Genomic DNA, 115,343 nt, shown 5'->3' on the forward strand with positions numbered 1-115,343 from the left:
GCCAGGTCCGTTTCCCCGTACTGGACGCAGAATTCCCGCGCCGGGTGCGGCTCATACAGCACCGCTTTCCAGCCGGTGATGCCATTCTCTTCGAGCAGAAGCGCGGAAATACCCTGAATGTCCTGTTGCTGAAAGTGGCGGAAATTTTGCCGCAGGCCGCTGCGCCACAGGGGAGGACGGATGCTGAGGCTGTACTGCATCTGCCAGTGATTGGATTCCCGGGTACGAAACGCCGCCACCACGCCGCTGATGCAGCGCACGGGCGAGTTGCCCTGCCAGAGGGTCAGGGTGACTTCTTTTTCAAGCAGCGTGTCGGCGGTTTGTCCGAACGATGTGCTGGCGACGTCCACCTCCAGCGTAAACACCCGCGAATAACCTTGCCGGAGTTCGAAACGCACCACGGCGAAAGTGTTCGCGTCCTTACCCGCCACTTCCAGCGTAAAGCGCAGTCCTTTTAATGACACAGCTGACCCCTGTCGAAAGAGTAAAAATGCTGCAAAGGAAGGTAGGGATTTGGGGGATTTATTTTGTGATGCAGGTGGGAGTTTTCGAATGTATTGAGTTAAAAAGCATTAAATATCAATCAATTAATTTATTTCATGAATGGGTGGAGCCGACAGATTGATGAGACTTAAAAAATCCCCGGTGATAAGACCGGGGAGGAGAGTTAAAAGCATTCACTGCCTGCGTACGATGCTACTGAGGATAAGGCACCCAGTCGCCGCCGTTGAGACGGACATACGGTTTGCCCTGGTACTGAATCACGATGGCATTCGAGTTTTCTGAGACTGGTGCAGTCTGTGGCAGATTGCCCGTGTACTGATCCCAGTTCACGCTGTCTTCGGTAAACATTTTGCCGTCAACCGCACGGGCCACCAGTTCAGAAATCGCCAGGTAGCTGCTCGGCTGGTCGATTTCGATGGCTGAGCCCTGATGCGGCGCTTTCATGCCAAAGAACTTGATGGCGGCCGGCACGTTGGTGATGTTCGGGCTCGGGATATCACGCAGGCCAGAGACCTGCATTTTATCGCCTTTCAGCGCACCACCGTGCTCTGGCGCAATCACGACCATCACTTTACGCCCCGATTTTTCCAGCTCGGTAAAGAACGAATCAAGCTCATCAAACAGCTTCTGCGCACGCACTTTGTAATCTGCCGTTTTGCTTTGACCGGCAAAATGGTTGCCGTCATGCAGTGGTAGAATATTAAGGAAGGTGGCTGTTCGTTCACCGTTCTCTTTGCCTTCGCCCTCTAGCCAGCGATTTAGCACCGCCAGATCATCGTAGACAGGTGAACCGTCAAACCCAAGCAGGTTCACCGGCAGACCTTTCTGATCCATCAGTGGCGCTTGTATGTCGCCATAGTTGCGCAACTCTTTCAGGAAGTCGCCGAATACACCGTTGTGGCCCAGCATCAGCTGGTTTTTGAAGCCCAGCGTGGCAAGGTTATCAAACAGATAGCACTGCTTTCCGGCCGGTGAATAGAGGTTGGTGTGCGACGGCTGTCCGCAACTGGCGCGCAGTAAACGAATGGCTGCCGGGCCGCTGTAGGAGGTCGCAGAGTTAAAGTGTTTAAACACAATATCAAAATGCGACCACAGCGGATGCTGCATCAGGCCTGCGGCCTCAATGTCATCCCACGACAGTGAGCAGATGTTGATCACCAACAGCTCAAACGGCTGAGCATCCGCAGGCAGCGTGCCTGGAAACGTGGTCTGGCGCTTATCTTCTGCGGCATAGAAGCTCGACAGCCAGGCGTTGAGGTTCGCCGACGTCGGTGGGGCAGTCTGTGCAGGAATATCACCCACCACAGGTTTCGCGTTAGCCGTGGCGATAGTCGCCGCAGCGGTACCGCCAGTGGTCGTCACGGTGCCGGTTTGCTGGCCGCCCGGGAAAAGGGAGAAATTTGGCCCTACCACGGTTATCAGGTTCAGCCATAACATCGCAGCCACGATAAATACCGTGACGCGCACCCACTGGGATAAAAACAGCCAGGCCACCAGACCGACGAAGAACAGCCCGACCATCTGCCAGTTAATAAAACGGGTCACCAGGTCGAGGATGTAATTCATGCTGAAGCCCGCCAGCTGCGAGCCCTGGCTGAAAATACTTTCCGGACCTGGCAGCCAGGTGTCATGCCAGAACAGCGCAAAACCAATCGGGATGGCAATCCAGTGGCGCCATTTGTGCAGCTTACTGTTCGGGACAGGCAGCAGCAGAAACGCCACAAACACCAGGTTCTGCAGTGCGTGAAAATTCAGATAGCCCGCCCACAGCAGACCAAACTTCACCAGAAAGTAGAAGTTCCAGCCGGAAAGGCCGCGCCAGTACTGCCAGAAAGGTGACGGGGAGACGGCGGTTTTAGTTGGATTAGTCATCTTTTTGCTTTGCCTCGACGTGCCCGGTCCTGTGCAATGTGCCTGCCGGTTTGACATAACGAGGTTTGAAAAACATCAGTCTGAGCGTCGTTTCAATACGACGGAAAAAGTGGCGCGCGATATAGCCCAGCGGGAAAAAAATTAGCGCACACAGGACAACCAGTTGAATAATATCGGCAATAGACATCATTTTTGTGATTCTCCCTGTGTCTGCACCAGATGAAGTGGCTCAGGGAAGCGGCGCCAGCTGCGGCCGTCGTGCGTGGCATTCATCACTTCGTTCTTGTCCGTCGTGAGAGGCAGCGGGGCTGTCCAGCGCTCAGCGGTCACGGCTTTCATCTGCACGATTTCTGCAGTGATTTGCTTGTCTTCAAACCAAATCATTCGGTTGGAGAAGATATCGCCCGTCGGCAGCGGGAAAATGTGGTTAAGCGCGGTATCAAGATCGTTGATGCGGCAGAACGTTAAGAACAGCACCAGACGATTATCGCCAATGGTCATGATATCGCCAGGACGGTTCGGGCGGCACAGTGTGAGCGCTTGCTCCACTCTCAGGCCTGGCACCGGACGCAGAGCGACCATCACCCCTTTGTTGTCATCGGGCAGCAAAGGGTTGTTTATGATGTTGTGCACGGCTTCGCAGAAAATATCCCACTTCTGGTAGCCGCGCAGTTTCAGCGGCTGGGTCATCGCGAGCAGGGTGCCAATCTCGTCCGGGACATGGCGCTGGAACTGCTGTTTTTGCACACTTTCCACCAACGTCAGGCAGCGTGAGAGCGGGGCGTTCCACGGCACCACCAGATTCGCACCGCAGCCCAGCAGCAGGCGTTCATCCGTTGCGCGCAGACAGGCCGTGGTTTCGCGAACCACGATCTTCAGAGCGCTTCCGCGTTGGCGGCGCAAGGTGTGAATGTAATGCGCCAGTTGTTCAATCTGGCTGGTTTGCTCTACGGAGAAGATTATAGTGGCAGCCTGTGCTGGGCGTGAGGCGTTAAAGACGGCATCGTTAGTATCGAAAACTGACCAGTACTCCGACAGAGGTGGCGCACCTTCCAGCGCTATTTTGGTACTGAGCACGTCTTTTTCATCGCTGCGAGGCTGCACCACGGCTTCCTCATCTTCCGCCAGCTTCCATAAGCTGTCGTTATACTTCACGCGTAATTGCTGGCGGGCGCTGACCCCTTTCTCGTTACCCCAAAAAGCAATATCAAACAGATGGCTGTCGCCCTGGAAACGTAAACTTGCCAGACCGGAAAGGGCGCGATACTCGCTCAATAATAGCGACAGTTGCGCATCGGTATTATTACCAGGATTAAGCACCAGCAAAGAGCAATGGTAGTATTCAGCCCAACGCTGAGCGCTATTTAGCCAGGATCGCAAACGATCGGCAGGAATATTTTGCCAAATATTATCGGCACACAAGAGGATAAATAAATAACCTGCGGGTTCTAATGAGCAGAGCAGATCCCGGCGCATCGAGTATAGCCCATTTTCATTTTTTGGCATGGTGAAAAGACGTATTTTTTCAGGGCCGTGAGAGTCATTGAGTTTCACTATCGTGTGGGGTTTTTCCCCCATTGTAATGGCGGCGATTTTGGCGTCAGAAGCCTGTGCTGCAATCGTCTGATTCAGCAAATTCACGGCATCTTCCCGACGTTCAACGTTCATCCACCACACGCCGCCTAAGGGCATATGGCTAACTTCGTCCCATAAAGACTGGATTCCAAGTGAAAATACAGGGTTCACGGCATCCCTCGTGTGTAATTTAGCTGACTATGAGTTTACTAGCAAAAGAGTCAGATTAAACCTAACATTGAAATTAAAGAGTAACAGATTTAGCATGTAAACGAATTTTCCGATCGGACACAGTGTATCGAAAAAAAGAACCTGCGTTGAGTCCTGCGAGGCAAAGAAATGTCCGATACGTTTATCCATGAAATGTCCGATGAGGGGTTAAAGCTATGTCTGAGAATGCACTCCGGACACCATCTGATACAACGCCTGGCTACACCTTCCAGAATGACTTTTTGGCATTAAGCCGGGCATTCTCATTGCCGGAAATAGATTACACCGATATTTCCCAGCGCGAGCATCTTGCGGCCGCCTTAAAGCGTTGGCCGCTGCTGGCTGAGTTTGCGGAACATAAATAAGGAAGCCTGAATGGCCATTTTGGGATTGCAGGGCCTGCGAGGCGGCGTCGGAACGACATCGCTGACGGCAGCGCTGGGTTGGTCATTACAGATGCTGGGTGAATCCGTCATCGCGGTCGACGCGTGTCCGAATAATATGCTACGTTTTTGCTTTAATGACAGCATTTATCACTGTGATGGTTGGGCGCGGGCATTGCTTGATGGTGACGACTGGCGCGAGGCCGGTATGCGTTACACCTCCCACGTCGATTTTCTTCCCTTTGGCCAGCTTTCGGCCACCGAGCGTTTAAATCTCCAGGTGTTAACCCCGGTGTTGAACCAGGCGGTTGAGATTATCCAGGCTTTGCATCAGCGGGGTCAGCATCAATGGGTGCTGGTGGATCTCCCGCATGATATTGCGCCGTGGCTCCAGCCGCTGGTTGAAGCCTGTCATCATGTGGTGACGGTGGTCAATCCGGATGCCAACACGCATATTCGCCTGCATCAGCAAGTGCTGCCAAAGCATGGTCATATCCTGATCAACGACCTGCGCGTCGGCAGCCAGATTCAGGATGACCTGCACCGCATCTGGCTGCAAAGCCAGCACCGTCTGCTGCCGGTTGTTATCCACCGTGATGAAGCGATGGCGGAGTGCCTGGCAGCAAAACAACCTTTAGGCGAGTACCGCAGCGACTCTTTGGCTGCAGAAGAGATGATTACCTTCGCTAACTGGTGCCTGATGCATTACGCCGGTATTCCGGCGGCCGTGGAGTCCTCTTCATGATACGCCTGACCGCTCTGCTGCTGGCGCCGGAAGCGGGGGCACGCCTGCGCGCGCGGTATCAGGATTATCGAACTCATAAAGCGTCATGGTTGGGTGCCACGATGGGCTGTTTCTGGGTTGCTCTGGCCTGGATTTTCCTGCCGCTGGAGCATCCTCGCTGGCAGCGCATTCGGGCGAATCACGCCGAGTTTTATCCTCACATCAATCCTCATCGTCCGCGCCCGCTGGACCCGATTCGCTACCTGCTGCAAAGCGTGTGGCTGGTGGCAACTCGCCCAACGGAAGAGAAGAAAAACGTCGACTGGCAAGGTTTCAAGAAGATGGCGGGCGTTCGCGGACGTTACCACCAGTGGCTGGAAGATCTGCCGGAGCGAATGAGCAAAAAGACGGCACACCTCGACCATAAAAAAGAGCTGGCGCATGTGAACCCGAAAGTGCGTAAAGCCATTCTCGGCGTCGTTATTTTCTGTTCGCTGCTGCTTGCGCTGGTCTGCGTGACTCAACCGTTTAACCCGATGTCGCAGTTCATTTTCCTGCTGCTGCTTTGGGGCGTGGCGCTGCTGGTGCGCCGCATGCCGGGGCGTTTCTCGGCGTTGATGCTGATTGTGCTGTCGCTCACCGTGTCATGCCGTTATATGTGGTGGCGCTACACCGCCACGCTGAACTGGAACGACCCGGTCAGCCTGACCTGCGGCCTCATTTTGCTTTTCGCAGAAACCTACGCCTGGGTGGTGTTGGTTCTCGGTTATTTCCAGGTTATCTGGCCGCTGAATCGCCAGCCGGTGCCGATGCCTAAAGACATGTCGCAGTGGCCTGTTGTCGATATTTTTGTCCCGACCTACAACGAAGACCTGAACGTGGTGAAAAACACCCTTTACGCCTCGCTCGGGATCGACTGGCCGAAAGACAAGCTGAATATCTGGATCCTGGACGATGGCGGGCGTGAAGAGTTCCGCCAGTTTGCGAAAGACGTTGGGGTGGAATACATCGCTCGTACGACGCATGAGCACGCCAAAGCCGGCAACATCAACAATGCGCTGAAGCACGCCAAAGGCGAGTTCGTGGCGATTTTTGACTGTGACCACGTGCCGACCCGCTCGTTCCTGCAAATGACCATGGGCTGGTTCCGCAAGGACAATAAACTCGCCGTCATGCAGACGCCGCACCACTTCTTCTCGCCTGATCCGTTTGAACGTAACCTTGGGCGTTTTCGTAAAACCCCAAACGAAGGCACGCTGTTCTATGGCCTGGTGCAGGACGGTAACGACATGTGGGATGCCACGTTCTTCTGTGGTTCCTGTGCTGTCATCCGCCGTGAACCGCTGGATGCCATTGGCGGCATTGCGGTAGAAACGGTGACAGAAGATGCGCACACTTCTCTGCGTTTGCACCGTCTGGGTTACACCTCCGCTTACATGCGTATCCCGCAGGCGGCCGGTCTGGCGACGGAAAGCCTGTCTGCGCACATTGGTCAGCGTATTCGTTGGGCGCGCGGCATGGTGCAAATCTTCCGTATGGATAACCCACTGTTTGGTAAAGGGTTGAAGATGGCGCAGCGCGTCTGCTATGCGAATGCCATGCTCCACTTCCTCTCGGGCGTGCCACGGTTGATCTTCCTCACCGCGCCGTTGGCGTTCCTGCTGCTGCATGCCTACATCATCTATGCCCCGGCACTGATGATTGCGCTGTTCGTCTTGCCGCACATGATCCACGCCAGCCTGACCAACTCCAAAATTCAGGGTAAATACCGCCACTCGTTCTGGAGTGAAATCTACGAAACGGTGCTGGCCTGGTATATCGCGCCGCCGACTATCGTGGCGTTGATTAACCCGAAAATCGGTAAATTTAACGTCACCGCCAAAGGGGGCCTGGTCAAAGAAGAGTATGTCGACTGGGTGATTTCACGCCCGTATCTCTGGCTGGTGTTGCTGAATTTACTGGGGATTGCCTTCGGTATCTGGCGCCACTTTACCGGGCCTGCCAATGAAGTGCTGACTGTCTGGGTCAGTATCGTGTGGGTGTTCTATAACCTGATTATTCTCGGCGGCGCGGTGGCGGTGTCGGTGGAAAGCAAACAGGTTCGCCGCTCTCACCGTGTGGAAATGAGGATGCCAGCCGCGATTGCACGCGAAGACGGGCACCTGTTCTCTTGTACGCTGCACGACTTCTCTGACGGCGGCGTTGGCCTGAAAATCAACGGCCAGGCGCAGGTGCTGGAAGGCCAACGAGTGAATCTTCTGCTCAAACGCGGCCAGCAGGAATACGTGTTCCCGACGCAGGTGGTTCGCGTCTATGGCAGCGAAGTGGGCCTGCAACTGCTGCCGATGTCCACGCGTCAGCATATTGATTTTGTTCAGTGTACTTTTGCCCGCGCCGACACCTGGGCGCTGTGGCAGGACAGCTTCCCGGAAGACAAACCGTTGGAGAGTATGCTGGATATCCTGAAACTGGGGTTCCGGGGTTATCGCCACCTTGCGGAGTTCGTGCCGCCTTCGGTGAAATTTATTTTCCGATCGCTTCTTTCACTGGTTGCCTGGATGGTCTCTTTTGTCCCGCGTCGCCCCGAGCGCGCTGCGGCCACGACGCATCCACAGCCGGCAATGGCTCAACAATGATGATTCTATGATGAAAAGAAAACTTTCCTGGATTTGCGCAGCGGCTGTGGGAGTGGGCGCTCTGGCTCCCTTGACGACTTACTCCGAACCCACGACTACTGACGCCAACGCGCCTGTCGTTGCCGATTCGGCCGGAAATGCCACGACGCCAGCGGCACCGGTTCCGCCAGTTGCCGCGCCGGGCATGGTTGATCCCACTGTCACCGATCCGGGCGCCGTAGATTCTGCTGCGGCAGTGACCACGCCAGCGGTTGTCGAAAATACGCCGAGCCGCGACGTGAAGCTGAGTTTTGCGCAGATTGCGCCAGCGCCGGGCAGCATGGTGCTGAAAGGCTCGAACCCGACCGGTTCCGTGCAGTTTGGCACGCGCAGCGATGAAGTGGTGTCGAAAGCGATGCTGAATCTGGTCTATACGCCATCGCCTTCGTTGCTGCCCGTGCAGTCGCAGTTAAAAGTGTATCTGAACGATGAGCTGATGGGCGTTCTGCCGGTCACCAAAGAGCAACTGGGCAAGAAAGTGATGGCTCAACTGCCGGTTGACCCACTTTACATCACCGATTTGAACAACGTGCGTCTGGAGTTTGTTGGCCACTATCGCGATGTGTGTGAGAACCCGGCCAGCACCACGCTGTGGCTGGATGTGGCGCGTAACACGTCGCTGGATTTGACCTTCCAGCAGCTCAACGTCAAAAATGACCTCTCGCACTTCCCGGTGCCGTTCTTTGATTCCCGCGACAACCGCCAGCTGAATTTGCCGATGGTGTTTGCCGATACGCCGGATATCACGCAGCAAAAAGCCGCTTCAGTGGTGGCTTCGTGGTTTGGTGCGCGTGCAGGCTGGCGTGGACAGACGTTCCCGGTGCTGTATAACCAGTTGCCGGATCGCAACGCCATTGTGTTTGCCACCAATGACAAACGCCCTGATTTCCTGAAAGATTATCCGCTGGTGCAGGCGCCGACCATTCAGATGATCAGCCATCCGGATAAGCCGTATGTGAAGCTGCTGGTGGTGTTTGGCCGCGATAACAAAGATATATTGCAGGCCGCTGAGGGCATTGCCGCAGGGAACATCCTGTTCCGTGGGGATACCGTCACGGTGGATGAAGTCAAACCGCTGATGGAGCGTAAGCCTTATGATGCACCGAACTGGGTGCACACCGACCGCGCGGTGACGTTTGGCGAGCTGAAAACCTACGAGCAGCAATTGCAGTCTACCGGGCTTGAACCTGCGTCCATCAACCTGTCGCTGAACCTGCCGCCAGATCTCTATCTGCTGCGCAGCAACGGCATCGACATGGACCTGAAATATCGCTATACCCAGCCGGCGATGAAAGACAGCTCGCGCATGGATATCAACCTCAACAACCAGTTCCTGCAGTCATACAACCTGAGCAGCACTCAGGAAGTGAGCAGCCTGCTGCTGCGTCTGCCGATTGTTCAGGGCTTGCTGGATGGCAAAAACGAAGTGTCGATCCCGGCGCTGCGTCTGGGCGCAACCAACCAGATGCGCTTTGACTTCCAGTACACCAACCCGATGCCGGGTGGCACCATCGAAAACTGCATTACCTTCCAGCCGATTCAGAACCACGTGGTGATTGGGGACGATTCGACTATCGATTTTTCCAACTATTACCATTTCCTGGCGATGCCGGATTTACGCGCGTTCGCCAACGCAGGCTTCCCGTTCAGCCGTATGGCAGACCTGGCTGACACGTTAATCGTCATGCCGTCAAAACCGACGCAGAATCAGGTCAGCACGCTGCTTGATACCGTAGCGACTATCGGCGGACAGGTTGGGTTGACTGGCGCGCGTCTCAAACTGACCGACGATCCGGCCCAGATGCAAAAGCAGGATGCCGACATCATGCTGATTGGCTCGATTCCGGACAAACTGAAAGACGACAAGCATATTGATTTGCTGGTCGACGCGACCAGGAGCTGGGTGAAAACACCGGTTCGCCAGAATGAACTGCCGTCGGTGAATGTGGACGATCACGAGCGTCAGCCAGCGGCGCAGGCTACGGTTTCTTCGGATGGCCCGATGGCCGCCATCATTGGCTTCCAGTCGCCGTATCACGATCAGCGCAGCGTCATCGCCCTGATGGCCGACAGCCCACGTGGTTTCGAACTGCTGAATCAAGCGCTGAACGACAGCGGTAAGCGTGCGGCGATGTTTGGTTCCGTCTCGGTTATCCGCGAATCTGGCGTAAACAGTCTGCGTGTCGGTGACATCTATTATGTTGGGCATTTGCCATGGTATGAGCGCGTCTGGTTTGCGTTATCTAACCATCCGATTCTGCTGTCGATTCTGGCTGCGCTGAGCGTCGTGCTGTTGGCCTGGGTGCTGTGGCGTCTGCTGCGTATTATCAGCCGTCGTCGTCTGGATCCGGATAACGAGTAACCGATGATGAACCGCCTGGGCCAGTCTGCACTGGCGCTGCTGATGCTGTTCACGTTGCAGGCCTCTGCGGCCTGCAACTGGCCCGCGTGGGAGCAGTTTAAAAAGGACTATATCAGTGACGGCGGGCGAGTGATTGACCCGAGCGATGCCAGGAAAATCACCACCTCCGAAGGGCAGAGCTATGCGCTGTTCTTCGCCTTAGCAGCTAACGATCGCACTGCGTTTTCATCACTCTTCGACTGGACGCAAAACAACCTCGCTGAAGGCAACCTGAAAGCGCATCTCCCGGCCTGGCTGTGGGGCAAAAAAGAGGACGGTAGCTGGAGCGTTATCGACAGTAACTCCGCCTCGGATGCCGATATCTGGATTGCCTGGTCGTTGCTGGAAGCGGGGCGGTTGTGGAATCAGCCGCACTACAGCGAAGCGGGAAAAGTCTTGCTCTCGCGCATCGCCAGTGAAGAAGTCGTTAAGGTGCCGGGTCTTGGTTCGATGTTACTACCGGGGAAAGTGGGCTTTGTCGACGACGCAGGCTGGCGCTTCAATCCCAGCTATTTGCCGCCGCAGCTAGCCGCTTACTTCGTCCGTTTCGGCGAACCGTGGCAAGCTCTTCAGGCGACCAATTTACGTCTATTGCTGGAGACCGCGCCGAAAGGCTACTCGCCAAACTGGGTGCGCTTTGACAAGAAAAAAGGCTGGCAACTGAAGCAGGATAAATCTCTGCTTGGCAGCTACGACGCCATTCGCGTTTATCTGTGGATAGGGATGATGAACGATGCCGACCCGCAGAAAGCCCGTTTGCTGAACAAGTTTAAAGCCATGGCGGCGCAAACCGCGAAAGCCGGTGTCGTGCCTGAAAAAATCGATATCGCGACGGACAAAATTGACGGCGATGGGCCGGTCGGTTTTTCCGCTTCGCTGCTGCCTTTCCTGCAAAATCGTGATGCTCAGGCGGTACAACGCCAGCGCGTCGCCGACCATTTTCCGGGCAATGACGCCTATTACAGCTATGTTCTGACCCTGTTCGGGCAAGGATGGGATCAACACCGTTTTCGGTTCACTGCTCGCGGTGAACTTCTACCTGACTGGGGCCAGGAATGCGTACCTTCTCACTAAGTTTACTCAGCCTCTCACTCAGCATTGCGCTCATGCCTCTTGCGCATGCCGCGCCGTCGGCACAGCAACAACTCCTCGATCAGGTGCGTCTGGGCGAATCGTCCAAACGTGAAGATCTGGTGCGTCAGTCGCTCTATCGCCTGGAGCTTATCGCGCCTGACGACCCACAGGTGATTGCTGCTCGTATGCGCTACTTGTTGCGGCAGGGCGATAACGCCGGGGCGCAGAAACAGCTTGAACGCCTGAAGGCTTTAGCGCCGGATTCCGACACATTAAAAGCCTCACAGAGCGAGCTGCAACTGTCGAGCGGTGAGGGCCGTCAGGCCTTACAGGAAGCACGTTTACAGGTAACGACCGGGCATGTACCGGAAGGGGTTGCGCTGTATGACAAACTGTTCAACGGCGTGCCGCCTGATGGCGATCTCGCGGTGGAATACTGGAGCGTGGTGGCACGTTTGCCTGCTCGTCATAATGAAGCCGTCAACAAGCTGAAAGCCATTAACGCGAAGTCGCCGGGCAACACCCAATTGCAAACGACGCTGGCGAAAATGCTGTTCGCTGATAATCGAAATCAGGAAGGCTACGCTGTGCTGGAACAGATGGCGCGTTCCAGTGCCGGGCGCGGGACAGCGGCTGATATTTGGTATGACCAGGTTAAGAACGAGCCGACCAGTGATAACACTGTCAAAGCGTTGCAGCGCTTCCTGACGTTGTTCACCACCGGTGATTTGGCCGATGAGGCGCGTACTCAGCTTGCCGAGCAACAAAAGCAACTGGCCGATCCGGTGTTCCACGCCAAAGCCGAACAGCAGGCTAAAGCCGCGGAAGTGGCAAAGGTGGAAGCCAGCAAGCCGCAGACCTGGCAGATTGTCTGGCCGCTTATCCGTAAAGGCGATGCGGCGCTGAAAACGAACAATCTCGATCAGGCGCAGCGCTTCTATCAGCAGGCTCAACGAACAGACAACAGCAACAGTTATGCCGTGCTTGGCCTGGGTGATGTGGCGCTGGCTCGCAAAGACACCGCAGCCGCCGAACGTTATTACCAGCAGGCTTTGCGGCTGGATCGCACTAACAGCAGCGCCGTGCGTGGGCTGGCTAATATTTATCGTGCAGAGTCACCTGAGAAGGCGACGGCGTTTATCAATGGGCTCTCTGCCAGCCAAAGACGCAGCATTGATGATATCGAACGCAGCCTGACCGACGATCGTCTGTCGCAGCAAGCCGAAGCCCTGGAAAATCAGGGGCGCTGGGCGCAAGCGGCTGAACTGCAACGTCGCAGGCTGGCGATGGACCCTGAAAGCGTGTGGATCACTTATCGTCTGGCGAAAGATCTGAACAGCGCCGGGCAGCGCGGCGAAGCCGATAATCTGATGATGAACCTGGCGCGTAAAAAGTCCGGCGATGCGGATCAGGTTTACGCCTACAGCCTCTATCTCTCGGGGAACAATCAGGATTTGGCGGCGCTGTCGCACCTCAACACCCTGCCGAAAAGCCAGTGGAATGCCAATATTCAGGAGCTTTCAGACCGTCTTGAGTCTGACCAGCTCCTGCAAAAAGCCAATCTGCTGCGTGATAATGGCCATGAAGATCAGGCAATTGCGCTGCTCAAACAGCAGCCACCGTCGGCTCGTCTTGATTTAACGCTGGCGGACTGGGCGCAACAGCGCGGAGATACCTCTTCGGCTATCGCTGCCTACAATTCTGCTTTGGCGAAAGAAGCGGACAACGACGACGCGCGGTTGGGTCTGGCTGAAGTGTATGTGGCTGACGGCAATGATGCCGCTGCCCGCGAGCAACTGGCGAAAATCAAAGCGCCAGCGGCAGGGGATACGCCTTCACTTGGTACGCAACGCCGCATCGCGCTGGTGGATGCCGATTTGGGCGACACGGCAAAAGCCCAGCAGATTTTCAGCTCCATCGTGCCGCAGGCAAAAGCGCAGCCTGCCTCGATGGACAGCGCGTTGGTGTTGCGTGATAACTCGCGTTTTCAGGTCCAAAACGGCGACCCGCAAGCCGCTCTGGAAGGCTACAAAGATGCGATGGTGGCCGCAGGGATCACCCCGGTTCGCCCACAGGATAACGACACCTTTACCCGTTTGACCCGTAACGACCCGAAAGATGACTGGCTCAAGCGAGGCGTGCGCAGCGATGCAGCCGATCTCTACCGTCAGCAGGATGTGAACGTCACCCTCGAACATAACTATTGGGGCTCAAGCGGCACCGGTGGCTATTCCGATCTTAAAGCTCACACCACGATGTTCCAGGTGGATGCGCCGCTGGCGGATGGGCGCATGTTCTTCCGTAGCGATTACGTGAACATGAACGAGGGCAGTTTCTCCACTGACGACAATGGTGGTTATTCGCCGAAGTGGGGCACCTGTGCCGATATCACCTGCTTTGGCGGCGATAAAAGCCAGAGTTCCAAAGGCGCGAGCGTTGCGGTCGGCTGGCGTAACGCCACCTGGGATATGGACATTGGCACCACGCCGATGGGCTTTGACGTGGTTGATGTGGTCGGCGGCCTGAGTTACAGCAACAGCGTCGGTTCGCTGGGCTATACGCTGGAAGGGCATCGCCGTCCTGTTTCCAGCTCTTTGCTGGCATTCGGCGGACAAAAAGATACCAACACCGGCACCACCTGGGGCGGCGTACGAGCCAACGGTGGCGGCGTGAGCCTGAGCTATGACAAAGGTGAAGCGAACGGCGTCTGGGCTTCATTAAGCGCCGACACGCTGACCGGTCAGAATGTGGAAGATAACTGGCGCGCCCGCTGGATGGCCGGGTATTACTACAAGGTTATCAATGAGAACGACCGCCGGGTAACGGTCGGTCTCAACAACATGATCTGGCACTACGACAAAGACCTCAGCGGCTACACGCTTGGGCAGGGAGGTTATTACAGCCCGCAGCAATATTTGTCGTTTGCGGTGCCGGTGAACTGGCGTCAGCGTACCGAAAACTGGTCATGGGAACTTGGCGGGTCGGTGTCGTGGTCGCATTCGAAAACCAACAATCAGGCGCGCTATCCCTTGCCGAACCTGCTTCCGGCAGACTTCCGCAATGAAGGCAGTCAGATTATCGATGATGGCAGCAGCTCGGGCACCGGTTACACAGCACATGCGTTGATTGAACGCCGCCTGACCTCAAACTGGTTTATCGGCGCGGCTATCGATATTCAGCAGGCGAAGGATTACACCCCGAGCCATGCGTTGCTGTATGTGCGTTATTCTGCCGCAGGCTGGCAGGGCGATATGGACTTGCCGCCGCAGCCGCTGATCCCTTACGCTGACTGGTAACAGATTAGCCTTAAAACAGCTTTCTCCCGTCACGATAACGTCTGAGTTAGCGTATAATGTGCCGAAAATCGCTTAATGCCGGGCTGAACTGTGCTAACCCGGCATTAACGTGATCCGCCGAAGGGCGTGGTTTTACTCTGGGGAGAGTTCTTTTGCGCGTCAGCCGCTCACTCACAATCAAACAAATGGCCATGGTGGCGGCAGTGACCATGGTGTTTGTGTTCGTCTTTTGTTCCATTTTGTTCTTCCATTTTGTTCAGCAGAACCGGTATATGACGGCGATGCAGCTCGAAAGCATCGCCCGTTCCGTGCGTGAACCGCTTTCTTCCGCCATTTTAAAAGGCGATATTCCGGAAGCCGAAACCATTCTGGGGCGTATTCAGCCTGCGGGTATTGTCAGCCGCGCGGATGTCGTCTTGCCGAATCAGTTCCAGGCGTTGGGGACGCGTTTTATCGAAGAGCGTCCGGTGCCGGTCTGGGTAACCCGTACATTTGAACTTCCGGTGCAGATTTCGCTGCCGGTTTACTCCCTGGAACGCCCGGTCAATCCGCAGCCATTGGCTAATCTGGTGCTGCAATCAGATTCTTATCGAACTTATAAGTTTGTCATGAGCGCATTTTCAACGTTAGTGACTGCTTACTTGCTTTTGGTGTTGATGCTGACCGTCGGATTAACGTGGTGCATTAACCGCCTGATTTTGCGGCCGCTGCGCACCATTGCTCGCGAACTGAACGATGTTTCTCCGCAGGAACGCGTAGGGCATCAATTGGTGCTGCCTCGCCTGCATCACGACGATGAAATCGGCATGCTGGTGCGCAGCTACAACCGTAATCAGCAAATTATGCTGCGCCAGCATGAAGAGCTGAGCAGCCATTCCACGCGTTTTCCGGTCACTGACCTGCCAAACAAAGCCTTTCTGCTGGCATTACTGGAACAAACCGTCGCGCACCAGAAAACCACCGCGTTGATGGTGGTGGCCTGTGAAACGCTGCAGGACACCGCAGGCGTTCTGAAAGAGAGTCAGCGCGAAATGCTGTTGCTGACGCTGGTAGAGAAGCTCAAATCGGTGATTTCGCCACGCATGGTATTAGCGCAGGTCAGCGGCTACGACTTTGCAATCCTGGCTCATGGCGTAAAAGAGCCGTGGCACGCTATTACATTAGGTCAGCAAGTACTCACTGTCATTAATGAGCGTCTGCCGCTCCAGGGCATTCAGCTGCGTCCAGGTGCGAGCATCGGGATTGCGATGTTCCATGGCGATTTATCCGCGGAGCAGCTTTACCGTCGCGCTTGCTCGGCGGCTTTTACCGCTCGTCGTAAGGGCAAAAACCAGATTGAGTTTTTCGATCCGGAGCAGATGGAAAAAGCGCAAAAGCGCCTGACCGAAGAGAGCGACATCCTTTCCGCGCTGGATAACCAGCAGTTCGCTATCTGGCTGCAGCCGCAGGTGGACATCGCCAGCGGCAAAGTGTGCAGTGCCGAAGTGCTGTTACGTTTACGCCAGCCGGATGGCAGCTGGGAGCTGCCGCCCGATCTTATCGAGCGCATCGAAACCTGCGGTCTGATGGTCACGGTGGGCTACTGGGTGCTGGAGGAAGCCTGCCGTCAGCTCGCGGCGTGGCAGAGTCGCGGCATCATGCTGCCGCTGTCCGTTAACCTTTCGGCGTTGCAGCTCCTGCATTACGACATGGTGGCGGACATGCTCGAACTGCTCAACCGCTACCGGATTGCACGCGGCACGCTGGTGCTGGAAGTGACCGAAAGCCGACGCATCGACGACCCGAAAGCCGCCGTGGCAATCTTGCGCCCGCTGCGCAATGCCGGGGTGCAAATCGCACTGGACGACTTCGGGATGGGCTACGCCGGGTTGCATCAGCTTCAGCACATGAAATCGCTGCCGGTGGATATTCTTAAAATCGACAAAATCTTCGTCGAATCGCTGCCCAATGACACCAGCATGGTGTCTGCCATCATTCAACTGGCGCGCAGCCTGAACCTGAGCATTGTGGCGGAAGGCGTTGAAACACAAGCCCAATTCGATTGGCTGAAAACGGCAGGGGTGGATATCGCGCAGGGTTTCCTGTTCGATCGTGCCGTCGCGCCGGAAACGTTCGAGAGCCACTATCTGGTGTCACTTGATGAAAACGAGAGCGCGTAATTGTTGCGAGCTTTTACGAGTCAGCTCTAACTTTTTAATATTAATTGTACGTTTTGTTTCTGTGTTGTATGTCGAATGTTATTTTAAAGCCGCGGGCGAATAAAAACCCTTCTTAGCCTGTGGTTTTATATTTAAGGACATCCGATGAAAACCTCTCTGTTCAAAAGCCTTTACTTCCAGGTCCTGACGGCTATCGCTATCGGTATTTTGCTCGGCCACTACTACCCGGAACTCGGCACCCAAATGAAACCGCTTGGCGATGCCTTCGTTAAGCTCATCAAAATGGTTATCGCTCCCGTCATCTTCTGTACCGTGGTGACCGGTATTGCCGGGATGGAGAGCATGAAGGCCGTTGGCCGCACAGGCGCGGTGGCGCTGCTCTACTTTGAAGTGGTCAGTACGCTGGCGTTGATTATCGGCCTGGTGATTGTGAACCTGGTGCAGCCAGGGGCGGGCATGAACGTCGACCCGGCAACGCTTGATGCGCATGCGGTGGCGGTGTATGCCGCGCAGTCGAAAGATCAGGGGGTGGTGGCCTTCCTGCTGGATGTCATTCCTTCCAGCGTGATTGGCGCGTTTGCCAGCGGCAACATCCTGCAGGTGCTGATGTTCGCGGTGCTGTTTGGTTTTGCGCTGCACCGTCTGGGTAGCAAAGGCCAGCTGATTTTCAACGTGATTGAGAGCTTCTCTCAGGTCATCTTCGGCATCATCAACATGATCATGCGCCTGGCGCCGATTGGTGCTTTCGGGGCGATGGCGTTCACCATCGGGAAATACGGTGTCGGCACGCTGGTGCAGCTCGGGCAGCTCATCATCTGCTTCTACATCACCTGTATTCTGTTCGTGGTGGTGGTGCTCGGGTCGATTGCTCGTGCGACGGGCTTTAGCATCTTCAAGTTTATCCGCTATATCCGTGAAGAGTTGCTGATCGTTCTGGGGACGTCATCTTCTGAATCTGCGCTGCCGCGTATGCTCGATAAGATGGAAAAGCTGGGCTGCCGCAAATCGGTGGTGGGGTTAGTCATTCCGACAGGCTACTCGTTCAACCTCGACGGCACGTCTATTTACCTGACCATGGCGGCGGTGTTTATCGCGCAGGCGACCAACAGCCATATGGATATATTCCATCAGATAACGCTGCTGGTGGTGTTGCTGCTCTCCTCGAAAGGGGCGGCGGGCGTGACGGGCAGTGGCTTTATCGTGCTTGCAGCGACTATTTCTGCGGTCGGTCATTTACCGGTGGCGGGTCTGGCGCTGATTCTGGGTATCGACCGCTTCATGTCGGAAGCCCGTGCACTGACCAACCTCGTCGGCAACGGCGTGGCGACCATCGTGGTGGCAAAGTGGGTGAAAGAACTGGACGCCAAACAGCTCGACGATACGCTCAATAACCGTACTCCGGCTGAGAAAACGCAACAAATTTCCTCATAATCCCGCGACTTATCACCTCTATCTGCCCGTAGTCCCTTGATGGACTACGGGCTCCTGCGCATAATTGACCATATTTTTCGTGGAACGTGTGACATTTCATCTTTTACACGGTCTATACCCTAAATCATTCGAGTTGCAGGTTGCCTGCAGCTTGAAGTATGACGGGTAAAACCACGTATTTAACTCATCTACTGACCATGAGTTGTCATTTTAACCAGGATTGTTGATTCAGGGGTTCACATGCAGGGCACAAAAATTCGACTCGTAGCGGGCGGGATGCTGATGATGGCGGCCGCGGGCTATGTGCAAGCAGAAGCGCTCCAGCCAGACCCGGCATGGCAACAGGGAACACTGGCGAACGGATTTCAGTGGCAGGTGTTAGCCACGCCGCAGCGCCCAAGCGATCGTGTGGAAATCCGTCTTCAGGTTAACATCGGTTCACTGAGTGAGAGCACTCAGCAGACTGGCTATAGCCACTTTATTCCCCGGCTGGCGCTCTCGCAGAGCGGCAGCTTAGAGACCATGCAGGCGCGTTCATTATGGCAGCAGGGCATTGATCCCCAGCACCCGATGCCTCCGGCGATTGTTTCTTACGACTACACCTTGTTCAGCCTGAGCCTGCCGAATAACCGTAACGATTTGCTCAAAGAAGCGCTGACTTACCTCGCTGATGCGGGTGGTAAGCTGAACATCACTCCAGAAGCTGTGAATCACGCACTCAGCGGCGAAGACATGGTGGTCACCTGGCCGCAGGATCCGAAAGAAGGCTGGTGGCGCTATCGCCTGAAAGGCTCAACGATGCTGGGTCACGATCCGGCCGAACCGCTCAAGCAGCCCGTTGATGCCGCGCAGCTGAAAAGCTTCTACCACAAATGGTACACGCCGGATGCGATGACGCTGATTGTGGTCGGTAATGTTGACAGCCGCAGCGTAGGCGAGCAAATCAACAAAATCTTTGGCGAGTTAAAAGGCAAACGCGAAACGCCTGCCGCCGTGCCAACGCTGGCACCGCTGTCACCGAAAGCGGTCAGCATCATGACCGATGCGGTACCGCAAGACCGCCTGTCTATCATGTGGGACACGCCATGGACGCCCATCCGCGAATCCGCTGCGCTTCAGCGTTACTGGCGTGCGGATCTCGCACGTGAAGCGCTGTTCTGGCATGTGCAGCAGAATCTCAGCAAAAACAATGTGAAAGACATCGGTCTGGGCTTTGATTGCCGCGTGCTTTATCTGCGTGCGCAATGTGCTATCAACGTTGATTCACCGAACGAGAAGCTCAATAACAACCTCGTTCTGGTGGCGCGCGAGCTGGCAAAAGTGCGTGAAAACGGCCTGACGCAGGAAGAGTTCAACGCGTTGATTGCGCAGAAGAACCTTGAATTGCAGAAGCTGTTTGCGACCTACGCCCGCACCAACACCGATCTGCTGGTCAACCAGCGTATGCGCTCCCTGCAAAATCAGGTGGTGGATATCGCGCCGGAGCAGTATCAGAAAGTGCGCCAGGATTTCCTGAATTCGTTGACTGTCGAAAGTCTGAATCAGGACCTGCGTCAGCAGCTGTCACAAGAGATGGCGCTGATCCTCCAGCAGCCGAGAGGCGAGCCGGAATACAACATGAAGGACCTGCAAGAGACGTGGGATAAACTGATGGTGCAACCGACGGCCGCTGCCCCTGCAGCGAATGACGATGCGCATCAGGATGTGACGGATATTCCACCAGGGCAGTAAGTGATTTACCCCTCACCCTAACCCTCTCCCCATAGGGGAGAGGGGATCATCCTGCGCAGGTTTTGACTAAGACGGCACCGTTTTTGAGTTTCTCCCTCGCCCCTTTGGGGAGAGGGCCGGGGTGAGGGGAACAACGATGCTCAGGCAGGCATCGCCTCACGAGGAATAATCGCCCCGCGATACTGAATTACGGTGCTGGCCGTCAGGTGCCCACGCTCGGCAGCCGCTTTCGTGTCGCCACCCGTCAGACGAACCGCCAGATACCCTGCGCTGAAGGAATCGCCCGCCGCTGTCGTATCCACCACTTTCTCTTTTGGCAGTTTCACCGCAGGCACATCCACAATCGCTTCACCCGCCAGTGACACCAGGCAGGAATCTGCCCCGCGCTTCACCACCACTTCATTTACGCCAGCGGCGTGGGTGCGGGCAATCACTTCATCCACCGGTTTTTCGCCCCACAGCGCGTCTTCGTCATCCAGCGTCAGGAAGGCGATGTCTGTGCATGCCAGCATCTGCTGATAGACCTGCTGCGTCTCTTCGCGGCTGGCCCACAGGCGCGGGCGATAGTTGTTGTCGAAAATGACCTGGCCGCCGTTTGCACGGCATTCGTGCAGCAGCGAGAAGAGTTTTTCACGGCTGGCAGGGCTCAAAATCGCCAGGCTGATGCCGCTCAGGTAGAGGTAATCGTATGTTGTCAGCTCTTCGCAGATAGCCGCGGATCCCTCGCTTTCCAGCCAGAATTTTGCGGCCGCTTCATTGCGCCAGTAGTAGAACGTGCGCTCACCGGTATCGTCGGTTTCGATGTAATACAGGCCCGGCATGCGGTTAGCCATGCGTTGAATCAGACGGGTGTCGACGTTCTCATTCTGCCAGGCATCCAGCATTTGCTGGCTGAAACTGTCCGTGCCCAGCGCGGTGATGTAGCTGACCTGGAGGCTGCTTTGTTTCACCTGACGGGCGATGTACACGGAAGTGTTCAGCGTATCGCCGCCAAAACCGCGGTTCACCAGCGAACCCTTCTCTGAAAGCTCAATCATACATTCGCCAATGACGGCAATTTTCTTAGACATAGTCTCAGGCCTTATCGAAATCGGAAAAAATAAGCGCTAGTTTGCGCTGTGGCTGTTAGGGGGTCAACTATATTAAAACAACGTTCCATTATATTTTTGAGCTGGCGCGTATCTGGCTCAAAAACTTCCCGCGCAGATTCGCAAAATGCCACGAGTTGAACATAAAGTTCTCACCCTCAGCGCCGATAACCCAATGACGAGTTCCGAGAGATTCCCCTATTAACAGGACAGCTGAGATGAAGTTAAAGCAGGTTATCCAGCGGCTAAGCCTTCCCGATGCAGGCATTGAAAGCCTTCAGGAGCGACGCTATTGGCTGGAGTGTGAGCGTGCTTATACTTACCAGCCCATCTACAAAATCGATGGTCGCCTGATGGCGGTTGAAGTACTGACTGTCGTGACGCACCCGGAGCATCCGGGCCAGCGCATTGCCCCGGATCGCTACTTCGCTGAAGTGGCCGTGCGCCAGCGTATCGACATCGTCAAAGAGCAACTGGCGGTGCTGACCGCAAAGCAGGATTTTTTCAGCCACAACGGCATTCTGGCTTCGGTCAATGTGGATGGCCCAACGCTGCTGGCGATGCGTCAGGACCCGTCGTTGATAGCGCAAATCGAAAACACGCCGTGGCTGCGTTTCGAACTGGTGGAGCACATTCGCCTGCCGCAGGATTCATCGTTCGCCGCCATCTGTGAATTTGGCCCGCTGTGGCTGGATGACTTCGGCACTGGAATGGCTAACTTTTCGGCGCTCAGCGAAGTGCGTTATGACTACATCAAAGTCGCCCGCGACCTGTTTATCATGCTGCGTAAAACCCCGGAAGGGCGCAATTTATTCGAGCTGCTTATCCAGCTGATGAACCGTTATTGCCAGGGCGTGATTGTGGAAGGGATTGAAACGCTGGAAGAGTGGCGTGATGTTCAGCAATCCCCGGCTCATGCGGCGCAAGGTTACTTTTTATCCCGTCCGGTGCCGATTGCCACCCTTGAAGAAGTGATGCTTAATCTGGCCTGATCTGCCGTTTTTCTGTCAGCCTCAACTATATTCATGAAAGGTGAGGCAAAACAGGAGTGCTCTCGGCATGTCAAAAACCACCAAAACGCTAGCCATCATTTTTGCGACGTTCGTGCTGCTCATCGTCCTGCTTATCATCATTATCGCGACCTTTGACTGGAACCGTCTGAAGCCAACCATCAACCAGAAAGTGTCTGCGGAGCTCAACCGTCCGTTCGCGATCCGTGGCGATTTGGGGATTGTCTGGGAGCGTCAGCCAACGGAAACCGGCTGGCGAAGCTGGGTGCCATGGCCGCATGTCCATGCCGACGACATTATTCTTGGCAACCCGCCAGACATTCCCGAAATCACCATGGTGCATTTACCGCGTGTAGAAGCGACGCTCGCGCCGCTGTCTTTGCTGACCAAAACGGTGTACCTGCCGTGGATCAAACTGGTCCAGCCGGATGCACGGATCATTCGCCTGTCGGAAAAAACCAACAACTGGACGTTCAAATTAGCCTCTGACACGGGTAATCAGAAAGACGTGCAGCCCTCTTCATGGTCATTTCGCCTGGACAATATTCTCTTCGATCGTGGACGTATCAAAGTCGATGACAAAGTGACGAAGGCTGACATTGAGATCTTCGTCGATCCGCTGGGTAAACCGCTGCCATTCAGTGAAGTGACGGGCGATAAAGGCAAAAACAGTGGCCCGAAACCGGGTGACTACGTCTTTGGCCTGAAAGCTGACGGGCGCTACAACGGCCAGGCGTTAACCGGCACCGGTAAAATTGGCGGCATGCTGGCGTTGCGCAGCGAAGGCACGCCTTTCCCGGTACAGGCTGATTTCCATTCTGCAAATACCCGTGTGGCGTTTAGCGGCACGGTGAATGACCCGATGAAAATGGGCGGTGTCGATTTACGCCTCAAGTTCTCGGGCGACTCGCTAGGACAGCTTTACGATCTCACGGGCATTGTGCTGCCGGACACGCCGCCGTTTGAAACGGACGGCCATTTGGTAGCGAAAATCGATACCGATAAAGGCTCGGTTTTTGATTATCGCGACTTCAACGGGCGCATTGGCGATAGCGATATCCACGGTACGCTGAAATACAGCATGAGCAAACCCCGTCCGAAGCTGGAAGGCGATATGGAGTCGAAGCAACTGCGGCTGGCGGATTTAGGCCCGCTGATTGGCGTGGATTCCGGTAAAGGCACCAAATCTGCCGAAGTGAAAAAGGATGCCCAGCCTGCCGGCAAAGTGCTGCCCTACGATCGCTTTGAGACCGATAAATGGGACGTGATGGACGCCGATGTGCGCTTTAAAGGGCAGCATATCGAGCATGGCAGCACGCTGCCGCTGAGTAATCTCTCCACGCATGTGATCCTTGAGCGCGGCGACCTGCGCCTGCAGCCGCTGAAGTTTGGCATGGCGAACGGCACCATCAGCGCCACAATCCACCTGGCGGGTAACAAAAAACCAATGCAGGGCGAGGCCAATATTCAGGCCAGACGGCTGCGGCTGAAAGAGTTAATGCCCAATGTTGAGCTGATGCAGAAAACGTTGGGTGAAATGAATGGCGATGCTCAATTGCGCGGGACAGGTAACTCCGTGGCAGCGTTGCTGGGCTCAAGCGACGGCAATCTCAAGCTGCTGATGAATGACGGCGTGGTAAGCCGCAACCTGATGGAAATCCTCGGCCTGAATGTCGGCAACTTTATCGTCGGGCAAATCTTTGGCGATGACGAAGTGCGGGTGAACTGCGCGGCGGCCAACGTTGATATCCGCAACGGCGTGGCACGGCCACAAATCCTGGCGTTCGATACCGAGAATGCGCTGATTAACGTGACGGGGACGGCGAGCTTTGCCTCGGAGCAGCTGGATTTGACGATTGATCCGGAGAGCAAAGGCATTCGTATTATTACCCTGCGTTCCCCGCTGTATGTCCGCGGCACGTTCAAAAATCCGGATTACGGCGTGAAACCTGGCCCACTGATTGTACGTGGCGCGGTGGCGGCAGCGCTGGCGACACTGGTGACACCCGCCGCAGCGTTGCTGGCACTGATTTCACCGTCAGAGGGTGATGCCAATCAGTGCCATGTGATTTTGTCGCAGATGCGGAAATAGGGCTGCCCGGCGGCACTGCGTTTGCGCGGGCCTACGAGGGGTTGTAGGCCGGATAAGCGGCAGCGCCATCCGGCACGCAAGAGCTTAAAGCGACTGATGTTTCGTCTCATGCGTCAGCACCAACGCAATCAGCGTCAGTGCCGCCATTGACGCCAGGTAGTAACCGACATACGCCAAACCATAAGCGCCTGTCAGCCATGCCGCGATATACGGTGCAACAGATGCACCGAGAATCGACGACACGTTATAAGAGAACGAGGCACCGGTGTAGCGAACTTCTGTCGGGAACAGTTCTGGCAGCAGGGCGCCCATCGGGCCGAAGGTCAGGCCCATCAGGCTCAGGCCCAGCAGCAAATACGCCATAATCAGGGCCGGGTTGCCTGACCCCAGCAGCGGCTGGAACACGAACAGGCCAAACAGGATGATAAGCGTAGTAATGGTGATCATGCTCTTACGGCGCCCAAAACGGTCAGCCAGCAGGCCTGCAATCGGTACCATCACCCCAAAGCCAATCACCGCCATCATCAGCATCCACAGCACTTCATTGCGTGGCAGACCCAGACCGTGCGGCACGGCAGCAGTGCTGTAGGTCATCGAGTAAACGGTCATGATGTAGAACAGCGTATAGGTCGCCAGCATGATGAAGGTGCCCAGGATAGTCACACGCAGATGCTTGCTGAGCAGCGTGCCCATCGGCACTTTGACCTGTTTTTTCGCCGCGGCAACTTTGGCGAAGACCGGCGTTTCATGCAGAGAAACACGCACGTACAGGCCGATAATGACCAGCACGGCAGAGAAGATAAACGGCACGCGCCAGCCCCAGCTCATGAACTGCTCGTCGGTCAACAGCCGCGAGAGCAGCAGGAAGGTGCCGTTGGCAAAGAAGAAGCCAATCGGTGCGCCGAGCTGCGGGAATGAACCGTAAAGTGCACGCTTTTTTGCCGGCGCATTTTCTGTCGCCAGCAACGCCGCGCCACCCCATTCACCGCCCAGACCGAGACCCTGACCAAAGCGCGCCAGCGCCAGCAGCAGCGGAGCCAGAATGCCAATGGTTTCGTAGCCCGGCAGCAGGCCAATCACCACGGTGGAAATGCCCATGGTCAGCAGGGATGCCACCAACGTGACTTTGCGGCCAACACGATCGCCGAAGTGACCAAACAGCGCAGAACCAATGGGGCGCGCGACAAACGCGATGGCGAAAGTCGCCAGCGATTGCAGCGTTGCAGCAGCAGGATCACCCTGCGGGAAAAAGATGTGCGGGAAGACGATAACCGCGGCGGTGGCGTAAATATAGAAATCGAAAAACTCGATGGCGGTGCCAATCAGCGAGGCGACGATGACCTTATTACGTGAGTTTACCGGGGTGATGTCCTGATTGGTATCGAGTGTTGTGGCAGCAGTTTGCATATGATTTTCTTATTTTTTGGCGAACGAAGGGCCATATTACGCACAGCAAAAGCCCTATTTCAATGTGTAACAAAGGCAGGGAATGGGCGAAAAAAAGACAAAAAGTGAATAATTTTCAGGCCGGGAAATTTGCAACCATGAAATGCTTCACATAAATGAATAATTAGCGAATAAAACCAGTTTTTGGTTAAATAAAAGTTACCATCTGGATTTATCTGCTGAGGATATGCGCCGGGCTGAGATTTCACCCCGGCGAGAGGATTAGCGGTGCGTTTTGCCCGGCATTCTCGGGTCGTCTTTGTACTCTGCCGTGGCTATCCATGCGGCGCAGAACAGGGTCAGGCGCGCGAAGAAGTAGAAGAAAGCCATCAGGCCAAGTACCGAACCGAAAGCCGCGCCTGAAGGTGATTTCACCAGCGCAGGCAGTGTCCAGGTCATAATGATTTTGATGACTTCAAAGCCCATCGCCGCGATAAACGTGCCGCGGATTAACGCTTTTTTCCGTGGACGATGGCGAGGAAGACGCCAGAAAATCCAGAAGAAAAGCAGGTAGTTGGCGAAGATGGAAATCGCCAGGCCGATCACTCGCCACGCGGGTTTCAACCACTCGACAGAATCCAGATACAGCGCCGAGATGATCATCTGCTGCGCGGAACCGGCAACCGACGTAATAGACAGCGTGACAATCAAGGCCACCAACAGGCCAATCAGCGAAACGAAATCGCGGAAATACTTAACCCAAATTTTCTCCTGATCCTGCGGCGTGCGTTCCCAGACATCGCGAGATTGCGCACGAATGGCTTCGCGTAAATTCCCCATCCAGTTGATGCCGGAATATAGCGCGACCAGCAACCCAACAATCCCGACGGTGGTACGCTGCTGCACGGCGGTGTTGATGGTGCTTTTCAGCGTGGCCGCAAGCGTGGGGTCGCTGACGTTAATCAGGATCTTGTCGAAAATGTCCTGCAACAGCGTCGGGTGCGAGGCAAGAATAAAGCCCCCGGCGGCGAAAGCGACCATCAGAATGGGGATCATCGACAGAAACGAAAAATAGGTGATCGCTGCGCCAAACTGATTCCCCATTCTGTCGTTGAAGCGTTCAGCGGCACGGATCAAATGGGCAATAAATGGCTGGCGCTGAACCTTCTGCGCGGTTCCCGTGGCTTTGGTCAGCGCACCTGTCGCACGCTGTTTAATCCCCGAAGTGGCTTGCTCCCCGGTCTCCATTTTCCTGACGGGATCGTAGTCCAGATCCTGAGTAGGGCGTTTTGCGTCGTTATCCGGCGTCATCAGGGTGTTATTCCTTTTTATAAAACATAACGGAAATTATAGCCGATGAGACGTCCAAAATTGGCAAAACCTCAGGACAATCAATCTACATAGCTTTTTAAAATTTCCGTTAACCACTCCATAAACAGGTGAACGCGGCGGGAAAGGTTACGGCGATGCGGATAAATCAGCGAGACCGGCATCGGTTCTGCGCGGTATTGCGGCAGGATTTCGACCAGCTTTCCGCTGCGTAGCGCTTCCTTCACCCCCACGCGCGGTACCTGAATAATCCCTAGTCCGGCAAGGCAAGCGGCATGATAAGTTTCAGTGCTGTTGACCGTCAGCGTCCCCCCGGTTTTCAGCCAGTGGGTCTGGTTATCCATGCTCAACTCAAACCCTTGTGGGCGGACTCCGAGGTTTACCGCGTAATGAATTAGCGCATGGCTGGCGAGATCGTCGAGCGTTTCCGGGTAGCCAAAACGCTCCAGATAATCAGGGCTGGCGCAGTTCACCACTGTAAGTTTACCGACCGGACGAGCCACTAATCCGGAATCTTTCAGCGTGCCAACACGCACCACGCAGTCAAAACCTTCGCGAATCACATCGACCAGCCGATCGCTGCTGCTGAGTTCCAGTTCGATGCCCGGGTACTGCTGAAGAAACGCAGGCAGTTTGGGGATGACTAAATTTCGAGCAACGCCAACCGGCATATCCACCCTCAGGCGGCCGCTGATGCTGGTGGGATCGTGCTGAAACATGCCGTCCAGCTCATCCAGATTGCTGAGCAAATCCTTCGCTCGTTCGTAATAGACCATGCCGTCCTGAGTCAGCTGAACCCGGCGGGTAGTGCGGTGCAAAAGGCGGGCGCCCAGCAGATTTTCCAGCGCCTGGATTTGGCGAGATACGCTACCTTTAGGAAGGCCCAGCGTGTCGGCGGCGCGGGAAAAACTCTCCAGTTCGGCCACGCGAAGGAACAATTGCATTGCGTGAATTTTATCCATAGCTAACGCCTTTTGTTGTTCTCATTGAAACAATAAAACGTAGTTTGCACTCTTTATTGATTTTATAGCACCTAATAAGCTCTGTCTCACTGTTCACAAAGCGGAAACGAGGTGGGTTATGACTCAACGTATTGCTTTAATCACTGGCGGCAGCCGTGGCCTGGGTAAAAACGCGGCGCTGAAGCTGGCGGCGAAAGGAATTCATATACTGCTGACCTACAACAGCAACCAGCAGGAAGCGCAAAAAGTGGTGCACGACATTGAGCAACTTGGCGTGAAAGCCGTGGCATTGCAATTGAATGTCGGGGAAATATCAGGTTTCGAGCGATTCGCAACGGAAGTGCAGCAACAGTTGAAACATGTCTGGCAGCGTGACACGTTTGATTATTTAGTGAACAACGCGGGAATTGGTCTGTACGGCGCATTTGCTGACACCTCTGAGGCGATCTTTGACGAGCTGATGAACATCCATTTCAAAGGCCCGTTTTTCCTGACCCAGCGTCTGCTGCCGCTGATTCAGGACGGCGGACGCATCCTGAATGTGTCTACCGGTCTGGCGCGTTTTGCTCTGCCAGGGTTCGCGGCTTACGCCTCGATGAAAGGCGCAATGGAAGTGCTGACGCGTTATCAGGCCAAAGAGTTGGGCGAGCGGAAAATTTCGGTGAACATCATTGCGCCGGGTGCGATTGAAACCGACTTCGGCGGTGGACGTGTGCGCGATAACGCTGAGATGAATAAGCATATTGCTGCACAGACGGCGCTGGGTCGCGTTGGCCTGCCGGACGATATCGGCAGTGCGATTGCAGCGTTGCTCAGCGATGAGCTCGGCTGGATGAATGCGCAGCGTGTTGAGGTTTCAGGCGGGATGTTCCTGTAATTTGACCCTCACCCCGGCCCTCTCCCTAAAAGGGAGAGGGAGAAAACCAGCCCGCTCAGTATTGTCCCCTCGCCCCTTTGGGGCCAGGGTGAGGGGAACACAAAATCGCTCCGCAACAACCCCAACAACCAGTCGTTATGCCATTTCCCGCCAGGCTGATACTTTCCCCTCAGCTCGCCTTCGAGCACAAATCCGTTTTTCCAGCAGGCGGTGTGAGATTTATCATCGTAATTACTCCGGGTAATTTTGTCGGTTTATAGACGGATTAGCTCAGAAGCGGATGCGCTAAGCTACTTTGTAACTGTCTAAAAATAAAAATAAAACCCTGTATTTTATCAGGGGAAATACTCTGCCTTGCGATAAGGAAAACGGATGCACATAGCATCGCACTACTCCGGTGACCAGTTTGAACACTGCCTTGGCGTGGTTCGCCAGGCGGCCACAGAAATTCTGTCGTTGCTGAACGTTCACACCTCTGAAGCGAAAGATCCTCGCTGGTTTCTGGAGCAACTGGAGCAGGCACGTTTGAATCTGGGCGGCTGGGCGGCAGTGGCTCGCAAGCTCAATCTTAATGATGCTGAACTGAGTGATTTCACCGTGCAGTTACGCCACTTGCAGCAAGTCGTGCCGGTGTATGAGCGTGGCCAGGCGGTCAGCGAAAATCAGCTCATTGCGGCTTTGCGCTTTGTGGCGGTGCTGGAAGCCGTGCGGGAAAAGCAGCCGCTGCTGAAGTTTGCCTCCATTGCGGGTGATGACAGTAATGCGCGTCAGGAGCAGGCTCAGCGGCAAATGCGTGCGCTGACGTTAACGCTTAAGGCCTTGATTTCGCAAGCGTGGCCGGATTCCACCAAACTCAATAACCACCTTAAATTACAGTTTGGCGCGGATAGCGTAAGGCGCTGGCTGGCGAACAGCGATGCGGGTGATATTTTGTCCGGCATGCTGTTCAGCGATCTGGCTTCGCTGGTGGTCGATAAAAAAGCGTTTGCTCGTCACTACTCCCCTTTATTCAACTCAGCGTCAGCGCTGACTTTTCTTGCTGAACAGCGTGTCACGCTGCATGCGTTTCTTGAGGATTGCCGGGGGATGCGCAACGCCATGGTGGCGCGGCGTCCGCTCACGACCACTGAAATCGCGCTACTGGATAATTTTACCCATCAGATAGCAGGCCCGGTGCAGCGAGCATTTGAACAAGGGCGAACCCGGGTGAATCCGGCGGCATTTATGGCGGTGGACAGCAACGAGCTGCACCATTTCTGGGAAGATGCACGGACGAAAGACAGGGCGCTGGGCGGCGATCATCTCCCTGTGCGTGACAACATCGAGCCGCCGAAGAAGCAGGAGAAGCGCACGCCGGAAGATCGCGAACAGCTCATCTCCACCATCTTGTGGGGAACCGTGGGCGTTGTGGTGCTGGTGATGGCCTTTGCTTCGCTGTGGCTGTTCAGCAACACCACGCCCGCAGAATCGGCCAGTCAGCCCGAGACTCAGGCGCTAATTGATGCGCCGGAGCGCGAAATCCCTTCGCCGCGCGAAAAGCTGGCAAACATGGGCATTAGCTGGGATGTGAACAGTCTGCGCGCGGCTATCGATCGTAATGATACCCGCGTCACAACGCTCTTTTTACAGGGCGGGATGACCTGGCAACTGGCGTGGACAGAGCAGGCGCACTCCTTCCGCTACGACGAAGTGCTCGAACTGCTGCTGCGTTATCGCCTGCAAATGGATGAGCCCAAGCCGTGCCGTCGCTTTATGACCACGTTGGGGCACGCCATGGCGAACGGGGAGTCACTGACCTCGGTGCGAAAATCTTACCTGCAAGCGTTTTGCACCACCCCAGCAGTGGTGGAGCGCCAGCGCTATAACGTTTCGCAGGCCAAATTACGCGCGGACGCTTCGCCGGATGTGCAGAATAAAAAATGGCTGACAATTCAGTCAGCCATTTACGATGCGATTCGCTAAGTTAGTCTGGCTCGCCGTACAGCCCCATCAGGCGGCGTACCACGCCGTTAGTCCAGCCGAAACCGTCCTGTAACGGATATTCACCGCCGCCCCCTTGTCGGGGCGTGCTGGAACCGATGTGATACTTCTCAATCAGCTTGTGATGTTTCTGGTAAACGTGGTTGACGGTCTTCAGCCAGCTACGGGCAATCTCATTGCCCAGCGCGTCGTTGCCATACAGCTTGAAACCCTGGATCGCCATCCACTGTAGCGGCGCCCAGCCGTTAGGGAAATCCCATTGCTCACCACTGTCGTACTCTGTCGACAAAATACCGCCGGGCGTCAGCAAGCGCGTTCTGACCGCGGTGTCCAGCTTATCGGCCTGTTCATGCGTCGCCATGCCGACATAAAGCGGCGCCATGCTGGCAGCAGAAAAGAGCCCCAGCGCTTCGCGTCGCCAGTCGTAATCGCGGTAACAGCCCTGTTCGTCATCCCACAAATAACGGTTCACGGCGGCGCGGCGTTCACTGGCCTTATGACGAAAGTCGGCTTCGGTTTCTTTATCACCCTTCAGACCAGAAAGATTGGCGATGGTATTTTCCAGTTTGAACAAAAAGGCGTTCAAATCGATCGGCACAAACTGTGTCGTGCGAATACTGGCCAGGCGGGTAGTGTCCCGCAGCCAGCGTGAGGAATAATCCCAGCCGGATTCCGCCCCGGCTCGCAGGTCGCGATAAACTTCATTGGGCGGTCGTCCTGAATGGCGAGCCGTTTCCACGTCTTCCAGCCACGACTCATCCCGCGGCGTATCACGGTCATCCCAATAGCGGTTCAGCAGCGAGCCATCGGGCAGGCGAACCACGTGGCGATACGCCTGATTAGGCAGCAGCGTACCTGAGCCGTCCATCCAGAAGTCATATTCCAGCTTCAGATGGTCAAGATAGCGCTTCGCACCGCGCACCCCGTCTTCCTCAAACAGCTCAACCATCAGGGCGAAAACCGGCGGCTGGGAGCGGCTCAGATAATAGGTGCGGTTGCCGTTGGGAATATGGCCGTAGCGCTCAATCATCCACGCGAAATTATCCGCCATGCACTTGAGCAAATCTTCTCGCCCGCTTTCTTTCAGACCGAGCATAGTGAAGTAGGAATCCCAGTAATAAGTCTCGGTGAAACGCCCGCCCGGCACGATATATGCCTGCGGCAGCGCCAGCAGCGAAGACCAGGGAATATGATCCTGCGGTTCACGCGTCAGGATCGGCCACAGATTTTCGATGTGCTCTTTGAGCGTGTTCTCGGGGTCAGAGACATATTCGTTGGCGTGACTTTCCGGCAGCCAGAAATGTTCTTCAACAAACGCCCGCAGATTAAAACCGGGCTGGCGTTTCTGCTGGCGAAAACGAATCAGAATATCCAGCGGGTCCATTCTTGGCGCGCAGTCGGGGAAGGTCTTGCTGTCGGCAAAAATGCGTGCTGCCTGAACACGTTCAAAAAGTTCCAGATAGCGGTCAGCAGGGGTGAGGGCATCCGAGGCGGGCATCCCCTCGATCATTTCCGGTTCCGGCTCAACCTCAGTCATGGCATCCAGTTTTAGCTCGCACGGATCCGTCTGGTAGCAAAGCTCAGCGGCCAGCGCTTGCACTTCGTCGGTGTCCGGGTTACGTAATTTCTGGTTGAGCATAGCGGTAATCACCTCCGGATAGCGTCAGTACAACATGCCGGGTTCCTCCGGCGCTCTACTAAGCTTAGACATTCGCTTCGATCGGTGGGGCATAAAACGTGCACTTCGTCACAAAAATGTGCGAAGTCTTTCGGCGATATTGCGGCCTAATGCGATGTATTCACGGAAAATTCGCTGAAAAAGCCGCGAACCGGCACGCCTTCACTTTCGGAGCTTTCACTTTGCAACCGAATGTGAATCTCGCTATGGTTTGTGCCCGGTTTACCCCCGCTCACTTTATCTCTCTTTTTATCAGGAAGGTCAGTATTGAAAGGGCTTGTACTCTCTGTGCTGATGGCGTCTGCGCTTGTCTGTGGCTGCTCAGGCACGCTATCACAAATGAATATGCCTTCCAGTGAAGTGAAGCAGGTGGCGCAAAATGGTCGCGCGCTTTCTGTCAACGAACTGGTGACGGAGTACATGCAGAGCAAACAGGTCTCGGGCATGGTGGTGGCCGTGATCCACGAAGACGGCCCGGCGCAGTTTTATTGCTATGGCGTGACCGACGAACAGCATCGCTATCCCATTACGCCTGACACACTTTTCGCGCTGGGCTCGCTGAGCAAAGGGATGACGGCGGAAGTGACCACGCTGCTGGTCAATGAAGGGCGTTTGCACTGGGATGACACGCTGGAAACGCTGTTGCCACCGGGCACGCCGCTCAGTGACGACGCGCGTAACATCTCGCTTCTGCAACTGGTGACGCACACTTCCGGCTTGCCGCGCCAGCCGATGAGTTTATTGTCGCTTGAGCATTTGCTGCGCTATTTGAGCGACGGCGAAAACTTCTATCACGAACTCGACAGCGACAGTGTGTTGAGCTATCTGAGCAGCTTTAACGCGCCGCTCAGCCGTGAACCCCGCTACTCGAATATCGGTTATGCCATTCTGGGCTACGTGCTGAAAGTTCAGACCGGACAATCGATTGAAACGCTGGCCGGGCAGCGCATTTTCCAGCCGCTGAAGATGCGAAATTCCAGTTTCACACCTGAAACGCTGCGCAGCTATCCCTTACGTGCATTAGGGCATGCTGGCGATCAGCCAAAATTTATCGCTCGCGGTTCTTTAACGCCGGACTGGCAGTTCAGCAATAACATGATTGGCGCGGCGAGTCTCTACAGTGATGCGCGCGATTTGATTGAATACGCCAGGGCTCATTTCAGCGACACGGGAAATACCGTGCTGAATAAAGCCTTCCGTGACGTCAGTGCTGATTATTTCCCGCGTGAGAAAGAAGCCGCCAATATTGCATGGATTACCGACACCTACGGCGATCAGCAAATTACTTATCAGGTGGGATATATCGGCGGATATTCCAGCTATATCGGTTTTGATAAAGCCAATAAAAGCGCGGTGGTGGTTTTGCAGAATAGCTTTAACTGGAGCAATTATATCGGGCACGCGCTTTTAAAACGTAACGTGCCCGAATAATCACCTTACCACTTCTCGTCGCGTGCGTCCTGACGGCCATCGCGGCGGTTTTCACGCTTGTCCTGGCGGCAAGAGGCGTTACTCTTATCGTCCGCTTTGACGCAGTCACGCTTCTCTTCACGGCCCTCCTGGCGGGAGTCCTGACGGATGTCGCGGGCGCCCTGGCGAGCGTCGCTACGATTGGTCGCGTGAGCCGAAAGGGTCACCATCGGCAGCAACATTGCTGCCGTCATTATTGAAAGTATCCATTTTTTCATGAAATCAAAACCTTAAATAAGATAAACCCAAATGGGGGAATGAGAACCGGGAAATATTCTCAACCAGTCATTCTGGCAGCATAGTACAAATTGTGCGGAAATGAGGAATAAGGCGGAGGTTGTGGGTCCAGGAAAAGATCAATCCGGCAGGAAAAGCCCCGTCGTAACGGGGCCTTAGGGATTAACGCATGGTGACAATTTACTACCACACCATAAAAATGCAGAAAATCAGGGAAATGCCATCAGTGCTGGGTTATGCCGTTGCTGAAGAGGCAGGATCACGGCATTACCGGACATCAACGTTACCGCTGTCAGGAATGTCGCCGAACTTTCCCGCTTGAGTATGAATACCGGGCTTGCCAGCATGGCATGAAAGAGCAGGTTGTTGACCTTGCGATGAACAATGCCGGTATTCGTGACACAGTGCGAAGCTAGCTCTCTGGGAGCTGCTGAGGTTAATTCCTCAGTAAATTTTTATCATCAAACATTTCATCATTTGTAAGATATAAAAAACGGCTATTTAATGCCTCTCGTTTGAGTGATAAAGACATTAACACTTCTGACGGTAATGGTTGATGGCGATCCCGTAATGTCTGTACGTCATTAAGCTGAAACTCAAAAAATTTTTTCTGGCCATCCAACGTTTGCTGCATTTGATAAACGTTGGTTTTCAGTTCGGAAATAGTCAGGTAAGGCTTGCGCTTTTGTTCTGCGTCCAACAATCGCTGCTCAAGGGTATTGAGTTGTTGATTGAGTCGTTCGTAAGTTTTGTTTGCCGGGAACATATTGCTCTCTTCCAGCAGGTTTTGTTTCCAGTGTGCAAAAAGCGGGTTTCCCGGCCAGATCCGGTTTGAAAAATTCAACGCGACAGGATCATGAATTCCTTGAATTATTCCTACAATGCTTAGGGCCATCAAGGCGCCAGCCATTCCCCACAATCCTTTAACCCGCCAGCGGGTGCGAGCAGGAGGAAGGGGTAAAGAGAAAAGCAGCGCAGAGGCATCCGTTGAAGGCCTGGATGTGTGAGCAGGCGAAAGGGCTTGTTGCTCAATCGCTTTAATGTGGGTCGATAGCCAGGCAGACATCTGCTGGAATGCCGCAAGCTTTGTAGACTGTAATGCTGCGGCATGTCCCTGAAGCAGCGTCATGGCGTTGAATAGTTGTTGCAGGATAAGCGTGTTATCCACCGGCATGGGCAAGGCAAAGATCAGTGGCTGGAGGTGAATACAATAACCCTCCAGGATCTGGCGGCGCAGATCCATCGCCGCAATCGGTGGCCAGCAAGGAGGCTGCTGTTTAGCAAAGCCATTTGCCAATAGCAGTGATGCATTGGCAATGCCTTTCCAGCCATTGCGCTGGCAGGCAATCAGACAGTACCACACGCCACTTTGCAGATCGTAGCCATATTGCTGAAACAGCCCAAGGCACTGCTTTTCTCTTTCCAGCCACCAGCCCGAGTTATTGGCATAGGTCTGCCAGTGATGCATATCGTTGCTGAACTGCAAAAAAGCCTGATGTCCGCGCGGGTCGTGGCAGTTGATCTTCAGCGTTTGTGAATGAGAGGTCGTCAGTGTGGAACTCATACTTTCCCCTTTTCGGTACGCAAAATCAGTGCATTTTTGCTGACATCGATTTTTAATGCCCCGGCCACTTCGCTCTGTAATACCCGCGCCGCGAGTTGTGGCAACAGATGCTGGTTCAGAACCTGATCGATATCCCGTGCGCCACTCTGTTTGACCTGGCAATGCTCTCCCACCCAGTTCACCATTCGCTTACTGAATGTTGGCAGGATCTTGCTCTCGCTTGCTTGCTGATAACGCAGACAAAGCCGATGGAGCTTTAACTCAATGATCTGCGCCAGCGTCTCTGGCTGTAGCGGCAGATAAGGAATGAGCGTCATGCGGCCCATCAGTGCAGGGCTAAATACCCGTTCGAACTCTGGACGGATCAGGTTACATAGCGCTTCCGGGTTGCTTTCCCCTGCTTCAACGGCAGTGATCAGCGACGCGCTGGCCAGGTTAGATGTCATAATAATCAAACTGTTGCGGAAGTTTATGGACTGGCCTTCCGCATCCTCAATCGTGCCCTTATCGAAAATCTGATAAAACAATTCCATGACATCCGGATGGGCTTTCTCCACTTCATCCAGCAGCACGACGCTGTACGGATTACGCCGCACGGCTTCGGTCAGAATGCCGCCCTGGCCATATCCCACATATCCCGGAGGGGAACCTTTCAGCCCTGAAACCGAATGTGCTTCCTGGTATTCCGACATATTGATGGTCAGGAGGCTCTGTTCGCCGCCGAACAACAGTTCCGCCAGCGCCAGTGAGGTTTCTGTTTTTCCGGTGCCCGATGGCCCGGCCAGCAGATACACGCCGGTCGGTTTGAGCGGATCGCCCATGCCAGCCCGGCTTATACGAATTTGCTGTGTAATTTGTTCCAGCGCGTGAGGCTGTCCGATAATTCTTCCGGCCAGCCGCTCAAATAGCGTATCGAGCTGCTGATGTTCTTTCTCCAGCATTCGGCCTAGTGGGATACCCGTCCAGTCTGATACGACATCCGCTACGCAGGTTGCATCCACGCATTCAAACACCATCGCGTGTTGCTGATGGCAAGCCGCCAGCGCTTCACGACCGCGGGCAATCTCGTTGGCATCCTTACTTTGCAGAAGCTGTTGAACCAGCGAATGCTGCCGTTGCCACTCCTCCATTAGCGTATCAAGGGTGGCTTGCAGTGAGGTGGCCTGCTGGGCCAGATTTTGTTGCAATTCCGGGGCAGAACCCTCGAGTTTGAGCGCTTCACTTTCGCTGTAAATAGCCCGTAATTGCACGGCTATGGCTTCAACTTCTTTTGGCTCGTGGGTCTGAGATACGGCGACACGCGCACAGGCAGTATCCAACAAGCTCACGGATTTATCCGGCAACTGACGACCAGCGATGTAGCGACTGGACAGGTTCACGGCGGCATGGATAGCGCTTTCCAGCACAGGAATACCGTGGTGGCGCGACATTGCTGGCGCCATCGCGCGCAGCATGGTCGTCGCCCTTTCGATATCCGGTTCCGCCACTTTGATGACCTGAAAACGTCGGGTCAGTGCGGCATCTTTCTCGAAGTATTTCTTATACTCAGCCCAGGTGGTTGCAGCGATAACGCGCAGTTCGCCTCGCGCCAGCGCGGGTTTCAGTAGGTTGGCGGCATCGTTTTGCCCTGCTTGCCCGCCTGCGCCAATCATCGTATGCGCTTCATCAATAAACAGGATGATGGGTTGCGGCGCACTGGCCACCTCCTTGAGCAAGGATTGTAAGCGATTCTCGAATTCACCTTTGACGCTGGCCCCGGCTTGTAGCAGCCCCAAATCCAGCGTCAGCACCTCCATGGATTTCAACATGCGTGGCACCGTCCCTGCCGCAATGCGCAGTGCCAGTCCTTCGGCGAGCGCCGTCTTGCCCACTCCGGGTTCGCCCGTCAGGATGGGGTTATTCTGCCGACGACGTAGCAGGATATCGACCATCTGGCGGATCTCCGCCTCACGCCCTAGCACCGGGTCCAGCTCGCCGCAACGCGCCAGTTCGCTCAAATTGCGGGTATATTTTGCAAGCGTTGTACCGAGGGTTTGCGGTTCGTGAGTCGCCGTGGAAGACGTTGGCTCGCCGCTGTGTAGCATCTGTCGTGCCAGCAGGCGATTGCAGCGCAGCGCTTGTTGCACGCGTGGGGCAAAGAGGGGATCTGCGTTGTCGTCAAACAGGCCGATCATCAACGCAGCCGGACTCAGTTGCTGTTGCCCGGGCTGAACGCTTGCCAGCAGCCAACTGTTCACCAGCCATTGCACCAATTCAGTGGCAAACACCGGTGTTGATGCATTTCCAACATTGGCCTGATCCAGCGTTTTTTTCAGGGCATTAAACAGTTCGCTGACCGGCAATCCCGCCTGCAATCCCAGCGACTCCAGCATCGAACTTTCCTGACGTACAATCGCCAGCAACAGGTGTTCTGCCGTGACGTCAGTATGGTGCAGTGAGGCCGCATGGCTGACGGCAGTATCCAGAACGGCGCGACCTTCAGCGTTGAGTTTGCTGATGACGGATTTTAAATGGCGATTCATCGTAGTGTTTCCTTACTAAGTCACTGGCATTGCGCGATATCGTCAGGCAACGCTGAAATCGGGGTGAGAGGCGAGGATTCATCGCGATCGTCAAGACTGGCAATGCGATCATTTAGATCCTTAATATTGTCGTTGAGAGTGCTCCAGGTCTGCCACGCAGCTTCTGTTTCCTGGGTGTCGGATACGGTGAATCGCACCAGAATCTGCTTGATTCCCAACTGTTGCAGCAGACCGCTGCTGTCATCAAAATCGCTGCTGTCGAATAAGGCTTCGCCGTCGGTGAAGCGGTTGATAAACCGCGGCCAGGCGTCGTCACCATTAAGCTGATATTGGGCAGTAAAATCCGGGAAAATAACACTCAGCGTTAAGCCGGAGCACTGCCCTGGCTGCCAGTTGAAATCATGCTTTTCGGCGAAATTCATACTGCTCAGTTGCTGATCGCCCTTCTGGCAATTCAAGGTCAACTGCGTACCCGTGGGGATCACCTGTGCGCCACCGGGCACGGTTGCAGGCTGGCTCGCGATGCTGATTTTCCAGTTTTGCTTTGCCAGCTCGTTTTGCTGGCTCACCAGGGCATCCACTTTCGCTTTCAAAGCGGCCCGCTGGTCGTTTTGTCGAGTGGATGCGCGTTGCGGCACGTCCTGCATCATGTCGGGTGAAAACGCTTGCCGGGTGAGGCGAATAAATTCTGCCGTCAGCGGTACTTTTATTCCGGCATACTCCGCCACATCAGGGCCACTGCTATTGGTCGTTAACAATGCTTTCGCTGGCCCTTGCAAAAATGTGCTGACCAGCTGTTGGGCCAGCGCCTGCTGTTCGTCATAGGTGCGGTGGTCGCTGTCTTTATCGAGCGGCCAAATGACGGTGCTTTTCCATTGATTGTTGAGCCAGCAGGCGCTTTGAGCGACCGCGTTACCTAACAGGCGGCGGGCATCGTCCTGGTACAACCGCCAGACAGCGCTGATACTCGCGTCATTATTTTGCGCCGAAAGGCTTTCTTGTAACGTCGCGAGAGCAGGAAGGAGTTCCATCAGCGGATTATGCTTGCCGTTGTTCTGGAGGGGGCTGAATAGCCCACTCGTTAATTGGGCGCTGGGCTTGCCTTGAGCAACCGCTTCGCTGACCCCACTACTGCGCGCGTTTTGCCATAGACGCCATATCTGGTCTGCGCGCGGTGCAGTATCGGTGCGCGATTCAGACGATGCGCCCCGCAGCCAGCCAGAGAGTGACTGGCGTACGCGATCATCTATGCGGTTGGCACGGTTTAGCAGCGCGGAGGCATGACTATTCGCCGCCAGGTGCTGTAACTGCCGCAGCGTGGCGAGCCACGGCTGGGCGTCGCCGGCTGGAATATCATGGAGTTCGCGCAAGGTGAGAGCGGCAAACTGCATCGCCGGGCTTTGGTTCTGCCCGAGGGCGATAAGCTGCCCTGGTGGCATCATGGCCGGAGCGACGGAGGAGAGGCTGGCGGTTACGTCTATGAGATACTGCTGCCAGGCATTCTGGCGCAGGGCTGGCTCATGGGCGCGCATCTGTTGAAATAATGGCTGAGGATGCTGGGTCGCGCGTTCAATTTGCGCCATCCAGTCGTTGAGGGCTGTTTCTCCTGTGGAAGTCCAAATGCCCGGCAACTCAACGCTTTCCGGTAGTGATGGCCAGAACGTGGTCGCCTGAAGCGCAGGTAACGCAGCCGCAGGTGCGACCAGCCAGTTGAGGGCCGGATCGTGATTCACCAGCGTCGTCAGTAATCGCCGGGCAGTCTGCAGCCAGCGTTCCCCGTCGGCACGCTGCATGTAATAGCGTTCCTGTGCCATTACCGCGAGAGGTGACAGTGGGCCGGAATAGGTTCGTTGTTGAAGCGCGCTGGCAACGGGCGCCTGCTGGCTGAGTGTTTCCAGAGACGCACCATCACGCATCTGTTGCCAGGTCAGCACGGCCTGGGTCAATTGCAAAATGAGTTCACGTTGCTGTGCCGGCGCGGCCGCCAGAACCTTTTGCTGAAAATCTATCAGCGCAATCTGTGCCAGGCGTGGCGTGGAGGGAACGCGAGCCAGCTGTGATTCAGCGTACTGGTGCTGCTGCCCAAGCAACGGCTGAAAGGGGAGATAGCGTAATGACACTTTCGGAAATTGTTCATCTTTAGCAAGAAAGGCGGCCAGGGCATCAGGCGATAGCCGCGCAATTTCCGGCTGCAGGCGGTTGAAACTCAGGCTTGCGCTTATCAGTATCCACAGCGCACACACGACCAGGGCGACGGTACAGGTCGTTTTCCCTCGAGGCCGTTGATACCAACGCTGAGTGCTCCAGCGTAAACTCAGATCGCGCAAGCGTTCAGTCAGCAGATCGTGAACGAAAACGCTGACCCGCCGCCCGCGATTCTCCTCCTGTAGCTCAGCGGCACTGAACCATATGCTGTTGAGACAAGTGTGGCTGAAATAGGCATTAGGTTCACACAGTGAAGCCAGGGCATAGCGCAACCCTGGCTCCAGGCTCGCAAAAGCCTCAGGGAAATCCAGTAGCGTGGCTTTCTCTTTAATGTTGAGCGTTTCTGGGAATGTCATGCTCATACGCACGCGCGACATTCCCTCTTTCAGGGCGGTGAACAGCGGCCGCAATGCGAGTTCATCCTGGCCGTCAATATGCGGTGCCATGTGCCAGCTGTAGCCTAATGGCTGCTGGCGCTGGGCGGCAGACAGTTGCCGGGACCACAGGCTAAAACCGGGAAAGTCATCGCATTGTGTGACCATCACATACAGCGGTAAACGTTCACCAAAGCGGCGCATCAGGGGTTCAATCAGCGCCCGCTGCTGTCGGGCAAGAGCGTGCAATGCGTTGAGATCGCCGCTCATCAGCGCCCGCATTGGCAGGGTGACGATAACCCCAGCAGGAGCAGGCATACGTGCACACCACTGGGCTAACTTTCCCCATGCCTGGCGAAAAGAAGCCGAGCCGTTCAGGAAATTGCTGGAGAGATCGAGCACACAGAGCTGGCGGAAAAACCACCAGCGTAGTGTCCGCGTCGGCCCGGCTACTGCATCATCGTTATCACCATAAAAGCGGGGTTGCCCGGCGCTGGCCAGTAAAGTGCTTTTACCGCAGCGTTCGCCCACCAGCAAATACCAGGGAAGTTGCGCCCGCTGGCGACGAATACGTTTGATAATACTCGCGCCGGCCTTCCAGTGACTCAGCAAGACATATTCCCGGCGCGACAGGCGGTATTTTTCAAACCAGTGGCGGCCTTGCTTTCCTTTGATAGCCCGGGTGATAGCATAAAGCGCGCCCCACAGGAGCACCGCCATCACGAGCATCAGCAGCCAGAACAGCAGAATGCCAGGCGTGCTCCAGTTTTGCCACAGACCCAGCGTGAAGCAAAACATCAGCGACAACGATAGCACCAGCAGCCAGCCGGTAAAATAGGCTAATTTTTTAAACATCATGCTCAGGACACATAGTAATAAAGAAGGAAAAACAGGATTACGTACAGCGACGCGACACTGGCAGCCATCGTCAACAGCGGACGTAAACGTTGCGATATCGTGCCCGTAGGAACGACCGGGCCCGGCACCAGCTCGGCGTCGTTCGGCCATGTCTGCCACGCCTCTGGTAGGCACAAGCTGCGTTGCTCGGCAATGAGGGACTGAAGTGCTGGCCGGATGTCAGCGGTGCTGTACTGACCGTGAAAACCCTGTTGCAGGCAGAACAGGAACACTTCCCTTGCCTGTTCATGGGCCAGATCCAATTGAGCCAACAGAGTGAAAAATCGCTCCCCGGCAACGGTAAGATCCAGGTATTTGCGCTGTAGCAGTTCGCTTTGCCAGCGCTGGCTCCACGGTAACGTCGAGCGCAGCACGGTTTCGTCCAGCCAGGCGATGACCGCCACGCGCGCCGCCATTTTTTCGTCTTCACACCTATCCAGCCTGTCGGCGTCATGAATGGCCTGTTCAAGCAGGCCGATACAACGCTGACGGCACTCGGCATAATCAGTGAACGCTTCCGGTTCCCCGATCATTCGCAGCACCTGTTTAAATACCGGCAAATAACAATCAAGAAGCGATATCATTCAGCCCCCATGAAAATCACCTGCACCTGTAAATCGGTGGGTGCATCATCCCAGTAGAAAGCCATGTTTTGCTGTTGCTCGACGCTTTTCCACAAACTGTTTTGCTGGTTAAGCAGGAAGTAAAAGGCATCTTTGCGGTGCGGAACGCCACGCGGTGTTGGGGTGATCCAGGTTGCAGCGATCCCTGGCAACGCATGCTGGATAAGGGTGATAATGGACGATTCGGGAGCGATTTTGAAACCTGTGCTGTCGATATGTTCGAGAGCCGCCAGGGTTTCCGAACGCAGCATCAGAAAGACCGAGCCGGTCTTTTTCCAGGGGAGCGACTGCAAATCGCCGCGGAATACCCGGTGGTCATCAGCAATAAGCGTCACCCAGGTGTTATCCTCGAGTGTCAGATTATTCAATAAGGCGACAATCATCTTTCTGGCGCTGGCAAAGCAGGCGAAAAGGTTGAAATGATCGTAGGGCAACAGCGACTCCTCTCCTGTCCATTCACCGTTAAACGAACACTGTTCGCTGAAACTTGAAAGCTCGCCGATGAGCTGCGCCAACAGGCCATAGAGTGGCCAGGGGTGCATCGTCGGTGTGCGGCAATAGTGATAAATCAGCGGTAGTGCGCGGTTCAACGAACGCATCGCCAACAATTGGGTCATATCGCTGCGGCTGGCGTCTTTGAGTGGGTCGGGGCGTTTGTATTCCGCCAGTTGATGCGCCCGATTGGCCAACTCCGCGTACAACCCGTCAAGCAATGTTTTCAGCATGGGAGAACCGTTCAGCGTCACCAGGGGGGGGCAAAAACTCGCATCGCTCACGACCCGATCGTTTTCGTAGCGCAGCCGCAGCAGGGGTAGAAACTCGCAGTCCACTACCGCCTGTTTTTCCTCATCACTGAGAATTTGTATGTTGTAGAGAATGCGCGAAACGCTACATTCCGGGCCGCTGAAATAAACATCTTTCATCACCCCTTCCTCATGGGGCTTTAGCCAGCGGCTGTTGGGGGAATCGCCGACATTGGCATGCCCTGGGTCGAAACGACGCAGCGCCAGCCACAGCATGAAAGGTTTTTCGAGCTGCTTCCAGGAATCACGAAACTGGCGCGGTTGTACTGCACAGTTACCGGGGTATTCCAGGTAGTCACCCGATGGCAAAATTGCCTGCAAGCGCTCAATTTTGAGGGTGAAATCAACCAGTGTTTCCGGGTTGAAATCGCAGAGGATCATGCCGACATTCCACGGTTGTGCCAGCTGACGTTGCCGGGAAAGCATGTAGTTATGGTACAGGTCGACAGACTGCAGATGCTGCGGCTGGAGATAGACGCCCGAGTACCAGTAAATTTGTTGCAGTTCGGGATACATATCAGCCTCCTTTGCCGGGTGCCGTGATGGCCGACGGGGCCGCATCGGCGCTCGTGAGCGCCAGCGGTTCCGGCGTCACACCAGTGAATTGGCTAATGCTATTGCTGCCAAGACGCATCTTGAGCGACAAAGGGGTTAACTGTGCGCGCCAGGTGGTATGCCACCAGCCGGTACTTTCGGTCGTCACAGGAATCGCCACCAGCGCCATGTGTTGCTTTTGTGGGAAGGGGTAATAACCGGCCACAATAGCGATATAGCGGCTGTTTTCACTGCGGTCGATATGCAAGGTGGTACTCTGTCCCGGCATTGCAGGGTAGCGATCAACTTTCAGAATATCGTCCTGCGCGCCGGCTGCGCTGAACAGGTTTTTCAGTTTGAAGGGGCTGGACAATAGCTTATTCAGGGTGCTGGCTTTTTGCGCCTGAACCACCAACAGGGTGCAGCTGTTGGCGATCCCCTGAAGGGCGTTCAGGTCGGGATCGGTTTGGATCTCCAGGGCAATAGCGCCCTGGGAAAAGGGGGCGGCGACCTGGGCGATGGCCTGTTTTTCACTGGTTATCGCGCCAGGATCTGCGGCACAGCCGTTAAGCAATGTGCCTGCGAGTAAGAGTATAAGTGGCGTTGTTGTGCGCATTACCGGGAACGTCCTGTTAATACGTTATTGATTTCATTCATGCTATTGCTGTCGTTCAACATCTCTTCCAGCCATTCGCTCAGGGTCATATTGGCCCAGCGGGCGGCACGTTCCATCAGAAACGGCACCGGGCTGGAAGGTTCGGCCTGACGGAAATATCCGGCAATAGACAACATTTGGTTGATCGCGAGCTCGCGATTCATACCGGATGGCGTGGAACATGAGGGCGCATCACCAAACGCGGGAGCGCCTTCCTCCGGCATCGGGGCCAGGGCGATGAAATCATCGGCAGGCGGGATCGCACGCTGCGTCAGCCGTTGCAGGTAGTCGGTGAGGTCTGCCAGCATTTGCCGGGTCTGCGAAAATAGCTCGCCCTCAAGGTCCTGGCTGAGAGACGCGTAGCGTTCCTCTAATTGGTCAAACGCGACGCCAAGCTGCTCCACGACGCTGGCCTGTTGAGCAATCTCAATGGAAGAAAAATTCGCCGCCTGCCGATCAAACGTCGCCTGAGTCAGGTCCCCTTCCTGGTGAATTAACTCATCGCGCTTGTCGGGTTGAGTGTTGAGCTTGTGCTCGAAGGCAAGGATTTGCCGCCAGCGAACCAGGGTCGTATCTGCCTGGCGCAGAAGAGGTTTGCGAAAAAGCTGCTGGCTAAGTTCTCTGTCGAGCCGCAGCAGTTTGCTCCGGCGTATGGCGATGCCTTCTTCCTCAAGGGAAGGCCAACACTGAAACCAGAAACGGGTGATAAATTCGCTGAGGAACTCCATCGCCGCCACCAGCCCGGTCAGTCCGTGTTGATGGCACAATGCTTCAACAAACCAGCAGGCCAACTGCAGGTCTTTACTTCGCTCGCTCAGCGCTTTTTCGCTGAGGATGCGCACCCGGTTCCAGTCGGCTTTGCGTGGTTCGCTGACCGACCATGCATCTTGCGGTAAATAGTCGGGGTCGCTTTCGCGTGCGTCCCGGATTTCATCGAAAAGGGGGTCATATTCCAGGTTGTCGCCAGCCGGGTTTTTCGGGCTTATCGGTGCTAGCAGCGTGGACATATCGGGCAGCATGAAGGTCTTCCTTTATCCAATTAACACTGTGGGGCAACCGGCGACAATCGTGCCACCATGGGCACAACTGTCACCCATTCGTGCGGCGGGCTTATTGCCAATCAATACTTTCGTGCTGCCCATGACTATCGAATCAACCGGGCCGACGCAGGTCACCATTGACCCGACGGTGGCGGCGGGCAATCCGCCAATCAACACCGTCGGGACACCGGGTGGCATGATTGGGCCGCCGACATGAGGGATGGGCGGCAGGCCGGGCGTGACCATCGGGCAGACGTGCATATCGGATACGCGGGCAGCAGGTTGAGCCATTATGAGACCTCCAGCATTGCACTGCGGGCGATTAACTGGCTAACGCCATCGGCCGGGTTTTCTGCCAGCTGGGCGGCCAGCATTACCAGCGCACAATGCATCATCTGTGGACTGAGCTCTGGCTCGGGATACACGGGCGGCAAGCCATCCGGGCTCATGCTGCCGTGCGACCAGAATTGTGATAGCGCCAGCGCGCCTATCGGCGTGCTAAAACCCAGCGTTTTGGCTTGTTCAAAGAGCTGCCAGCGGCGGCCCTCTTCTGGCTGACGATACTGCCGGGCAATGGTATCCAGCAGCGAGTGAGTGGTGGTTGGCATCACCTCACGCAGCAGCGCAGTGAGCCGTAATCCAAGCATCAAAGGAGGAAGAGTGCGTGCCCAGTGCCGTAAATCGTCTTCCCACTGGCTGGTTTCAGGTGGCTGTAGAGCCAGATTGTGTTGTGTCATATTGCTTCCTTAGCCGATATTGATAATGCCGCCAGAGACCTGGGTCATCCCACTTCCCGATACCGTCGTCATCGCGCTCTTTAGCTCTGCGGTTCCACTGCCTTCAATCTTGACGGTCATGCCATTAATTGAAATGCCGCTGGCCGACAGGCTGATTTTATTGCTGCCGACTTTCAACTCGATGGACTGGGTGGATTCCAGGGTGAGTGCCTTATCGGTTTTGACGCTACCGCTACCGCCAGCCACTTTCAGGGCATAGTTGCCGTTATTGAGTTCAGTGGTGGCATTGCCGGTGACTTTGTGCTGCCAGTTGCCTTTTTCGAGCGTGACGCTCATGTCACCCTGCTTGAGCAATAACTGATCGTTGCCTTTGGTCAGTTCGGTGCTGCGGTTGGCAGCGATGGTGCTGGTTACGTCGTTTTTGACCGTCAGCGACAGGTCTTTCTGCGCGACAATAGTCAGCAACTCTTCGCCTTTTTTATCGTTAAAACTCAGCCGATGACCGTCATCAACGCTGCCGTCAGGGGTGCTGCGGGTGACAAAACCACTCTCGCTTTTTTCATCGGGCAGAATGAAGGGCGGTTTATTCAGACCGTTGTAGACGGTGCCTGTGACCAATGGGTAATCCTGGTGGCCCTGCACGAAACTCACCAAGACTTCACTCCCGACGCGGGGAATGAACTGGGCGCCAAATTTACCTCCCGTCCACGGCTGAACGACTCGCACCCAGCAAGAGCTGGTGTCGTCGTGTGGATACGCTTTATCCCATGGAAACTGGATTTTGATACGTCCATATTCGTCGGTGTGGATCTCTTCTGATGATGGGCCGACCACGGTGGCTGTCAGGATGCCGGAGATCTCCGGCGGTTGTGGATAAGGTGGGTGCCACGGCTGGTCGTTGCTCATCGCCTGTATCTGACAACGGTAGTCGCTGCTGTTATCGTCAAAATTGTTGACGGCATTAAAGGTCAGCGACTGAATACGGTATGACTTATCACCCGACGGATGACCGGTGAGGGTGAACGTTTCTCCGCTGCATAGCCAGTGGGCATTGACTGTTGCGTCAAAGAGGCGAGTGTTGGCCTCGCGTGCGGCCAGAGCCTGTTGCGCCTCCCTTGAAATCAGCGAGCGTTCGCCCTGTGGCGTGATATCAGTAAAGGTGACAGCATCGACGTGGGCATTCGATCCACTGGTGTTCTGCTGGTCGTCAATGGAGACCGCCTGCGGCATGTTCACGCCTTGCAATGCGATACCGGCAGGCAACAACATCACTGTTGAAGCCCAACTGTCGATATTGCCTTCGGTGAGGATGTTGCCATGGTGGTGCCAGGTGAGTTTATCGCCAGGGATGGCACTATGGCTGGCAGGATGATCGGCCAGCACCAATGTGTGCCCTGATTCGCTGTGGCGGAAGAAGTAGTAAATCCCTTCTTCTGCCAGCAGGCGCTGAATGAAGTCAAACGCGGATTCGCGGTACTGCACGCAATATTCTCGTTTGGGGTAACTGCCGTGCAGTTGCAGATCCAGTTGGCTAATACCGTGGTCGCTGAGCAGTGTACGCACCAGGTCCGGTACGCTGATATTTTGCCAGATACGCATAACCCGCCCCATTTTCAGCAACGAAAGTGTTGGCTCTAGCGTCAGGATGCATTCAGCTTCGTCCGGCGTGCGCTGCGCGTAACGAATACGCGTCACGACGCCGTGTAGAACACGCTGTGGCAATTCACGGCTGCCATCGCCAATCTGGCAGCTCGCCGCCTGGTTGTGCCAGCGGGTCAACTGGGCTTCACTCATTCTGGTCAGCGATCGGAGTTCATATCTGAAAGGTGACGACAGCGATTCATTCCCCTCAAGGGCAACGAGCAGCAACGAATCGGCAATGTCGCCATTCCAGCGCAAAAAGTGGTTTTGCTGATTCGAACCAGGTTGGTCAATAAGTGACATACGGAAAATCCTGATTAAAGGGTGGGGGCAGGCAGTCGTACCTGATGCAGGTGCGACGTGTTGCTATGGCCAAGACAAAGATCCAATCCTAATGCACTCATTCCCAACGGACGGATAGCCTGGTCGGCGCTGTTGATATCCAGGGAAACGGAAAAATCCACCACCGGGCCGACATACTCGCGAATCCGTTGCCAGAGTTCCTGCCATGTGCTTCCTGGTGGCATAAAACGGCGCGAAGCGTCAGGTGACATTGGCCCCAGCACCACATCGAAATGGGCATCAACTTCCCGGCGGACGCTCCCCATCATTGGGGCGGTAGCCAGGGTTTGTGCTGGGTTGCCGAGCTGGCAGCGCTCATGTTCTGCTACTTTGCGCCAGCCGCCAGTGAAGGGGGTAATTTGCACTGGCACACCAAACAGCAGGTTTAGCCAGTGCTCAAGATTGACCATCGAGCGCACCCGCGAGGCGAACAAAGGCGCATGTTGTGCTAATGCTGGTGAAACATCGGACATCAGCAGGCCGCTTAACGCCAGAATCGCTGTCTGCAAAGGCGGTTGGCCCTGAGATTCGGCCAGCGCACACAGGTGATGTTTTTGCCAGGCTAAATAATCAAGGCAGTACAAGCGATGCCCGAAAAGATCGATAAACGCTTTCGCGCTGCGGTCGCTGTAGCGGAACTGGCGCTCAATCATCCACTCGCTGTAGGCCGTCGGCAGAGCACCCATTGCACCGGTTAAACCATTGTGCCAGGCCGTCACTTGCAGCGGTGAATCGAGCGTTTCCTGATAAAGGCTTTCCACCTGGCCGTTAGGCGCATCAAGGGAAAGCGTGGACGTTATTTGCAGTTTTTCATCCAGCAGTGTGGCATCCGGCGTGCTGCCATCGCGCAATTTGCGTAGCAGCAGTCGAATCTGCTGGTAGAAATGAAACTTACTCACGATGGAAATCATAGCCATGACAGTTTCCCCGCCCGAATGGGCCATACGCGACGCGTCTGCGCTTCATGCTCAATGCAGGTGGTGAGACGGGTAAAGCTGTTGACCGGAGCGTACAGCGCTAGCAACCGATCGAGCAGACAACAGAGCAGGTAGTATTCTGGCTCCTGTAACGCTTCACGAGCGAAGGTGATGGTCAAATCAATGCCGCGTGCCAGCGAATGCGGATCGTTGTTGATAAGCCGGGTGGTGACCGGCTGGCAGGTCAAATCCTTAATAAGAGACAGCATTCGCGGTTTATGCTGGCTTTCGTCAATAGCGTACAGCGCCAGAGTGTCTTTTAACCGCTGTGTACCTTGTTCGCCGTCCAACAATTGGTAGTTAAGCGATAACTGTGAAAGGAAACGCCAGCGCAGCGCGCTCTTGTCCGTCGGATTCACCTGGCGCGTAGGATGGGTAAGCGCGACGATTTTCAGCCCGGCAACGGGCGCATCAAGGTCAAAATCCCCGTCCGGGTGACCATACTGCATCTGATGCGCCAGTCCGTGATTGGTACACTTGATGTTAAGCGTGATAATTTCTGGGCCACCGGGCGGCTGGCGATTAGGGCGCTCGCTGAAGGCGATAAAGGGTTTGTGCTCTACCTCTCGTACTCCAGGTATTTCGCGGCGAAAGAATTGCCAGTACAGGCCTGAATCTTCCTCTGAGTTGACGGCTGGGCGGCTTTCCAACAGTGGAAGCACGGGAAAATGGCCGATTCGGTTATCAACTTTACGCTGGGCGGAAACGTGATCGATGGCCCAGACATCAATGTGCTTCTGATGCCGGGTATCCGGCACGATGGGGTAATCCGCCATGGCGTCGGTCAGCGTAATGGCTTCGGCACGCTGGGAAAACAGATTGACCGCGGGCGTACAGTGCAAGCGGAAAAAGTTCTCGTCTACCAAAGGAGCGAGATTTTCCAGACGTTCAGTCAGATGGCTACGCTTAAAGACCGCTTGCAGCTCAAATGCGCTGTTGCCAGCCGCACTAAAGCCAGTGGGTAGCTGAATATCGATGAATGAAAACTTCTGCGGGAACCAGAAGTAATCCAGCAACAGGACGTGAATAGGCGCAATGTGCGAATCCCGGGTGAGTAGCGCTTCCCCAGCGTCAAACCCTACCGGGCTCAATGCGCTACTGTTCAGAGGAATATTTACGTCGCCCTGCCGCAAGGTAAGGTTTTTAATCTCTGAACACAGCAGGGTATAAAGGATGTTTACCGCGTTGCCGGGGCCGTGAAGGTACAGGCGAATGTTGTCGTCAGCTTGTATTGCGCCAGGCCATACCTTAAAGCCCAACTGCAATTGCCAGCTCAGTTCGTCACTGTCAAAACGCAGCGCCGTGGTGTCAATCGACAGCGGTTGCAGCGTCACCGGATAGACCGTCTGAAACTGGCAGGACAGTGGCGTATTCTGCCGTGTAAAAAGCGTCGTTTCCGCCGCCAGCACGTTTTTGCCGGTGATCCCCGATTTTTGCGGATCCGGCGACATCATCACGATGCAGGCTGACGGTAATGGACGTAAAAACTGGGGTGCCAGAGTTGAAAGCAGAGCATCAATAACCTGGGGAATATCATCGTCAAGGCGCTGGTGGATGCGCGAGGTCAATAAGGCAAATGATTCAATCAGGCGGCTAACGTGTGGATCTTCTGATTCGCCTTCAACCATCCCCAGGCGACGAGCGATTTTGGGAAAACGAGTGGCAAACACCTGGCCGTGCTGTTTCAGAAAACTCAGCTCTTTCTGGTAATACGAAAGCAATCTATTCATTGAAATAGAATCTCCCGGTACTATCGTTCCACGTCAATTCCAGTACGATCGGCGTAAGAAAAAAAACACCGCGCAGAATAAAACAAATGGTGTGTGAGTCGGTCATATTACTGGTCAATGAAATCTGAGTCAGACGAGGTTCAAAACGTGCAATGGTATTTTTTAGGCGTGTTTCCATCATCAGACGTCGGGAGCCGATTTCATTTGTTTTGCTGAATGATTCATCAATGCCGTAATTAAGCACGGAGGCGTTAATCAGCGGAATATTCTCGATGTCAGGAAGTCGTGCGCGTGATGTTAATAGCATTTTAAATTCGCTGAGCAATACCTCATAGGGTTGTAATGCCCAAGGATAATCATCCTCTTCACGCAAAGGATAATTATCGCTGAGTCTGGAAAGCAGAGAGGTGGTCATGAGCAGCATCCTGAAGCCCGGCCGCCAATAGCCGCCGGGTATACATGTTACAAAAGGGCTTTTTGCGGGATGTCGTACTTGATCGGCCCAATCTTATCGAGCGCAGTTTCCGCGGTATTGGGTACGTTAAACGTGACTTCTACCGTACCTTCAAATGCAAAAGACAGATCCATAAATAATTTGTTGCGCATTTCAAAATTAAGACTCTGAATTTTGCAATTATTATAAACGGTGCGTTGAATTTCATAATTCTGGTTTAACTTGTCAGAGCCGCGATGCACAATGGTAATCACAATTTCTTTATAACCGCGTTTTAAATACTGCTCGAAAAGATTGCTCGTTTCTTTAGTGACCAGAATGGATGATTGAATCGAATCAAAATAAGTCCCGTCTGGACCCGATACCGTTGCGAGCCCTGCAGGCGCGTAACCTTCCATCCAGTTTTTATAAGCACTTTCCTCTGATGAACCTGAAATTATTTTATTATCAATTTTAATTTCGATGAATTGACAATCCGGTAATTTAGCCATTTTCTTATTCCTGTATTGACAAGGGGGTTATGCGTTAACAGCGGAAGGTAAATCCGCTACCAGCCGCAAAGACATACTTAAACCTTCGAGCTGGAAATGAGGTTTCAGCCAGGCGATAGCACGATAAGCGCCTGGAAAACCTGGAACTTCGACGACTTCAACTTTAGCTTCGCGCAGAGGGTAGCGAGCTTTGGTTTCTGGACCGGCATTATCAGAAGCCACGACGTACTGCATAATCCACTTCTGCAGATACTCTTCACACTCTGTGCGTGACATAAAGCTGCCCACTTTGTCGCGGACGATCGATTTCAGATAATGGGCAAAGCGTGACGTTGCAAGAATGTAGGGCAACTGACTCGACAGACGAGCGTTAGCATTGGCCTGGTCAGAGTTATACAGACGGGCTTTGTTTATGGACTGCACCGCGAAAAATGCCGCATAGTCGGTGCCTTTACAGTGGACCAGTGGAATGAAGCCCAATTCAGAGAGCTCTTTTTCCCGTCGGTCAGAAATCGCAATTTGAGTAGGACACTGCATGGTACGTTCACCGCTACTGGAAACGTAGTTATAGGCAGGAAGCGATTTCACCAACCCACCGCCTTCTACACCACGGATAGATGCACACCAGCCATACTCTTCAAAGGATTCGATAATCCGTCCGGCAAGCTCCCACGCAGAGTTCATCCACAGATAGTCACTGCCGGCTTCGTCTTCGCGGATCTGTTCTTCGAAAGTAAAGGTTTCAGCCGGGATAGTTTTGGTGCCGTAAGGTACGCGGCTTAGCACTCGCGGCAGAGTAAGGCCGATATAGCGGCTGTCATCATTCTGGCGGAAAGAACGCCAGCGGGCATAGTCTGTGGTATCAAAAAGTTTCGCCAAATCGCGTGGGCGAGGCAGCTCGGAGAAATCATTCATCGATAACATGCCCGGCGCGATGGCGCTGAGGAATGGCGCGTGCGCGGCAGCGGCAACATGAGATATTTGCTCCAGCAGATTAATATCCTGCGGAGTATTATCGAACTGGAAATCGCCGACAAAGGCAGAGAATGGCATGCCACCAAAGGTGCCATATTCACTTTCATATACACATTTGAACAACATCGATTGATCAAAATCGCTGGCCGATTTGAAATCCTTAATCAAATCCTGTTTGTTGCATTGCAACAGACGAATTTGCGTATTGTCGGTAACACTGGACTGCACTAACTTGTGCAGCCCACGCCATGCGGATTCTTTCTTCTGAAACTCTGGCGCGTGGATAATCAGACTGACCTGTTGCGACAGTAGTTCGTCGATTGCTGTAATACGTTGTTCAATACTGCCAATGAGATCGCCAGAAATAACCACTGAACCTGACAGAACTTCAGCCAGAAAATGGTTCAGTTGCGACTTCATGCGATCACGATCGGATTCACGCCGGATAGCCTGAGTATTGTCAATAACCTGGTTAAGGTAATCATCATTAAAAGAAGATTCGGTTACGGGGTTCTGAATCAGTTCGCTACTCATTCTTCATCGCCTCTCAGGTCATCGTTTTTACCCAACAACGCGTTTTGTTGTCTGGCCATTTCTGCTAGTTGCTCTTTCAGGCGTTCGTTACTGGCAGCACGATTACGCAAATCGCTTAATTGTTCGCGTAGTTCCATCAGTTTGCGCAATGGTTCAACCTGGAGGACAATATTGTCCGGAGAAAAGTCATCCATATTCTGGAAGGTTAGCGAGATGGCCAGCTTTCCTTCCTGTTCTGGCAGAGCACTTTCCACCAGAAATTCCGCTTCCGGCTTCATGGAGGACATAATCTCATTGAAATTGTCTTTATCTATATTCAAAAATTTACGATCGCGCAGGCTGTCAGTCGTTTGAGTAAAATCCCCCATCACGCCAACAACCAACGGTAATTCTTTTGCCGTTTGGGCATCTCCGACTTCAACATCGTAAGTAATTTGCACGCGCGGCGGCCGTGCTTTATCTAATTTATGCTGTGTATTACTCATGAGTCTGTCCAGTGTTATTAATTAAGAACGGTTCCGGATAATATTTACCAGTCGTTTGGCTGTGGGTGGAATAAATTATCGCGAGTCTTTTTTGTTAATGCTCTATGTGCTGACTCAAATTTCTGTAAGCTAACTGATTCTTGTCTGTCGCCATATTTGAAATAAAGCACCAACATCTGGGAATAAATTGAACCATAACGGAATACGTCAGCAATATTGGCGGGATTAAATATCTGGTTTTGTGTAACAGCTTCGCCAATCGGTAAGACCTCTGCAAAAGTATGGTAGCCACCAAAATTCATAAAGGCGGCTGCTGCAAGCACCATCGGTAAGACTGATTTTTTATCGCCATAAAGGGAGTTTTCTTTCAGCCCCAGCATAATCATGGCTAACAAAATATCCGTTGTTCCACCGGACTGAGCCCCCGCAGAGGGGTAGCCAAAGTTACTGCTATCCAGGCTATAGGTGCCGTAAGGTTGCCATCGGTTAATTCCTACGCCATGGTTAAAATAATGATCTTCAATTTTCTGTTTAAGTTTCTTAAACAGACGATCATCAGGAAATTTGTTAAACTCATCCTCTGAAAGCATGAAGGGGCGATTCAGGTCACCAATCGGGGCATCAAAGCGATCGATAGCGTTGATTCTGGCATTGCGCACTGTACCATTGTCCAGTAAACCCCGTAGTTGCCGAGTTTGTTCCTGTGAACTAGCATGTTGTATTACCTGGCCGAAACCCAATCCATGGCTGGCGGCATTGGTATAAACACCATCAAATTTTTTATTCGTTTCTTTATTCATAAGTGGCATACGCTCACTACGGGCGCGAGAAATAGAACTATCAAAAAGCGCCGAGCGGGTTTTTTGTTTGAATTCATCAAAGCGGGAAGTCAGGTATGCGATATGATTTTCGGGGCTAATATTATTGGGGAAACTACCGACAGAACCCAGTAAATCAGTTATCACTTGTGTATTGGTGATTTTCTGCTCCGGGTTAATTACAGTTAAAAGCTGCCAGATAGTTGTGCCGAATGAGCTAACCGCTTTCATTTTAGTTAGCATAAGAAGATAGCCATTATTCGGTGCAAGAGGTTGCCTTAACTGCTGAATTAACCATTGCGGTGTGCTTCCTTCGATGTCAACAGGCATACGTCCTATTTGATCTGAACCGCTGCTCATGGGATTAAAAGTGGTACGTGTAAATACTTCAAGTAATGGCATACGAGCATTATTGAAAAAAACATCTTGCTTATTTTGTAGTAGTTTCTCAAATACGTCAGCAAGCGTTAACGTATAACGGTCAAGGACGATTGCAATGCCGCCAGGCTTATCGAGAATAGAAATTGAAATGGCTGCTTCCAAATATTTATTGTAGCTAATTAATTTTTTCTCATCTGCGCTTAATCTTACGCCAGTTTCTGAAGTGATCACCGATTGTTTATAACGAACAGCCTTTAGATGACCATCGTCAGCAGCAGTGATTTCCTTTCGAGAAACCAATGCACTTTTGCTGGAATTGTCGTTATTTATTTTGCTATTTACTGCCCGATGAAAACTTCGCATAAGCTACTCCAGAGCTAATATATTCCAGTTTCTGGATGATATCGGCTTTTCGTTAAAGGAATTAGAAACAGCATTATTAAAGACTAATGGGATTAGATTAAACCTAAAAGAAGCCTCTTTTGGGATAAGCATGACCATTTCCCACCACAAAATAAACATGTATTTTTCGATCGATTTATTTTAAATTGATCGGCAAATCCTATCAAATCATTATATAATCTTTGGTGTATATAAATTTAGTTACAAAATAATTAATGGCGATCAATACTATGTTCGTTCGATTGGGTGTTTTTTTTGTTAAAAATAAATGTTTTTTGTATCAAACCGAAACTAAAGAAATGGATATTCATATTTGATGTTTAAATCGTTTGTTTTGCGGTCTATTGAATTTTATTTCTGAATAACGGGTGATGTTATTTTGTAATTATTTATTAAATATTTTATCCGTGTGTTAATTCGCCAAAACATATGAATAAATTAATGGGAATCCATGTAATATTCAAATTGTGAATTTTCGCACGTAGAAAACCACCTGACATGCAGTTGGTGTAAGTCTCCCTCATCATCGTGTCATTCACATTTAGAGATCTTCCGGCATACTCATTCTGCCAACGAAGGGGATCATTATGCGTAAAGCCCGTCGGTAATGCCTCCAATTAGTAGAACATGTATTTTTCAATGAAAGCGCCGATAACTTTTTCATGCAACTCAATCGAGCGTGAGAAGCAGAGTGTTTTTCGGGCCAGACGCTTGATACGGGTTCTTAACGTCAGATTGTTACGCTCAATACGCTGAGTGAATATTTTGCCTGTCAGATGCTTATTCTTCGGGACTTCTCGGGCATAGCTGCCCTAGTCATCACTGGTTATCATACCGATGTTAAAAGGGGTTAGTCGTGCCAGCAATTCACGGCAGGTTTCATCTGTTCGCGGGCCAAAAGTGTAAGCCTGTCCCCCGTTTTTGTATTGCAGGCATACCAGAGCCAGTGCTGGCGGGCTTTACTGCCGACAACACTCCATTGCTCGTCAAGTTCGCAGATGAGCGCCACATCCGCATGGGCGACCGGGGATGACGTTATTCGCTTCGGCGCGAGTTTTTTAAAGTGCGAATGACGGTGTTAATGCCGATTTTCAGCGTCCGCAGAAGAGACTAATCGTGCCATTTCTTTTCCTTAGAACCCAAAAGAACCCAAAAGAACCACAATTTATGCGTGGTCATTTCAGGTTCTCTTCCAGAAAAAAATGTGTCTACTATTTTTTCTACACTAACTTCTCATGGTAACAAACTCTTCCGCAGCGGTCGGGTGAATTGCCACGGTGTTATCGAAGTCTTTCTTGGTTGCGCCCATTTTCAGCGCCACTGCGAAGCCTTGCAGGATTTCGTCCATGCCAAAGCCGATGCCGTGGATACCGACGATTTTCTCTTCAGGGCCCACGCATACCAGCTTCATGCGGCACGGCTGACGGTGAGAGGTCACTGCGGTGTACATGGCGGTGAAGGAAGATTTGTAGACCTTCACGGCATCTTCGCCGAACTGCTCACGCGCTTGTGGCTCGGTCAGGCCCACGGTGCCGATTGGCGGGTGGCTGAAGACCACAGTCGCGATGTTGGTGTAATCCAGATGCTCTTCCGGCTTGTTGTTAAACAGGCGTTCAGAGAGGCGACGGCCTGCCGCAACGGCAACCGGAGTCAGTTCTACGGCACCGGTGTTGTCGCCAACAGCATAAATGCCCGGCACGCTGGTGTTCTGGAACTTATCGACAACGATGTAGCCTTTGTCGTTGGTTTTCACCCCGGTCGCGGCCAGGTTGAAGTTGTCGGTTTCTGGCTCACGGCCAATCGCCCAGATCAGGCTGTCGACGGTCTGGCTGCGACCATCTTCCAGTTCCAGCGTCAGGCTGCCGTCGGCATTTTTCACAACCGCTTTCGGAATGGCGTGGGTGTGCAGCGTTGGGCCTTCAGCGGCCATCACTTCTACCAGCGTTTCAACAATCATTGGATCGAAGCTACGCAGCGGCGCGTGTTTGCGCACGAACAGGTGCGTTTCAGCGCCCAGACCGTTAATCACGCCAGCCAGCTCAACAGCGATGTAACCTGCGCCCACAACGGCAACACGTTTTGGCAGCGCTGGCAGCTCGAAGAAACCGTCAGAGTCGATACCGTATTCCACACCTGGAATGTTCGGGTGGCTCGGGCGGCCGCCGGTGGCGATCAGAATGTGGTCTGCCGTTAGCGTTTCACCGTTCACTTCGATGGTTTTCGCATCAACAAAGCGTGCAAAGCCTTTGATCACATCGACATTGTTCTTGCCCAGCACGTTGTCGTACGAGGTGTGAATGCGGTCGATATAAGCGGTGCGGCTGGCAACCAGCTTGTTCCAGTCGAAGTGGTTAATGGTGGTGTCGAAGCCGTAGTCTGGACCATACAGATGGATGGCCTCGCGGATTTGCGCGGCATGCCACATCACTTTTTTCGGCACACAGCCCACGTTGACGCAGGTGCCGCCCAGCTCTTTGGCTTCAATCAGCGCACATTTCTGGCCATACATGGCTGCGCGGTTGATGGAGGCGATGCCGCCGCTGCCGCCGCCGATAGCGATGTAGTCATAATGCTTAGTCATAGCTTCTTCCTTAATCGTTGATTGCCGCGATTGTATACCTGGAATCCATAGGTTCCACCGATGATTGTGATTACTCTGGCACGATCCAGCTGACGGTGGTGTGGCCGGTGCCGCTCGGGACCAGCGTTTTGTGCAGCCACGGCAGCACGTTGTTCATCTGCTGTTCGAGCTTCCACGGTGGGTTAATGACGATCATGCCGGAGGCTGTCATGCCGCGCTGGTCGCTGTCCGGGCGGACGGCCAGTTCAATTTGCAGAATGCGGCGGATGCCCGTGGCTTCTAGCTCTTTAATCATGCGTTTGATCTGCGCACGCAGAACGACCGGATACCACAGCGCGTAGGTGCCAGTCGCGAAACGCTTGTAACCTTCGCTGATCCCGGAAACCACCGCCTGATAGTCGGTTTTAATTTCGTAAGGTGGGTCAATCAGGATCAGACCGCGACGAGACTGCGGTGGCAGTTTCGCTTTCAACTGCTGATAACCATCGCCTTTCGCCACGCGGGCACGCTCGTCTTTCTGGAACTCTGAACGCAGCAGCGGGAAATCGCTTGGGTGCAGTTCGGTCAGTTCCAGGCTGTCTTGTTCGCGCAGCAACTGGCGGGCAATCAGCGGGGACCCTGGGTAGTAGCGCAACTGACCGCTGCGGTTAAAGTGCTGTACCACGCTGATGTACGGCTCCAGCTCGGCAGGTAAATCATCCTGCTGCCAGATACGCGCGATACCTTCCAGATATTCACCGGTACGTTCTGCATGCTCGCCGCTCAGCTGATAACGCCCGGCGCCCGCATGAGTATCGAGATAAAGAAACGGTTTCTCTTTCTCTTTCAGTGATTCGATGATCAGGCTCTGAACGGTGTGTTTGAGGACGTCGGCATGGTTGCCTGCGTGAAAGCTGTGGCGATAACTGAGCATGGATACGGGTGTTCCGAAGTAATAAACGATGCCGACAGTTTACCGCAGATTGCCGTAGATTACCGCTGAAGCCTCACGATGGACTGGCAAGGGTGACAGAATCGACCAACACTATGAGGGGCATCGTGCGTAATGGCTACTTAAGACAGGACTCAACATGAATCATCGTCTGGCCTTTTGGGTTTCCGTGTTGTTGATGAGCTCGCCCGTTATGGCGAAGGAGATGTCGATTCCCGGCTCGGCGGAAGTGGCCGACAGGGTTTCGCAAGCGTCTGAACTGCCTGCGTATGTGAGCCTGGAAAAAGAGGTGCTGGCGGCGCTGCGCAAATCATTGCAGGGCACCGCTCCGGCGCTGACGCGTGACAATCTGGAGAAAAGCACACAGTCGTCCACTCAGGCTGATACTGCCTGGCTGAAAGCCAGTGGCTATGACTTCCAGACGGCCGCTTTGCAAAAGCAGGGGATTCAACTGCTTTCCGGTTTCAGCGACCTGCCGGAAAACACGCTGAAAGCCAGCCTGCAAACGGTGATTATCATCAATCAGGACGCGACGGAAAGCCTGCGCCGCCAGGCGCTGATGGATGCTGAAGGTATCAGCTATTTGTGGTTCCTGAGTGATGCGCTGGGGCCGCGGTTGGGCAGGGCGTTTATCACCGCCTACGGTAAAGGTGAACTCAGTAAAGCGGCGGCGCTCATCAAAGCCAGTGAAGTCAGTACCGGGGCGGCCAAAAAATATTTCCGCTATGGGCGGCCTTTCCTGGTGCAGGGCAGCGGCATTTATCTGGTGCCGGATAACACTGTTGTGAAAGATTTGCATCCGTATAGCGCAGATGGCGGCTCTTTTCCCAGCGGGCATACCAATACCGGCGTAACGGATGCGACATTACTGGCGCAAATGTTGCCCGAGCGCTATGAAGCGCTGATGGTTCGCGGTGCGCGCTATGGTTACTCTCGCGTCGTGCTCGGTGTGCATTATCCGCTGGATATTATGGGCTCGCGAATGGTGGCCCTGAGCAACGTGACGCACTATCTGAACGATCCCAACTATCGCCGCTTGTTTAACGAGGCGCGGGATCAGCTTCGAGCAGCATTGGAAAAAGAGTGTGGCGTGCCGCTGGCAGACTGTGCCCGTTCTGATGCGAAAGAAGATCCGTGGCACAACCCGGAGATGCGTGATTTTTATCGCTATACCCTGAGCTGGGATCTGCCGAAACAGAAAGGCAGTAAGAACGCATTGAAGGTTCCATCTGGAGCAGAAGTGTTGCTTGAGAGCGCCTTGCCTCACCTTTCTGCGGCTAAGCGGCGAGAGCTTTTACAGAAAACGGCCTTACCTGCGGGATATCCGCTTTCCGGCAGCACGCCTGAGCAGCAGTTCTGGCAGCGGGTTGATCCTGTTGCGGCTTACGTGGCGGGGAAGAACTCGCATTAACAGAATGCCGGGTGGCGCTAACGCTTACCCAGCCTACTTTTCCCCGTAGGCCCGCGCAAGCGTCAGCGCCGCCGGGCATTTTCCTGTTGCAGTAATCAGCCTTTGCACGTGTTCCGCTATTGAAATCCTCTACACTTAACCCCATTCTCACTCTTATCGGTAAAGCGCCGGACGTGCGCTGTGACATTCACTTTTTTCAAAGGACCGCGCTTATGACCAATCCATTACTGACGCCTTTCGACTTACCGCCTTTCTCAAAAATCCAGCCAGAGCACGTCGTGCCAGCCGTCACCAAAGCGCTGGATGATTGCCGTGCGGCGGTGGAAAGCGTTGTGGCGCAGGGCGCGCCTTATAGCTGGGAGAATCTCTGCCAGCAGCTTGCGGAAGTGGATGATGTGCTGGGCCGTATTTTCTCCCCGGTGAGCCACCTGAATTCCGTTAAGAACAGCCCGGAACTGCGTGAAGCCTACGAGCAAACCCTGCCGTTGCTGTCTGAATACAGCACCTGGGTCGGTCAGCATGAAGGCCTGTATCAGGCATATCGCGATCTGCGTGATGGCGACAAGTACGCGAGCCTGAACACCGCTCAGAAGAAAGCGGTAGATAACGCGCTGCGTGACTTTGAATTATCCGGTATTGGTCTGCCAAAAGAGCAGCAGAAACGTTATGGCGAAATTGCTGCGCGTCTTTCTGAGCTTGGCAACCAGTACAGCAACAACGTACTTGATGCCACTATGGGCTGGAACAAGCTTGTCACTGACGAAGCAGAGCTTGCCGGGATGCCTGAAAGCGCCCTGGCAGCCGCCAAAGCGCAGGCCGAAGCGAAAGAGCAGGAAGGCTATCTGCTGACGCTGGATATCCCAAGCTACCTGCCAGTGATGACCTATTGCGACAACCAGGCGCTGCGTGAAGAGATGTATCGCGCTTATACCACGCGAGCTTCCGACCAGGGGCCAAATGCGGGAAAATGGGACAACAGCCCGGTGATGGAAGAGATCCTCGCGCTGCGTCACGAACTGGCGCAACTGCTGGGCTTTGAAAGCTACGCGTTTAAATCGCTCGCCACCAAAATGGCGGAAAACCCGCAGCAGGTGCTCGACTTCCTGACCGACCTGGCAAAACGCGCTCGTCCTCAGGGTGAGAAAGAACTGGCGCAACTGCGTGCTTACGCGAAAGCCGAGTTTGGCGTGGATGAGCTTCAGCCGTGGGATATCGCTTACTACAGCGAAAAACAGAAACAGCATCTGTACAGCATCAGCGACGAACAACTGCGTCCTTACTTCCCGGAAAACAAAGCCGTTAACGGCCTGTTTGAAGTGGTGAAACGCATTTACGGGATCACCGCCAAAGAGCGCACCGATATCGACGTCTGGAACCCGGAAGTGCGTTTCTTCGAGCTGTACGACGAGAAAAACGAACTGCGCGGCAGCTTCTATCTCGACCTGTATGCGCGCGAACACAAACGCGGCGGGGCGTGGATGGACGACTGCGTGGGCCAGATGCGTAAAGCCAACGGCGAGCTGCAAAAGCCGGTCGCTTACCTCACCTGTAACTTCAACCGCCCGGTGAATGGCAAACCTGCGCTGTTTACGCATGACGAAGTGATCACCCTGTTCCATGAGTTCGGCCACGGTCTGCATCACATGCTGACGCGTATCGAAACAGCCGGTGTGTCCGGTATTAGCGGTGTGCCATGGGATGCGGTCGAACTGCCGAGCCAGTTTATGGAAAACTGGTGCTGGGAGCCGGATGCGCTGGCGTTTATCTCCGGGCATTACGAAACCGGCGAACCGCTGCCGAAAGAGCTGCTGGATAAAATGCTGGCCGCGAAGAACTACCAGGCGGCGATGTTTGTGCTGCGCCAGCTGGAATTCGGCCTGTTTGATTTCCGTCTGCATGCTGAGTTCAACCCGCAACAGGGGGCGAAAATCCTCGACACGCTGGCCGAAATCAAAAAACAGGTCGCTGTGGTGCCGGGTCCGTCATGGGGCCGTTTCCCGCACGCGTTCAGCCATATCTTTGCTGGTGGCTATGCGGCGGGTTACTACAGCTATCTGTGGGCCGACGTGCTGGCAGCCGATGCTTTCTCGCGCTTCGAAGAAGAAGGCATTTTCAACCGCGAAACCGGGCAGTCGTTCCTCGATAACATTCTGAGCCGTGGCGGTTCCGAAGAGCCGATGACGCTGTTCAAACGCTTCCGTGGCCGCGAACCGCAACTGGATGCGATGCTTGAGCACTACGGCATTAAGGGCTAAGCGTTTCGTGAAAATCTGTTTAGTGGATGAATCAGGCGCCAGCGATGGCGCCTTATCTGTTCTTGCCGCCCGTTGGGGGCTGGAGCACGATGCCGAAAACCTGATGGCGCTGGTGCTAACGCCGGAGCATCTTGAATTACGTAAACGCGATGAGCCAAAGCTCGGCGGGATCTTCGTGGATTTCGTGGGCGGCGCGATGGCGCATCGCCGTAAGTTTGGTGGCGGTCGCGGTGAAGCGGTGGCGAAAGCGGTCGGCATCAAAGGCAGCTATTTGCCGGATGTGGTCGATGCAACAGCCGGGCTTGGGCGCGATGCGTTTGTGCTGGCTTCCGTGGGCTGTCGCGTGCGAATGCTGGAGCGCAATCCCGTCGTCGCGGCATTGCTGGATGACGGGCTGGCGCGCGGCTACGCAGACCCGGAAATTGGCGGCTGGTTGCAGGAGCGTTTGCAATTGATTCACGCCTCCAGCCTGACGGCGCTGACCGATATCACGCCGCGCCCGCAGGTGGTCTATCTCGACCCGATGTTCCCGCATAAGCAGAAGAGTTCGCTGGTGAAAAAAGAGATGCGGGTGTTTCAGTCGCTGGTGGGGCCGGATTTGGATGCCGATGGCTTGCTGGTGCCTGCACAACAGCTGGCAACGAAGCGTGTTGTGGTGAAGCGCCCGGATTATGCGCCGCCGCTGGCAGATGTCGCGACAACCAACGCGGTGACCACTAAGGGCCATCGGTTTGATATTTATGCTGGCACGCCGGAATAAAAAAGCCGGGTGGCGGCTTCGCCTTACCCGGCCTACGTTTCGTGTCAGGGGGCTTTGTAGGCCCGGTCAGCGCTAGCGCCACCGGGCAATCACTTACTCGTCTTCGTCATCGCGCAGCGGGACAATCAGCATGTCCACGTGCACGGTGTTAATCAGCTGACGAGCAGAAGACATCAGCTTGCTCCAGAAGTCCTGATGGTGACCGCAAACCACCAGGTCCATATCGTATTTCTTAATGGCGTCTACCAGCACCTGGCCCAGATCGCCGCTGCCGCTCAGGGTTTCGGTAATCGGGTAACCGGCGTTGGTGGACAGCTCAGACAGCGCGTGGTGAGTCTCTTCCGAAATGCGTTTCTGCATATCACCGAGGTTGACATCAATCAGGCCGGTGTAGAGATCGGAGTAGTTCACATCGACATGAATCAGGGAAACTTTCGCGTTGTAAGGGCGGGCCATGGAAACAGCCTTGTCGACCAGGACTTTGCTCTCTGGTGACAGGTCAACGGCGATAAGAATGTGTTTGTAAGCCATAGTGTTACTCCTTCCTTAAGTGATGACTAAGTGGTTATGCCTTAAGTGTAGACAACTCAACCTTAAAACTCCCCTCAGGCTACGTCAATCTGCCTTGATCACCAATCAGTTAAACAAATCTTTCCGCTTGAACAATTGATAACGGTTAAGGATGTGGCAAAAAAATCCGCTGATCTCCTACACTATTTAAAGAGCCGATCGGTTCGCGTTCTGTGATCGGTTTCTCACTCTTTCACTGACTGTCTGTCGAGTTTCGGGTTGCGGTAGTCCCGGAGAGGTTCTCCGTGGGCGGGTCGCCGGGGAGGAGGTATGGTAAGCACTGTCGCACTGTTTTGGGCTTTGTGTATCGTTTGTGTTGTGAATATGGCGCGCTACTTCTCATCATTGCGCGCACTGTTGGTGGTGCTGCGTGGTTGCGATCCCTTGCTCTATCAGTATGTGGATGGAGGAGGCTTTTTTACTTCCCATGGTCAGCCAGGTAAGCAGGTGCGTCTGGTGTGGTACATCTACGCGCAGCGTTATCGCGATCATCATGATGATGAGTTTATCCGGCGCTGTGAGCGTGTTCGTCGTCAGTTTGTGTTGACCAGTGCGCTGTGCGGGCTGGTGATTGTCAGCATGATTGCGCTGATTATCTGGCACTGATTAACGATAATGAGGCATAAAAAAACGGGTCAGTTTCCTGACCCGTTTTTGGCGTTTCCGCACGCTTAGATGAGCTTCAGGCTGAGCCAGTACAACACGCCGGAAAGGATAATCGCTGCTGGCAGGGTCAACACCCACGCCATCAGAATGTTGGTCACGGTTCGGCGCTGCAATCCGCCACCGTCAACGAGCATCGTACCGGCAACAGAGGACGACAGAACGTGAGTGGTGGACACCGGCATCCCGGTGTAGCTTGCCAGACCGATAGAGACGGCTGCGGTCATCTGCGCGGACATGCCCTGAGCGTAGGTCATGCCTTTCTTACCGATTTTCTCGCCGATGGTAGTCGCCACGCGACGCCAGCCGATCATCGTACCAATGCCCAGCGCCAGTGCGACGGCCATGATAATCCAGATTGGCGCATACTCGATGGTATTGAGCATGTCGGTTTTGAGTTTCTTCAGCAGACGCTGATCGTCGGCGCTCACGTCAGGCAGCTTCGCCACTTTATCGGTGGTATCAGAGATGCACAGCATGATGCGACGCAGCTGGCTGCGCTGATCGACGCTCAGCTTGTCGTAGCTTTCGACATTGTTCGCCAGCATCCCTTTCACGCGGTTCAGCGCGTTAAGGGTATTGGCTGAGTGGCAATGGAACTCGTCAGGCGTGGTCGTGGTCGCTTCCGGTGAAGGAATCCGTTGATCAACGCCGGTCACTTTTTTCAGCAGATCAGGATGCTGCTGGAAATAGATTTCGACGTTGTTCACGGCATCGCGGGTACGGGTAATGTCGTAACCGGACGCATTCATGTTCACCACGAAACCAGCCGGTGCCACGCCAATCAGAACCAGCATCACCAGGCCAATGCCTTTCTGCCCGTCGTTTGCGCCATGAGAGAACGCCACGCCGATAGCGGAGAGGATCAGCGCAATACGGGTCCAGAATGGCGGCTTTTTCTTGCCGTCTCTCTTTTCACGTTCCGCTGGAGTGAGGTGAATGCGAGCGCGTTTTTTGGTGCCGCTCCAGTAACGACGCAGGATGAAGATTAACCCCCCCGCGACAACCAGACCGACAATCGGAGAGATAATCAGCGAGCCGAAAATGCCCATCACTTTCGGGATATTCAGCGCGTCAACCACCGAGGTGCCGGTCATCAGCGCATTGGTTAACCCAATCCCGATGATCGCCCCGATAAGCGTATGCGAACTGGATGCAGGCAGGCCGAAGTACCAGGTTCCTAGGTTCCAGATAATCGCGGCTAACAGCATCGAGAAGACCATGGCGAGACCATGGGCAGAGCCCATATTCAGCAGAAGATCCGTTGGCAGCATATGCACAATCGCATAGGCCACGCTCAGACCGCCTAACAGCACGCCAAAGAAGTTGAAGAGGGCCGCCATCACCACCGCGACCTGAGAACGCATAGCGCGGGTGTAGATAACGGTCGCTACTGCGTTTGCAGTGTCATGGAAGCCGTTAATCGCTTCGTAGAACAACACAAACCCCAGAGCAAGCAATAATAAAAGCCCGGTATGGAGATCCAGGCCGGCAAATAAATGTAGCATAGGACGTTACGCCATTTTGAGGACATGAACGCGGCGCATTATCCAGGACAAACGCAGCGTGGGCAAAGAGAAATATAGACTTTTGTTGATATTTGTTCACTTCGGTAAAATTGCTGTCAGTAATTATCCTATATGTTTCAACAGTATGACTGGTGATGAAGAAAATCTTACTGGTCGTACCCGCCGGTAAAATTTACACTTCCCGACATTCAAAGAAGAGGAAAAGTCTGTGGAAAGGTTTGATGCCATTGTTGTCGGTGCGGGCGCGGCGGGAATGTTTTGTGCGGCCCAGGCAGGGCAGGCCGGTGCGCGGGTGCTGCTGCTGGATAACGGCAAAAAGCCTGGTCGCAAAATTTTAATGTCCGGCGGCGGGCGCTGTAACTTCACCAATATGTATGTCGAGCCCGCCGCTTACCTGAGCCAGAACCCGCATTTTTGCAAATCTGCGCTGGCGCGTTACACCCAATGGGATTTCATCGAGTTGGTCGGGAAGTACGGCATCGCCTGGCATGAGAAGACCCTTGGGCAGCTTTTCTGCGACGACTCCGCGGAGCAAATCGTCGATATGCTGGTGGCCGAATGCGCGAAAGGCAATGTCACAACGCGCCTGAGAACGGAAATTCTCAGCGTCGAGCGTGATGAAGAAGGCTACGTTTTACAGCTGAACGGCGATGCAGTGGCGGCGAAGAAGCTGGTTATCGCCAGCGGTGGTTTGTCGATGCCGGGTTTAGGCGCCTCACCGTTTGGCTACAAAATTGCCGAGCAGTTCGGCCTGAACGTGCTGCCGACGCGAGCGGGCCTGGTGCCGTTCACGCTGCATAAACCTTTGCTGGAACAGCTGCAGGTGCTGTCCGGCGTTTCTGTGCCTTCGGTGATCACCGCTGACGACGGCACGGTGTTCCGTGAGAATCTGCTGTTTACCCATCGCGGTTTGTCCGGCCCGGCAGTCCTGCAAATCTCCAGCTATTGGCTGCCGGGTGAATTCGTCAGCATCAACCTGCTGCCAGAATGCAGTCTGGATGAGTTCCTCAACGAGCAGCGTGCAGCACATCCAAATCAAAGCCTGAAAAATACGCTGGCGATGCAACTGCCGAAGCGTCTGGTCGAGTGCCTGCAACTCTTGGGGCAAATTCCGGATGTGCAGTTGAAGCAGCTCAACAGCAAAAATCAGCAGCAGCTGGTTGAAACGCTGACAAACTGGCGAGTGCAGCCCAACGGCACTGAAGGCTATCGCACGGCGGAAGTGACGCTCGGCGGCGTGGACACCAACGAACTCTCTTCCCGCACCATGGAAGCGCGCAAAGCTCCTGGTTTGTACTTCATCGGCGAAGTGATGGATGTAACGGGTTGGCTAGGCGGCTACAACTTCCAGTGGGCCTGGGCTTCTGCCTGGGCTTGTGCGCAGGCTTTGGTGGAGGCTTTGGTGGAGGCGTAATTCTGCTCTGCGACGGGTGATACCTGAGATGTCTCTCTAAACGGAGGGATGTCAGGCCTGTTACCTGAGGTTTTTTTTGGAATGAAATGAATTCAAATTGTTTAAAATTCAGAAACAATTCCCTTCTTTTATCATGGGTATGGTTCAGGTAGCATTTGCAGCCCAGTCACGGATGACCACATAGAGCACGCATGAGCCTTTTTACTATTCTTTTGATTACCTTTGCCGCTAAGACCCTGATTTCTTTTGTTGTTTATCTTAAAACTAAACACGTGATCGCACGCATGAGCCTACCTGCTAAAGGGATGGTGATTAGCAGTAGCTGGCTATTCAGCTATGGCATTTCCCAGCTTGTTGAAGAATTTACCTGACCACCGTGCCAGGCAGCACCCGGCGAACAGCCAGCAGATGGCTGTTCCGGTAAGGGTTGCTTAGCCTTTTTCCCTTTTTTGAGCTGTGCCGTCGTCGTACGCGGCTGAATAATCGTAAAAGCTTCCTGATAAAGTCGTTATTTATAATGGAAATGTTGATGATTGGGTGAAATATAACTGCAGTTGAACCTACTTATTTTATGTAAAGGGAATAAGGTCAAATATTCAATATGTGTTTTGAAAAAATCCTTATTGAATATCATTTTGTTCTGAATTTGTCGCGACTGTTTTGATGTAAATCTGGCTAATCAGGTCGTGAAGCTGAGAGCCGTTGCTGTGTGAGATGGCGGTTTTGATGCGCAACATTGCCAGCGTGTTTTTCGACTTCATACGCAGCTTGTGTTGAATATTTAGGCTGGAGACGGAAGTTCCTTTTGTGTCTTCGACGAAACCCCGTCGGACGAAGGCGGTGAACATTTCGGTTTTCACGAACTATCCATGTTAAAGCAACCAGAAGGGGCGGGGAATTAAATGTGAAATGTGACGAAGTTCATTAAATAGCGTGCAGAATATATTTCCCGTTTAGCATCCGTTGACATTATTAACAAAACCTTAGGATGACAGTTTTATTAAGCTTCGATAAAAATTTATTTCACTGACAAAAAGGCGCGTCACATAACTCTATGAAAAATTTGAATTTGCCTTGATTTTTCGCCCGCCATGGTCTTTCTTAATACTATCCTAATAAACTTTGACTACTTTTGAGTACATTGAACTGGCGTTTATAAAACACGGCCATTTGACCCACTTTATTTTTACTTCGTTTAACTTCATAAGCGCACGATAGTCGCGTTATTCCCACTATTCTGGGTGAGGACAGTCAATGAGTGAATTTCTACCCTTCTCACGTCCCTCAATGGGCGACGAGGAGTTTGCTGCGCTTAAAGAGGTGCTGCAGTCTGGATGGATAACCACCGGGCCAAAAAATCAGCAGCTCGAAGAGGCATTTTGCACCCTGACCGGAAATCGCCATGCGATAGCGGTAAGTTCCGCAACCGGCGGGATGCACGTCACGCTGATGGCGCTTGATATCGGCCCTGGCGACGAAGTGATTACCCCTTCGCAAACCTGGGTTTCCACCCTCAACATGATTGAACTGCTTGGCGCGACGCCAGTGATGATCGATGTTGACCACGACACCCTGATGGTGACGCCGGAAGCGGTTGCTGCGGCTATCACCCCGAAAACCAAAGCGATTATCCCTGTTCATTACGCTGGCGCGCCGTGTGATATCGACGGTATTCGCGCCGTGGCGGAACAACACGGCATTCCAGTGATTGAAGATGCGGCCCATGCGGCGGGCACTGACTACAAAGGCCACCACGTTGGGGGCAAAGGCACCGCCATTTTCTCTTTCCACGCGATCAAAAACATGACCTGCGCGGAAGGGGGCTTAGTGGTGACGGATAACGATCAACTGGCTAATCGCATTCGCAGCCTGAAATTCCACGGGCTAGGCGTTGATGCCTACGACCGTCAGACTCACGGCCGAGCGCCGCAGGCAGAGGTGATTTCCCCTGGCTTCAAGTACAACCTGGCGGACATCAACGCGGCCATCGCTCTGGTGCAGCTCGACAAGCTCCCGGAAGCGAACCGTAAACGTGAAGCCATTGCTCAGCGTTATTTGAAAGAGCTGGCCGACACGCCCTTCCAGCCGCTGACGATTCCTGCCTGGCCGCACCAGCACGCCTGGCACCTGTTTATCATTCGTGTGGATGAAGCTCGCTGTGGCATCAGCCGTGACGGCCTGATGGAGCAGCTCAAAGCGCAGGGCATTGGCACTGGCCTGCATTTCCGCGCGGCACACACCCAAAAATACTATCGCGAACGCTACCCGAATCTCTCTCTGCCAAACACGGAGTGGAACAGCGCGCGCATCTGTTCATTGCCTCTTTTCCCGGATATGACTCATGACGACACAACCCGCGTCATTTCTGCGCTCCGTCAGCTCGCAGGACATTGATATGTTTGAAACCCCGAAAGTGAAAAAAGTCTCGGTGGTTATTCCTGTTTATAACGAACAGGAGAGCCTGCCAGAGCTGATTCGTCGTACTGATGCCGCTTGCGCCACGCTGAACCGAGACTATGAAATTCTGTTAGTCGACGACGGCAGCAGCGATGATTCCGCACGCATGCTGTGCCTTGCCGCTGAAGCGCCGGGCAGCCATGTGGTCGCGGTGTTGTTGAACCGTAACTACGGCCAGCACTCGGCAATTATGGCTGGTTTCAGCCATGTCACAGGCGACCTGATCATTACGCTGGATGCTGACCTGCAAAACCCACCGGAAGAAATTCCGCGTCTGGTTGAAAAGGCGGATGAAGGCTATGACGTGGTCGGCACCGTGCGTCAGAACCGTCAGGACAGCATCTTCCGTAAAACCGCTTCGAAGACGATTAACCGCCTTATTCAGCGCACTACCGGTAAAGCGATGGGCGACTACGGCTGCATGCTGCGTGCCTATCGCCGTCATATCGTTGACGCGATGCTCAACTGCCACGAACGCAGCACCTTTATTCCGATCCTCGCCAACACCTTTGCGCGTCGCGCCGTCGAGATCCCGGTGATGCACGCTGAGCGTGAGTTTGGCGATTCCAAATACAGCTTTATGCGTCTTATCAACCTGATGTACGACCTGGTGACCTGTCTGACCACCACGCCGCTGCGTCTGTTGAGCGTGGTTGGCAGCATTATCGCGGTGGCGGGTTTCGCCTTCGCTCTGCTGCTGGTCGTGCTGCGTCTGGCCTTCGGTGCTGAATGGGCAGGCGATGGTTTGTTCCTGCTGTTCGCGGTGCTGTTTATGTTCATCGGCGCGCAGTTCGTCGGTATGGGTTTGCTTGGGGAATATATCGGCCGCATCTATAACGATGTCCGTGCTCGTCCCCGCTATTTTATTCAACGTGTTGTCCGTCAGGAAAGCCTGACGACTGAAGAGGAAGATCGTTCATGAAAGCTGTTGTATTCGCCTATCACGATATGGGTTGCACTGGTATTCAGGCCCTGCTGGACGCCGGATATGACATCGCGGCCATTTTTACTCACCCGGATAATGCTGGTGAAAACCACTTCTTCGGTTCCGTTGCTCGCCTGGCGGCAGAGCAGGGGATCAGCGTTTATGCGCCAGAAGATGTGAATCACCCGCTGTGGGTTGATCGCATTCGCGAGATGAGCCCGGATGTGATTTTCTCTTTCTACTATCGCAACCTGCTTGGCGAAGAAATCCTCAATACTGCACCGAAGGGCGCCTTTAACCTGCACGGTTCTCTGCTGCCAAAATACCGTGGTCGCGCACCGTTGAACTGGGTGCTGGTGAACGGTGAGAAAGAAACGGGTGTGACTCTGCATCGCATGATTAATCGTGCCGATGCCGGTGATATCGTGGCGCAGGAAGTGGTCGCGATTGAAGAAAACGACGTAGCGCTGACGCTGCATCGCAAACTGTGTACTGCTGCTCAGACTCTGCTGCGTGATGCTCTGCCGCAAATCCTGAACGGCAAAACCGTTGAAAAAGCACAGGACGAAAGCCAGGCGACTGTGGTGGGGCGTCGTACGCCAGAAGACGGTCGTCTTATCTGGGAACAGCCTGCTGAAGCGCTGCACAATCTGGTGCGTGCGGTGTCCGATCCGTGGCCGGGCGCGTACGGTTTTGTCGGCACCAACAAATTTATCGTCTGGAAATCTCGCGTGCGTCACGATGTCGCCGCAGCAAAACCGGGCACCGTTATCTCTGCTTCTCCGCTGATCGTCGCGTGTGGTCAGGGCGCGCTGGAAATCCTGACCGGTCAGAGCGACAAAGGCGTTTACATGCAAGGCGCTCAACTGGCTCAGGCGCTGGGCCTGGTGACCGGTGCGCTGCTGTCGAGCTATCCGTTTGTGGCGGTTAAGCGTCGTACTCGCGTGCTGATCCTCGGCGTGAACGGTTTCATCGGTAACCACCTGACTGAACGCCTGCTGAAAGATGACAACTACGAAATCTACGGTCTGGATATCGGATCTGACGCGATCAGCCGTTTCCTCGATAACCCGCGCTTCCACTTCGTTGAAGGCGATATCAGCATTCACTCCGAGTGGATTGAATATCACATCAAGAAATGTGACGTAGTGCTGCCACTGGTCGCTATCGCCACGCCGATTGAGTACACCCGTAACCCGCTGCGCGTGTTCGAACTCGACTTCGAAGAGAACCTGAAAATCATCCGTGACTGCGTGAAATACAACAAGCGCATCATCTTCCCGTCCACTTCAGAAGTGTACGGCATGTGTACGGATAAGAACTTCGACGAAGACACCTCCAACCTGGTTGTCGGGCCAATCAACAAACAGCGCTGGATTTACTCTGTGTCCAAACAGCTGCTGGACCGCGTTATCTGGGCTTACGGCGACAAAGCAGGTCTGAAATTCACCCTGTTCCGTCCGTTTAACTGGATGGGGCCACGCCTGGACAGCCTGAATTCTGCGCGTATCGGTAGCTCTCGTGCGATTACGCAACTGATTCTGAACCTGGTTGAAGGCTCGCCAATCAAGCTTATCGAAGGCGGCAAGCAGAAGCGTTGCTTCACTGATATCAGCGACGGTATCGAAGCGCTGTTCCGCATCATCGAGAACAAAGAAGGGCGCTGCGACGGGCAAATCGTCAACATCGGTAACCCGGACAACGAAGCGAGCATCAAAGAGCTGGCTGAAATGCTGCTCGACTGCTTCGAACGTCACCCGCTGCGTAACCAGTTCCCGCCGTTCGCCGGTTTCCGTGAAGTGGAAAGCAGCGACTACTACGGGAAAGGCTATCAGGACGTTGAGCACCGTAAGCCAAGCATTCGCAATGCTAAGCGTTGCCTCGACTGGCAGCCGACAGTGGAAATGCAACAGACCGTTGAAGAAACTCTGGACTTCTTCCTGCGCACCGTCGAGTTAACGGAAACCCCAAAATGAGGCAGAAGGTTGGCTTACGCGTTGATGTAGATACCTTTCGCGGAACGCGCGATGGGGTGCCGCGCCTGCTGGACATTTTCCAGCGGCACGGCATTCAGGCCAGCTTCTTTTTTAGCGTTGGGCCTGACAACATGGGGCGCCACTTGTGGCGCCTGCTAAAGCCGAAGTTCTTGTGGAAAATGCTGCGCTCACGCGCGGCATCGCTGTATGGCTGGGACATCCTGCTCGCGGGCACAGCCTGGCCGGGGAAAAATATCGGCACGCCAAATGCCGATATCATCCGCGCCACGGCGCAGGCGCATGAAGTGGGTCTTCATGCCTGGGATCACCATCGCTGGCAAATGTGGAGCGGCGTGTGGGGGCAACCTGAGCTGGAAGCGGAAATCGCCCGAGGATTGCAGGCGCTGGAAGCCATTATCCAGACACCCGTGACCTGCTCAGCGGTCGCTGGCTGGCGTGCAGATGGCCGGGTAGTGCAAGCCAAAGAAGGGTTTGATTTCCTCTACAACAGCGACTGTCGCGGCACTCGTCCTTTCCTTCCTGTTCTTGAGGATGGAAAAACGGGCACCGTACAAATCCCGGTCACACTGCCGACCTGGGATGAAGCCGTGGGCGTTGAGGTTAGCGCTGAAGGATTTAACGACTGGCTGATTGACCGCATCCATAAAGATCGTGGTGTGCCGGTGTATACCCTTCACGCTGAAGTGGAAGGGATTATCGGTGCAGAGCAGTTTGAGCAGCTCCTGCAACAAGCGGAGGACGAGGGCATCGAGTTTTGCCCGCTGAGCGAACTGCTACCGGATGACTTTAGGACGCTACCCAAAGGGAATGTGGTACGTGGCGAACTGGCGGGCCGGGAAGGCTGGTTAGGACAAGAACAACTTTTGGGATAAGCCTGATGAAATCCTTACGTGTCAGCGCATCACTGCTGTTTCTCTTCGCGCTCTACTATTTGCTGCCGTTGAATTTCCGCTTGTTATGGCAGCCGGATGAAACCCGTTACGCGGAAATCAGCCGCGAAATGCTGGCTTCCGGCGACTGGATTGTGCCGCATTTTTTGGGTCTGCGTTATTTTGAAAAGCCGATTGCCGGATACTGGATCAACAGTATCGGGCAGTGGCTGTTTGGCCATGGCAATTTTGCCGTGCGCTTCGGCGTGGTATTCTCAACCGCTTGCACCGCGCTGCTGGTGGCCTGGCTGGCGTGGAAACTCTGGCAGGATAAGCGTACCGCCATTCTCTCTGCGGTTATCTTCCTGACCGCGTTCCTGGTCTACGGTATTGGCACTTATGCCGTGCTCGACCCGATGATTTCCCTGTGGCTGATGCTGGCAATGTGCAGCTTCTGGGGCGCAACGCAGGCACAAACCACCGCCGGAAAACTGGGCGGCTACGTGCTGCTGGGGATTGCGTGCGGAATGGGCGTCATGACCAAAGGTTTCCTCGCGCTGGTGGTGCCGGTCATTGGCGTGTTGCCGTGGGTGATTGTGCAGAAACGCTGGAAAGAAGTGTTGCTCTGGGGTTGGGTGGCGATTGTCGTTTGCGTCCTGACGGTGCTGCCGTGGGGTCTGGCAATCGCGCATCGCGAGTCTGATTTCTGGAATTACTTCTTCTGGGTCGAGCATATTCAGCGCTTCGCGAAGAGTGATGCACAGCATAAAGCGCCATTCTGGTATTACATTCCGTTCCTGATTGCAGGCAGCCTGCCCTGGCTGGCGCTGCTGCCGGGTGCGCTGAAAAAAGGCTGGCAGGAGCGTGAACCGCAACGCGGCGCGTTCTACCTGTTGGGCTGGGTTGTGATGCCGCTCCTGTTCTTCAGCATCGCGAAGGGCAAGCTGCCAACCTACATCCTGCCTTGCTTTGCCCCGCTGGCTATCCTGATGGTGCGTTATGCGCTGGAGGCGGTAGACAAAGGTGCGAAGGCGCTGCGCTACAACGGCATGATTAACATTGGCTTTGGCTTAATCGGCCTGATCGCGGTGTTAGTCGTATCGCCGTGGGGCGTGCTGCACAAACCGGTGTGGAGCAACATTGAGCTGTATAAATGTTTGTTGGCGGCGATTGGGTTTGGTGTCTGGGCGCTGGTCGGCTGGTTGTCCATTCGTGATGGCGTGAAAGGCTGGGCGCTGGCGGCGTGTTGTCCGCTGGGTATCGCATTGCTGATTGGCTTTACTATTCCGGACAAAGTTATCGACAGTAAGCAGCCACAGTTCATGACTGATATTGTGAGCGAACAGCTGACCCCGAGCCGTTACGTGCTGACCAACAGCGTCGGCGTGGCCGCAGGGCTTGCGTGGGAGCTCAAACGCAGCGATATCACGCTGTTCCGTCAACAGGGCGAGCTGAAATATGGGCTGGCGTATCCGGATGCGAAGGACCGCTATATCGACAGCGATCAGTTCGACAACTGGCTGGCCGAGCATCGTAAGGAAGGGCCGGTATCGCTGGTGCTTCAGCTCAACAAAGGACAACAGCTTGAGGATCTGAATCTGCCGAAACCGGACAACGTCTATAAGATGAGCCGAATGGTGTTCGTGCAGTATCTGCCAAAATGATAACGACCCTCTCTCTGCTGCTGGCAAGCCTGTTGAGCTGCGCCGGGCAGCTCTGCCAGAAACAAGCGACCCGTCCGGCGAAAGCCGGGCGGCGAGGGCAGCATCTCACCCTGTGGCTTGGGCTGGCGTTAGTGACGCTCGGGACAGGCATGGCGCTGTGGTTAGTGGTGTTGCAGCGCTTGCCGGTTGGCGTGGCTTACCCGATGCTCAGCCTGAATTTTGTCTGGGTGACGCTGGCGGCGAAATTTATCTGGAAAGAGCCCGTTTCAGTGCGTCACTGGTTGGGCGTGAGCCTGATAATCGGCGGGATTCTGGTGTTAGGGAGTAGCCTCTGATGGGTTTAGTCTGGGCATTATTCAGCGTCATTCTGGTCAGCGGCGCACAGTTGCTGCTAAGAGCGGCAATGTTGCTGCTCCCGCAAGTCAGTGACATTGGCGATCTGTTTTCGCATCTGATCAGCGTTCAACCGGGAAGTGGCCTGCTGGTGCTAGGGTTGTTCGGTTATCTGGCGTCGATGGTGTGCTGGTTCTTCGCTTTGAAATACCTGCCGCTGTCAAAGGCCTACGCCCTGTTAAGCCTCAGCTACATCGCGGTCTGGGCCGCAGCAGTATTCTTTCAACACGAAGCGTTTTCAGTACAAGCGCTGGTGGGGGTCTTGCTGGTGATGGCTGGGGTGATGACGATTTTTGCGCCTTCTCGCAGATGAATGGAGAGTGGGAAGCGCTCTGGCCTGACACTCTCAGTCTCCAGCGTGCTTCAGAATTACTGATTGAGCTCCTGGAGCAGTCTGGTATTGATATACAACTTTTCGCGCCCGGCGCTCATTTCCTCCAGTACCCCAATGTCAACTAACTGCCTGAGATAGACAGATGCGGTCTGGCGTTTGGCCACGCCGCGTTCCACAAGGTTATCGATCCGACAATAGGGCTGGGCAAACAGCGCCTGGACAAGCTCATGGGTATAGATTTTCGGCAGTTTCTCGCGGATATACGTTGTGGTTTCCGCCATCAACTCCCGCACAGTCAAAATCTTATCCGTCGTCCATCGGGCCGTATTCGTAACGGCCTCCAGCATAAATAATATCCATGACTCCCAGTCACCTTCTTCCGTCACCCTGAGCAAGAGCGTGTAGTAATCTTCACGCCTCTCCAGGATGAAGCGGGAAAGATAGAGAATCGGTAGCGACAGCATTTCACTTTGGATCAGATACAAAATATTCAGGATACGGCCTGTTCTCCCGTTCCCGTCGGGAAACGGGTGGATGCACTCAAACTGGTAGTGGGCAATCGCCATTTTCACCAATGGATCCAGGTCATCTTCGCCGTGTACGAATCGCTCCCAGTTTGCCAGTAATTGACGAATAACGTCTTCACCCACCGGTGGCGTGTAGACCACGTTGCTGTTCTGATCGCGCAGGACTGTACCTGGCGTTTTCCTGATATCGGTTTGTACCGCGCGTAATTTCGTGCAAATAGCCACGGCAGTGTTTGTGCAAAGAGGATAGTCCTCAAGGTGGGTATAACCATCGTAGAGCGCGGTACGATAGCGCAAGGCTTCTTTGGTGGCCGGATCTGCGCCATCGCTTCGCCCGGCGTACTGAAAGAGCCTGTCGCTGGTCGTGACAATGTTTTCGATGCGTGAGGAATCTTTCGCTTCCAGCATCGGAAGGAGGTTTATCAACAGACCCTGATTGGGAAGCAGTTCGCCGGCAGTCTTCAACTCTGCAATTGCTGCGCGCGCGCTGATGCATGCTTTAAGCACGCTGCGCGTTTCAACGCATTCCTGGTTGGGTGGCAGCATCGGTAACGCATTATAAGGTGTTTCAGGATCCCAGCTCATCTGTTTATAAAACCCATTTTTATCGACATATGGCTACACTATGTCGATGTTATAAACATGTCACTCTATTTATGTTTAAAAAAATGAGTTTTATCGACCTGTATTGCAGAGCGATCGCGCAGACTTGTAGGTCGGGTAAGGCGTAGCCGCCACCCGACACGCTTTTCAACCTACCCGCTCAATCACCTGCTCAGTCACATGAAACGGCGTTGGCGTACACGCGGCCAGGCTCAATCCTTCATGTTGTAAATCACTCAGATGCAGATTCAACGGCGTGGTGCTGTCAAAACTCACTATCTGCCACGCGCTGCCGCCACGCTGCTTCACCATCGCTTCTTTGCGCGTCCAGATACGCCAGAACCTTTCCAGGCGGCGCTCTTCTGCCTCTTTCTCCAGCTCCGCGTGTTCGTTGATGGTAAAGGTCGCGTTGGCGAGCTGCTGCCAGTGCGGGCGTGGGCGAATCGCTTCGATGTCGCACCCCACCGGGCCGACATCGCTCAGCAGCAGGGCGATGTTGTCGCCACTGTGGCTCAGGTTGAACCACAGCGCGTGATCCTCGTCGAACCCCGGCTTACCCTGATCGCCATAGTGAATATTCGGCAAAGGCGAGACGGCATGGCACAGCAGCGCACGGCCAGCCAGCCACGCATTGCGCCGTTTTCCTTCCGGGGCAAGCTCTGCGAGCTCAGGCGGAAGTGCCGTCAGGCTTAGGGTCGATATTTTCCCGAGGAACAGCCGATACATCGTTACTCCCAACGCTTAATGACAATCGAGGTATTAATTCCGCCGAAGGCGAAGTTGTTGCTCTGCAAGAATTCGCAGTCGATAGCCCGTGACTCTCCCATAATGTAGTCCAAATCGCCACATTGTTCGTCAGGCTGTTGCAGGTTAAGGGTCGGTGCAAACCAGCCTTCGCGCATCATTTGCAGGCTCATCCAGGCTTCCAGTGCCCCGCACGCGCCGAGCGTATGGCCGAAATAACTCTTGAGTGAAGAGAGAGGTGTCTGGTTGCCAAACACGGCGGCCGTCGCCTGGCTTTCCGCAATATCACCACGATCGGTTGCTGTGCCGTGGGCTGAGATATAGCCGATATCGGACGGCGCAAGGCCCGCCTGACGCAGCGATTGCTCCATACAAATCTGCATGGTTTCGCGCTGTGGCTGGGTGATATGTGCCGCATCGCAGTTGGTGGCAAAGCCGACGATTTCGCCGTAGATTTTTGCTCCGCGTGCTTTGGCGTGTTCCAACTCTTCCAGCACCAGCGTGCCTGCACCTTCGCCAATAACCAGCCCGTCGCGGTTCACATCGAACGGTGATGGCGTGGTCGCTGGCGCATCATTGCGCTGGCTGGTGGCGAACAGGGTATCGAACACGGCCGCTTCTGACGGACAGAGTTCTTCCGCGCCGCCCGCGACCATCACGGTTTGATAGCCGTGGCGAATGGCTTCATAGGCATAGCCGATGGCCTGGCTGCCTGACGTACAGGCGCTGGACGTAGGAATAACGCGCCCGCGCAGGCCGAAGAACAGCCCGGTGTTCACCGCTGTTGTATGCGGCATCATCTGCACGTAAGTGGTGCCGGTGATGTTGTTGGTGTGCTTCTCGGTCAGCATGGTGGCGAACTCGCTCACCGGGCCGGTGCTGCCTGTTGAGGAACCATAAGCAATACCGGTTTCACCGTTGGTCAGCACAGGATTATCAATAAGCCCCGCCTGCTCCAGCGCCAGTTCGCTGGCGCGAGTGGACAGCAACGACACGCGGCCCATCGCACGAATGCGTTTACGGGTGTAGTGAGCAGGCAGAGTGAAGTCGTCAATCGGTGCGCCAAGCAGCGTGTGCAGGCCATCGTAAATCTGCCACTCTGGCATTTTGCGTACCGCATTTTGATAATTACGCAGGCGCGCAGAGACCGCTTCCCAGTCTTCGCCGAAAGCTGTCACGCCGCCCATGCCGGTGATCACAACGCGACGGGTCATAACATGCCTCCGTTAATAGAAATCACCTGGCGGGTGACATAGCCCGCGATATCCGACATCAAATAGCTGGCAAGCCCGGCCACTTCTTCGGACTGGCCCATGCGCTTCATCGGAATGATGCTCATCGCTTCTTTCAGCGCCGCTTCTTCCATCGCAATCATGCCGGTGTCGATAAGCCCCGGCGCGATGCAGTTCACGGTAATTTTGCGCTTCGCCAGCTCAATCGCCAGCGCTTTGGTCGCGCCGATGATCCCGGCTTTCGCCGCGCTGTAGTTCACCTGACCCCGGTTGCCCATCACGCCGGAAACGGATGAAAGAGTAATGATGCGGCCGCCCTGACGCGTTGAAATCATCGGCATCACGCAAGGATGGATGACGTTGTAGAAGCTGTCGAGGTTGGTGTGGATGACGCTGTCCCAATCGTCTTCGCTCAGCGCCGGGAAGGCACCGTCGCGGGTGATGCCCGCGTTGCTGACCACGCCGTACCATGCGCCGTGTTGTTCGATATCCGCTTCCAGCACCTCGCGGCATTGCTCGCGATTGCCAACATCAAACTGCAACAAACGCCCCGCGCCGCCCGCGCTTTCAATGGCGGTTAAGGTGTCCTGTGCGCCTTGCGCATCGCTGTGAAAATGCACGCCGACGGTAAATCCGTCAGCGGCCAGTTTGAGCGCAATCGCGCGCCCAATGCCTTTGCTGGCCCCGGTAACCAGGACTGAACGACTCATGATGACGCTCCCTGTTGAAAAAGCGTGGTTAATTCTTCTTGTGATGGTTGAAAAGTATTCACTCGCCCGGTGGCAAGTCTTTCCCCGTTAGCGCTGATGGCGCACTCAAAGCTGCCGAAGCGCTCGTCCTGCATCAGTAACGTGACGGTGATCTCCAGAAGACTGTTGGCCTGAAATTCGCCTGCGGTGCATTTCAGTTCACGTGCGCCGAGGACCATACCGAGAGAGATTTGCGCTTCGCCGAGTTGCATGCGGTGCCAGCCAGACCAGACGCCAACGGTCTGTGCCATTAGCTCCAGCGCATACCAGCCGGGCAGGTTGCCATTGGCATCGATAAACGGGGCTAACACGCCGCTGCGGTTGACCGTTACCCGGCAAATAGCTTGTTCGTCGGTCACGCTCTCAACGCTCTCAAGCAGCAGCATCGGCGCGTCATGGGGCAGGTAATGACCCGGTGTTAAATAGTGGCTCATGCCGTTCTCCCCAACAGAATGCTGGCGTTGTTGCCGCCAAAAGCGAAGGAATTGGACAAAATAGTCGGGCGCTCAAGCGGCTGTGGCGAGGTGATAATTCCGCAAGCTGGCAGCGTGGTGTCAGCGGGTGACTCGCTAAAATCCTGCGCGGGTAAGGGCAGGTTGCGCTCTAAAATCAGCATACACAGCGCCGCTTCGGTGATCCCCGCCGCGCCCAGCGTGTGGCCCGTCAGGTGTTTCGTCGAGCTGCAAGGCACGCTTTCGCCAAACAGAGCGTGAACCACTTTCGATTCCACCTGATCGTTCAGCGGCGTGGCGGTGCCGTGCAGATTGATATAGCCAACTTCCTGCGGCTGTAATCCTGCGTCATTTAACGCCTGCTGAATGGCGCGGATAGCGCCTTCGCCCTCAGGGTGCGGCGCTGAAATGTGGTGCGCATCGCTGGATTCACCCACGCCGAGCAGCGCGACAGGCTGAGGTTCGCGAGTCAACAGCATCAGCGCGGCACCTTCGCCAATGGTGATGCCGCAGCGGTCGCGGCCAAAGGGCTGGCACAGTGTGGTCGATAACGATTCTAAGCTATTGAAACCGTTCACGGGCATGCGGCTCAGCGTATCGGCCCCGCCGACAATCGCCACGTCCACCAGATCCGCTTCAATCAAACGGCGGCCGCTGATTATTGCGCGCGCGCTGGAAGAGCAGGCGGTGGAGAGCGTGTAAGCCGGACCTTCAAGCTTCAGCCAGTTGCGCAGGAAACGCGACGGGTCGCCCAGTTCCTGCTGCGGATAGCGCCACGCCTCGCTCTCTTTGCCATTCAGCTTCAGATTCGCGTGCGTATCGCCTTCATCAAGCCCTGACGTGCTGGTGCCTAAAATCACCGCCACGCGGTCGCGACCAAAGCGGGCAATGGCCTCATCAACCTGCGGCTGAATCTGTTCAAGGGCAACCAACAACAGCTGGTTATTCCGGGAACGGTGGCTGGCAAACTCATCGGGGATCTCTGGCAATTCGCCATCGACACCGCCTAATACGGCGCTCACATCACCCTGAAGCCAACCGTCGCGCGGGCGCATACCGGGCGCAACGCCTGCGGTTAAATTGGCAGCGATCTCATCCGGGGTTCGGCCTAACGCGTTAATCATGCCTGCGGCAGCAATGTAGATCATCTCAGTCGCCCAGATAGTGAATGGTGATGTGGTAATTAAAGACGTGCTGTTCGATGCTTATCGGCTCGCGCTTCCCTTTGCGCTGCAGCCAGGTGATTTCCGTCACCAGCTTGCCCTGTGGGTTACGAAGCTGACGTTTATCACCATGGTCAATAAGCGTCCAACCTTTTGGTAGTACCGGAAGCCATGCTTCTCGCGGCCAATAACTCAGCATCACGTCGGCCAATACCTGGCTTGTGGGGGGAAGTTGTGGCACCACAATCGACTGCTCGGTGTGAATGCCTTTGTCATCATAGGTGACGAGGAACAGGCGAATACCGACAGAGGAAAGGCCTGCCAGCGTCAGCTTTTTGTCATCGGCGTTGAGCATCACCAGCAGCGACTGCGTCTTGCCGTTGAACGTGCCGGTCAGCAGTTGCTGTGAATTGACCGCAGGCGTTATCCCCGGCGCTGGCAGCGTGACCTGCGTGCCCGGTTGAAGCCAGGCTTGAGGGCGGCCGTTTTCATCACCGGAAGAGTGGCTACAGCCCGTCAGGATCAGCACCGCCGCAACAGCAGCCATGCGTAAAAGTCTACTTATCATCGTGTTACCTCAAAACTGCGGTGCCGGGTGGCTTGATTGCCGGGTGGCGCTGGCGCTGACCCGGCCTACAAAATCCATCCGGTCGTAGGCCCGGCAATGCCCGGAGTCTCATGAGTGCTTTCTCTTTTTGCCCGGCATCGCCAGCGGCGACAGCAGGAAGGCGGTGAAAATACCGCTCACCAACACAATGCCAAAGCTGCTGATCGCCTGAGTGGCGCTGAACACCAGCATGCCGAGGGTCAACAAAGTGGTCATCATCGCCAGCCCGATAGCCAGCATGGAAGTGAGCGGTGTCCCGCGCGGGTTACTGAAAAACAGGGTGTAGTTGATGCCGATCCCCAGCACCAGTACCAGCGCCAGCAGGGAAAACAGGTTCACGGAATGGCCGCTGAACGCTAAAGCGGCCATTCCGCAGCTGAGCGACAAAGCCGAAGGCACAAGGCTAATCAGCCCTTTGCGCCAGCCAAGACGCAACATTGCCCCCACGGCGATAATCACCAGCGCCACGCCAAGCAGCGCCGTCAAAATGGTGCGATACAGCGAGAACAGCGCATCGAAAGAGGCTTTGCGATCGTTCCACGCCACGCCTGTTGCGTTATCGGCTAGCTTTTGCAGGGCAGCGCTATCTTTCACGCCATCAACCGGCACCAGCACGCCGCTCTTGCCATCCGGCAGCGTTATCCACAGCAGTCGCCAGCCTTCGCTGGCCGGGCTTTTCAGCCATTCATCCACGCTCACCGGCATGGGGGTGAGATCAGGCGTGACGGTCTGCAATCCGGCAGTGTGCAGCGCAGTGACTACGCCGGGCGTGGTTTGCTTGAGCAGCTGTAAATCCTGCTGCTGGCGTTGCAGTGAATTGAGCGGCAGCGTGCGGTATTGCGTGAACAGGCCTTGTTGCTGCGCATTTTTAAGCTGTGGCGTGAAGGCTTCGAGACGTTCCAGCGTTTGTTGTGCCGTGTCGCCATACACCACAAACCATTTCTGGTCGACGCTCTGCCCGGTCAGGCTGGTTATCTGTTTTTCCTGCGCCAGCAAGTGCTGCGGCAAAGCCTGCAACTGAGCGATATCGTCGTTAACGTGCAGTCTCGACAGGCCGACCAGCGAAAACAGCGCCAGCGCGACAGGCAAACCGACCGACAGTTTTTTGTTGCGACGCCAGGCCGCCAGCCAGCGCAGCATTACCGCCATCAATGGCACCGGGCGAACCGGTAAACCACGGCACAGCCACGGATGCCAGAAAATTACGGTCAGGCAAGACGCGCTTAAGCCAACGGCTGCGAATACCGCCATCTGGCGTATGCCCGGGAACGGCGCGAGCATCATGATCAGGTAAGCCGCCACGGTGGTCAGCAGCGCCAGCAGCAGCGCGTTACGCACTTTGAGCAGGCTTTCCCACGGGGATGACATTTCGCCATGCACCATGCGTTCGGTCAGATAATAGAGCGTGTAGTCGGCGGAAATGCCGATGATGCTCATGCTCATCACCAGCGTCATCAGGTGCAGCTCGCCAAACACCAGCAGCGTGACTACCGTTCCGGCCATCGCGCCGAGACCAATGGAAATCAGGCACAGCAGCAACGGGCGAAGGGAGCGGAACACCAGCACAATCAGCAGGATCACACCGAGAAGGGTCGCCACACCGAGCGTCGACACGTCATGTTTTGCCTGCTGGCTGGCGTAATCGCTGTAGAACACCGTGCCGCGTGAAAGCAGCTGTGCCTGCGGATACTGCGTTTTAAGCTCTGTTTCCAGCGCGCTCAGTTTGCCAACCAGCGCATGGGTTTGCTGCATATCGAACGAAGAACCGTTCAGTTCGCCGTGCAGCAAGTACCAGTAATTTCCTGCGCTGTCTTGCGCGACCAGCCAGCCGTCCATCAGGCGCAGCTTCTGCCCGTTTTGCGCCAGCGCGAGCTGCGAGCCGCGCATCAGCATCAAAGGATCGTTATTCAGCTCTTTCCCGCTGACGCCAGAAAACGCGGAATAGAGTTGAGACAAAATCCACTGAGCCTGTGCTTCGCCGCCTTGTTGCAGGCGGGCGCGGGTCGTCGGGTCAATCAGGCCATTGCGGTGTTTAAAGAAGAATTCTCCCCACGCTTGCTGGCTGTTGGTGTCCATCGCCCCTTTGACTTCCCGAAGCTGACCAGATTGCGCCAACAGCGTTTGCCAGCGCTGTGCGACAGCCGGATTGGCCGTTTTTCCTGGGCTGACAAGCCACACCACCTGCTGGTCGAGGCGCTGGATAAAGCCGTCACTCAGGGCGGGCGGAATAGCGCCCATACTTTGCGCTGGCAGCATCGCCAGCACGCTGCTGTTCAGACGCGCACGCGGTAACAGCAGCGCTAAGGCCGTAACCAGGATCAGGCACAGCGCCAGCCAGCCAAAGGCGGTGCGGCGGGCGTTATTGGGCGGCAAAGCGCTTACGTTCGTCATCGGTCAGGGTGGCGGGTGTCAGGCGTTGATTCGAGAGGGTGATGTCGGTGCGATCGCCCTGTTTATCGTTAAGCTGGATGGATTCCAGATACGTTTTTCCGCCCAGATCGATAGAGGTAAAAATCTTGTCCAGCGGCGTGGTGACAGGCGTGAGCTTCAGCGTCCAGTGCTCGTTGCCCTGGTCTTTAAAATCGATGCGGAAGTTTTGCTCCAGCACTTTGCGATCGGCCTGGAACAGCGCACGCAGCAGGTGATTGAACTGGAACATCTGCGGGTTGTTGTCGGCTGTAATGGTCTGCGGCGGCTGACCGTTAACGATCTGCACCATGCGCGAGTCGTCCAGCATCATGCTCATCGGGAACGGCGAGGTTTGATCCCACAGCAGGCCTGTATCGCGAGCAATCAGCATTTCACCCTGCGAGCGCAGCGGTTGCGGCATCTCTTTGATGGTGCGGGTCTGGTCGAAGTGAGCACGCACAATGGGCTGCTCAGTGAAACGCTGCTGAAGTTCGTCCAGCGTCACGGCGTGCACCAGCGGTGCCAGCAGCAGAGCGACTAATGGCCACAGTTTCATTCTGAGACTCCCATGCGTTCAAACAGAACCGGCGGGCTGACGAAGCACAGCTCTTTGGTTTCCTCTTCGACGGCCACCTGAATGGTGTAGCCAGTGGTGGTGCGTTTGCCGGTGGCGGCGTCGAAAATTTCATAGCCGATACGCAGGCGGTTTTCATATTCTTCCAGCTTCGCACGCACGCGGATGGTTTGCTCGAAGGTCACCACATCGCGGTATTTCACGCGGGTGTCGACCACCGGCCAGACGTAACCCGATTCTTTCATCTGGCGATAGCCGTAATCGAACTGGTTGAGCAGCGCCTCGCGGGCAATTTCAAAGTAGCGGAAGTAGTTGCCGTGCCAGACAACGCCCATCATATCGACGTCGTGAAACGGGACGGTGATGTCAACTTCGGTGGTAAAGCGGGGATCGTTCAGCACCCGTTACTCCTTATCCGTAGCATCCGGCAACTGCCAGAAATCAAAAAAGTTAAACCAGTCGAGCGGCGACAGCAGCGCGTAATGCTCCAGGCGCTGGGCATAATGGTCGACGGCGTTTTGCAGTGCTTGCTGACGTTCACCGCGCGGCAGCACCAGCGGATCGGCGAACGGCTCACAGTGCACCTGCAATTTGCCCTGTTGTTTAAGGGCGAAAATCATCAGCACCGGGCATTTCAGCACCGAGGCCAGAATAAACGGGCCTTGTGGAAAGGGCGCGGGTTTGCCTAAGAAGTTGCTCCAGATAACCCGCCAGTCACCGCCGCGTTGCGGGTTCACCGCAATGCGATCGCCGACGATCGCCACCCATTCGCCCTGATCGAGTTTCTCTTTCAGCAGCATTGCGGTGTCGGGGCCGACGTCAGTGACGGAGATCAGGTTGATCCCCGATTGCGGGGCGTTCTCTTCCATCACCTGCTTAAAACGTTGGGCGTTTTCATTGAACACCAGCGCGTTAATGGTGCGGGTAGAAAGCGCCCGACAAGCTTCGACATCACCCAGATGCGAGGCCAGCAGCAGCTTGCCCTGCGGGGCCGACATGTCTAAAGCAACCTGTGCGCCCGGTGCGAACACAATGTCACGGCCAGGTTTCAGTTCCCCGCGCCAGCTGGCGATTTTATCGAGGATCGCATGGCCGAAGCGCATAAAGTGATGGAAGCTGTTGAAGCGAGCGGGCTGCGGTTGCTGGCGGGCATCCAGTTCGCGTTTGGCTTTCGCAATCCACTGCTGAGAGGCCCGGCGTGGCACGCTTGCGGTCAGCCAGAACACGGCAATCACCGGCCACAGCAGCAGCGAAAAGGCCCCGCGACCAAAGGTTTTCCACACCCAAATCATCAGCCGCATGCCCCACAGCCCTTTGGCTTCCGGCTGACGCGCCCAGTGCTGTGTGCGACGGCGGAACAACAGCGAAGGGATGCGCGGTAACATGCCGAAGAACAGGCGGGTGTGCATCCACGAAATACGTACGTTGTCCTTCAGCGCATCAAAGTGCGACAGCCCGTCTTCAGGATAAGTGACGCGCGTGGGCACGAAATAGCTGGTGTTGCCCTGCCAGTACAAACGCACCATCACTTCGGTGTCGAAATCCATGCGTTTGCCTAGTGCGACGCGGCTTGCCAGCTTCAGCGTGGGGGCAACCGGGTAAACACGGAAGCCGCACATGCTGTCCTGAAGCTGCAAGGAAAGCGTTTCAATCCAGACCCAGACATGGGTGACGTAACGCCCGTACAGACGTGAGCGTGGCACAGACTCATCGTAAACAGGCTTGCCAGAAATCAGTGCTTCCGGGTGTTTTTCGGCCATCGCCAGCAGGCGCGGGATATCTTCAATCGCATGCTGCCCATCGGCGTCAACCTGCACGGCATGGCTGAAGCCTGCTCGTTGCGCTTCTTCCAGCCCGCGGATCACCGCCGCACCTTTGCCTGCGTTTTCTGCCAGGCGCACCAGCGTCACGTTATCGTGCTCAGCCGCCAGCGCTTCGAGCACCTCGCGAGTGGTGGTGTCGCTGCCGTCATCCACCACAATGCACGGCATCTGAAACGCGGACAGGCGTGCAAGCACGCTCGCCATCATCGCGCCGTGGTTGTAGCAGGGGATCAGGATGCAGGGCGTAAACGTTACTGACATAACCGAATCTTTCCGCTGCTGGCGGTGTGGCGTAATTCACCTTCATGGCGCTGGTAGCTGAAGCTGAGCAGTTGCTTTTTCGCCAGCCAGGACAGCGTCAGCGTGACGGTGGTTTCCGGCAGCAGCGGTGCCTGGAACTTTACATTCTGAATGCTGTGAAAGCGAAAGCCGGGGGCCAGCAGCGTGGTGGCGTAGTGCATCACCCAGTCGAGCTGCGCCACGCCGGGAAGCAGAGGCTGGACGTCGAAATGCCCCTGGAACCAGAGCAAATCCGGGTCGAGATGCAGCACAACCGCCAGTTCTTGTGGCTGTGCCTGAAGGCGTTCAATTTCACGAGGTTTCACGAAAATAGCTCCTGCAATTGCGCATAGACACGCTTGTTCAGGGTGTTCACAGGGATCTCATCGATGACTCGCCAGTAGCGAGGCACCGCGACAGATTCCAGCACTGGCATCAGCGCACGTCGCCATGCCTGTTCCTGCGCTTTACCGCCGCTCTCCTGCCACTGTTGACGCGCTTGCTCTGTGAGTACCAGCGCCACGCCAATGCCCTGACGACCACCGCGGGAAACGGGCACCGCAGCAGCATCGACAATGCCTTCGAGCGCCATCAGACGGCGTTCAATCTCGCTGAGGGAGACGCGTTTTTCTTCAATTTTGACAATGCGCCCGCGTCGCCCGACAAGCCGGAAACCGTCGTCGACCAGCTCAAGCTGATCGTCGAGCAGCATGCCTTCCGGGTCATTCAGCAGAGGCGACAACAGCCGCCATTCTTCGCCTTCGGCACGCAGCGTCACTTCGGGGAACAGCTGCCAGGAGGTGCTGTTATCCACGCGCTGTCGCCAGGCCATAATGCCGGTTTCGGTGCTGCCGTAGATTTCGTCCAGCCAGACGTTCAGCCAGTTTTGGGTCTCTTTAACCTCTTTCCACGGCAGCATGCCGCCCGCTGAAAGGATCATTTCTACCGGTGGCGGCGTGAGGTTGGCGTCCAGGCGTTTCAGGAACGCCGGGCTGCTGATAAAGACATAACGGTGTTGCGGCGCGAGCGCACTCAGCTGTTCAGCGTAATACAGCATCGAGGCATGCAGAGGCATTCCGCAGGCCATCGGCAGGAAAATGCGGAACGTCAGGCCATACAGATGCTGCGGCACAACAGAGGCCACCACGCGACAGCTTTCCAGCCGCGGACCGAAACGCGTATGCAGCATGCGGGCTTCTTCGTCCAGCAGTGCGACGGGTTTGATAATCTGCTTCGGCTGCCCGGTAGAGCCCGAGGTAAACAGTTCCACGTAGCTGTCTGGCGCAATCGGCGGCAGGACGATGTCGCTGTGCGTGAATGACGCTGGCGTGGCGGTCACTGCAAGGTGCGGCCCTTCCCACTGGAGCGTCGTTTCGCTCATCACGCCATCAAACAAGTCTTGTTGTTCATTGAGCAATGACTCACGGCAATGCCCTGGGATCACCGGAACTTTGCCCGCGTGCAGCGAGGCCAGCAGCGCCACGATAAACAGATAGCTGTCTTCGAAACACAGCGCCCAACGTTCGCCAGGCTGAGCCAGCAACGCCTGCACCTGAACGCTAACGTCGCGGCGTAAATCGCCGAGCGTCCAGTGGCGCTCACCGAGCCAGGCAACGATGGTATCGTCGGGCCGTGTTGGCTTCAGCCACTGTGCCAGCGGAAGGGGGTAATTCATGGTTGTTCTCTTTTCATCAAGCGCCTGCGAACCAGCCATTCAGCGGCCATCAGGGTTCCCATCAGCAGGTAGGCCATCACGCCGTTCCATGCCGTCCACAGCTTCATGTCGCCATGCAGCGCGGTGAAGAGGGCGATTGATCCATTGACGATAAAAAACAGGCACCAGACACGGGTGACCTGACGGGTATAACGTACACCGGCGGGCGGCAGTTCGGGTTCTCGCAGACGCGCCAGACGCTCGACCAGCGGCATGTTGCTCCACAGTGAACCGCCAAACACCGCCAGCATCACCAGATTGACCACCACCGGATAAAACAGCAGCAGCTGGTGAGCCTTCAGTAAGGCACTGGCGGTACACAGGGCAATGCCCGCGAGGGCCACGACCTGCAACACGCCACGCATCGGCCCGGCTTGTTTACGCACCTGAAAAAGGCGCACTAACAGCAGCAGCGCCATGGTCGGCAGCAGCCAGTGCAGTCCGTTGTGCGCCAGACCAAAACCAACCAGCAAGGGCCAGGCAAGCACAATGGCACCTGTCGCCAGCCGCATCAGCGGCAACGAGCGTGAGCCGCGCATGCTCGTTACTCGTCGTGCAACAGACGGCTTACGGCATCGACCACATCCTGAACGGTGCGGACCGATTTGAATTCGTCAGGCTTGATTTTCTTGCCGGTTTTTTTCTGCAGATGGACGACCATATCGACGGCGTCGATGCTGTCCAGCTCCAGATCTTCATACAGGCGGGCTTCGGGCAAGATGATCTGCGGGTCGATTTCAAACAGCTTGTGCAGAAGGTCAGCGACTTCCTGATAAAGGGTTTCTTGTTCAGTCATAACGGACTCGTCTTCAGGCGCGCTGAGCGCTGATAAAGGACGCCAGTGTGGCAACGGAGTAGAAATGCTGACGCATCTCTTCGCTTTCTGCTGAAAGCACCACGCCATACTGATTTTTCACCGCGAGCCCAAGCTCGAGCGCATCAATGGAATCCAGGCCTAAGCCATCGCCAAAGAGAGGGGCATCGGTGTCGATATCATCCGCTGACAATTCATCAAGATTCAGGGTCTGAATAATGAGATTTTTGAGTTCAAGATAAAGGGCTTGCATCATTAACTCCTGCCAAAGAAGGTGCGTTCCCGGTCATGTTTCCGGGTCTGTCTTTTGCCATTGAGACAAAAACAGCCGGTTGAGCTGGCGTGCGGCCAGGGCCGGTTCTTGTAAGTTTGCATCATAAAAACCGCTGATGGTGATACGCTCGCCGACCGTCACGTCGAACAGCGGTTTTACCGATGGCACATCATACCACTGGCTTTGTTTATCCAGCATACGTTGGCTACAGCGAATCGTCACAATCCGGACATCGCTGGAGCAGCGGACGGCAATATTGGCGGCGCCGCGTTGCAGCGTCATCGGTTCACCCACGCGCGTGCGGGTGCCTTCCGGGAAAATCAAAATGGTGTCGCCTCGTGCCAGACGTTCTTCGCAGGCGGGCAGCAGGCTGTCGGCTTCGCTGTTAATCAGATAGTTAGCGCTGCGAATAACCCCGCTCATAAACGGGTTTCGTAGCAGCGAGCTTTTCACCATGCAGTCAGTTTCGGGCATCACCGAGGCGATCAGGACGTAATCGAGCAGCGAAGGATGGTTGGCAATCACCAGGCAGCCGCGCTCTTTTTGCAGGATCGCTTCGTCGTGAAAATGGTAATCCAGCACGCCCATCACTTTGGTCACCCACAGGAAAAAGCGAAAGCTGGCCGAGATACTGCGACGGGCGATACGGCGACGGCGCGTACTGTTACGCACCAACACCAGCAGGATGTTGAACCAAATCAGCGAAAGCAGCAGGCCGCCGAGGCCGAACAGTGAAAAGCAAAATCCGGTGGCGAAGATGCGCCAGACGCGATTGAACGGTGAACTGACCGCCTTCATGCGTGGCTCCAGCACCATTGGGTGACTTCGCCGCTGACGGTAAATTCCCTGTCCTGATTCAAATAATGACGCAGGAAAGTCAGGCTTTGCGGTAATCCGCTTTCTGCATCATCGCCACCGGCCTGTGTGGTGCAGCAGAGCTGATTTCCGGCTTCAAACACGAACGCTGCCGCGTAGGCCCACGTTGGCGTATTGGCCTGCAAGTCCTGGTGATAAAACGCAGGCACTGCGCCGTCAAAATCAACCATTAACACCCGTTTGTATCCCGCCTGAAGCAGACTGACGACCTCCAGCAACCCCTGCTGGAAGGTATCTTTCCCGGCTGAAAGAGAAGACGAAACAATCGGTTGCTGCGCGACGATAGTCAGATTGCCGACGGCGGAGTTGTGCACCGACAGGGCAAAATCCGTGGGGGAAACTGGCTGTTGCTTTGCCAGTGCTTCCAGAATACGGTAGTTGCGCTCAAGCTCGCCGTGACGGCTGGTGTAGAGCACGGCATCAACGGCGTGCTGTTGCAGCATCGACAGGCCGCATTCCACCGCCAGCTTGCTGCCGGAGCTAAGACGACGAGCCGTCATCATCGGCAACGCAGTCAGTTTGCCTTGCGGGGCAGAAGACTCTATCTCGCCTGCGCTGCGTGCCCAGTCGAGCCAGTGGGCTGGGGCACTTAAGCCAGGCGCGCGGGCCTGCCAGTCGGTTAGGGTTAATGAGTATTTCATCGGTACGGGCCTGAGCTATCAGTACGTTAACCAGAGTGATGCCACTTATTATTGATGTATTCACGTGGCATATTGTTCTTTGCGTTTACATCCTACAATGTTATTGATGCGTAAGCGATCAGAGATAAGGCAGAGTGGTCTTAAACTCACAAATGGCTTCGGTCTGGGGATGAATATCGGCCCCACAAGGCCCGATATTCATCTTATCTGGATTACAATTGTGCGCCGGTAGAGAGATAAAGCTGAATATCTTTATCCAGGTTATGTACCCAGCGATTGTAGTTGCGGTGGATTTGTCCGCCGGATGCCATCAGATTGATGCTGCTGTCATATTTGATGAGGTAACTGTTGGCAGAATACTGCACGATAATATTGGCAGTATGGTCGCGAGCCTGCTGGCGGCCTTTAATTACCCCTGGACCTGCATCGGTCATAATCCACTGGCGGTTCAGACCGGCTTTTAAAATAGCGGCGCGAACCTGGGCTTCAGTGTGGCCACTGGCAACCGGGCTTTGCACGGTATCAATGGGCTCAGTACGGGAAACACAGCCAGCCATCACGCCGACCATCAGTGCGGCAGCAAACCATTTCACTAACTTTTTCATCAATAACTCCATTCCATACCTGAATCGATGCGTTATTAAACCCGGCAATATCCAAACCTTTTATCAACGGCCGGTGGAAATGTACCCATTGCTCATGACTGGCGATTTTCTCATTATTTTAGGGTTAATAAAGTCTTCTTTTATTAATCCCCAGTTGCCAATGATAGCGGGTTGTAAAATGATAAGTGAGTGTGTGCTGCGCTGCAACAAGAATGGCTGTTAATATGCTGCTTAATGCTGATGACGCAAATTTTAAAGTTTATTAAGGTGGGTTTTAGTTAGGTGATTATTAATTTCTGGGCTAATGGAAAATAAAACCACCTGAACAGGTAGTTTTATTTCTTTCCGCGGGCTATCCGGGAAGCCGGCTTTTCGGTCGCCCTGGCCCCAACAAAATCGCCAGCTTGCTGCCGCCTTTGGTGGTTTCCATCCAGATTTTGCACACGCTGGTGAGCGGAACGGACAGCAGCATGCCGACCGGGCCCAGCAGCCATCCCCAGACCAGCAACGACAAGAACACCACCAGGGTCGACATTCCCAACCGGTGGCCCATCATTCGTGGCTCGACGATGTTGCCCAGCACCATATGCACCGCCAAAAACAGCGCGCCAACCAGCAGGCATTCATACCCGCCGTTAAACAAGAAAGCCTGAATCATCGGCGGAATAGCCGAAATCACCGAGCCAATGTTGGGCACGTAGTTCAGCAAGAAGGCCAGCACGCCCCACATCAGCGCAAACTGCACGCCAAGCAGCACCAGACCCAGCCAGACGATCACCCCCGTCCACAGGCTGATCAGCGTTTTCAGCGCCAGATAATGCGAAACGCCCTTCAGTGCGCGGTGCAAACCCGCGATATGAATCTGCGGATTCACCAGCGCGAACCGCAGTTTGTAAGGCACATGACGCACCTCAAATAGCATAAACACCACGGTCATCACCAGCAGGACAATGCTCGCCATCGCCCCGGAAAGCCCGGTCATCATGGTGGTGGCGAAGGTCATCATTTTGTCGGAATCAATACGCTGCAACATGCGCTCTGGCGACATGTGCATAGGCAGAAATGGCAGCGAATCCTGCAGGGCGAGCAGCTTGTGGGTCAGCTCTTTGTTGTACTTCGGCAGCATGGCAATAAATTCATTGCTTGACGCCGCCAGCACGCCAAACAGGGCGGTGAGTACGCACAGCATCACGAACACCACAATGCTAATCGCAACCGGGCGCGACACGCCGCGGCGAATAAACCAGGTGACTAAAGGATTGAGAACAATGGCGAAAAACAGTGCCAGTAAGAGCTGAACAATAATGTCGGCGGCGGCGTGGATCCCGGCGAGGATGATCACCAGTGAGGCAAGTTTTAACAAAATATGCAGGCCCGCTTTATCAGCGGCAGATGTATTCATGGTGCTTTCCTTATCAGCTATCGGCATTAAGTGTAGTGCGTTGCTGCGGGGTAACTATCCGAAAGCGAAGCCGAAGGAAGCCCGATGAACCTTTTTTGGCTGTAAATTGCCCGGCGGCGCTACGCTTGCCAGGCCTACAAAAGCGACAATCCGTAGGCCGGCGTAAGGCGAAGCCGCCACCCGGCATGAGCGCTGATGTCACATGTGTTCACGCTTATTTGCGATGAAACAAAAAAAAAGCCCCCGGTCGCGAAACCGGGGGCCTTGTCGTCAGCAGACTGTGTTAGTTGATGACGATGGTATTGATGATGTTTTCCGCTGCGGTCTGCGCTTTCTGCTGATCGTCAGCAGGCAGGGTGATTTGCAGGGTCAGCAGTTTGTTGTCCACTTTACCCAGCACAACGGAGGAGTAAGCGGTCTGGCCTTTGGCTGAAATAATGCTGTCGAGCTGCTGCAGGGTGTGGCCTTTCAGCTCGATGGATTTGTTGGTCACAACTTGCAGCTGTGGATCGCGACCGCGCTGTTGTTCTTGCAGACGCTGAGCCAGGACACCCAAATCTTCATTGGTGTTGTCGCCGACAATCACAATCACCGCTTTCTGGCCGGTGGCGTCAGAGTAGACGTGCATGTTGTTGGCCTGAGTGCCCAGTTTGCCGCTCTGGTCGGTCATATCGGCTGGCAGGGAGAAACTGAGTTTGCCATCCAGCAGACTCACTGGCTGAGCCGCTGCATTGCTCTCAGCGGATGCGCCCTGTGCAGGGGCTTTGCTGTCGCTGTTATCACAGGCGGCAAGACCCATCACCAGCAGGCCAATACCGACATATTTCACCAAATTGCGCATTGACATCTTCCTTTCGATAAACGGCCATTAATGGCACATCCGGCTATCTTATCACAACCTGTGTAATGAACTCTTAACCGTGCTGAAAAGCCCGGATTTCAGACTTATCTGCCAGCTTTTTCAACAGCATATTGAGCAGCACGCCGTACATCGGCAGGAAGAAGACGATGCTGATAAGCACCTTAAAGCTGTAATCGACCAGCGCGATTTCTTTCCAGTGCGTCGCCATAAAGGGGTCGGTGCTGCGCCAGAAAGCGATGAAGAAGAAAGCGACGGTATCGCTGATGTTGCCGAACAGCGTGGAAGCTGTGGGTGCCAGCCACCAGTGGCGGCTTTGGCGCAGGCGGTTGAACACGCCAACGTCGAGGATTTGCCCCAGCGCATAGGCCATAAAACTTGCTGCCGCGATACGCGCCACGAACAGGTTAAAGCTGCCCAATGCGGCAAAACCTTGCCATTCACCCATGTAAAACAGGGAAGAGACGACATACGAAATCAGCAGGGCAGGCACCATGACCGCGAAAATAATCTTGCGGGCAAGCGGCGCGCCAAAGATACGCACAGTGAGATCGGTAGCGAGGAAGATAAAGGGAAAACTGAATGCGCCCCAGGTGGTGTGAAAACCAAAAATGGAGACCGGCAGTTGAACCAGATAGTTACTGGAGGTGATCACCAGCAAATGAAAAAGCGAAAGCCAGAACAACGCTTTTACGCGCTGAGTTTGAGTAAACGACGTCATATTGTGACCTTTTTAGTGGTTGGGGTGAGGGAACCCAAATTGCCCTAGATAATTCGAGTCGCAGGAAGGCGGCAAGGGAGCTCATCCCAGGAGCTTACTTAAGTAAGTGACTGGGGTGAGGGAGTGCAGCCAACGCACCTGCGGCTTGAAGTATGACGGGCATAAAAACCGCCGCATGATACTGCGTTTGATGCGCTTTGCAATGTCTAATTTTCACGCAACCGTTAACCTGCCTTGCGTCACAAAACGGTGGCGGTAAACTAGGGCGGTTTTTTTGACTAACTGAGTACACCATGAGCGAGCTTTTTTCTGCGGCGGACCACACTTTGGATGCACAGGGCCTGCGTTGCCCTGAGCCGGTAATGATGGTGCGTAAAACCGTACGCACCATGCCTGTTGGCGAAACCCTTCTGATTATCGCCGACGATCCGGCCACCACCCGCGATATTCCGGGTTTTTGTCGTTTCATGGAGCACGAGCTGATTGCTCAGCAAACCGACAGCCTGCCTTATCAGTATTTGATTCGTAAAAACCACTGAGTACGTGAGGGCAGATTCTGTGATCTGCCCTGAACTATCGTTATCAAATCGTTAAACTGTCGTTTCATTATTGTTTCTTTTGTGACCCCTCTCACCGTCCCATTGTTCTCTCCAGGCTACTTTTTAAACGCAAAAATAAAACAGCGTTTTACTAATTCCTCTGGAGACGACCGATGAAAATGACCGTAAAGCCATTTGTGGCCGCCTTATGCCTGTCCAGCGCCACGCTCTGCTTCTCTTCCCTGGTTTGCGCGCAAACCATCCGTGCCGCTGATGTTCACCCGGAAGGGTATCCGAACGTGGTCGCAGTGCAGCATATGGGCGAAAAGCTCAAGCAGCAAACCCATGGCGACCTGGAAATCAAAGTCTTTCCGGGCGGCGTGCTGGGTGATGAAAAACAAATGATTGAGCAGGCGCAAATGGGGGCGATCGACATGATCCGTGTGTCGATGGCTCCGGTGGCGGCGATCCTGCCTGACGTAGAGGCTTTCACATTGCCGTATGTGTTCCGCGATGAAGATCATATGCATAAGGTGATCGACGGTGATATTGGCAAACAGATTGGTGACAAGCTCACCAACAACCCGAAATCAAAGCTGGTGTTTCTCGGCTGGATGGACTCCGGCACGCGTAACCTCATCACCAAACAGCCGGTGGTGAAACCGGAAGATCTGAAGGGGATGAAAATCCGCGTACAGGGCAGCCCGGTGGCCATCGATACCCTCAAAGACATGGGCGCAAACGCCGTGGCGATGGGCGTAAGTGAAGTTTACAGCGGCATGCAAACCGGGGTCATTGACGGCGCGGAGAACAATCCACCGACCTTTATCGCGCATAACTATATGCCGGTGGCGAAAAACTACACCCTCAGCGGCCACTTCATCACCCCGGAAATGCTGCTCTATTCCAAAGTGAAATGGGACAAGCTGAACGCAGACCAACAGCAAAAAATCCTGACCCTGGCTCGTGAAGCACAAATGGAACAGCGTGAACTGTGGAATGCCTACAACCAGCAAGCGCTGGAGAAAATGAAAGCAGGTGGCGTGCAGTTCCATACCATCGATAAAGCTTATTTTGTGCAGGCGACAGAACCGGTGCGCAAAGCCTATGGCGAGAAGCACCAGGATCTGATGAAAGCCATCGCCGACGTTCAGTAATTCCTGCCTGACGGAGGACATATGTCTGAGCAATTTTGTCGACTGATGGACAAGGTGTACATGCTGGCGATGTGGGTAGCAGGTGCGGCGCTGTTGATGATGACGGTGGTTATCCCGATTGGGATTTTCTCTCGCTATGTGCTGAACCGAGGGGAATCCTGGCCTGAGCCGGTGGCGATTATCTGCATGGTGACGTTTACGTTTATCGGTGCGGCGGTGGGGTACCGGGCGGGGGCGCACATTGCGGTGAACATGCTGACCGATCGTTTACCTGCCGCGTTGCAGAAAGTCGCTGCGCGGCTGGTTGATCTCTTAATGCTGCTGATAACCGGGATCATGTTCTGGTACAGCGCCTGGCTGTGTGCGGATCTCTGGGAGCAACCCGTTGCCGAGTTTCCGCTGCTCACGTCTGGTGAAACGTACCTGCCGTTGCCTGTGGGATCGGCAGTCCTGATTCTGTTTGTGATCGAGCGTCTGCTGTACGGTTCCCAGGAGAATCGTCCGGTCGTGCTTATCGGTAACCACGGCTGAGGACTTTCTGATGGACGCATTTATCTTACTGTTTACCCTAGCCATTTTACTGGCTCTCGGCATGCCGGTAGCTTTTGCTGTGGGGTTAAGCGCCGTGGCTGGGGCACTGTGGATTGATTTACCGCTTGAAGCACTGATGATTCAGATAACCAGCGGGGTGAATAAATTCACGCTGCTGGCGATCCCGTTCTTTATTCTGGCCGGGGCCATTATGGCCGAAGGCGGTATTGCCAGAAGGCTGGTCAATTTTGCTTACCTGTTCGTCGGCTTTATTCGCGGCGGGCTGTCGCTGGTGAATATTGTGGCTTCCACATTCTTCGGTGCTATCTCAGGCTCTTCAGTGGCGGACACCGCTTCAATCGGTAGCGTGATGATCCCGGAGATGGAGAAGAAAGGCTATCCACGGGAATATGCGGCGGCGGTGACGGCAAGCGGGTCGGTGCAGGCGATACTTATTCCACCCAGCCACAACTCGGTGATTTATTCCCTTGCGGCAGGCGGTACGGTGTCGATTGCCACACTGTTCATCGCGGGGGTATTGCCAGGATTGCTGTTAGGCGTATGCCTGATGGTGATGTGCCTTGGCTTTGCCCACAAGCGGGGCTACCCGAAAGGCGAAGTGATCCCGTTTAAACAGGCGGTGAAAATCTTCGTGGACGCGCTGTGGGGGCTGATGACGGTGGTTATCATTCTGGGCGGGATCCTTTCCGGTATTTTCACCGCCACGGAATCTGCGGCAGTAGCCTGCCTGTGGGCGTTCTTCGTGACCATGTTTATCTACCGGGATTACCGGTGGAGTGAACTGCCAAAACTGATGTACCGCACGGTGAAAACGGTCAGTATCGTGATGATCCTGATTGGTTTTGCCGCCGCCTTTGGCGCGGTGATGACCTATATGCAGTTGCCGGTTCGCATCACTGAATTCTTCACGTCGCTCTCAAGCAACAAATACGTGATCCTGATGTACCTGAACGTCATGCTGCTGCTGATTGGCACCCTGATGGATATGGCACCCATCATCCTGATCCTTACGCCAGTATTATTGCCCGTCACCAATTCGCTGGGCATTGATCCGGTGCATTTCGGCATGATCATGATGGTGAACCTTGGGATCGGCCTGATAACACCACCGGTAGGATCAGTGCTGTTTGTGGCGAGTGCGGTCAGCAAGCAGAAGATAGAAACTGTGGTTCGCGCCATGCTGCCCTTTTACGGCATGTTGTTGCTGGTGCTGGGAATGGTGACTTACATCCCGGCGATTTCGCTCTGGCTACCTCACGTATTGGGGATGTAGTTTTACACGGCCGGGCGGCACTTTGGCTTGCCCGGTCGTGAAGAACTTATTTCCGTCGTAATAACCGCAAAGCATTCGCCGTCACTAACACCGTTGCGCCTGTGTCGGCCAGCACGGCCAGCCACAGGCCGGTGATGCCGAGCAGCGTGGTGACGAGGAAAATCCCTTTCAGCCCTAACGCGATGGCGATGTTCTGCCGGATGTTGGCGTGCGTGGCGCGGGCGAGGGCAATCATTTGCGCCAGGCCGGTCAGGCGGTTGCCTGTCAGGGCGGCATCGGCGGTTTCCAGTGCCACGTCGGTTCCGCTGCCCATTGCAATGCCGATGGTGGCGGCTTTCATGGCGGGTGCATCGTTGATGCCGTCGCCGACCATCGCCAGCGGTTCACTGGCATTCAGCTTGCTGACTTCCTTCACTTTGTCTTCCGGCAGCAAACTTGCCCGATAGTCCAGATCCAATTCTTTAGCGATAACTGCGGCTGCTCGCGGGTTATCACCCGTCAGGATCACGCCTTGTACGCCAAGCTGATGCAGGGCCGCAACGGCTTCTCGTGCGTCTTCCCGCAAGGTATCGCGCAGGGCGATAATCCCCAGCAGCGCTTCGTTGCGTACAACCAGCACCACCGTTTGCCCGGCGCTTTCTAATTGCTGGATTTGTTCTTCAAAACCAGTCGCGTTGAATTTTCCTGCGGCGCAAATCAGCACGCGCTGGCCTTCCACTTCAGCCTCAATGCCTGAGCCAGCCAATGCTCTTTGATGACTGGCTTGTGCTATCGTCAACCCACGAGCCTGCGCTTCGGCCAAAATGGCCTGTGCCAATGGGTGGCTCGACCCTTGTTCAACGGCGGCTGCGAGGGCAAGCAACGCATCCTCATCAACAGCACCTGTCGCCACTATTGACGTCACTTTCGGTTTGCCGACGGTGAGGGTGCCTGTTTTATCAAAGGCAATCTGGCGAACACGTCCAAGTTGTTCAAGTGCCGCACCGCCTTTAATCAACGCACCACGACGCGCTGCCGCCGCCAGACCCGAGGTGATCGCTGCAGGCGTGGAAATCACCAGTGCACAAGGGCAGCCAATCAGCAGCAGCGTCAGGCCTTTGTAGATCCACGGCATCCATTCGGCTGCAAAGAACAGAGGCGGGACAATGGCGACGAGCAGGGCGACGAGCATGATCGCCGGGGTATAAATTCGGCTGAAGCGGTCGATGAAGCGCTCAATGGGGGCTCGGCGTTCGTCGGCTTCTTCAATCAGGCGCAGGATGCGGTCGATGGCGCTGTCTCCGGGTTCAGAGACAACGGTCAACTGCACCAGACGGTCAACGCTGGTGGCGCCTGCCGCAACTTTTTCGCCTGCATTACGCTCCACGGGAACGGATTCACCGGTCAACGCGCTTTCATCAAAGCTGGCGAAAGGCGAAATCAGCGTGCCGTCGGCTGGCAAGCGCCCGCCTGCGGCAACTTCAATGACATCGCCAGGGCGCAAATCACGCTGGGCGACAGTTTCTCGTTCGCCGTTACGCAAGCGCACCGCCGTTTCGGGTTTCAGGGCCATCAACGCGCTGACGCCTTTACGCGCGCGGCTTGCGGCCCAGCCTTCAAGGCGTTCACCAATCAGAAACAGCAGCAGCACCATGGCTGCTTCAGCGGTAGCCCCGATAAACAGCGCGCCGAGGGCGGCAACGCTCATCAGGGTTTCAATGGCGAACCAGCTGCCGTTTTTTATCAGGCGTAACGCCTGACGGGCAATCGGGAATAGCCCGACCAGGGTGGTGACAATAAACGCCAGTTGCCCGGCCGGATGGTTCAGTTGTTCCAGCCCCCAACTGACTGCCATCATCACCATAAGCGCTATCAGCGGCAGATTTTCCCGCCAGGCTGGCGTTGCCGCTTCCTGCGGCGAATCTTCGCTTTGCAGGCTGTAGCCGAGCGCACTGACTGCTTTTTCAATTTGAGGGCGTACGTTGGCGTTGGCTGTGACCACCAGTTTCTCGGTGGCAAACATCACCTGGACGTGATTGACGCCAGCAACCTGACGGGCGGCGTTTTCGACTTTTCGCGCGCAGGCGGCACAGTCCATGCCGCTGACATTCCAGCTAAAGCGGTTGCCGGTTGTGTCTTCCACTGGCGCAGTATTATCCGTGCAGTCAGCATCGCAGCAGCAGGTTTCTTTCTCAGCAGCAGCAGGTGCGAAGCGCAGGGTGGAAAATTGCGGGACGTTTTTGTGGTCAGATTCTGGTGACGCCATGGCACCCTCCGGTTAATGATAATTTTCTCATTAACCGAAGGATACACTCTGGAGTCGACTCCAGAGTCAAGGGCTTTTAAAGATACAGGGCGCGGACGATCAGGAAGTGCCCGGCGAAGTAGCAGGCGGACGCCAGAGCGCTGTCGGCACGGAAGCGGCGGCGGTAGTGACTGCCCAGCCAGACGATATCGCTGATCAGCAGCAGCGTTGCACCCAGGAAGCCGGAAAGCGCAGTATCGACAGGGCGGAAGAACCACAGCTCACCCGCCAGCCACACCATCACCAGCGTCATGGCGATGAAGGTGCAAACGGGCAGGCGTAGCTCTTCAAGGCGCGACCAGATAACGGCAATCAACACCGCGCCAATCACCAGCAGCACCAACGGCAGCGGCCAGAAAAACGACAGCGTCATCTGGCTGGCAAACCAGATGGTATAGAGCAAATGAGACAGGAAAAAAGCGCCGATGGCATACAGCAGCCGTTCACGCGAAAGCAGCGTGAGTGCATCCCCAATCAGCGAAGCACAAAGGCCCGCGAGCACCAGATAACTGATGGCGTTGAACATCGGCGCTTGCCAGGCAAGCAGCAGGAGCAAAATCAGGGTGACAGGTTTGAACACCCAGCGTTGCCAGACGGGCCCACGATAAGATGCATCCACATACAACCAGCCGGACAAACAGACTGCAATGAAAGACCAAAGCATAGTAAATCCTTGTATTGTCTAATAAGCACTCTCTGGTTTCAGTGTAGTGGTGCCAGCAGGCAGATGGCAATGGCAGTGAAGGCAAGGTATCCTGATTTCCGCCAAATCTGATGGGATAGTTCAATGAGTAAGATGCCGCTCTTTTTTGTGGTTGTGGTGGCGATTATCGTGATTGCAGCCTCGTTTCGCTTCGTGCAGCAGCGTCGTGAAAAGATGGATAACCAGGCCGCGCCTTTGCTGCAAAAGCAGGTGGTGGTGAGCAACAAACGCGAGAAAGTGATTAACGACCGGCGTTCTCGCCAGCAAATTGTGACCCCTGCGGGCAGTGATATGCGCTATGAAGTGAGTTTCAGGCCGCAAACGGGCGGGCTGGAAGTGACCTTCCGCGTGGAAGAAAAAGAATATCACCAGATAACCGTCGGCGATAAAGGCACCTTGAGTTACAAGGGCTCGCAGTTCGTTGAGTTCGTGCCTGAATAAGACGTAGGCCGGGTAAGCGTCAGCGCCACCCGGCAATCGAGCCATCCGGCAATAAATCACTTCTTCTTCGGCGTTAACTTCTTCTGCCAGGCGATCAATTCAAACACCCCAAACAGGAAGATGCGGATTTGCTCGCCGCGAGTCATCTGCGGGCCATCTTTTGGCATCGTGGATTTCAGCAGCGCCATTTGCATGCCGTGCATCAGCACCATAAAAATCAGCGCCACGTTGACGAAAATATTCAGCGGGCGTGGGAAAGGGTGCACCAGATTCAGCACCAGAAAGGCCCAGACGCAAAGCATCAGCAGGCGGCCCAGATTAAGCAGCATTGTGTTCTCCTTGTGCTTCACGATGATAAAGACGATAAGCCACCTGACCGGCCACTTTCTCGCGGTGTAAATCCCAGTGCGCGGGGACGGGCGGCAGGCCATTTTCCACTTCGCTTTCGACGTAAATCAGCGCGTCGTCTGCCAGCCAGCCATTTTTTTCCAACAAACTTAACGTTTCTTCCAGCAAGCCTTTACGGAACGGCGGGTCAATAAATACCACGTCATGCGGCGTGCCAGGCTGGGCGAGGAAGGTTAACGTGTTAGTGTTAACCACCTGCGCATGGCTGGCTTTCAGCGTGGCGAGGTTTTTTTGTAACTGTTGCGCGACGTGACGCTCCATCTCCAGCAGGGTGGTGCTTCCGGCATAACGGGATAGCGCTTCAAGCCCTAAAGCGCCGCTGCCAGCGAAACAATCCAGGCAACGCGCGTCGACCATATGCGGGGCAAGCCAGTTAAATAGCGTCTCACGCACGCGGTCTGTGGTTGGGCGCAGGCCAGGGCTGTCGGGCACCGGGAGCTTACGGCCTCGCCATTGCCCGCCTATAATGCGGATCTGACCGCTGCCGTTGTGATTTGGTTTTTTCATAGCGTTCTTCAGCTCAGTGCTGGATTACTCTTCCAGGGCGGTGATGCGCGTTAAGTAAAGTGATAGACTATTTCATCATTTTTTTAGCTTCCATGTACATAGCGGTGACGCGGTGCCGGGAGTCAACAGCGAAGAGTGTGGTCGCCGATGGCAAAAAACAAAAAGAAAGGCTTTTTCTCCTGGCTGGGTTTTGGACAGAAAGAACAGGAACAGCCGCAGCAGGAAGCCGAACAGCAACGGACAGACGTTGAGCAAACGCCCGTCGAGCCTGCTGTTGAAGAGGTTGTGGAGCAGATTGCTGAGCCTGAAGCAGACACGTCCGCACACAGCAAAGAAGAGACTGAAGCGTTCGCCGATGACGTGGTCGACGTGACCGAAGAGATCATCGAAAGCGAAAAACCTCAGCCGGTTATCGAGCCGGAGCCTGTCGCAGAAGAAGTCGTTGTAGCGCATCAGCCTGTGGCTGAGGAAGAGATTGCCGAAGACGACGAACTGACCGACGAAGAGCTGGAAGCTCAGGCATTGGCTGCGGCAGAAGCAGAAGAACAGGTTCTTGATGAGCCAGAAGACGCTGCCGTGGAAGCGCCACTCCAGGAGCAAGAGAAGCCGACGAAAGAAAGTTTCTTCGTTCGTCTTAAGCGCAGCCTGCTGAAAACAAAAGAAAATCTTGGTTCCGGATTTATCAGCTTGTTCCGCGGCAAGAAAATCGATGATGATCTGTTTGAAGAGCTGGAAGAACAGCTGCTGATTGCCGACGTGGGCGTCGAAACGACGCGCAAAATTATCGCTAATCTGACCGAAGGCGCGAGCCGTAAGCAATTGCGCGATGCAGAAGCGCTGTACGGGCTGCTGAAAGATGAGATGAGCGAAATCCTCGCAAAAGTGGATGAACCGCTTAATATTGAAGGCAAAACCCCGTTTGTTATCCTGATGGTTGGCGTCAACGGGGTGGGTAAAACCACGACCATTGGCAAGCTGGCGCGTCAGTTTGAGCAGCAGGGCAAATCCGTGATGCTGGCGGCGGGCGATACCTTCCGTGCGGCAGCCGTTGAGCAGCTTCAGGTTTGGGGCCAGCGCAACGACATTCCGGTGATTGCTCAGCACACTGGCGCAGATTCCGCTTCCGTGATTTTCGATGCCATTCAGGCCGCGAAAGCGCGCAACGTGGATGTGCTGATTGCCGATACCGCAGGGCGTTTGCAGAACAAATCGCACCTGATGGAAGAACTGAAGAAAATCGTCCGCGTGATGAAAAAACTGGACGAAGAAGCGCCGCACGAAATCATGCTGACAATTGATGCCAGCACCGGGCAGAACGCCATCAGCCAGGCGAAGCTGTTCCATGAAGCCGTTGGGCTGACCGGCATTACCTTGACTAAACTGGACGGGACCGCCAAGGGTGGCGTTATCTTCTCGGTGGCCGATCAGTTTGGCATTCCGATCCGCTACATTGGCGTTGGCGAACGTATCGAAGACTTGCGTCCCTTCAAATCGGACGATTTTATTGAGGCACTTTTTGCCCGAGAGGATTAACAATGATTCGCTTTGAACAAGTCAGCAAAGCCTATCTCGGTGGGAGACAAGCGCTGCAGGGGATTAACTTCCAGCTGCAGCCGGGTGAGATGGCCTTTCTGACCGGCCATTCCGGGGCAGGGAAAAGTACCCTGCTGAAGCTTATCTGCGGTATCGAGCGTCCAAGTACCGGGAAAATCTGGTTTAGCGGGCATGACATTAGTCGCCTGAAAAACCGGGAAGTGCCGTTTCTGCGTCGTCAGATTGGCATGATTTTCCAGGATCACCATCTGCTGATGGACCGGACCGTTTACGATAACGTGGCTATCCCGCTGATCATCGCGGGCGCCAGCGGGGATGACATCCGTCGTCGCGTGTCGGCGGCGCTGGATAAGGTCGGGCTGCTCGACAAAGCGAAAAACCTCCCGATTCAGCTCTCCGGCGGTGAACAGCAGCGCGTGGGCATTGCTCGTGCGGTGGTGAACAAACCGGCGGTACTGCTGGCGGACGAACCGACCGGTAACCTTGATGAGGCGCTGTCGGAAGGCATCCTGCGCCTGTTTGAAGAGTTCAACCGCGTGGGGGTAACGGTGCTGATGGCGACGCACGACCTGGGGCTTATCTCCAGCCGTTCGTACCGCATGCTAACCCTCAGTGACGGGCATTTGCACGGAGGCTACGGTGAATAAACGCGAAGCGATGAATCAGATTCGCCAGTTCGGCAACCGCTTTGATCGGCTGCGTAACTCGGCGAGCGGCGGCGGTAACCGCGGCGGCAATGTGCCAAAACGCGCAAAATCCTCGCCAAAACCGAACTCACGCAAAACCAACGTGTTCAACGAGCAGGTGCGTTACGCCTTCCACGGCGCGTTGCAGGACTTAAAAAGCAAACCGATTGCGACGTTCCTGACGGTGATGGTGATCGCTATCTCCCTGACGCTGCCTAGCGTGTGCTACATGGTTTACAAGAACGTGAATGCCGCAGCGTCGCAGTATTACCCGTCGCCGCAAATCACGGTCTATCTGGAAAAAACGCTTGATGATGATGCCGCCGCAAAAGTGGTGGGGCAGCTTCAGGCCGAGCAGGGCGTGGATAAGGTGAATTATCTCTCACGTGACGAAGCGCTGGGCGAATTCCGCAACTGGTCCGGCTTTGGCGGTGCGCTCGACATGCTGGAAGAAAACCCGCTGCCAGCCGTTGCGGTGGTTATTCCTAAGCTGGATTTCCAGGGAACTGATTCGCTCAACAGCCTGCGTGACCGGGTGTCGCGCATTCAGGGTGTGGACGAAGTGCGTATGGACGATAGCTGGTTTGCGCGCCTGGCTTCTATCACCGGGCTGGTGGGACGCGTGTCGGCGATGATCGGCGTGTTGATGATAGCGGCGGTGTTCCTCGTTATCGGCAACAGCGTGCGTCTGAGTATCTTCGCACGGCGTGACACCATTAACGTGCAGAAACTGATTGGCGCGACAGATGGTTTCATCCTGCGTCCGTTCCTGTACGGTGGAGCTTTATTAGGATTCTCAGGGGCGTTTCTGTCGCTGATCCTGTCTGAAATTCTGGTACTGCGTTTGTCTTCGGCGGTGACGGAAGTGGCGAAGGTGTTTGGTACTCAGTTTGAACTCAGTGGCTTAGGTTTCGATGAGTGCCTGCTGATGCTGATTGTCTGCTCGATGATCGGCTGGGTAGCCGCCTGGCTGGCGACAGTTCAACATTTACGCCACTTTACGCCAGAGTAATAAATTTCTGATATACTCTCTCCCTGCTGTAAATGTTCCTGTTCGCAGGGAGAGTTTCAAAAACCCATCCGCTTTCCCTGTTCCCCAGTATCATCAGCGTGGTGTCACATTTTGTGCGTAATCTATTCACGGCGTTGCATGGAACTTGTGGATAACATCACTGTCTGATAAAAGAAGTGAATGCTAACCTCGTTGCTCAAAATTTCTGGCATGCTTGTTGCCTCTTAGAGGGACGAAGCAGCAGAAGAGAAAGAATTGAGAGGATTTGAATGACCAAAGATATGCAAACTTTAGCTTTAGCCCCTGTTGGCAACCTGGATTCCTACATCCGGGCGGCAAACGCATGGCCGATGTTGACGGCTGATGAAGAACGGGCGCTGGCGGAAAAGCTGCATTACCAGGGCGATCTGGAAGCAGCTAAGACGCTGATCCTGTCTCACCTGCGCTTTGTCGTTCATGTTGCTCGTAACTACTCGGGCTACGGCCTGCCGCAGGCAGACCTGATTCAGGAAGGTAACATCGGCCTGATGAAAGCCGTGCGCCGCTTCAACCCTGAAGTGGGTGTGCGTCTGGTGTCGTTTGCCGTGCACTGGATCAAGGCTGAGATTCATGAATACGTTCTGCGTAACTGGCGTATCGTGAAAGTCGCGACCACCAAAGCACAGCGTAAGTTGTTCTTTAACCTGCGTAAAACCAAGCAGCGTCTGGGCTGGTTTAATCAGGACGAAGTCGAAATGGTGGCACGTGAGCTGGGCGTGACCAGCAAAGACGTGCGTGAAATGGAATCACGAATGTCCGCACAGGACATGGCATTTGATATGTCGTCTGATGATGATTCCGAAAGCCAATCCGTCGCACCTGTGCTCTATCTGCAGGATAAAACGTCTAACTTTGCCGATGGCATCGAGGACGATAACTGGGAAGAGCAGGCTGCCAACAAATTGACGCATGCGATGGAAGGTCTGGACGAACGCAGTCAGGACATTATCCGCGCCCGCTGGCTGGACGAAGACAACAAGTCCACGCTGCAGGAACTGGCCGATCGTTATGGCGTGTCCGCCGAACGTGTCCGTCAGCTCGAAAAGAACGCGATGAAAAAACTGCGTATGGCGATTGAGGCCTAAACATTGTTTTTTTGCCGGGTGGCACTTCGTTTACCCGGCCTACAAAAGCAATGCAACGCGTAGGTCGGGTCAGGCGAAGCCGCCACCCGACGCCAAAGAGAAGCCCGAAGGTTTATTCCCTCGGGCTTTCGTTTTTTATACACCCCACCAACACCTTAAAAGCGCCCTCCATTTCTTCCTCACGCATCGCCGCAAAGCCCATTAACAGACCACGCTGTGTGGCTTTATTCAGGTAGTAACGTGAAAGCGGACGCACCAGCACACCCTTCTCATTGGCTTTTTTCGCTAGCGCCACATCGTCACACTCCGCATCCAGTTTCAGCACCAGATGCAGCCCTGCATTATCGTTAAATTCGCTGAGAGCCTCTTTGCCCAGATAATCCGTGATAAGCCCGGCGAGTTTCTGGCGACGACGAGCATACAGCAGGCGCATCCGGCGAATATGCGCGGTGTAATGCCCTTCGCGGATAAACAGCGCCAGTGTTTCCTGATCGAGCAGACGCCCGCTGCGATACAGCTCGGTATGAGCGATGCGCAACGACTGCGCTAAGGGGCGGGGAAGCACCACGTAACCGAGGCGCATCCCCGGCCACATCGTCTTGCTGAACGTGCCGATGTAAATCACCGGCGCATCTTCCACCAGGCCTTGCAGGGCTGGGATCGGCTGGCCGGAGAAGCGAAACTCACTGTCGTAATCATCTTCCACAATCCAGCTTCCGGTCTGACGTGCGAGCGCAAGCAGGCGCTGACGGCGCTCGAGGCTCATCACGCAACCCAGCGGGTATTGATGCGAAGGCGTGACGAAAATCAGCCTTGGCGGCGTGTTACCGGGTTCTGGCGGGTTCATGCCGCTGAGGTCGACATCCACCGCCTGCAGCTGTACGCCGTTCATCTGCAGCACGTTACGAATGCCCCAATAGGCGGGTTCTTCAATCCACGCGCTATCGCCTGGGTTACAGAGCATCCTCGAAACTAAATCGATGGCCTGATGAATGCCTTCGGTGACCAGGATTTGATCTGGCGTGCAGCGCACCGATCGCGCCACGCGTAAATACTCCATTAATGCCTGTTGCAGCGCCTGGCTGCCGCCGGAAGGGCTGTAAGAAAGCTGCACCGCCTGTGGTTTGCGACTCACTCGGGTGTGGATTTTACGTAAAAGCACATGAGGGAACTCGTTCACGTCAGGCACGCCGGGAAGGAATGCGCCCCACTGGCGAGGGCTGGCGCTGCTGTGCGCCAGCAATGCCTGACCACGTTCTGAAAAGCTAATGCTGCGCACATCGCTACCGGGATCTTCCTGTGTACCCGTCGCAAAAAGCAGCGCATCGGGTACCGTCTGGGCGACAAAGGTGCCGCTACCGGAGCGGGAAACGATATAGCCCTCTGCCAGCAATTGTTCGTACACGGTCAGCACCGTATTGCGTGACAACTTCAGTTGGCTTGCCAGATCGCGGGAAGGGGGCAAACGGCTTTGTGGCGGCAGGCTGCCGTCGAGGATCGACAGGCGGACGGCGTTATACAGCTTCCGGTGCAATTTATCGTCGGGCTGTTCATCCAGACGCAGTTGCAGGAGATCGCACACTAAAGAACGCAATTGGATCCCTCAATTATTCAAAACTGGTACTCGATTATAGGACCGCTCAGGCAGTAAAACTATCACATGTTTCAAAGTTGTTAACACAAACGAATCTGTGATGGGGTAAGGTCGATGAAAAACAATGAACTGAATCAGCGCCGTTTGCAGGCGACACCGCGTGGAATTGGCGTCATGTGTGGCTTCTACGCCGAAAAAGCAGAGAACGCGACGCTGTGGGATGTTGAAGGCAATGAAGTTATCGACTTCGCTGCGGGGATTGCGGTGCTGAACACCGGCCATCGCCATCCGAAAATTGTAGCGGCGATTGAAAAACAGCTTCAGGCATTCACCCACACGGCCTACCAAATCGTGCCTTACGAAAGCTATGTGTCGCTGGCAGAACGCATCAACGCTCGCGTGCCAGTGAATGGCCCGGCGAAAACTGCTTTCTTCTCTACGGGTGCGGAAGCGGTTGAGAACGCCGTGAAAATCGCGCGTGCTTACACCAGGCGTCCAGGGCTTATCACTTTTGGCGGTGGTTTCCACGGCCGTACTTTTATGACCATGGCGCTGACCGGCAAAGTGGCACCGTACAAAATCGGTTTTGGCCCGTTCCCGGGTTCTGTTTATCACGGTCAGTATCCTAACGCCGCGCATGGTGTGACCACTGAAGATGCACTGAAAAGTCTGGATCGTATTTTCAAAGCGGATATCGCGCCGGATCAGGTTGCGGCCATCATCCTTGAGCCTGTGCAAGGTGAAGGCGGCTTCAACGTGGCTCCGGCTGATTTTATGCAGGGCCTGCGTAAACTGTGCGATACCCACGGCATTCTGCTGATTGCCGACGAAGTGCAGACCGGTTTCGCCCGTACCGGCAAACTGTTTGCGATGGAACACTACGACGTTAAGCCAGACCTGATGACCATGGCGAAAAGCCTGGCAGGCGGCATGCCGCTTTCAGCGGTGGCGGGCCGTGCGGACGTGATGGACGCGCCTGCGCCGGGTGGTTTAGGCGGAACTTATGCCGGTAACCCACTGGCTGTGGCATCCGCTCATGCAGTGCTGGATATCATTGACGAAGAAAAATTGTGCTCACGCGCTTCTGAACTGGGCCACCACCTGGTTGAAGTGCTGAACAATGCCAAAGCCGATTGTCCTTACATCGTTGACGTTCGTGCGCAAGGTTCTATGGTGGCTGTTGAGTTTAACGATCCGCAGACCGGCGCGCCGTCGCCTGAATTCACCAAACAGGTGCAGGAGAAGGCGATGAAAGAAGGCCTGCTGCTGCTGAGCTGCGGCGTGTACGGCAACGTGATCCGTTTCCTTTACCCTCTCACCATTCCTGAAGCGCAGTTCCGTAAGGCGCTGGACATTATTCGACACTCCCTCAGCCGCTAATGGCTCGGCGCTCTTCGGAGCGCCTTTTTTTGTCACGATTCTGTTACATAACCCTCAAATTTCTGGTTCCAAAAGAGAAAAAATCGGGTATGTTTTAGCAGAGTATGCTGTAAAAGCGCGTGCGGCAGACCGAATAATGAAATAAAGCGCCACATAACAACATCACAACAAAATCAATCACCATCACAATGGGGAATCTCAGGATGAAAATGAAGGGTAAAGCGTTGCTGGCAGGATGTATGGCCTTGGCATTCAGCACCATGGCACAGGCGGATATTAAAGTTGCCGTTGTTGGCGCCATGTCCGGCCCGGTAGCGCAGTATGGCGATCAGGAGTTCACTGGGGCTGAACAGGCTGTTGCTGATATTAATGCTAAAGGCGGGATCAAAGGCGAAAAACTCACTATCGTAAAATATGACGATGCCTGCGACCCGAAACAAGCTGTAGCAGTGGCGAACAAAGTGGTTAACGATGGCATCAAGTACGTTATCGGCCACCTGTGCTCCTCTTCCACTCAGCCTGCGTCTGATATCTATGAAGACGAAGGTATTCTGATGATCACCCCAGCGGCAACGGCACCAGAGCTGACCGCGCGTGGGTATAACCTGATCCTGCGCACCACCGGCCTCGATTCTGACCAGGGCCCAACCGCTGCAAAATATATTCTGAACACCGTGAAGCCAAAGCGCATCGCGATTGTGCACGACAAACAGCAGTACGGCGAAGGCCTGGCTCGCTCCGTCCAGGATGCGCTGAAAGGCAAAGCAAACGTGGTGTTCTTTGACGGCATCACCGCAGGCGAGAAAGATTTCTCCACGCTGGTGGCGCGCCTGAAGAAAGAAAATATCGACTTCGTTTACTACGGTGGCTACCACCCTGAAATGGGCCAGATCCTGCGTCAGGCTCGTGCTGCCGGTCTGAAAACCCAGTTCATGGGCCCAGAAGGCGTGGCGAACGTGTCTCTGTCTAACATTGCAGGCGATTCTGCTGAAGGCCTGCTGGTGACTAAGCCGAAGAACTACGATCAGGTTCCTGCGAACAAACCAGTCGTGGATGCGATCAAGGCGAAGAAACAAGATCCAAGCGGTGCATTCGTGTGGACCACCTATGCGGCACTGCAGTCCCTGTCTGCTGGTCTGAACCAGAGCGACGATCCGGCGAAAATTGCGGAATGGCTGAAAGCCAACAAAGTCGATACCGTAATGGGCCCGCTGACCTGGGATAAGAAAGGCGATCTGAAAGGCTTTGAGTTCGGCGTGTTTACCTGGCATGCGAACGGCACGGCGACTGACGCTAAATAAATGAAAGTGTAGTGTTGACCCCTCTCCCTAACCCTCTCCCACAGGGAGAGGGGACTGTTCAGAGCCGGTTTGGTTTTCTTCCTAACCTTTCGGAGAGGGCCGGAGAGTCAGTAACGGATCAACTGATAAACGCCCTGAATAAATTCATGGATATAGGTTTGATCCATTCCGATAGTGCCCTCAACATAAATATCAGAGTGAACTTCAGTTGATAGTTTGAATTTTAAATAATAGCGCTCGTCTGGCTGAATGTTTTTACCCACTGCCAGCGTAATCATTCCGTCCATCGGGCTAAAGATGATTTCGTCTTCAATGTTATTGTCGCGGAGTTTTATTAATTGGGCATGGAATTCCTCAAGCTCACCGACATAACAATCCCATTTGGTGTTCAGACTTATTCCTCTGGAACTGAACTCGACATACGAATTTAGCCATTCGTGATAAAACCCTTTTTCGGGTGTGTTGATCAGTTTCTCGTAAGGTGTTATTGCTAAAGTGATTTCATTATGAATAATCTGCAACACATTATTTACCTCAATGATTTGTATGCAAAATGTGTGATAGTCCAGGTTCTCTCATTGACAATAACTTCAAAAGTATAATCTTTATTCTCGTAGCTTTCTAAACTTTTATTAAACCTTGAGCGACGAATACCTATTTCATAGCGCATCGTTTTTAGGTCTGATTGACGAAGCCGGTCCGGCATTCTTCTTCCATAGCGAAGTGCCTTTTCTTGAAGGTAGACGGGGACGTATCTGGCGGGTTCTTTCATGTGTTCTGCAGCTTTGGGGGTGAATTTCAATGTTTCCGGAGACAATCCAAATTTGATTCTTCCCCGGAGAATATTCATGATGCTGTCTCCAAGTAAGGATTCAAACTCAATAAACAATCCTCGTTGAGTTAATGCCTTGAATGAGAACAAGCCAAATCGGAAAGCTTTATAGATTAAGGCTCCAGCAAAAATAAAATCTAAAGGGTCTAGCCACGGATGCTCTAACGGCAGTTCCATCCGTGTAACATACTGACCATTGTAATCATAAACATCATACAGGCCTGACAGATCATGATTGAGATAACCTATGCACAATCCATTTTCTTCATCAATGATAGGGGAGTACGTCTCAGGGATGTTTTTTTCAGGTATGAGAGAAAAGAAAATGTCGTCGTTTAAGGGGGAAGTAAAATTATAATGTATTCCATAATGGTCATCATATAAAGTATCGTAAGTCATATTTTCCATGAATAATTCCCATTGGTTAAATTAAATTTAGGTAAAAATAACTCTGGTGTTTGAAACCGGAAAGAGGAATACGTGCTTTATATTGGGGGGAACTGGCTATTTAAGGGCTGGGAATTGGCACGGCGACTGACGCTAAATAAATGAAAATTTAGTGTTGACCCCTCTCCCTAACCCTCTCCCACAGGGAGAGGGGACTGTTCGGAGCCGGTTTGGTTTTCTCCCTCTCCCTTTCGGGAGAGGGCCGGGGAGAGGGGCGAGTTCAGGACTAACGCTTCTCCCACCCATTCTCACGAGCAGTAAAGCCTAACGCCTGCATAAACCCATTCATCGCGCTTCTGTCTTCGACCCCGACATCCGCTATCCACCAGCTGGTTATCTCCGCATTATTACGCAGCACTTCTTCGACGAGATAGTGGCCCACGCCGCGTCGGCGTGTGATTTCGCGAATGCGCAGTGAATCCAGCGCACCCTGATCGCCTTTAATTGTCACTCGCACAGCGCCCAGCAGTCTTTCGTTAAAACGCGCTGCGTAAATTCGGTGCTCTTCATCCATTTGCAGAGAAGCCGCACTGTATTCCGGCCAGATCTTGCCGAGATCGATAATGTCCTGTTCGCTGAGCGTTGTCAGCCTGATGATCGTCAGTTTCATGTGAAGCTATCCGTTAAAAAGTTTTCCCCGAGTTTATCGAATTTCTCGGTTCGCCGATTTCTATTTTTATGCTGAATGACAGGGGATTCGGTTCCTCCGTCATTCGCTAGCAGTGCAATGCGTTAGGGATCGAAAAACAGGCAGAATTTTAACCTGAAAGGTAGTGATTTATTCGGTCCTTTGTACCCTTATTTTATGCTGAAAATGGCGGTTTTTTTTGTTTAACTCTACCTGAATACAGAATATTATCTTTGCTTAATCGACTGAAAAATAGAGATTTTAGTCAGGTTTTTGGCAAAAACATCGCTAAACCATTAAAGAGACTGGCAAAAATAGCGTTGTGCATTAAAAGTACAGAATGCTTTTTAACCAGATAAATACAAATTTTTTACCCTAAATAATTCGAGTCACAGGAAGGCGGCAAGGGAGTGAGTCCCCAGGAGCTTACTTAAGTAAGTGACTGGGGTGAGGGAGTGCAGCCAACGCACCTGTGGCTTGAAGAATGACGGGGAAATACAAATTACATCACGAGCGGGGATGGAACGATGAAACGGAATGCAAAAACACTGATTGCGGGCATGGTGGCACTGGCGATGTCGCATTCGGTATTGGCAAAAGACATTAAAGTCGCGGTGATTGGCGCGATGTCTGGCCCGGTCGCACAGTGGGGCGACATGGAATTTAACGGCGCGCGTCAGGCTATCAAAGACATCAACGCCAACGGCGGCATCAAAGGCGACAAACTGGTTGCGGTGGAATATGACGATGCCTGTGACCCGAAACAGGCTGTCGCGGTGGCGAACAAAGTGGTTAACGATGGCATCAAATACGTTATCGGCCACCTGTGCTCCTCTTCGACTCAGCCCGCGTCTGACATCTATGAAGATGAAGGCATTCTGATGATCACCCCGGGCGCGACCAACCCAGAGCTGACCCAGCGTGGCTACCAGTACATCATGCGTACTGCGGGCCTGGACTCCTCTCAGGGGCCAACCGCGGCGAAATACATTCTGGATAAAGTGAAGCCACAGCGCATCGCAATCATTCATGACAAACAGCAGTATGGTGAAGGTCTGGCGCGTTCCGTTCAGGACAACCTGAAGAAAGCGGGTGCCAACGTCGTGTTCTTTGACGGCATCACTGCCGGTGAAAAAGACTTCTCCGCGCTGGTCGCTCGTCAGCAGAAAGAAAATATCGACTTCGTTTACTACGGTGGTTACTACCCTGAAATGGGTCAGATCCTGCGTCAGGCGCGTTCTGTTGGCCTGAAAACCCAATTCATGGGGCCAGAAGGTGTGGGTAACGCTTCGCTGTCCAACATCGCGGGCAAAGCGGGCGAGGGCATGCTGGTGACAATGCCTAAACGTTATGACCAGGATCCGGCCAACAAAGGTATTGTTGATGCGCTGAAAGCCGAGAAGAAAGATCCGAGCGGTCCTTACGTGTGGATCACCTATGCCGCCGTACAGTCTCTGGCGACCGCTATGGATCGTACCGGCAGCGAAGATCCGCTGGCGTTAATTAAAGATTTGAAAGCTAACGGGGCTAAAACCGTGATTGGGCCGCTGAACTGGGATGAAAAAGGCGATCTGAAGGGATTTGAGTTTGGTGTCTTCCAATGGCATGCGGACGGCTCGTCCACCGTCGCCAAATAATAAGATCCCCCGCCCGCTAACCTGCCGGGCGGTTATAAGAAAGGTTACTTTATGTCAGAGCAGTTCCTTTATTTTCTGCAGCAGATGTTTAACGGCGTGACGCTGGGAAGCACCTATGCACTGATCGCCATCGGC

General features: G+C 54.5%; 103 protein-coding genes and 2 pseudogenes (1 of these 105 running past the window's edge). 41 read left to right on the top strand and 64 right to left on the bottom strand.

From position 1 onward, the window contains the following. From ACLW56_RS12325 to bcsE, 4 genes are all read right to left on the bottom strand, one after another. Positions 1-464: contractile injection system protein, VgrG/Pvc8 family (locus ACLW56_RS12325; protein ID WP_330984063.1), on the bottom strand; the 464-nt coding region annotated here is incomplete at its 3' end. A 232-nt stretch (positions 465-696) separates the two neighbouring features. After that, positions 697-2,376 (bottom strand): cellulose biosynthesis protein BcsG, encoded by a 1,680-nt coding sequence (gene bcsG / locus ACLW56_RS12330; RefSeq protein WP_330984064.1) that lies wholly within the window; start codon positions 2,374-2,376, stop codon positions 697-699. Continuing rightward, a complete protein-coding gene (gene bcsF, locus ACLW56_RS12335; RefSeq protein ID WP_330984065.1) occupies positions 2,369-2,566 on the bottom strand; it encodes a cellulose biosynthesis protein BcsF in 198 nt (65 codons plus the stop codon). The genes bcsG and bcsF overlap by 8 nt, the downstream gene beginning before the upstream one ends. Beyond that, positions 2,563-4,122 carry a cellulose biosynthesis c-di-GMP-binding protein BcsE gene (gene bcsE, locus ACLW56_RS12340; RefSeq protein ID WP_330984066.1) on the bottom strand — a complete coding sequence of 520 codons (1,560 nt, stop codon included), beginning with the start codon at positions 4,120-4,122 and terminating at the stop codon, positions 2,563-2,565. Before bcsE ends, bcsF begins: the two co-directional genes overlap by 4 nt. A 215-nt stretch (positions 4,123-4,337) precedes the next feature. On the opposite strand from bcsE, the gene bcsR reads away from it, so the two are divergent. The 9 genes from bcsR to ACLW56_RS12385 all read left to right on the top strand — a co-directional run bounded on the left by bcsR (position 4,338) and on the right by ACLW56_RS12385 (position 20,035). Further along, the gene (bcsR, locus tag ACLW56_RS12345) at positions 4,338-4,526 is read left to right on the top strand and encodes a cellulose biosynthesis protein BcsR (protein ID WP_330984067.1); all 189 of its coding nucleotides are present in this window, start codon (positions 4,338-4,340) and stop codon (positions 4,524-4,526) included. A gap of 10 nt (positions 4,527-4,536) precedes the next feature. Then, positions 4,537-5,289, top strand: a complete 753-nt coding sequence (bcsQ, locus tag ACLW56_RS12350) for a cellulose biosynthesis protein BcsQ (RefSeq protein WP_330984068.1) — start codon at positions 4,537-4,539, stop codon at positions 5,287-5,289. Continuing rightward, the gene (gene bcsA / locus ACLW56_RS12355) at positions 5,286-7,904 is read left to right on the top strand and encodes a UDP-forming cellulose synthase catalytic subunit (protein WP_330984069.1); all 2,619 of its coding nucleotides are present in this window, start codon (positions 5,286-5,288) and stop codon (positions 7,902-7,904) included. The genes bcsQ and bcsA overlap by 4 nt, the downstream gene beginning before the upstream one ends. Before the next feature lie 10 nt (positions 7,905-7,914). Continuing rightward, positions 7,915-10,305 carry a cellulose biosynthesis cyclic di-GMP-binding regulatory protein BcsB gene (gene bcsB / locus ACLW56_RS12360; RefSeq protein WP_330984164.1) on the top strand — a complete coding sequence of 797 codons (2,391 nt, stop codon included), beginning with the start codon at positions 7,915-7,917 and terminating at the stop codon, positions 10,303-10,305. A gap of 3 nt (positions 10,306-10,308) precedes the next feature. Beyond that, positions 10,309-11,418 (top strand): cellulose synthase complex periplasmic endoglucanase BcsZ, encoded by a 1,110-nt coding sequence (bcsZ, locus tag ACLW56_RS12365; RefSeq protein ID WP_415377785.1) that lies wholly within the window; start codon positions 10,309-10,311, stop codon positions 11,416-11,418. Continuing rightward, the gene (gene bcsC, locus ACLW56_RS12370; RefSeq protein WP_330984070.1) at positions 11,400-14,714 is read left to right on the top strand and encodes a cellulose synthase complex outer membrane protein BcsC; all 3,315 of its coding nucleotides are present in this window, start codon (positions 11,400-11,402) and stop codon (positions 14,712-14,714) included. The genes bcsZ and bcsC overlap by 19 nt, the downstream gene beginning before the upstream one ends. Before the next feature lie 152 nt (positions 14,715-14,866). Continuing rightward, a complete protein-coding gene (gene hmsP / locus ACLW56_RS12375) occupies positions 14,867-16,873 on the top strand; it encodes a biofilm formation regulator HmsP (RefSeq protein ID WP_330984071.1) in 2,007 nt (668 codons plus the stop codon). A 144-nt stretch (positions 16,874-17,017) separates the two neighbouring features. After that, positions 17,018-18,304 carry a dicarboxylate/amino acid:cation symporter gene (locus ACLW56_RS12380; protein WP_330984072.1) on the top strand — a complete coding sequence of 429 codons (1,287 nt, stop codon included), beginning with the start codon at positions 17,018-17,020 and terminating at the stop codon, positions 18,302-18,304. 240 nt (positions 18,305-18,544) lie between these two features. After that, positions 18,545-20,035, top strand: coding sequence for a pitrilysin family protein (locus tag ACLW56_RS12385; protein WP_330984073.1), 1,491 nt, complete (start codon positions 18,545-18,547; stop codon positions 20,033-20,035). Positions 20,036-20,175: 140 nt separating this feature from the next. Here ACLW56_RS12385 and ACLW56_RS12390 read toward each other — a convergent pair whose 3' ends face one another. After that, positions 20,176-21,105, bottom strand: coding sequence for a sugar kinase (locus ACLW56_RS12390; RefSeq protein ID WP_330984074.1), 930 nt, complete (start codon positions 21,103-21,105; stop codon positions 20,176-20,178). Positions 21,106-21,341: 236 nt separating this feature from the next. Here ACLW56_RS12390 and pdeH point away from each other — a divergent pair, with 236 nt between their 5' ends. After that, positions 21,342-22,115, top strand: coding sequence for a cyclic-guanylate-specific phosphodiesterase (gene pdeH / locus ACLW56_RS12395; protein WP_330984075.1), 774 nt, complete (start codon positions 21,342-21,344; stop codon positions 22,113-22,115). Between the two features lie 67 nt (positions 22,116-22,182). Then, on the top strand, positions 22,183-24,225 hold the full coding sequence (locus ACLW56_RS12400; RefSeq protein ID WP_330984076.1) for an AsmA family protein: 2,043 nt from the start codon (positions 22,183-22,185) through the stop codon (positions 24,223-24,225). A gap of 84 nt (positions 24,226-24,309) precedes the next feature. On the opposite strand, the gene ACLW56_RS12405 is transcribed toward ACLW56_RS12400, so the two are convergent. The 3 genes from ACLW56_RS12405 to ACLW56_RS12415 form a co-directional block, all read right to left on the bottom strand. Then, complete coding sequence (locus ACLW56_RS12405; protein WP_330984077.1) at positions 24,310-25,632, bottom strand: MFS transporter; 1,323 nt, start codon at positions 25,630-25,632, stop codon at positions 24,310-24,312. A 261-nt stretch (positions 25,633-25,893) separates the two neighbouring features. Next, complete coding sequence (yhjD, locus tag ACLW56_RS12410; RefSeq protein ID WP_330984078.1) at positions 25,894-26,922, bottom strand: inner membrane protein YhjD; 1,029 nt, start codon at positions 26,920-26,922, stop codon at positions 25,894-25,896. A gap of 80 nt (positions 26,923-27,002) precedes the next feature. Then, positions 27,003-27,902 (bottom strand): LysR family transcriptional regulator, encoded by a 900-nt coding sequence (locus ACLW56_RS12415; RefSeq protein ID WP_330984079.1) that lies wholly within the window; start codon positions 27,900-27,902, stop codon positions 27,003-27,005. Between the two features lie 118 nt (positions 27,903-28,020). Here ACLW56_RS12415 and ACLW56_RS12420 point away from each other — a divergent pair, with 118 nt between their 5' ends. Together ACLW56_RS12420 and ACLW56_RS12425 are read left to right on the top strand one after the other, a co-directional pair. Then, a complete protein-coding gene (locus tag ACLW56_RS12420; RefSeq protein ID WP_330984080.1) occupies positions 28,021-28,779 on the top strand; it encodes an SDR family NAD(P)-dependent oxidoreductase in 759 nt (252 codons plus the stop codon). Between the two features lie 372 nt (positions 28,780-29,151). Beyond that, positions 29,152-30,741 carry an STY4199 family HEPN domain-containing protein gene (locus ACLW56_RS12425; protein ID WP_330984081.1) on the top strand — a complete coding sequence of 530 codons (1,590 nt, stop codon included), beginning with the start codon at positions 29,152-29,154 and terminating at the stop codon, positions 30,739-30,741. Between the two features lies 1 nt (position 30,742). Here ACLW56_RS12425 and ACLW56_RS12430 read toward each other — a convergent pair whose 3' ends face one another. Then, positions 30,743-32,398: an alpha,alpha-trehalase gene (locus tag ACLW56_RS12430; RefSeq protein WP_330984082.1), complete on the bottom strand. Its 1,656-nt coding sequence runs from the start codon at positions 32,396-32,398 to the stop codon at positions 30,743-30,745. 378 nt (positions 32,399-32,776) lie between these two features. Between ACLW56_RS12430 and ACLW56_RS12435 the strand changes: the two genes are divergently transcribed. Then, a complete protein-coding gene (locus ACLW56_RS12435; RefSeq protein ID WP_330984166.1) occupies positions 32,777-33,868 on the top strand; it encodes a serine hydrolase domain-containing protein in 1,092 nt (363 codons plus the stop codon). Between the two features lie 5 nt (positions 33,869-33,873). Here the strand turns inward: ACLW56_RS12435 and ACLW56_RS12440 are convergent, their stop codons facing one another. Further along, complete coding sequence (locus ACLW56_RS12440) at positions 33,874-34,125, bottom strand: hypothetical protein (protein WP_330984083.1); 252 nt, start codon at positions 34,123-34,125, stop codon at positions 33,874-33,876. A gap of 282 nt (positions 34,126-34,407) precedes the next feature. Here ACLW56_RS12440 and ACLW56_RS12445 point away from each other — a divergent pair. Next, a pseudogene (locus ACLW56_RS12445) lies at positions 34,408-34,557 on the top strand (IS1-like element transposase); the annotation flags it as partial. Between the two features lie 23 nt (positions 34,558-34,580). On the opposite strand, the gene ACLW56_RS12450 reads toward ACLW56_RS12445, so the two are convergent. From ACLW56_RS12450 to ACLW56_RS12550, 21 genes and pseudogenes are all read right to left on the bottom strand, one after another. Continuing rightward, the gene (locus ACLW56_RS12450; RefSeq protein WP_330984084.1) at positions 34,581-35,708 is read right to left on the bottom strand and encodes a VasL domain-containing protein; all 1,128 of its coding nucleotides are present in this window, start codon (positions 35,706-35,708) and stop codon (positions 34,581-34,583) included. Next, positions 35,705-38,230 (bottom strand): type VI secretion system ATPase TssH, encoded by a 2,526-nt coding sequence (tssH, locus tag ACLW56_RS12455; RefSeq protein ID WP_330984085.1) that lies wholly within the window; start codon positions 38,228-38,230, stop codon positions 35,705-35,707. Before tssH ends, ACLW56_RS12450 begins: the two co-directional genes overlap by 4 nt. 20 nt (positions 38,231-38,250) lie before the next feature. Next, positions 38,251-41,664, bottom strand: a complete 3,414-nt coding sequence (locus tag ACLW56_RS12460; RefSeq protein ID WP_330984086.1) for a type VI secretion protein IcmF/TssM N-terminal domain-containing protein — start codon at positions 41,662-41,664, stop codon at positions 38,251-38,253. Between the two features lie 5 nt (positions 41,665-41,669). Next, positions 41,670-42,290 carry a DotU family type IV/VI secretion system protein gene (locus ACLW56_RS12465; protein WP_330984087.1) on the bottom strand — a complete coding sequence of 207 codons (621 nt, stop codon included), beginning with the start codon at positions 42,288-42,290 and terminating at the stop codon, positions 41,670-41,672. Further along, entirely contained in the window at positions 42,287-43,648 is a 1,362-nt protein-coding gene (gene tssK / locus ACLW56_RS12470) for a type VI secretion system baseplate subunit TssK (protein WP_330984088.1), read from the bottom strand. Before tssK ends, ACLW56_RS12465 begins: the two co-directional genes overlap by 4 nt. Before the next feature lies 1 nt (position 43,649). After that, positions 43,650-44,282, bottom strand: coding sequence for a type VI secretion system lipoprotein TssJ (tssJ, locus tag ACLW56_RS12475; protein ID WP_330984089.1), 633 nt, complete (start codon positions 44,280-44,282; stop codon positions 43,650-43,652). Further along, positions 44,282-45,340, bottom strand: a complete 1,059-nt coding sequence (gene tssA / locus ACLW56_RS12480) for a type VI secretion system protein TssA (protein ID WP_330984090.1) — start codon at positions 45,338-45,340, stop codon at positions 44,282-44,284. The genes tssJ and tssA overlap by 1 nt, the downstream gene beginning before the upstream one ends. A gap of 12 nt (positions 45,341-45,352) precedes the next feature. Then, on the bottom strand, positions 45,353-45,652 hold the full coding sequence (locus tag ACLW56_RS12485) for a PAAR domain-containing protein (protein WP_330984091.1): 300 nt from the start codon (positions 45,650-45,652) through the stop codon (positions 45,353-45,355). Beyond that, complete coding sequence (locus ACLW56_RS12490; protein ID WP_330984092.1) at positions 45,652-46,098, bottom strand: DUF6931 family protein; 447 nt, start codon at positions 46,096-46,098, stop codon at positions 45,652-45,654. Before ACLW56_RS12490 ends, ACLW56_RS12485 begins: the two co-directional genes overlap by 1 nt. Before the next feature lie 9 nt (positions 46,099-46,107). Beyond that, positions 46,108-48,042, bottom strand: a complete 1,935-nt coding sequence (locus ACLW56_RS12495; RefSeq protein ID WP_330984093.1) for a type VI secretion system Vgr family protein — start codon at positions 48,040-48,042, stop codon at positions 46,108-46,110. A 14-nt stretch (positions 48,043-48,056) separates the two neighbouring features. Next, a complete protein-coding gene (gene tssG / locus ACLW56_RS12500; RefSeq protein ID WP_330984094.1) occupies positions 48,057-48,998 on the bottom strand; it encodes a type VI secretion system baseplate subunit TssG in 942 nt (313 codons plus the stop codon). Then, the gene (tssF, locus tag ACLW56_RS12505) at positions 48,989-50,788 is read right to left on the bottom strand and encodes a type VI secretion system baseplate subunit TssF (protein WP_330984095.1); all 1,800 of its coding nucleotides are present in this window, start codon (positions 50,786-50,788) and stop codon (positions 48,989-48,991) included. Before tssF ends, tssG begins: the two co-directional genes overlap by 10 nt. Next, positions 50,781-51,203, bottom strand: a complete 423-nt coding sequence (locus ACLW56_RS12510; protein ID WP_330984096.1) for a hypothetical protein — start codon at positions 51,201-51,203, stop codon at positions 50,781-50,783. Before ACLW56_RS12510 ends, tssF begins: the two co-directional genes overlap by 8 nt. A 47-nt stretch (positions 51,204-51,250) precedes the next feature. Then, on the bottom strand, positions 51,251-51,733 hold the full coding sequence (locus tag ACLW56_RS12515) for a hypothetical protein (protein WP_330984097.1): 483 nt from the start codon (positions 51,731-51,733) through the stop codon (positions 51,251-51,253). A gap of 27 nt (positions 51,734-51,760) precedes the next feature. Beyond that, complete coding sequence (gene tssC / locus ACLW56_RS12520) at positions 51,761-53,242, bottom strand: type VI secretion system contractile sheath large subunit (protein ID WP_330984098.1); 1,482 nt, start codon at positions 53,240-53,242, stop codon at positions 51,761-51,763. After that, positions 53,239-53,727 (bottom strand): type VI secretion system contractile sheath small subunit, encoded by a 489-nt coding sequence (gene tssB / locus ACLW56_RS12525; protein WP_330984099.1) that lies wholly within the window; start codon positions 53,725-53,727, stop codon positions 53,239-53,241. Before tssB ends, tssC begins: the two co-directional genes overlap by 4 nt. Before the next feature lie 44 nt (positions 53,728-53,771). Continuing rightward, positions 53,772-55,289, bottom strand: a complete 1,518-nt coding sequence (locus ACLW56_RS12530) for a hypothetical protein (RefSeq protein ID WP_330984100.1) — start codon at positions 55,287-55,289, stop codon at positions 53,772-53,774. 656 nt (positions 55,290-55,945) lie between these two features. After that, a pseudogene (locus ACLW56_RS12535) lies at positions 55,946-56,337 on the bottom strand (IS1 family transposase). Between the two features lie 26 nt (positions 56,338-56,363). Continuing rightward, positions 56,364-56,432, bottom strand: a complete 69-nt coding sequence (locus tag ACLW56_RS12540; RefSeq protein WP_415377798.1) for an IS1-like element transposase — start codon at positions 56,430-56,432, stop codon at positions 56,364-56,366. A gap of 121 nt (positions 56,433-56,553) precedes the next feature. Then, positions 56,554-57,909: a glutathione-disulfide reductase gene (gorA, locus tag ACLW56_RS12545; RefSeq protein WP_330984101.1), complete on the bottom strand. Its 1,356-nt coding sequence runs from the start codon at positions 57,907-57,909 to the stop codon at positions 56,554-56,556. Positions 57,910-57,979: 70 nt separating this feature from the next. Beyond that, on the bottom strand, positions 57,980-58,822 hold the full coding sequence (locus tag ACLW56_RS12550) for a 23S rRNA (adenine(2030)-N(6))-methyltransferase RlmJ (protein ID WP_330984102.1): 843 nt from the start codon (positions 58,820-58,822) through the stop codon (positions 57,980-57,982). Between the two features lie 157 nt (positions 58,823-58,979). On the opposite strand from ACLW56_RS12550, the gene ACLW56_RS12555 reads away from it, so the two are divergent. The 3 genes from ACLW56_RS12555 to rsmJ all read left to right on the top strand — a co-directional run bounded on the left by ACLW56_RS12555 (position 58,980) and on the right by rsmJ (position 63,266). Beyond that, a complete protein-coding gene (locus ACLW56_RS12555) occupies positions 58,980-60,251 on the top strand; it encodes a phosphatase PAP2 family protein (RefSeq protein ID WP_330984103.1) in 1,272 nt (423 codons plus the stop codon). A 212-nt stretch (positions 60,252-60,463) separates the two neighbouring features. Then, the gene (prlC, locus tag ACLW56_RS12560) at positions 60,464-62,506 is read left to right on the top strand and encodes an oligopeptidase A (protein WP_330984104.1); all 2,043 of its coding nucleotides are present in this window, start codon (positions 60,464-60,466) and stop codon (positions 62,504-62,506) included. 7 nt (positions 62,507-62,513) lie between these two features. Continuing rightward, positions 62,514-63,266, top strand: coding sequence for a 16S rRNA (guanine(1516)-N(2))-methyltransferase RsmJ (gene rsmJ, locus ACLW56_RS12565; protein WP_330984105.1), 753 nt, complete (start codon positions 62,514-62,516; stop codon positions 63,264-63,266). Between the two features lie 93 nt (positions 63,267-63,359). On the opposite strand, the gene uspA is transcribed toward rsmJ, so the two are convergent. Beyond that, the gene (gene uspA / locus ACLW56_RS12570) at positions 63,360-63,797 is read right to left on the bottom strand and encodes a universal stress protein UspA (protein ID WP_253381264.1); all 438 of its coding nucleotides are present in this window, start codon (positions 63,795-63,797) and stop codon (positions 63,360-63,362) included. Between the two features lie 309 nt (positions 63,798-64,106). On the opposite strand from uspA, the gene uspB reads away from it, so the two are divergent. Next, the gene (gene uspB, locus ACLW56_RS12575; protein WP_330984106.1) at positions 64,107-64,442 is read left to right on the top strand and encodes a universal stress protein UspB; all 336 of its coding nucleotides are present in this window, start codon (positions 64,107-64,109) and stop codon (positions 64,440-64,442) included. Between the two features lie 65 nt (positions 64,443-64,507). Here uspB and pitA read toward each other — a convergent pair whose 3' ends face one another. Further along, complete coding sequence (pitA, locus tag ACLW56_RS12580; RefSeq protein WP_330984107.1) at positions 64,508-66,007, bottom strand: inorganic phosphate transporter PitA; 1,500 nt, start codon at positions 66,005-66,007, stop codon at positions 64,508-64,510. Between the two features lie 229 nt (positions 66,008-66,236). Between pitA and ACLW56_RS12585 the strand changes: the two genes are divergently transcribed. Then, on the top strand, positions 66,237-67,442 hold the full coding sequence (locus ACLW56_RS12585; protein ID WP_330984108.1) for an NAD(P)/FAD-dependent oxidoreductase: 1,206 nt from the start codon (positions 66,237-66,239) through the stop codon (positions 67,440-67,442). 191 nt (positions 67,443-67,633) lie between these two features. Further along, complete coding sequence (locus ACLW56_RS12590) at positions 67,634-67,813, top strand: hypothetical protein (protein ID WP_330984109.1); 180 nt, start codon at positions 67,634-67,636, stop codon at positions 67,811-67,813. Between the two features lie 249 nt (positions 67,814-68,062). On the opposite strand, the gene ACLW56_RS12595 is transcribed toward ACLW56_RS12590, so the two are convergent. Further along, positions 68,063-68,302 (bottom strand): hypothetical protein, encoded by a 240-nt coding sequence (locus ACLW56_RS12595; protein WP_330984110.1) that lies wholly within the window; start codon positions 68,300-68,302, stop codon positions 68,063-68,065. Positions 68,303-68,696: 394 nt separating this feature from the next. Here ACLW56_RS12595 and arnB point away from each other — a divergent pair, with 394 nt between their 5' ends. The 7 genes from arnB to arnF are packed head-to-tail and all read left to right on the top strand — an operon-like array spanning position 68,697 to position 76,060. Continuing rightward, on the top strand, positions 68,697-69,836 hold the full coding sequence (gene arnB, locus ACLW56_RS12600; protein ID WP_330984111.1) for a UDP-4-amino-4-deoxy-L-arabinose aminotransferase: 1,140 nt from the start codon (positions 68,697-68,699) through the stop codon (positions 69,834-69,836). A 1-nt stretch (position 69,837) separates the two neighbouring features. Next, entirely contained in the window at positions 69,838-70,821 is a 984-nt protein-coding gene (gene arnC / locus ACLW56_RS12605; protein ID WP_330984167.1) for an undecaprenyl-phosphate 4-deoxy-4-formamido-L-arabinose transferase, read from the top strand. Next, the gene (gene arnA, locus ACLW56_RS12610; protein WP_330984112.1) at positions 70,818-72,800 is read left to right on the top strand and encodes a bifunctional UDP-4-amino-4-deoxy-L-arabinose formyltransferase/UDP-glucuronic acid oxidase ArnA; all 1,983 of its coding nucleotides are present in this window, start codon (positions 70,818-70,820) and stop codon (positions 72,798-72,800) included. Before arnC ends, arnA begins: the two co-directional genes overlap by 4 nt. After that, positions 72,797-73,693, top strand: a complete 897-nt coding sequence (arnD, locus tag ACLW56_RS12615) for a 4-deoxy-4-formamido-L-arabinose-phosphoundecaprenol deformylase (RefSeq protein ID WP_330984113.1) — start codon at positions 72,797-72,799, stop codon at positions 73,691-73,693. The genes arnA and arnD overlap by 4 nt, the downstream gene beginning before the upstream one ends. Before the next feature lie 5 nt (positions 73,694-73,698). Further along, on the top strand, positions 73,699-75,354 hold the full coding sequence (gene arnT / locus ACLW56_RS12620) for a lipid IV(A) 4-amino-4-deoxy-L-arabinosyltransferase (RefSeq protein ID WP_330984114.1): 1,656 nt from the start codon (positions 73,699-73,701) through the stop codon (positions 75,352-75,354). After that, positions 75,351-75,689, top strand: coding sequence for a 4-amino-4-deoxy-L-arabinose-phosphoundecaprenol flippase subunit ArnE (arnE, locus tag ACLW56_RS12625; protein WP_330984115.1), 339 nt, complete (start codon positions 75,351-75,353; stop codon positions 75,687-75,689). Before arnT ends, arnE begins: the two co-directional genes overlap by 4 nt. Beyond that, a complete protein-coding gene (arnF, locus tag ACLW56_RS12630; protein ID WP_330984116.1) occupies positions 75,689-76,060 on the top strand; it encodes a 4-amino-4-deoxy-L-arabinose-phosphoundecaprenol flippase subunit ArnF in 372 nt (123 codons plus the stop codon). Before arnE ends, arnF begins: the two co-directional genes overlap by 1 nt. Before the next feature lie 56 nt (positions 76,061-76,116). Here arnF and fic read toward each other — a convergent pair whose 3' ends face one another. The 22 genes from fic to ACLW56_RS12740 all read right to left on the bottom strand — a co-directional run bounded on the left by fic (position 76,117) and on the right by ACLW56_RS12740 (position 95,149). Continuing rightward, a complete protein-coding gene (gene fic / locus ACLW56_RS12635; protein ID WP_330984117.1) occupies positions 76,117-77,193 on the bottom strand; it encodes a protein adenylyltransferase Fic in 1,077 nt (358 codons plus the stop codon). A gap of 165 nt (positions 77,194-77,358) precedes the next feature. Continuing rightward, positions 77,359-77,937, bottom strand: coding sequence for a 4'-phosphopantetheinyl transferase AcpT (acpT, locus tag ACLW56_RS12640; RefSeq protein ID WP_330984118.1), 579 nt, complete (start codon positions 77,935-77,937; stop codon positions 77,359-77,361). A 2-nt stretch (positions 77,938-77,939) separates the two neighbouring features. Beyond that, positions 77,940-79,169 carry a beta-ketoacyl-ACP synthase gene (locus tag ACLW56_RS12645; RefSeq protein WP_330984119.1) on the bottom strand — a complete coding sequence of 410 codons (1,230 nt, stop codon included), beginning with the start codon at positions 79,167-79,169 and terminating at the stop codon, positions 77,940-77,942. Beyond that, entirely contained in the window at positions 79,166-79,897 is a 732-nt protein-coding gene (locus ACLW56_RS12650; protein WP_330984120.1) for a 3-ketoacyl-ACP reductase FabG2, read from the bottom strand. Before ACLW56_RS12650 ends, ACLW56_RS12645 begins: the two co-directional genes overlap by 4 nt. Then, the gene (locus tag ACLW56_RS12655; RefSeq protein ID WP_330984121.1) at positions 79,894-80,370 is read right to left on the bottom strand and encodes a 3-hydroxy-fatty acyl-ACP dehydratase; all 477 of its coding nucleotides are present in this window, start codon (positions 80,368-80,370) and stop codon (positions 79,894-79,896) included. Before ACLW56_RS12655 ends, ACLW56_RS12650 begins: the two co-directional genes overlap by 4 nt. After that, positions 80,367-81,536 carry a beta-ketoacyl-[acyl-carrier-protein] synthase family protein gene (locus ACLW56_RS12660; RefSeq protein ID WP_330984122.1) on the bottom strand — a complete coding sequence of 390 codons (1,170 nt, stop codon included), beginning with the start codon at positions 81,534-81,536 and terminating at the stop codon, positions 80,367-80,369. The genes ACLW56_RS12655 and ACLW56_RS12660 overlap by 4 nt, the downstream gene beginning before the upstream one ends. A 1-nt stretch (position 81,537) precedes the next feature. Further along, positions 81,538-82,119: a DUF3261 domain-containing protein gene (locus ACLW56_RS12665; RefSeq protein WP_330984123.1), complete on the bottom strand. Its 582-nt coding sequence runs from the start codon at positions 82,117-82,119 to the stop codon at positions 81,538-81,540. A 108-nt stretch (positions 82,120-82,227) separates the two neighbouring features. After that, positions 82,228-84,549 (bottom strand): MMPL family transporter, encoded by a 2,322-nt coding sequence (locus ACLW56_RS12670; RefSeq protein ID WP_330984124.1) that lies wholly within the window; start codon positions 84,547-84,549, stop codon positions 82,228-82,230. Beyond that, positions 84,518-85,123: an outer membrane lipoprotein carrier protein LolA gene (locus ACLW56_RS12675; protein WP_330984125.1), complete on the bottom strand. Its 606-nt coding sequence runs from the start codon at positions 85,121-85,123 to the stop codon at positions 84,518-84,520. The genes ACLW56_RS12670 and ACLW56_RS12675 overlap by 32 nt, the downstream gene beginning before the upstream one ends. Further along, positions 85,120-85,542, bottom strand: a complete 423-nt coding sequence (locus ACLW56_RS12680) for a thioesterase family protein (protein WP_330984126.1) — start codon at positions 85,540-85,542, stop codon at positions 85,120-85,122. Before ACLW56_RS12680 ends, ACLW56_RS12675 begins: the two co-directional genes overlap by 4 nt. 3 nt (positions 85,543-85,545) lie before the next feature. After that, positions 85,546-87,225 (bottom strand): glycosyltransferase family 2 protein, encoded by a 1,680-nt coding sequence (locus ACLW56_RS12685; protein WP_330984127.1) that lies wholly within the window; start codon positions 87,223-87,225, stop codon positions 85,546-85,548. Further along, positions 87,216-87,569 carry a hydroxymyristoyl-ACP dehydratase gene (locus ACLW56_RS12690; RefSeq protein WP_330984128.1) on the bottom strand — a complete coding sequence of 118 codons (354 nt, stop codon included), beginning with the start codon at positions 87,567-87,569 and terminating at the stop codon, positions 87,216-87,218. The genes ACLW56_RS12685 and ACLW56_RS12690 overlap by 10 nt, the downstream gene beginning before the upstream one ends. Further along, positions 87,566-88,918 carry an AMP-binding protein gene (locus ACLW56_RS12695; protein ID WP_330984129.1) on the bottom strand — a complete coding sequence of 451 codons (1,353 nt, stop codon included), beginning with the start codon at positions 88,916-88,918 and terminating at the stop codon, positions 87,566-87,568. The genes ACLW56_RS12690 and ACLW56_RS12695 overlap by 4 nt, the downstream gene beginning before the upstream one ends. After that, positions 88,915-89,496, bottom strand: coding sequence for a hypothetical protein (locus ACLW56_RS12700; RefSeq protein WP_330984130.1), 582 nt, complete (start codon positions 89,494-89,496; stop codon positions 88,915-88,917). Before ACLW56_RS12700 ends, ACLW56_RS12695 begins: the two co-directional genes overlap by 4 nt. 5 nt (positions 89,497-89,501) lie before the next feature. Beyond that, on the bottom strand, positions 89,502-89,753 hold the full coding sequence (locus ACLW56_RS12705; RefSeq protein ID WP_330984131.1) for an acyl carrier protein: 252 nt from the start codon (positions 89,751-89,753) through the stop codon (positions 89,502-89,504). Positions 89,754-89,766: 13 nt separating this feature from the next. Next, a complete protein-coding gene (locus tag ACLW56_RS12710; RefSeq protein WP_330984132.1) occupies positions 89,767-90,024 on the bottom strand; it encodes a phosphopantetheine-binding protein in 258 nt (85 codons plus the stop codon). Between the two features lie 33 nt (positions 90,025-90,057). Then, entirely contained in the window at positions 90,058-90,861 is an 804-nt protein-coding gene (locus tag ACLW56_RS12715; protein ID WP_330984133.1) for a lysophospholipid acyltransferase family protein, read from the bottom strand. Then, the gene (locus ACLW56_RS12720) at positions 90,840-91,562 is read right to left on the bottom strand and encodes a beta-ketoacyl synthase chain length factor (RefSeq protein WP_330984134.1); all 723 of its coding nucleotides are present in this window, start codon (positions 91,560-91,562) and stop codon (positions 90,840-90,842) included. The genes ACLW56_RS12715 and ACLW56_RS12720 overlap by 22 nt, the downstream gene beginning before the upstream one ends. Positions 91,563-91,774: 212 nt before the next feature. Beyond that, entirely contained in the window at positions 91,775-92,167 is a 393-nt protein-coding gene (locus tag ACLW56_RS12725) for a hypothetical protein (RefSeq protein ID WP_330984135.1), read from the bottom strand. Positions 92,168-92,519: 352 nt separating this feature from the next. After that, positions 92,520-93,569, bottom strand: a complete 1,050-nt coding sequence (locus ACLW56_RS12730; protein WP_330984136.1) for an AI-2E family transporter — start codon at positions 93,567-93,569, stop codon at positions 92,520-92,522. Between the two features lie 283 nt (positions 93,570-93,852). Continuing rightward, entirely contained in the window at positions 93,853-94,410 is a 558-nt protein-coding gene (locus ACLW56_RS12735; RefSeq protein WP_330984137.1) for a DcrB family lipoprotein, read from the bottom strand. Positions 94,411-94,483: 73 nt separating this feature from the next. Beyond that, complete coding sequence (locus ACLW56_RS12740) at positions 94,484-95,149, bottom strand: 7-cyano-7-deazaguanine/7-aminomethyl-7-deazaguanine transporter (protein ID WP_330984138.1); 666 nt, start codon at positions 95,147-95,149, stop codon at positions 94,484-94,486. A gap of 293 nt (positions 95,150-95,442) precedes the next feature. Here ACLW56_RS12740 and tusA point away from each other — a divergent pair, with 293 nt between their 5' ends. From tusA to ACLW56_RS12760, 4 genes are all read left to right on the top strand, one after another. Further along, positions 95,443-95,688, top strand: coding sequence for a sulfurtransferase TusA (tusA, locus tag ACLW56_RS12745; protein WP_330984139.1), 246 nt, complete (start codon positions 95,443-95,445; stop codon positions 95,686-95,688). A 173-nt stretch (positions 95,689-95,861) separates the two neighbouring features. Next, on the top strand, positions 95,862-96,845 hold the full coding sequence (locus ACLW56_RS12750; RefSeq protein WP_330984140.1) for a TRAP transporter substrate-binding protein: 984 nt from the start codon (positions 95,862-95,864) through the stop codon (positions 96,843-96,845). Between the two features lie 21 nt (positions 96,846-96,866). Next, entirely contained in the window at positions 96,867-97,376 is a 510-nt protein-coding gene (locus ACLW56_RS12755; protein WP_330984141.1) for a TRAP transporter small permease, read from the top strand. Between the two features lie 10 nt (positions 97,377-97,386). Next, positions 97,387-98,670, top strand: a complete 1,284-nt coding sequence (locus tag ACLW56_RS12760) for a TRAP transporter large permease (protein WP_330984142.1) — start codon at positions 97,387-97,389, stop codon at positions 98,668-98,670. 46 nt (positions 98,671-98,716) lie between these two features. Here the strand turns inward: ACLW56_RS12760 and zntA are convergent, their stop codons facing one another. Both zntA and ACLW56_RS12770 read right to left on the bottom strand, forming a co-directional pair. Then, the gene (gene zntA, locus ACLW56_RS12765; protein ID WP_330984143.1) at positions 98,717-100,915 is read right to left on the bottom strand and encodes a Zn(II)/Cd(II)/Pb(II) translocating P-type ATPase ZntA; all 2,199 of its coding nucleotides are present in this window, start codon (positions 100,913-100,915) and stop codon (positions 98,717-98,719) included. 76 nt (positions 100,916-100,991) lie between these two features. Continuing rightward, on the bottom strand, positions 100,992-101,618 hold the full coding sequence (locus ACLW56_RS12770; RefSeq protein WP_330984144.1) for a lysoplasmalogenase: 627 nt from the start codon (positions 101,616-101,618) through the stop codon (positions 100,992-100,994). A 123-nt stretch (positions 101,619-101,741) separates the two neighbouring features. Between ACLW56_RS12770 and ACLW56_RS12775 the strand changes: the two genes are divergently transcribed. Next, positions 101,742-102,098, top strand: coding sequence for a DUF2500 domain-containing protein (locus ACLW56_RS12775; RefSeq protein WP_330984145.1), 357 nt, complete (start codon positions 101,742-101,744; stop codon positions 102,096-102,098). 56 nt (positions 102,099-102,154) lie between these two features. Here the strand turns inward: ACLW56_RS12775 and ACLW56_RS12780 are convergent, their stop codons facing one another. Together ACLW56_RS12780 and rsmD are read right to left on the bottom strand one after the other, a co-directional pair. Further along, positions 102,155-102,427, bottom strand: a complete 273-nt coding sequence (locus ACLW56_RS12780) for a DUF1145 family protein (RefSeq protein ID WP_330984146.1) — start codon at positions 102,425-102,427, stop codon at positions 102,155-102,157. Further along, positions 102,417-103,013, bottom strand: a complete 597-nt coding sequence (gene rsmD, locus ACLW56_RS12785; RefSeq protein WP_330984147.1) for a 16S rRNA (guanine(966)-N(2))-methyltransferase — start codon at positions 103,011-103,013, stop codon at positions 102,417-102,419. The genes ACLW56_RS12780 and rsmD overlap by 11 nt, the downstream gene beginning before the upstream one ends. A gap of 147 nt (positions 103,014-103,160) precedes the next feature. Here rsmD and ftsY point away from each other — a divergent pair, with 147 nt between their 5' ends. The 4 genes from ftsY (at position 103,161) to rpoH (ending at position 107,389) form a co-directional block, all read left to right on the top strand. Then, positions 103,161-104,546 carry a signal recognition particle-docking protein FtsY gene (ftsY, locus tag ACLW56_RS12790; protein ID WP_330984148.1) on the top strand — a complete coding sequence of 462 codons (1,386 nt, stop codon included), beginning with the start codon at positions 103,161-103,163 and terminating at the stop codon, positions 104,544-104,546. Between the two features lie 2 nt (positions 104,547-104,548). Continuing rightward, positions 104,549-105,214: a cell division ATP-binding protein FtsE gene (gene ftsE, locus ACLW56_RS12795; RefSeq protein ID WP_330984149.1), complete on the top strand. Its 666-nt coding sequence runs from the start codon at positions 104,549-104,551 to the stop codon at positions 105,212-105,214. Beyond that, the gene (gene ftsX, locus ACLW56_RS12800; protein ID WP_330984150.1) at positions 105,207-106,265 is read left to right on the top strand and encodes a permease-like cell division protein FtsX; all 1,059 of its coding nucleotides are present in this window, start codon (positions 105,207-105,209) and stop codon (positions 106,263-106,265) included. Before ftsE ends, ftsX begins: the two co-directional genes overlap by 8 nt. A 269-nt stretch (positions 106,266-106,534) precedes the next feature. Next, a complete protein-coding gene (gene rpoH, locus ACLW56_RS12805; RefSeq protein WP_330984151.1) occupies positions 106,535-107,389 on the top strand; it encodes an RNA polymerase sigma factor RpoH in 855 nt (284 codons plus the stop codon). A gap of 112 nt (positions 107,390-107,501) precedes the next feature. Here rpoH and ACLW56_RS12810 read toward each other — a convergent pair whose 3' ends face one another. Next, positions 107,502-108,983 carry a PLP-dependent aminotransferase family protein gene (locus ACLW56_RS12810; RefSeq protein ID WP_330984152.1) on the bottom strand — a complete coding sequence of 494 codons (1,482 nt, stop codon included), beginning with the start codon at positions 108,981-108,983 and terminating at the stop codon, positions 107,502-107,504. A gap of 114 nt (positions 108,984-109,097) precedes the next feature. On the opposite strand from ACLW56_RS12810, the gene ACLW56_RS12815 reads away from it, so the two are divergent. Together ACLW56_RS12815 and ACLW56_RS12820 are read left to right on the top strand one after the other, a co-directional pair. Further along, positions 109,098-110,363 carry a 4-aminobutyrate--2-oxoglutarate transaminase gene (locus ACLW56_RS12815; RefSeq protein ID WP_330984153.1) on the top strand — a complete coding sequence of 422 codons (1,266 nt, stop codon included), beginning with the start codon at positions 109,098-109,100 and terminating at the stop codon, positions 110,361-110,363. A 203-nt stretch (positions 110,364-110,566) separates the two neighbouring features. Continuing rightward, on the top strand, positions 110,567-111,664 hold the full coding sequence (locus ACLW56_RS12820) for a branched-chain amino acid ABC transporter substrate-binding protein (RefSeq protein ID WP_330984154.1): 1,098 nt from the start codon (positions 110,567-110,569) through the stop codon (positions 111,662-111,664). 107 nt (positions 111,665-111,771) lie between these two features. Here ACLW56_RS12820 and ACLW56_RS12825 read toward each other — a convergent pair whose 3' ends face one another. From ACLW56_RS12825 to panM, 3 genes are all read right to left on the bottom strand, one after another. After that, complete coding sequence (locus ACLW56_RS12825; protein ID WP_330984155.1) at positions 111,772-112,188, bottom strand: hypothetical protein; 417 nt, start codon at positions 112,186-112,188, stop codon at positions 111,772-111,774. A 5-nt stretch (positions 112,189-112,193) separates the two neighbouring features. After that, a complete protein-coding gene (locus tag ACLW56_RS12830; protein WP_330984156.1) occupies positions 112,194-112,904 on the bottom strand; it encodes a hypothetical protein in 711 nt (236 codons plus the stop codon). 265 nt (positions 112,905-113,169) lie between these two features. Next, entirely contained in the window at positions 113,170-113,553 is a 384-nt protein-coding gene (gene panM, locus ACLW56_RS12835; RefSeq protein ID WP_330984157.1) for an aspartate 1-decarboxylase autocleavage activator PanM, read from the bottom strand. Between the two features lie 545 nt (positions 113,554-114,098). Here panM and livK point away from each other — a divergent pair. Beyond that, positions 114,099-115,208 (top strand): high-affinity branched-chain amino acid ABC transporter substrate-binding protein LivK, encoded by a 1,110-nt coding sequence (livK, locus tag ACLW56_RS12840; RefSeq protein ID WP_330984158.1) that lies wholly within the window; start codon positions 114,099-114,101, stop codon positions 115,206-115,208. 51 nt (positions 115,209-115,259) lie between these two features. Next, a protein-coding gene (gene livH / locus ACLW56_RS12845) for a high-affinity branched-chain amino acid ABC transporter permease LivH (protein WP_330984159.1) crosses the window boundary here: on the top strand, positions 115,260-115,343 show its start. The gene runs 843 nt beyond the window's last position; only the first 84 of its 927 coding nucleotides appear in the window; its start codon is at positions 115,260-115,262; the stop codon falls past the right edge of the window.

The organism is Pantoea sp. sgz302252 (genome assembly GCF_047713085.1).
Taxonomy (GTDB): domain Bacteria; phylum Pseudomonadota; class Gammaproteobacteria; order Enterobacterales; family Enterobacteriaceae; genus Scandinavium.

Bases quoted from the DNA above. Each gene is read 5' to 3' on its own strand.
- ftsY (WP_330984148.1), top strand. From the start codon at position 103,161: ATGGCAAAAAACAAAAAGAAAGGCTTTTTCTCCTGGCTGGGTTTTGGA.
- ACLW56_RS12725 (WP_330984135.1), bottom strand. From the start codon at position 92,167: ATGAAAAAGTTAGTGAAATGGTTTGCTGCCGCACTGATGGTCGGCGTG.
- tssC (WP_330984098.1), bottom strand. From the start codon at position 53,242: ATGAGTAGCGAACTGATTCAGAACCCCGTAACCGAATCTTCTTTTAAT.
- ACLW56_RS12465 (WP_330984087.1), bottom strand. From the start codon at position 42,290: ATGATATCGCTTCTTGATTGTTATTTGCCGGTATTTAAACAGGTGCTG.
- ACLW56_RS12550 (WP_330984102.1), bottom strand. From the start codon at position 58,822: ATGCTCAGTTATCGCCACAGCTTTCACGCAGGCAACCATGCCGACGTC.
- uspB (WP_330984106.1), top strand. From the start codon at position 64,107: ATGGTAAGCACTGTCGCACTGTTTTGGGCTTTGTGTATCGTTTGTGTT.
- ACLW56_RS12430 (WP_330984082.1), bottom strand. From the start codon at position 32,398: ATGCTCAACCAGAAATTACGTAACCCGGACACCGACGAAGTGCAAGCG.
- ACLW56_RS12380 (WP_330984072.1), top strand. From the start codon at position 17,018: ATGAAAACCTCTCTGTTCAAAAGCCTTTACTTCCAGGTCCTGACGGCT.
- bcsG (WP_330984064.1), bottom strand. From the start codon at position 2,376: ATGACTAATCCAACTAAAACCGCCGTCTCCCCGTCACCTTTCTGGCAG.
- ACLW56_RS12515 (WP_330984097.1), bottom strand. From the start codon at position 51,733: ATGGCTAAATTACCGGATTGTCAATTCATCGAAATTAAAATTGATAAT.
- ACLW56_RS12460 (WP_330984086.1), bottom strand. From the start codon at position 41,664: ATGTTTAAAAAATTAGCCTATTTTACCGGCTGGCTGCTGGTGCTATCG.
- ACLW56_RS12390 (WP_330984074.1), bottom strand. From the start codon at position 21,105: ATGTCTAAGAAAATTGCCGTCATTGGCGAATGTATGATTGAGCTTTCA.
- tssA (WP_330984090.1), bottom strand. From the start codon at position 45,340: ATGCTGCCCGATATGTCCACGCTGCTAGCACCGATAAGCCCGAAAAAC.
- bcsA (WP_330984069.1), top strand. From the start codon at position 5,286: ATGATACGCCTGACCGCTCTGCTGCTGGCGCCGGAAGCGGGGGCACGC.
- panM (WP_330984157.1), bottom strand. From the start codon at position 113,553: ATGAAACTGACGATCATCAGGCTGACAACGCTCAGCGAACAGGACATT.
- ACLW56_RS12420 (WP_330984080.1), top strand. From the start codon at position 28,021: ATGACTCAACGTATTGCTTTAATCACTGGCGGCAGCCGTGGCCTGGGT.
- ACLW56_RS12755 (WP_330984141.1), top strand. From the start codon at position 96,867: ATGTCTGAGCAATTTTGTCGACTGATGGACAAGGTGTACATGCTGGCG.
- tssJ (WP_330984089.1), bottom strand. From the start codon at position 44,282: ATGCGCACAACAACGCCACTTATACTCTTACTCGCAGGCACATTGCTT.
- ACLW56_RS12695 (WP_330984129.1), bottom strand. From the start codon at position 88,918: ATGAATTACCCCCTTCCGCTGGCACAGTGGCTGAAGCCAACACGGCCC.
- ACLW56_RS12440 (WP_330984083.1), bottom strand. From the start codon at position 34,125: ATGAAAAAATGGATACTTTCAATAATGACGGCAGCAATGTTGCTGCCG.
- pitA (WP_330984107.1), bottom strand. From the start codon at position 66,007: ATGCTACATTTATTTGCCGGCCTGGATCTCCATACCGGGCTTTTATTA.
- tssH (WP_330984085.1), bottom strand. From the start codon at position 38,230: ATGAATCGCCATTTAAAATCCGTCATCAGCAAACTCAACGCTGAAGGT.
- ACLW56_RS12685 (WP_330984127.1), bottom strand. From the start codon at position 87,225: ATGTCAGTAACGTTTACGCCCTGCATCCTGATCCCCTGCTACAACCAC.
- livK (WP_330984158.1), top strand. From the start codon at position 114,099: ATGAAACGGAATGCAAAAACACTGATTGCGGGCATGGTGGCACTGGCG.
- ACLW56_RS12775 (WP_330984145.1), top strand. From the start codon at position 101,742: ATGAGTAAGATGCCGCTCTTTTTTGTGGTTGTGGTGGCGATTATCGTG.
- acpT (WP_330984118.1), bottom strand. From the start codon at position 77,937: ATGTATCGGCTGTTCCTCGGGAAAATATCGACCCTAAGCCTGACGGCA.
- uspA (WP_253381264.1), bottom strand. From the start codon at position 63,797: ATGGCTTACAAACACATTCTTATCGCCGTTGACCTGTCACCAGAGAGC.
- ACLW56_RS12435 (WP_330984166.1), top strand. From the start codon at position 32,777: ATGAATATGCCTTCCAGTGAAGTGAAGCAGGTGGCGCAAAATGGTCGC.
- tssF (WP_330984095.1), bottom strand. From the start codon at position 50,788: ATGAATAGATTGCTTTCGTATTACCAGAAAGAGCTGAGTTTTCTGAAA.
- rpoH (WP_330984151.1), top strand. From the start codon at position 106,535: ATGACCAAAGATATGCAAACTTTAGCTTTAGCCCCTGTTGGCAACCTG.
- ACLW56_RS12815 (WP_330984153.1), top strand. From the start codon at position 109,098: ATGAAAAACAATGAACTGAATCAGCGCCGTTTGCAGGCGACACCGCGT.
- ACLW56_RS12820 (WP_330984154.1), top strand. From the start codon at position 110,567: ATGAAAATGAAGGGTAAAGCGTTGCTGGCAGGATGTATGGCCTTGGCA.
- ACLW56_RS12780 (WP_330984146.1), bottom strand. From the start codon at position 102,427: ATGCTGCTTAATCTGGGCCGCCTGCTGATGCTTTGCGTCTGGGCCTTT.
- ACLW56_RS12400 (WP_330984076.1), top strand. From the start codon at position 22,183: ATGTCAAAAACCACCAAAACGCTAGCCATCATTTTTGCGACGTTCGTG.
- ACLW56_RS12830 (WP_330984156.1), bottom strand. From the start codon at position 112,904: ATGGAAAATATGACTTACGATACTTTATATGATGACCATTATGGAATA.
- ACLW56_RS12660 (WP_330984122.1), bottom strand. From the start codon at position 81,536: ATGATCTACATTGCTGCCGCAGGCATGATTAACGCGTTAGGCCGAACC.
- arnE (WP_330984115.1), top strand. From the start codon at position 75,351: ATGATAACGACCCTCTCTCTGCTGCTGGCAAGCCTGTTGAGCTGCGCC.
- arnF (WP_330984116.1), top strand. From the start codon at position 75,689: ATGGGTTTAGTCTGGGCATTATTCAGCGTCATTCTGGTCAGCGGCGCA.
- fic (WP_330984117.1), bottom strand. From the start codon at position 77,193: ATGAGCTGGGATCCTGAAACACCTTATAATGCGTTACCGATGCTGCCA.
- ACLW56_RS12530 (WP_330984100.1), bottom strand. From the start codon at position 55,289: ATGCGAAGTTTTCATCGGGCAGTAAATAGCAAAATAAATAACGACAAT.
- bcsB (WP_330984164.1), top strand. From the start codon at position 7,915: ATGAAAAGAAAACTTTCCTGGATTTGCGCAGCGGCTGTGGGAGTGGGC.
- bcsF (WP_330984065.1), bottom strand. From the start codon at position 2,566: ATGATGTCTATTGCCGATATTATTCAACTGGTTGTCCTGTGTGCGCTA.
- ACLW56_RS12720 (WP_330984134.1), bottom strand. From the start codon at position 91,562: ATGAAATACTCATTAACCCTAACCGACTGGCAGGCCCGCGCGCCTGGC.
- yhjD (WP_330984078.1), bottom strand. From the start codon at position 26,922: ATGACGCCGGATAACGACGCAAAACGCCCTACTCAGGATCTGGACTAC.
- bcsQ (WP_330984068.1), top strand. From the start codon at position 4,537: ATGGCCATTTTGGGATTGCAGGGCCTGCGAGGCGGCGTCGGAACGACA.
- bcsZ (WP_415377785.1), top strand. From the start codon at position 10,309: ATGATGAACCGCCTGGGCCAGTCTGCACTGGCGCTGCTGATGCTGTTC.
- ACLW56_RS12510 (WP_330984096.1), bottom strand. From the start codon at position 51,203: ATGACCACCTCTCTGCTTTCCAGACTCAGCGATAATTATCCTTTGCGT.
- ACLW56_RS12425 (WP_330984081.1), top strand. From the start codon at position 29,152: ATGCACATAGCATCGCACTACTCCGGTGACCAGTTTGAACACTGCCTT.
- ACLW56_RS12650 (WP_330984120.1), bottom strand. From the start codon at position 79,897: ATGAGTCGTTCAGTCCTGGTTACCGGGGCCAGCAAAGGCATTGGGCGC.
- ACLW56_RS12645 (WP_330984119.1), bottom strand. From the start codon at position 79,169: ATGACCCGTCGCGTTGTGATCACCGGCATGGGCGGCGTGACAGCTTTC.
- tusA (WP_330984139.1), top strand. From the start codon at position 95,443: ATGAGCGAGCTTTTTTCTGCGGCGGACCACACTTTGGATGCACAGGGC.
- zntA (WP_330984143.1), bottom strand. From the start codon at position 100,915: ATGGCGTCACCAGAATCTGACCACAAAAACGTCCCGCAATTTTCCACC.
- ACLW56_RS12495 (WP_330984093.1), bottom strand. From the start codon at position 48,042: ATGTCACTTATTGACCAACCTGGTTCGAATCAGCAAAACCACTTTTTG.
- ACLW56_RS12740 (WP_330984138.1), bottom strand. From the start codon at position 95,149: ATGACGTCGTTTACTCAAACTCAGCGCGTAAAAGCGTTGTTCTGGCTT.
- arnC (WP_330984167.1), top strand. From the start codon at position 69,838: ATGTTTGAAACCCCGAAAGTGAAAAAAGTCTCGGTGGTTATTCCTGTT.
- ACLW56_RS12730 (WP_330984136.1), bottom strand. From the start codon at position 93,569: ATGAATACATCTGCCGCTGATAAAGCGGGCCTGCATATTTTGTTAAAA.
- pdeH (WP_330984075.1), top strand. From the start codon at position 21,342: ATGAAGTTAAAGCAGGTTATCCAGCGGCTAAGCCTTCCCGATGCAGGC.
- bcsC (WP_330984070.1), top strand. From the start codon at position 11,400: ATGCGTACCTTCTCACTAAGTTTACTCAGCCTCTCACTCAGCATTGCG.
- ACLW56_RS12405 (WP_330984077.1), bottom strand. From the start codon at position 25,632: ATGCAAACTGCTGCCACAACACTCGATACCAATCAGGACATCACCCCG.
- ACLW56_RS12665 (WP_330984123.1), bottom strand. From the start codon at position 82,119: ATGATAAGTAGACTTTTACGCATGGCTGCTGTTGCGGCGGTGCTGATC.
- ACLW56_RS12675 (WP_330984125.1), bottom strand. From the start codon at position 85,123: ATGAAACTGTGGCCATTAGTCGCTCTGCTGCTGGCACCGCTGGTGCAC.
- ACLW56_RS12700 (WP_330984130.1), bottom strand. From the start codon at position 89,496: ATGCGCGGCTCACGCTCGTTGCCGCTGATGCGGCTGGCGACAGGTGCC.
- ACLW56_RS12385 (WP_330984073.1), top strand. From the start codon at position 18,545: ATGCAGGGCACAAAAATTCGACTCGTAGCGGGCGGGATGCTGATGATG.
- ftsE (WP_330984149.1), top strand. From the start codon at position 104,549: ATGATTCGCTTTGAACAAGTCAGCAAAGCCTATCTCGGTGGGAGACAA.
- gorA (WP_330984101.1), bottom strand. From the start codon at position 57,909: ATGACTAAGCATTATGACTACATCGCTATCGGCGGCGGCAGCGGCGGC.
- rsmD (WP_330984147.1), bottom strand. From the start codon at position 103,013: ATGAAAAAACCAAATCACAACGGCAGCGGTCAGATCCGCATTATAGGC.
- ACLW56_RS12735 (WP_330984137.1), bottom strand. From the start codon at position 94,410: ATGCGCAATTTGGTGAAATATGTCGGTATTGGCCTGCTGGTGATGGGT.
- arnA (WP_330984112.1), top strand. From the start codon at position 70,818: ATGAAAGCTGTTGTATTCGCCTATCACGATATGGGTTGCACTGGTATT.
- ACLW56_RS12655 (WP_330984121.1), bottom strand. From the start codon at position 80,370: ATGAGCCACTATTTAACACCGGGTCATTACCTGCCCCATGACGCGCCG.
- ACLW56_RS12670 (WP_330984124.1), bottom strand. From the start codon at position 84,549: ATGACGAACGTAAGCGCTTTGCCGCCCAATAACGCCCGCCGCACCGCC.
- tssK (WP_330984088.1), bottom strand. From the start codon at position 43,648: ATGTATCCCGAACTGCAACAAATTTACTGGTACTCGGGCGTCTATCTC.
- ACLW56_RS12715 (WP_330984133.1), bottom strand. From the start codon at position 90,861: ATGGTGCTGGAGCCACGCATGAAGGCGGTCAGTTCACCGTTCAATCGC.
- ACLW56_RS12710 (WP_330984132.1), bottom strand. From the start codon at position 90,024: ATGCAAGCCCTTTATCTTGAACTCAAAAATCTCATTATTCAGACCCTG.
- arnB (WP_330984111.1), top strand. From the start codon at position 68,697: ATGAGTGAATTTCTACCCTTCTCACGTCCCTCAATGGGCGACGAGGAG.
- ACLW56_RS12590 (WP_330984109.1), top strand. From the start codon at position 67,634: ATGAGCCTTTTTACTATTCTTTTGATTACCTTTGCCGCTAAGACCCTG.
- bcsR (WP_330984067.1), top strand. From the start codon at position 4,338: ATGTCTGAGAATGCACTCCGGACACCATCTGATACAACGCCTGGCTAC.
- arnT (WP_330984114.1), top strand. From the start codon at position 73,699: ATGAAATCCTTACGTGTCAGCGCATCACTGCTGTTTCTCTTCGCGCTC.
- ACLW56_RS12555 (WP_330984103.1), top strand. From the start codon at position 58,980: ATGAATCATCGTCTGGCCTTTTGGGTTTCCGTGTTGTTGATGAGCTCG.
- arnD (WP_330984113.1), top strand. From the start codon at position 72,797: ATGAGGCAGAAGGTTGGCTTACGCGTTGATGTAGATACCTTTCGCGGA.
- tssG (WP_330984094.1), bottom strand. From the start codon at position 48,998: ATGGCTATGATTTCCATCGTGAGTAAGTTTCATTTCTACCAGCAGATT.
- ACLW56_RS12760 (WP_330984142.1), top strand. From the start codon at position 97,387: ATGGACGCATTTATCTTACTGTTTACCCTAGCCATTTTACTGGCTCTC.
- ACLW56_RS12750 (WP_330984140.1), top strand. From the start codon at position 95,862: ATGAAAATGACCGTAAAGCCATTTGTGGCCGCCTTATGCCTGTCCAGC.
- ACLW56_RS12415 (WP_330984079.1), bottom strand. From the start codon at position 27,902: ATGGATAAAATTCACGCAATGCAATTGTTCCTTCGCGTGGCCGAACTG.
- ACLW56_RS12490 (WP_330984092.1), bottom strand. From the start codon at position 46,098: ATGACACAACACAATCTGGCTCTACAGCCACCTGAAACCAGCCAGTGG.
- prlC (WP_330984104.1), top strand. From the start codon at position 60,464: ATGACCAATCCATTACTGACGCCTTTCGACTTACCGCCTTTCTCAAAA.
- ACLW56_RS12770 (WP_330984144.1), bottom strand. From the start codon at position 101,618: ATGCTTTGGTCTTTCATTGCAGTCTGTTTGTCCGGCTGGTTGTATGTG.
- tssB (WP_330984099.1), bottom strand. From the start codon at position 53,727: ATGAGTAATACACAGCATAAATTAGATAAAGCACGGCCGCCGCGCGTG.
- ACLW56_RS12705 (WP_330984131.1), bottom strand. From the start codon at position 89,753: ATGACTGAACAAGAAACCCTTTATCAGGAAGTCGCTGACCTTCTGCAC.
- ACLW56_RS12450 (WP_330984084.1), bottom strand. From the start codon at position 35,708: ATGAGTTCCACACTGACGACCTCTCATTCACAAACGCTGAAGATCAAC.
- ACLW56_RS12485 (WP_330984091.1), bottom strand. From the start codon at position 45,652: ATGGCTCAACCTGCTGCCCGCGTATCCGATATGCACGTCTGCCCGATG.